This window comes from Polaribacter sp. 2405UD43-2 (genome assembly GCF_058147125.1).
In genome coordinates this window covers 1-115343 of sequence record NZ_JBYVJX010000007.1, presented here as the reverse complement: position 1 = coordinate 115343, position 115343 = coordinate 1, and the positions used below count along the sequence as shown (strand labels likewise).

Sequence of the window (115343 nt, the reverse complement as noted above, 5' to 3'; positions counted from 1 at the left end):
AACCATTTGGGCAATTGTTGCTGTTTTGGCAATATTCTCATTTATGCCTGTGTATAGCGCAAGTACAAACTTGGTATATGTTGTAGGTTCTGGTTCAACTTTTGGGCATTTAGTAAAACACATAGCTTTGTTAATTATGGGTTTTGCAATTATTTATGGAGTTCATAAAATTCCATACAGATATTTTTCTGGAGGATCAGTTTTAATGCTTCCAATAGTAATCGTTTTGTTGATTTTTACACTGTCTCAAGGAACCATAATTGGAGGCGCAAATGCAAGTAGATGGATAAGAATTGGCGGAATTGGCTTTCAAACATCAACCTTAGCAGGATTGGTTTTAATGGTGTATGTAGCAAGATATTTGGCTAAGAACAAAGAAAAGAAAATCAATTTTAAAGAAAGTTTATGGCAGCTTTGGGCGCCAGTTGCGGCTGTTTTACTATTAATTTTACCAGCAAATTTCTCAACAACCGCAATCATTTTTGTGATGATTTTAATGGTGACATTTATTGGAGGTTATCCTATAAAATATTTAGGATTTATTTTAGGCGCAGGAATTGTGGCGTTAGCTATTTTTATTTTGATTGCAAAAGCTTTTCCAGATGCAATGCCCAATAGAGTGCAAACTTGGCAAAGTAGAATAGAGAGTTTTTCTGATGCTGATGGTAAAGAAGCCTATCAAGTAGAAAAAGCAAAAACAGCCATTGCTACAGGAGGAACTTTAGGTGTTGGCCCAGGTAAAAGTGTACAAAAAAACTTTTTACCACAATCTACTTCCGATTTTATTTTTGCCATAATTGTAGAAGAATATGGTTTGGTAGGTGGCTTTTTAGTAGTGTCAATTTACTTTATTTTGTTATTCAGAATCTTTGTAGTTATTAGAAAAACAACTACCATTTTTGGCACTTTATTAGTGCTTGGAGTTGGTCTTCCTATTATTTTTCAGGCAACCATAAATATGGCTGTAGCAACAAATCTGTTTCCTGTTACAGGACAAACGTTACCATTAATAAGTAGTGGAGGTACTTCTATTTGGATGACGTGTTTTGCACTTGGAATGATTTTGAGTGTAAGCGCATCAAAAGAAGAAACAGAAGAAGACATTTTAGATGATAACCCTTTAGATATTTTGCATGAAACAATCGATTAATATATTAATTTCTGGAGGCGGAACAGGAGGTCACATCTATCCTGCAATTGCAATAGCAAACGAATTGAAATTGCGTTATCCAACTGCAAATTTTTTGTTTGTGGGCGCAAAAGATAAAATGGAAATGGAAAAAGTTCCGCAAGCGGGATATAAAATTAAAGGATTATGGATATCAGGGATTCAAAGAAAATTGACGGTAGATAATTTGTCTTTTCCATTTAAGTTGATGAGTAGTTTGTGGAATGCATCAAAAATAATTAGAAAATTTAAGCCAGATATTGCTATAGGTACAGGAGGTTTTGCAAGTGGACCAACATTAATTATGGCAACTAGAAAAGGAATTCCGACTTTAATACAAGAGCAGAATTCGTATCCAGGAATTACTAATAAATTATTAAGTAAAAAAGCAGAAAAGATTTGTGTTGCATATGACAATTTAGAGCGATTTTTTCCTGCGGATAAAATTGTAAAAACAGGAAATCCTGTGCGTCAAGATTTGTTGTCAATTCATTCTAAAACAGAAGAAAGTAAATTGTTTTTTAAATTAGATAAAACAAAGAAAACGATTTTAGTTTTAGGTGGAAGTTTGGGCGCCAGAAAAATAAATCAGCTGGTAGAAACGCATTTAGATTTTTTTAAAAATCAAAATGTACAAGTAATTTGGCAATGTGGTAAATTATATTATGAAGCGTATAAAAAATATGATGATTTAGAGGATATTCAAGTGCATCAATTTTTAAACAGAATGGATTTGGCATATGCAGCTTCCGATATTATTATTTCGAGAGCAGGCGCGAGTTGTGTTTCTGAATTGTGCATTGTAGGCAAGCCTGTCATTTTTATTCCATCGCCAAATGTGGCAGAAGATCATCAAACAAAAAACGCAAAATCTATTGCAGATAAACACGGAGCAATTTTATTAAAAGAAAGTGAATTAGAAACCTTTCCAATAGTTTTTGAAACCTTATTAAAAGACAAAGGGAAACAACAAAGTTTATCAGAAAGTATTCATGAATTGGCATTGCCAAGTGCAACAACAGATATTGTTAATGAAGTAGAAAAATTGTTAAATAAGTGAATTTAAAAAACATACATAACGTTTATTTTGTCGGAATTGGAGGCATTGGTATGAGTGCAATTGCACGTTATTTTGCTGCCAATAGAAAACAAGTGGCTGGTTATGACAAAACTCCTTCTCAAATCACTGCTACTTTAGAAGAATTAGGAGTAGCAATTCATTTTGAAGACGCTGTAAAAAATATTCCTATTTCTTTTTTGAATAAGGATAAAACCTTGGTGGTTTATACACCAGCAATTCCTAAAAAACATTCTGAATTAAATTACTTTTTAGAAAATGATTTTACTGTTTTAAAAAGGTCAGAAATTTTAGGGAAAATTACAGAAACTACTTTCTGTTTGGCGGTTGCTGGTACGCACGGAAAAACCACAACTTCATCAATTTTAGGTCATATAATGGCGCAAGAAAAAGCAACATCATTTTTAGGCGGAATTGCAGAAAATTATAACTCAAACCTTATTTTAGGTGAAGATAAAGTTTCTGTGGTAGAAGCTGATGAGTTTGATAGATCTTTCTTAAAATTGAGTCCAAATATTGCTTGTGTAACTTCTATGGATGCAGATCATTTAGATATTTATGGAGAGCCAGAAGCGTTAAAAGAATCGTTTGTAGAGTTTGCAAATAAAGTTTCAGACACTTTAATTGTGGCAAAAGGTTTACCTTTAAACGGTTTAACCTATGCAATAAATGAGGATGCAGATTATAAAGCACATAACTTAAAAATTGAAAACGGAAAATATATTTTTGATGTAAAAACACCATCATCAGAAATTCAGAATGTTGAATTCCATTTACCAGGAAAACATAATGTTATGAATGCTTTGGCGGCTTTGGCTATGGCAGATGTTTATGGCGTTTCGTTAGAAGATATTAAACAAAACTTGTCAACTTTTAAAGGAGTTAAAAGAAGATTTTCATATAAAATTAAAACTAATAATTTTGTTTTGATTGATGATTATGCACATCATCCTACAGAAATAAATGCGGTAGAAAATTCGGTGAGAGAAATGTATCCGAATCAAAAAGTTTTGGTGGTTTTTCAGCCACATCTATTTAGTAGAACTAGAGATTTTATGGATGATTTTGCTGCTGCACTTTCAAAGTTTGATGAAGTTTTATTGCTTGATATTTATCCTGCAAGAGAAGAACCAATTGCTGGAGTAAATTCTGAAGGGCTGTTGCGTAAAATTAATTGTAAGCATAAAAAATTGACACAAAAAAATAATATCATAAAAGATATTAAAAATTCATCAGCAAAAGTGGTTGCAATGTTGGGTGCAGGTGATATTGGTGTATTGATAAATAATGTAACTAAAGAACTTTTAAAAACCATTACAGATGAAGTTTAAAAAGTTTTTAAAATATATAGCATTCCTTTTATTAATAGGAGGTTTGGGGTTTTTGTTTAGTTTTTCATCAAAAAGAAATACTAACAAAAATGTCGAAAAAATTGTCATAGAATTTGAAGCTGGAGACAATAATTTTTTAACACATTCTATGGTTAATAAATTGTTAATACAAAATGATACCACAGTGAAAAACCAAGCAAAATCTATACTAGATTTATATGGTTTAGAAAATAAGGTTTTAAAAAACCCGTATGTAGAAAATGCTTCTGTGTTTTTAACCATTGCAGGTACATTAAAAACAACCGTAAAACAACGAACGCCAGTGGCAAGAATTATTAATAATTCTTCGTCATATTATATTGATAAACAGGGTGTAAAAGTGCCATTGTCTCATAATTATTCGGCAAGAGTTCTGTTGATTTCTGGTGTTAAAAATGATGATGATATTAAAGAAATATTGCCTTTAGTATCATTTATTTTAGAGGATAATTTTCTAAAAAAAGAAGTTGTTGGAATTCAGAAATTCGACGATGATGCGTATCAATTTTCCGTAAGAAGTGGAAATTACAAAATCAATTTCGGACAATTGTCAGAAATGGATACAAAATTTAAGAAGTTAAAAGCGTTTTATAACAAAACTTTTGAAGACAAAACAATTCAAAAATATAAAACGATTAATGTAAAATATCACAACCAAGTTGTGTGTACAAAATAAATCAAAATGGAAAACAATAAAATAGCAGTTGGTTTAGATATTGGTACAACCAAAATTGTTGCCATGATTGGTCGTAAAAATGAGTATGACAAAATTGAGGTTGTTGGTATTGGTAAAGCCAAAAGTTTAGGGGTTAAAAGAGGTGTAGTAAGTAATATTACACAAACAATTCAATCTATTCAGCAAGCTGTAGATGAGGCAGAAAGTGTTTCTGGTGTTAAGATAGAAGAAGTAGTTGTAGGTATTGCTGGTCAGCATATTCGTAGTTTACACCATTCAGATTATATTACAAGAAATAATGCAGATGAAGTAATTGAAGATGAAGATATAGATAATTTAGTAAACCAAGTTCATAAGTTGGTCATGTTGCCAGGAGAAGAAATTATTCATGTGTTACCACAAGAATTTAAAGTGGATTCTCAGGCAGATATTAAAGAACCAATAGGAATGTATGGTGGGCGTTTAGAAGCTAATTTTCATGTAGTTGTTGGGCAAGTTTCATCTATCAGAAATATTGGGCGTTGTGTAAAAAGTGCAGGTTTAGGTTTAAATGAGATTACGTTAGAGCCTTTAGCGTCGGCATCAGCAGTATTAAGTCAAGAAGAAAAAGAAGCAGGGGTTGCTTTAATTGATATTGGTGGAGGCACAACAGATTTGGCAATTTTTAAAGATGGCATAATTCGTCATACAGCAGTAATTCCTTTTGGAGGAAATGTGATTACAGATGATATTAAAGAAGGTTGTTCTATCATAGAAAAGCAAGCTGAGTTATTAAAAATTAAGTTTGGTTCTGCCTGGCCAGGAGAAAATAAAGAAACTGAAATCGTTTCAATACCTGGTTTAAGAGGTAGAGAACCTAAAGAAATTACGTTAAAGAATTTATCAAAAATTATACATGCAAGAGTGCAAGAAATTATAGAGCACGTGTATTTAGAAATAAAAAACTACGGACATGAAACTGCTAAAGGAAAATTAATTGCAGGTATTGTGTTAACTGGTGGAGGTTCTCAATTAAAACATTTACGTCAATTAGTTGAATACATTACAGGTATGGATGCTAGAATTGGGTTTCCAAACGAGCATTTAGCAGGAGATTCAGACGAATCTTTATCTAGCCCAGCTTACGCAACCGCAGTTGGTTTATTAATGGAAGGTTTAGAAAGAGATACAAAATATGAGGCTGAAAAAGAAATCGTAGAAGAATTGGCTGATGAAAATGTTGATGAAACTCAAAATGAAGAGGAAATAAAACCAATTATAGAAGAAAAACCAAAGCCAAAAAAGAAGTCGTTTTTCGAAAAGTTTACAGAAGGTTTAAAAGATTTTCTAGACAACGCAGAATAAACAAGAAAAAAATAATTAAAAACTTAAAATATATAAAAGTTATTATGAGCGCAGAATTCGATAACATTTTATTTGATATGCCAAAAACACAATCTAATACCATAAAAGTAATTGGTGTTGGAGGTGGTGGTAGTAATGCAGTAAACCATATGTACACTCAGCAAATTAGAGGTGTAGATTTTGTTATCTGTAATACAGATGCACAGGCATTAGAAAATAGTCCAGTTCCTAATAAAATTCAATTAGGAGCAAATCTAACATCAGGTTTAGGAGCAGGTGCAAACCCAGAAATAGGAGCACAAGCAGCAAAAGAAAGTATGCAAGAAATTCAGCAAATGTTAAATACCCAAACAAAAATGGTATTTGTAACTGCTGGTATGGGTGGTGGTACAGGTACAGGAGCAGCTCCAATAATTGCAAAAATTGCAAAAGATATGGACATTCTTACGGTAGGAATTGTAACAATGCCATTTGCTTTTGAAGGAAGAATGCGTTCTAAACAAGCACAATCAGGAATCGATCAACTGCGCCAAAATGTAGATTCTTTAATTGTAATTAACAATAATAAACTGCGTGAAGTTTACGGAAACCTTGGTTTTAAAGCTGGTTTTTCTAAAGCAGATGAGGTGTTGTCTACTGCTTCTCGCGGAATTGCAGAAGTAATTACACATCATTATAAGCAAAATATAGATTTACACGATGCTAAAACTGTACTTTCTAATAGCGGAACAGCAATTATGGGTTCTGCAAGGGAAGAAGGTACAAACAGAGCTAAAAATGCTATTGTAAAAGCTTTAGATTCTCCTTTGTTAAATGATAATAAAATTACAGGAGCTAAAAATGTATTGTTGTTAATTGTGTCTGGTACAAACGAAGTTACTTTAGATGAGATAGGCGAAATAAACGATTATATTCAAGATGAAGCTGGTTACGATGCCAACATAATTATGGGAATTGGTGAAGATGATGAGTTGGGAGATGCTATTTCTGTAACCATTGTTGCTACTGGTTTTGCAGCAGATCAACAAAGTACAATTACCAATACAGAGGTAAAGAAAATTGTACATACACTAGAAGATGAGCAAAAAGCAACGTATGATTTTAGTGAGAAAAAAATTACAAAATCACCAACTTTAGATGAGCCATTAACAAATAAAACTGAACAAAAAATTGTTCATACATTGGTTGATGATGTAGAAGATATAAAACCGAAAATGGATTTGGTAAAAACAACCAACCAAATTGCAAACATAGATGTTGTTTTTGAGGAATTGGTTATAGAAACTATTAAAGAAGATGATTTTGTAATTACTGATATGACTCCAGAAAAAGTTGAAGAAGTTATAGATGAACCACAACAATTACAAGCAGATTTGTTATTTGACTTACCTTTAAACTCCTATACAGAAGTAAAAGCTGATAAAGAAATTCGTCATAGTTTAGAAGAAAAAGTAGAAAGTGTAAATGAGATTGAAGTTTACGGAGCAGAAGAAGTTGTTTTTGAACGTAAAGAAGTAGAAACACGTTACGTTTTAGAAGAGTTTGATGCAAAGCCAACAATTGGTAAAAGTTCAAGTATTGTAGAAGAAGAAAAGATTGAAGAAGAAATTCAGTTTGAACTAAAAACAAAAGCACCACAAGCAGAAATTAATGAAATAGAAACCAAAAGCGAAGAAGTTTCTCCTTTAGATTTAACTATTAATGAGTTGCAAAAAAGAGCTGAAGAAAGACGTCAGAAGATGAAAGGTTTCAATTATAAGTTCAATGATCAAATGAATAAAAATATTGATGAAATTGAGCGTCAGCCTGCTTATAAAAGATTAGGAGTAGATTTAGATACAAACGCAGCAATTAGTAAAACAAAAACATCCATCCAAAAAGATACAGACGAAATTAATTTGAAGTCTAATAATTCTTTTTTGCATGAAAATGTAGATTAATTGTAAAAAAATGACCCCTAAAAAGGCACTATCCAAAAACTGTGTAAATAGAAAATCAGGAGGGTTTTAAAACCCTCCTGATTTTTTTATTAATTCTAAAAACACAGTTAATTATTAAACAAAAACTCTCCAGCCATAAGGGTCATCAGCTTTATTAGTTTGAATATCTGTAATTGCTTTCTTTAAAGTTGATGCAAAAGGAGTTTCTAATTCAGGTAAATCATAATCTGTTCCTTGATACCCAAAACCTGCAATTGGAGAAATTACAGCAGCAGTTCCTGCTCCAAACATTTCTTTTAAATTGCCACTTTGTGCCGCAACAATAACTTCAGCAACTGTAATTTTTCTTACTTCAACATTAATACCTTTATCTTTTGCAATTTGAATGATACTTTTACGTGTAATGCCGTCTAAAATTCTATCGTTAGTTGGGCTTGTAATTAATGTATCTCCAATTCTGATAAAAATATTCATTGCACCAGCTTCTTCAATATATTCGTGCGTGTTATCATCCGTCCAAATTACTTGATTATATCCTTTTTCTATGGCTAATTGCGTTGGATAAAATTGTGCAGCATAATTACCACCAGCTTTCGCAAAACCAACACCACCATTTGCAGCACGTGCATATTTTTCTTCAATTAAAACTTTTACTTTACCAGCAAAATAAGCACCAGAAGGCGCAGTACAAATAATAAATTTATAAGCATCTGCAGGAGAAGCGTGAAAACCTAATCCAGAAGCAAACATAAAAGGTCTTATGTATAGAGAACTTCCACCATTGGTAGGAATCCAAGCATTATCAACTTCTAATAATTTTTTCAATCCATCCATAAAAATAGCTTCAGGAATTGCAGGAATTACCAAACGTTCTGCAGATTTATTTAAACGTTTGCAATTGTCTAAAGGTCTAAATAACATCGTATTTCCTTCAGCATCTTTGTAAGCTTTCATACCTTCAAAAATGGATTGCCCATAATGGAAAATTTTTGCAGCAGGATCTAAAGAAATATTTGAATATGGTTTAATAACTGGTGTTTGCCATTTGCCATTAACAAAATCACATTCTAACATATGGTCAGAATATACGCTTCCAAAAGGTAAGTTGTTAAAATCTACAGAATCTATCTTCGATTTTTCTATACGTTGAATTTCTATTTTAGACATCACTCTTATTGATTGAATTAAAGCACAAATGTACATAAATTATTCATCTGTTAATGTAGATAACATTGCTTTAACACCATAAAATTTGTACTTTTGTTAGACACTCAAAAAAAATAGAAATTATGAAATATTTATTAAAAATAGCTTTGGTTTTTTTACTTGTTTTTACAGCTTGTAAAGAAAATAAAAAAGCTGATAAAGTAACAGACAAAGAAACAAAAGAAGTTGTTTATGATTCTTTTGGAGCAAAAATAACGTTAGATAAAGCAATAACATCAAAAGAGCTTTTATCTAAATTTAAGACGATGAAAGCAGGTGATACAATTAACGTTAAATTTACATCTAGCATTAAAGAAGTATGTTCTAAAAAAGGTTGTTGGATGAAATTACCTTTAGATAAAAATACAGAAACAATGGTGCGATTTAAAGATTATGGTTTTTTTATGCCTCTAGATTCTAAAGGAAGAGAAGTTGTTTTAAACGGTAAAGCTTTTATAAAAGAAACCTCTGTTAAAGAATTACAACATTATGCAGAAGATGCAGGAAAATCTAAAGAAGAAATTGCAAAAATTAACAAACCAAAAGTTGAGTATACTTTTGAAGCTGATGGTGTTTTAATGAAAAAGTAATGAAAAACACGTTATTTTTTTTCTTATTGATTGCATTTTTTTCTTGTAAAAAGAAAGAATCAAAAGAGATAATTATTATTGAAAATAAAGTAGTAAAGCAGTCAGAAATGGCTGCTTTAATGCTAAGAATGTATGATAAAAGTTTAGAAAACAAAAAGCTTGTTTTAAAAGGGGAAACACCAAAAAAATTTCCTAAAGAATTTTTAAATATTCATACAGCTCAATTAACAGATCCTTCAGATAGAACCAAAAATTTTAAAACCTTTTCAGATTTTTATTTAAAAAGCTTTAAAGAGATTTACAATGCACCTAAAGATTCACTTGTTTCAAATCATAATAATGCAATTAATAGTTGTATTGCTTGTCATGAAACTACTTGTGTTGGTCCAATACCCAGAATTAAAAAGTTATTAATTAATAAAATTTGAAAAGAGAAATACTAATTACTTCAGATGGTTCTTCTACCATACATTTGCCAGATTGGGACGAGCAATATCATTCTAAAAATGGATCAATAAATGAAACACTTCATGTGTTTATAAAAAATGGATTAAAAGAAGTTTTAGAAGATAAAGTTTCCATTTTAGAAATTGGTTTTGGTACAGGGTTAAACTGTTTTATAACATATTTAGAAAGTAAAAAAACAATTGATTATGTTGGCGTAGAAGCCTATCCTGTTACTGCAGATGAAGTTGATAAAATGAATTTTATCTCAATTTTAGATGCTAAAAAAGACAGTGCAATTTTTAAAAAAATGCACAATGTTTCTTGGGATGAAAAACATTTAATTACAAATACATTTTCTTTAGAAAAAAGAAAACAATTTTTTGAAGATATAAATGATGCTAATGCATTTGATTTAATTTATTTTGATGCTTTTGGAGCGCGTGTTCAACCTCAACTTTGGACGGCAGAAATCTTTAAAAAAATGTTTACAGCTTTAAAAGAAAACGGAATTTTAGTAACCTATTCTGCAAAAGGAAGCGTAAGAAGAGCAATGCAAGAAGTAGGGTTTTTAGTTGAACGTTTGCCTGGACCTCCAGGAAAAAGAGAAATGTTAAGAGCAAGAAAACTAATCACTAAAAATTAATCAGTCAAAACTTATTTTTATATGCAATTTAAAAGAAAATTTGGAAGAAGAAAACAAGCAAAACCAAAAAAAGGATTGTTATTCGTAATGCTTTTAGCCATAGTTTTAATTCTTTGGTTTAAAGCTGAAGACATTTTAAAAGCATTATTCTAAAAACGAATTGCTTATTTTTTTAGCAAACGCAAAACTTCTATATACAATCCTATAATAGTAATTAAAAATTCCCAAATTGGCAAGCATTATTTTCTTTATGTGTTTGTTTAACTTGTCTGTCTATACAATCTAAATCTAATAATAAACTTAAAGATGCAACAATTGTACATTTTGACACTCTATTTTTTAAAACGCCTTCCTTTCCAATGATACTTAAAAAATAAAGAATTAAAAATTACAACAATACTAAAAAAAGGATATACAATACTGCTTACTAGGTACCATTTTAAAAATACTTTTTCGTGCTTAAAAAATCGAATTGTAGGTACAAATAAAAATAAGTCTATTAGTAGTTTAAGCAAAAAAGAAAGTGTTTTTGTTAGTAAAGAATCTGCAAATAAAAGTGATAGAATTACACTTAAATTTACCAATAAAACTAATAAGCCAATCAACTTTACTTTTACAGATTTAAAATTACCCGTTTTTGCTGCCCATCTTGTTCTTTGGTTTAATAAATCTGACCAACTTTTAACAGGAAATGTAGTTACAATAACATCTTTAGATTTTAAAAACTGAACACTTTTTTTATCTTTCTCTAAGAATTTTTCAAACAAAAAAACATCATCTCCGCTTGCAATGGTATAGTTTCCTTTAAAACCATTTAGTTTTAAAAATTCTTCTTTTTTATACGCTAAATTTGCGCCATTACATAGAAAAGGAAAATGAATGCCAAAACCACCCATAGTAGTTCCTTGCATACTCATAAAATCGAGCAATTGAAATTGTTCTAGAAATGTGTTTTTTACTTTATAATTTACAGGAGCAACAATCATTTTAGGATTGTTTTTTTTAATAAAAGCATCAAAAGTTGTTAGCCAGTTTTTTGGTAAAACACAATCTGCATCTGTGGTTACAATCCAATTGTTTTTTGCTATAGAAATAGCGGTTGTAATTGCATCTTTTTTTGGTGATTTAGATGTTCTTACGTTTTTAATTATGTTGGTTGTCATTCTGACGTTAGAAAGAATCTCATTAGAGTTTTGTTTTTTATTTTCTGAGTTTTCCCCTTCTTTGTCGTTCGAAATAGAATTCAAAAAACTATTAATAACTTCAACAGAACTATCATCAGAATCATCATCAACAAAAATAAATTCTACGAGTTCTTTTGGGTAATTTATTTCTGCAACAGAATCTAATAAGTTAGATAGGTTTTTTTCTTCATTTCTAAAAGGAATAACAACAGTAAAAGTTGTTTTTGGATTGTAGTTTTCTGGTTTAAATTCATCAACTTTTGTAAAACCAATTGCTAAAGAAATAATCAGAATTGCATAAAAAGTAAATATAAAAACAAATGCCCAAATCATTTTGTAAAATTAGGTTTAAAAGTTAACACAAAATAGCTTCCAATAATTGCAGGAATTACAAAATTAAGAACCCACATAATAGTTGTGATAGACAAGATTTCTATAGGGTTAAAATTAAAATAAGAAAAAACCCAAATGGCAACAGAACTTTTTAAAACTACATCAAAAACAGACAACATTGGTATGATAGAAGCTATAAAATAGACAGATGTAATTGCAGAAATAGCGTCTAAATAACTAATTTCAAAATTAAAAAGATATAATAAAAAGTAAAATTGATGCGAAAAAATTACAAATCTTAAGAATGAAATAAAAGCAGTTTTAAGATTTGTTAAAAACGGAATTTTTTTAATATAATTTTTTGCTTTTTCAAAGGTGTATCCTCTATATTTAAAGTGTTTTGCACCAAAAAAGAAGGCAAAAACAACCAATAGAATTATTAATAGAAAACGAAAAATTCGATGAAAATCAATTTCTATATTGTGTTTTAAAACAAAATAACTGAAACCGATAATTCCAAAAAATAATGTCATTAACATTTGATAAAAATTGCCAACTAAGTTTAAACCTACAATTCGTTTTCTCAAAGACTTTTTAAAATACATTGCTTTTACTCCATATTCTCCAATTCTGTTGGGTGTAATTAATGAAGCAGTTAAAGATGATAAACTTTGTTTTGCTGCTTCTAAAAAAGAAATTTTGTTTGCATAATAAGCAAGAGTTTTCCATTTTAAAATTTCTAAAAGCCAATTAAAAAGAGTAAAAACGAGTAGAAAAAAGATGTTTTTAGCAGAAAAAATATTGTTTTTAATCAAATTTTCATAAAAAATAGAAAAACTGAGCAAATTGTTATCAAATAATTTTTGATAAATAAAATAAGCACACCCAATTACAATAGATAGTTTTATTATCAACCAAAAGAATTGTTTAGTTTTGTAAGAAAGCGAGTTGTACATTATTACAAAGAACGTTAAAATTGATGACAGAAAAAATCATTTTAGGAATTGACCCAGGAACTACAATTATGGGTTTTGGAATCATAAAAGTTGTAGGAAAAAAGATGGAGTTTATGCAAATGAATGAATTACAGCTTAAAAAATATGATGATCATTACCTAAAATTAAAATTAATTTTTGAACGTACCATTGAGTTAATAGATACTTTTAATCCTGATGAAATTGCTATTGAAGCTCCTTTTTTTGGTAAAAATGTACAGTCTATGTTAAAGTTGGGTAGAGCGCAAGGAGTTGCAATGGCAGCAGGTCTGTCTCGTCAAATTCCGATTACAGAATATTTGCCAAAGAAAATTAAAATGGCAATTACAGGAAACGGAAATGCAAGTAAAGACCAAGTAGCTTTAATGTTAAAATCGTTATTGAATTTAAAAACGCTACCCAAAAACCTAGATGCAACAGATGGTTTAGCAGCAGCCGTTTGTCATTTTTACAATTCTGGAAAAGTTGTTGGAGGTAAAAATTATACTGGTTGGGAAAGTTTTGTAAAACAGAATCCTTCTAAAATTAAATAATATAAAAATGAAGCAATGTAATAATTGATACATTTTATAATTTTTAAATTGATACATTAATTATGGCAGGAATTTACATTCACATCCCATTTTGCAAACAAGCCTGTTTTTATTGCGATTTTCATTTTTCTACTTCGTTAAAAAAGAAAGATGATTTAATTTCTTGTTTGATTAAAGAAATTGAAATCAGAAAAGATGAGTTGCAAAGTGCAACTATAGAAACCATTTATTTTGGAGGCGGAACTCCAAGTGTTTTGTCTGTTAAAGAAATTCAGGTTTTAATTGATGCCGTTTATCAAAACCATACTGTTGTAGAGAATCCAGAAATTACCTTAGAGGCAAATCCAGATGATTTATCCGAAGAAAAAATTATAGCGTTTTCTAAATCACCAATTAATAGGTTAAGTATTGGAGTTCAGTCTTTTTTTGAGAAAGATTTAAAGTTGATGAACAGAGCACACAACTCTGATGAAGCAAAAAAATGCTTATCACTTGCAAGTCAATATTTTAATAATATTTCTGTCGATTTAATTTACGGGATTCCCAATTGTACAAACCAAGAATGGAAAGAAAACATACAAACTGCACTAAGTTTTGGCGTGCCACATATTTCTAGTTATGCATTAACTGTAGAACCAAAAACTGCCTTGGATTCGCTCATAAAAAAAGGAAAAATTAAAAATGTTGATGATAAAAAAGCCCAAGAGCAATTTTATATTTTAATAGAAGAATTAGAAAAGTCTGGTTTTATTCATTACGAATTATCTAATTTTGGTAAAGAAGGTTTTTTTAGCAAAAACAATTCTTCTTATTGGTTAGGAAAACCGTATTTAGGTATTGGTCCTGCTGCGCATTCTTTTGATGGAAAACAACGAAGTTGGAATGTGAGAAATAATAGTAAATACATTAAATCAATTCAAGAAAATAAGCTGCCAATAGAAAGAGAAATCTTAACAAAAACGGATAGATATAATGAGTATATTATGACTGGTTTACGAACCATTTGGGGAGTTTCTTTTGCCAAAGTATCTTCATATTTTGGAGAAAAATATGTTGAGTATTTAGAAAATCAATCTAAAAAACATTTGAAAGAAGATTTGTTGTATCTTGAAAACGGAATTTTAAAAACAACAAAAAAAGGCAGATTTTTATCAGACGGAATTGCCTCAGATTTGTTTAAATTAAACTAATAGTTAAATAAAAAGTAGAGTTAATATTATGAAAGCAGTTATTGAATACAATTCAAGAAAAATAACGATAAATGTTTCAGAACCTATAGATATCTCAATTCCAATAGATATGAAAAAAGGTAAAATTAATGCTTGGGGAATAGAAGATCCAAAGATTGAAACTGTAAAATTTGATGGTTATGAAGTGAGTGTTGCAAATGGTGCTGTGGTTAACTTTAACAACATTCAATTCAATCCTCATTCACATATAACACATACAGAATGTGTTGGGCATATTACCAAAAAGGTACATTCTGTAAATAAGAATTTAAAACACTATTTTTTTGTTGCAGAGGTTGTAACTGTTGCACCAGAAAAAGCTGGCAATGATTTTGTAATTTCTAGAAAACAATTAAGAACTGCTTTAAGAAACAAAAAAAGAGATGCCATTGTTATAAGAACTTTGCCAAATTTATCTGATAAAAAATCGATGAAATACTTTAATACAAATCCTCCTTTTTTATCTGAAAATGCAGCTAATTATTTAGTAGAAAAAGGAATTAAACATTTGTTGGTAGATTTACCTTCTGTAGATAAAGAAAAAGACGGTGGTAAATTAGTAGTACATAATGCTTTTTGGAATACTGCTGGAAAATTAAGAATGGATGCTACCATTACCGAATTTATTTATGTGCCCAATAATGTTGAAGATGGAGAGTATTTACTAAACCTAATGATTGCTCCTTTTGAAAATGATGCAACACCAAGTAAACCTGTGTTGTATAAAATCATAAAATAAGTTGATAAAAAAAGAATCTAAAAGAAAGAACTTTAAATAATTTTATAAAATGGAATTACTTTTTTTAGGATTAATTACTGGTGCAATTGTATCGTTTTTTGCATTTAAACAGATTAATTCTACAGATAAAAAAAATACAGCAGAAAAGCAATCGGTTATATTGCTAGAAAAAATTAAGAGTGTTTGTAAATTAATAACTGTAGAAGGCGAATTTGCAGAAATTTATCATCATGAAAACACTAAAGAAAATTTTTTAGGTTTATTTTCTAGCAAGAAAAAAGCTCTTATTTTAATTAATGCAAAAACTCATATTGGTTTCGATTTTAGAAAAATAAAAATGAAATCAGACAAAGCAAAAAAGAAAGTTTTTCTAACATCTTTTCCTCAACCAGAAGTAATTTCTTTAGAAACTGATATGCAGTTTTACGATATCCAAAACGGATTGTTAAATAAATTTGATTCTTCAGATTTAACAGAACTAAACAAAGAAGCAAAAGAACATATTTTAGAAAAAATACCAGAAAGTAGTTTAATGAAAACGGCAAACAAAGAAGCTTTAGAAGCCATTCAGTTAATGCAAAGTTTAGCAGAAACAGTTGGTTGGAAAGTAGATGTTTCTGCTCTAGAAATTTCTGAAACCAACAAAAAGTTATTAAATTAGTTTTCTGAATTATCATATTTTAAAGCGTTAAAAAGAAGGTATGCACATAGAGCAATTAAGAGATTTTTGTATGGCAAAAAAAGGAGTAACAGAACATTTTCCTTTTGATAATGTTACGCTCGTTTTTAAAGTAATGCATAAAATGTTTGCACTTACAGGTTTAAATAATTGGGAAAAAGGCGAACAGAAAATCAACCTAAAATGCGATCCAGATTGGGCTCAAGAATTAAGAGGAGAATATGAAGGCATTAATCCTGGTTGGCATATGAACAAAAAACTTTGGAATACAGTTACTATTAATTCTAGCGATGTTTCAGACGATTTAGTTCGCCAACTTATAAATCATTCTTATGAGTTGGTTGTAAAAAGTTTAACCAAAAAAGCTCAAAAAGAATTAGAAGAATTGTTCCCGTGAAAACGGGAATCTAAATACAGAATTTTGTTTTGTACTCAAGCAAACAGTCGTTTTTAATTCTTATTTCAATTCAAAAATTTATAAAACAATTTGGGTGTTACTTTGTGCTAAAAGCATTTAGCACTAAAGTCGGGCTTTACACTATATCTTTTTTGCTTGTTACTTTTAGCGCAGTCCAAACGTTATTGAGTAGCAAAAAAGGATGCCGTTTCAATCCCTAACACAAACCAACGTAAGTAAATATAAAATAATAACAAGAAAAAATTACTTAGGCAATTAATTATCTGCCAACAAAAAAACGTACAAAAACATTTAATCCAAAATTAATACTATAAATCTTTATCTAAAACAGTTGTATTTGGCACAAATTTTGACTTAAAAACGCAGAGTATAATTTAATAAAAAATGAAAAAAATAATTGGAATTTTAGTAATAGCGTCATTAGTTTTAGGAGTATTATTTTTTAAAGATAAAATACAGCCGAAATTAAGCTTAAAAAATACTAATTTTGATAAAGAAATACACTATGTAAGTAAAGATGGGCAAGTTGTAAAAGTTACTTACAATGAAAATAATGCAAGATTGATGTATGATTTTAAAGAATATACATTACAAAGTATTCAATCTGCTTCAGGGTCTTTTTACCAAACAAAAAGTAAAGAATGGCTTTTAGCAAATAAAGGAAACGAAATATTTATAGAACATAAAGGAACTATTATTTTTAGAGGAAAAGAGAAAGCGAGAATAGGATCTCACTGGGTGTATTCAGGAAAAATGGTTAAAGGCAAGTTTATAAAACCCCTAAAAAATTCCTATTTAGACTTACATTTTAATAATGAAGGAGATTTTGGTGGTAATGGAGGTTGTAATTCATTTTCAGGAAAACTTACAGAGCATAAAGAATCATTAAAAATTACTGTTGGAGAAATTGGCACAACATTGGCAATGTGTTCAGAAGAAATAATGAAGCAAGAAGATACTTTTTTAATAGTATTAAAAAAAGTAAATAAGAAAAAGTATGTAAAAAACAAGTTGCATTTGTACTTTACAAAAACCGATTATTTAGTGTTTAGAGATATTTCCCATCAATTTAAACCAATGTAATTTTTTAACCCATCCTTTTCTTGTTAATTTTGCAAAAACATTTTTTAATGATTGTACAAGGTAACATCGTAGATATAAAAAACAAACAAATTTTTAAGGGTGAAGTTGAAGTTGATAATGGACAAATTATTGCAGTAAGAAAAGCAAATCATTCTGTAGAAAATTATATTCTTCCCAGTTTTGTAGATGCACACATTCATATAGAAAGTTCTATGTTGGTTCCTTCGGAATTTGCCAAAATTGCGGTTACTCACGGAACCGTTGCAACAGTTTCTGATCCTCACGAAATAGCCAATGTTCTTGGTGTAAAAGGTGTCGATTTTATGATTGAAAACGGAAAGAAAGTTCCGTTAAAATTCAATTTTGGAGCACCATCTTGTGTGCCAGCAACATCGTTTGAAAGTGCAGGAGCAATTATAAATGCTGATGATATTAAACTAATGATGGAAAACCCAGATATCAAATATCTCGCGGAAATGATGAATTATCCAGGAGTTTTGTTTGATGATGAAGATGTTTTGAAAAAGATTCAACACGCAAAAAACAATAACAAACCCATAGATGGTCACGCTCCAGGTTTAAGAGGTGATGATGTAACCAAATATATTTCCGCAGGAATTTCTACCGACCACGAGTGTTTTACCTATGAAGAAGCGTTAGAAAAATTGCAAAAAGGAATGAAAGTCATCATTAGAGAAGGTTCTGCTGCAAAAAACTTTGAAGCGTTGATTGATTTACTCCCAGAACATTTTGAAAATATGATGTTTTGTTCCGATGACAAACATCCAGACGATTTATTGTTAGGTCATATCAATCAATTATGTGAGCGAGCTGTGGCAAAAGGAATAGACGTATTTAAAGTTTTACAAGCAGCTTGTGTAAACCCTGTAAAACATTACAATTTAGATGTCGGCTTATTGCAAAAAGGAGATGATGCTGATTTTATTGTTGTTGAAGATTTAGAAAAATTCAACGTTTTACAAACATATATTAATGGTGAATTGGTTGCTGAAAATGGACAATCTTTTGTAAAATCTGTAGATTTTGAAGTATTGAATAACTTTAATACTGATAAAAAGAAAGTATCAGATTTTGAATTTCAATCTTCATCAGAAAAAATTAGAGTTATAGAAGCTTTAGATGGTGAATTGGTTACCAATCAAATTGAAGCAGATTCTTTAATTGTTGATGGTAATTTAGTTTCGAATACTGAAAATGATGTGTTAAAAATGACTGTTGTAAATCGTTATAAAAACGCAGAACCATCAATTGCTTTTATAAAAAACTTCGGATTAAAAGAAGGTGCTATTGCAAGTTCTGTTGGACACGATTCTCATAATATAATTGCGGTTGGCGTTTCTGACGAAGCCATATGTAGCGCCGTAAATTTATTGATAGAAAATAGGGGAGGAGTTTGTGCCGTTTCCAATTCCGAAGAAAAAGTAGTGTCACTTCCTGTTGCAGGAATTATGTCAGACAAATCTGCCATTGAAATTGGTAAAGCCTATGCAGAGTTAGATGTAATGGCAAAACAAATGGGAAGCAAATTACGCGCACCTTATATGAGTTTGTCGTTTATGGCGTTGTTAGTAATCCCTTCTTTAAAATTATCTGATAAAGGTTTGTTTGATGGAGATTCTTTCCAATTTACTTCTTTGGAAATTAAGTAAATTCCTTTGTCATTCCCGAGAAATCGGGAGGCTATAATTAGATAACAATAAAGAATAGAATTCTTAATTATAAAGCAAACTCAATAAGTAATAACTTCAGTAAGTTTTATAATATTTTTTTTGGATTCCCACTTTCGTGGGAATGACAGATGAAAATAAATAGCTTTAAATTTACTTTTTTTTCAGAAATATAGAAAATTTTTTGTCATTCCCAACTTGATTGGGAATCCATATTAAATAAATTAGTTATGAAAACCACTCATCAATATTATGTTTATATCTTGGCTAGCAAGATAAGAGGAACACTATATATTGGTATGACTAACGATTTACAAAGAAGAGTTTACGAACATAAAATGGGTATCAAAAAAGGATTTACGTTTAAATATGGTGTAAACAAATTGATGTATTTTGAAACTTTTCAAGATGTAAATGAAGCTATTGAAAGAGAAAAAAGGTTAAAAAAATGGAATAGAACTTGGAAAATTGAGTTGTTTGAAAAAGACAATCCGAGTTGGCAAGATTTAGCCAAAGATTGGTACGAAGATCTTCTATTAGATTAGTGTAAATCTATCTGTCATTACTGAAAACAAGCACTCAATTTGATAAGTGTCGAGAATCTATAATTAGATAATAAAAAGAAAACATTTCTTAATTATATAGCAAGTTCAATAAGTATTAACTTCTTTAATTTTAATAATCATTGTTTGGATTCCCACTTTCGTGGGAATGACACGTTAAAATAAATAAGTTTAAATTTATTTTTTTAGAAATACAGAAACCTCTTTGTCATTCCCAACTTGATTGGGAATCATACTTAATAAATTAGTCATTAAAATTTTGGCTTAATGGTAAAAAATGGTTGTTTGGATTCCCGACGCCCAATTTATTTGGGTGCAAGCTTCTCGGGAATGACAAAGCGGAAAAGCAACTAAAACACCAACTCAAAAACAGCATCCTTTTCATCACCAAAAATAGTTTGTAAACCAACATATTTAAAATCTAAATTCTTCAGTAGTTTTTGCGATTTCTCGTTTTCAGGAACGGTAAAAGCATACACTTTTTTCTGGTTAAATTTATCACGTACATATTTTATAATCAGCTTAGTAGCTTCTGTTGCGTAGCCTTTTCCTCTTCCTTTAGGTAAAAAACCATAACCAATATCTATAAATTTTAAATGGTCTCTTTGTAAAGCAGTTGAAGTTCCAATCGGTTCGCCAGTTTCCTTTAAAACTACAGTAAAGAAACCCAAACCACCTAACTGAAAATTCTTCAATAAAATATCTTCTAAACTTCTGTTTCTTCAATCGATTTTAGGTTTTTATCAGAAATAAATTTAATCCAATCTTTGTCGTTAAATAATTCAAAATAAAACGGAGCGTCACTAATTAAAGTGTCTCTAATAATAAGTCTATCACTTTCTAATTTCATACGCTAAAGATATAATTTAATTGTACTTTTACACATCATAAAAAATAAAAAATGAGTTTACAACAAGATTTAGAAAACAGAAGTAATAACCAATGTGAGTTATGTGCTGCTACCAATAATTTATCAATTTACGAGGTAAAGCCAACGTCAACTGGCGGTGTAGATGGTAGTTTATTGGCTTGCGAAACTTGTGTAACTCAAATAGATAATTTAGAAGAAATTGATGCAAATCATTGGCGTTGTTTAAACGACTCTATGTGGAGCGAATTTACACCTGTAAAAGTGGTGGCTTGGAGAATGCTACATCGTTTAAAGAGACACGGTTGGTCAAAAGATTTATTAGATATGATGTATTTGACAGATGAAGAAATTCGTTTTGCAGAAGCAACAGGAGACCATTTAGACGAGAGTGAAAAGATAATTCATAGAGACGCAAATGGCGCAATTTTACAGGCTGGAGATAGTGTTGTGCTAATTAAAGACCTTAAGGTTAAAGGCTCAAGTATGATTGCCAAACAAGGAACTGCTGTGCGTAGAATTTCTTTAGATCACGAAAATGCCAAATATATAGAAGGTAAAGTTGGCCCCACGCAAATTGTAATCATAACAGATTACGTTAAAAAAATGGCGGAAAAAGAGTAGGTTTTTTGTGCGTTACCTTTCAGGTCGCGCTTTACATTATATCTTTTTTTCGCTTCTCAAAAAAGGATGCCATTTCAATCGCTAACGCGGGCTTATTTGCTAAAAACAGTGTAAAACTAATGATGTTTAGTTTGTTTATATTTGGATTATGATTGAATACTTGTCTGGTATTTTTACCTTTTCTGTTCTTGGTTACCTTTTTATATAGAAAATACATTAAAGGTGATAATATTGACCTTGATGCCGGAAATGATGATACTTGATTTTCAACAGTTTTCTGTCATTCCCGAGAAATCGGGAATCCAAGCAAACTAAGTATAGATTCCCGATTTCTCGGGAATGACAAAAGACTTATTAATTTGTTGCTATTTACAGCATTTTCTGCTGTTTTTTGTAAAAAGAATCTGCTTGAATTTTTAGTAAATCGCGAGCTGTTTTTTGTTTATAAGCGTAAATTTCTTCTTCGCCAGAAATATCTTCGTATACTTTTTTATTAACTAAAATATCTGCTTGTAACATTTCTTCTCGCTGATTTACTTGTTGCTTAACCCAAGTTCTAATAGCGGTTTCTTCGTCTTCTAGTTTATAGTCATATTCGCCTTTTGGAGAAATTAATTTTGCAAAAATTGGCGATGTTTCTATAGCTAAAAACAATAAGAAAATAAAAAACGATGGTAGCCAAGGTAATTTACCTAAAGCATTTACACGTGCCATTAATCCGTCGAAATTTGCAATAATAGGTTGTGTTTTAGTTTCTACATTTTTCTGATTTTCAATTAGAGTAGCAATTGCGGCTTCCTTATCAGTAATTTTATTTGCGTTTTCTTTTTTCAACTGATTTAACTCCGCCAAAGCAGCATCGTGTTTTTCTCGCTTTTCTTTATAAACAGGACCTTTTCCTAATAATTTTGTTCCTTTTCTTCCTTCCGCTTCTGCGATATACGTTTCGTACAAAGCATTTGTTTCTGATTCTTTAGTAGCAATTTCTGATTTTAAACCTTCAATTTCTGAATTGATTTTTGCAATTTCAGGAGAAAACTGTTGTGCAATCTGCGTTTTATTATCTAAGGTCATTTGGTTCTTTTCCGTCAATAAAACCTGATTGATTTCTTTTTCAAACAACTTTAATTCTAAAGGTTTAGAAATAACAATGGCAATAATAACGGCTAATAAAATTCTTGGACTTGCTTGTAGCAGTTCTTTCCATTTGTTGTCCGATTTTTTTAGTGTAGAAACTATAAATCTATCTAAATTAAAAATTAATAATCCCCAAATCAATCCAAAGAAAATAGCAGTAAACATATTGTCGAAAACAGTATAAAGTGCATAATTGCCAGCAATTGTTGCCATAACTGCAGTAAAAAATACAGTGGCTCCAATACCAACATATTTGTTTTGTTCTCCGTTAGAACAGTTTTCTATTAAGTTTTTATCAGCACCAGAACAAGTTAGAAAGAAATTTTTTAGCATTTTAATAATTTTATGCCACTTTAAAAGATATAAATAGGAACAGAGATTTCGGGATACAATTTTTTTGTAAACTCAAAATCACTCTAAATGACAAGTTATGCTATTACAACGCTTTAAATTTGAAATTGTTACATCATAAAAAAAGCCTCAATTTTTGAGGCTCTATGATTTTAAAAGGATTGTTATTTTTTACTTGTAATATAAATGATACCTTTTTCTTTATCTTCTTTATTTTTTACAACTTTTATATTTTTTATGTTATAGGTTTTTAATTTACTCATTTCTTTTTTTGATATAATCTTTCCATCTAAATAATAGGTTATATCTGCATTGTTTTTTTTAATTGAATTTAGATTTTTTTCAATAGATAAATTTCCCTTTTTTTCAGTTGAAAGAGTCTTCTTAGTTATCCAAACCTTGTAATTACTGTTGTTTGTGCTTTCAGAATGGATATTCAGTTTCTTATTTTTTTTAAGCATATCAATTGCCTTGTCAGAACTTATTGGTTTTTTTTCAAAGTAGAATTTTGCTCCTTTTTTTGCTATTTTAATCACTTGGTCTAAATGATTTCTTGGAGGTGGAGGTGGAGGAATAATATCATTTCCCGTTCTTTTTTTCCAAGCTTTATAAGCTTTTTTTGCTTTCAATATTTCTGCTTCTGATGCATTAGGGTTTGGTGGCGGAGGTGGAATTAATAATTTATCTTTCTCAGTCAATTCATTTCTTAATTTGTAAAAAACTTTGTTGTTTTTTCTTAATCTTAAATACGGATTATGAGGATGAACAGGTCTTTTTACTTTTCTTTTATCAGCTTTAGAAAGCTTAAAATATAAAGTGCCTAATAATGAAAATCGTTCTTTTAATTCTTTCTGTCTTTTTTTAGAACTTTTTACAAAGTGTGGTTTTTGATTTCTTTTTGCTTCATAAAGTTTATTCAATTTTTGAAATTTTTTAATGTCATATTGAGTAGAAATATTAGAAATCATTTCTATATCTTCCTTAGAAAGATCAATAATCATTTTACCATTTATTTTTTTAGATTGAATATTAATTGGTCTATTATTTTTAATTAAATGAAGAGCTCTTTTGTAATTAATTTTTTTGCCATTATAGAAATATTCTGCATTTTTATTTTTCTGTTTTTTTACAAAATCTAAAGGAGAAATTGGTGGTGGTGGAGGAATGCTTTCAAAAATTTCTTTAAGATCGTATTCTGTATCATTAATATAATTACTTGGTTTATTATTTTTAAACTCACTAACTATTTTTCCACCATCATATACTTTAGTGATGTATTGCCCTTTTATAACATCACTTGCGTTTGTTTGTTTATTTGATAATATTTTTCCTTTAGAGTCTACTAATTTACCTTCTCTATTATAATATTTATAAGTATTATTTTTCTTAATATAAAAATGTTTTTTGCCTCTTATAATTTTAAACCCAGTAATATCAAAAACTATATCATTTTTATCTTGATAACTTATCTTTAACTCATCTACATCTTTAAGTTTTAATTGAGTGTTGTTACTTTGTTTAGAAGAATTGTTTTTAATAATTGGAGAATCTATATATTCTTTTTTACCTTCTTGAAAGATATAAGATTCACTTTTGTTTAATAGTATTTTACTTAAATATTGCTTAGTTAAATCTTTTTGAATATTTTTAATAAAAGACATACTAATTTTTCCTTTTGTATTAATTTCTAAGTCAGAAAGTTTGCCTTTTGTTTCTTTTAAAAACTCTATTTTTAAATTATTTATCTTAATTTCTCTATTGTTTAAATAATATTTGTTGTTTATAAAATCAATTTTTAAAATAGGATTTTTTTTATCTTCCCAGACTTCAATTACTTCTCCATTAGGTAATTCTGTTTTTAATATTTCTCTTTTTTTCTTACTATTTTCTGGTTGCTCATAGATAGTTTCTAGTTTTTCTGTTTTTTCTTGTGCTTCTACTCTTTCTGCAAAGAGGAAAACAAACCCTGCTAATAACGGAATTACCGCCAGTTTTTTTAACAAGATTTTAGTGTGTGAACTTTGTGTTGTCATCATTTCTAGTCTTTTTTTTGTTAATGAATAATTCAAATTACTGGCCAAGTAATATTCGTTGTTCCAAGCAGCTTTATTCAATAATAAATGCTGATATTGAAAAGTATTTTTATGTTGATTGATAACGGTTTCATCCGCTAAAAATTCGTGATTTAATTGTATCGCTTTTTTTATAAAAATAAATAGTGGGTTTATCCAAAAAGCAGTTTGTAACAACTCAATTAATAAAACATCTATAGTGTGTTTCTGTGTTACATGCGTTAATTCATGGGTAAATAATTCTTCTTCAATTTTGCCTTTTCTATAATCGCTTTTATTGATAAAAATGTAGTTCCAAAATGTATGCGGAAGTATTTCATCATCAACCAAAACTAAAGTTGCTTTTTTGAATTTTATTTTTTTATTGTCTCTTATTTTTTTGATTATTTTAAACAAATTCATTCCAAAACGAATCAAGAAAACAAAAGAAATTAGAATATATATAGCAATAAAAAGTTGTGTATAATCAAAACCTTCTTCAACTATAACTGATGAAAAATTATCTATCACCAAAGGTTCTTTATAAGTTTCATTTACAATTATAGGCTCCACTTTTTTAATGATAGTTATAGTTGCTAACGGAACTAAAAAAGAAAACAAAACACTGCCTAAAAGATAAAAGCGATTAAAATTGTGCATCTTTTCTTTTTCTAAAATAAAATGATAGAAAAAGAGTAGCAAAGACAAACAACCTATAGATTTTAATGCATAAATAATCATTTTTGTTGCTTTTTAATTTGATTGTCAATTACTTTTTTTAACGCTTCTAATTCTTCTGTAGTTAGGTTTGTTTCTTTTGTAAAGAATGATGCAAACTGGCTCGCAGAATTATTAAAGAAGTTTTTAATCAACCCATTTACGTGCTTAGAGAAATAATCTGTTTTTTTTATCAACGGAAAATATTCTCTAGATTTTCCAAATAATTTATAATCTATAAAACCTTTGTCAGAAATTCTTTTAAGCAGTGTTGCAACTGTTGTTGTTGCTGGTTTTGGTTCAGGAAAATCTTCTAATAAATCTTTTAAAAATGCTTTTTTACGTTTCCATAAATACTGCATTAATTGTTCTTCGGTTTTAGATAATTGCATAATTATTTTTATTTTACTCTACAAACATAGAATAAAAATTTTAATTCTACAAATGTAGAGGTTAAATTATTTTCGAAATTTTACTAGAGTTGGCAAAAATGCCCGCGTTAAGGATTGAAGTAATTGTTTGAGCTCTTTTCTGTTTTTACAGAAAAAGCGAGTACGAAAAGCCTGACCACGCTTTTCGCGTGGTAACGCCCAAAAAAGAAATCCGCTCAGTAATGAACGGATTTTGATTTTACTTAAATAATTCTGTAAAATATTGATAAAAATAAGGAATAGTTTCAATTCCTTTAAGGTAATTCCAAACTCCAAAATGTTCGTTTGGAGAGTGAATTGCATCAGAATCTAAACCAAACCCCATTAAAATAGTTTTGCTTTTTAATTCTTTTTCAAACAACGCTACAATAGGAATACTACCTCCACTTCTTTGCGGAATTGGCGTTTTTCCAAAGGTTTTACTATAAGCTTTACTTGCTGCTTGATATCCAATATTATCAATTGGAGTTACATAACCTTGTCCTCCATGATGCGGTTTTACAACTACTTTTACTCCAGCTGGAGCAATATTTTCGAAATGATTTTTAAACAAATCTGTAATTTCTTCCCAATCTTGATTTGGCACTAAACGCATCGAAATTTTTGCATAGGCTTTAGAAGCAATGACTGTTTTTGCACCTTCACCAATATAACCACCCCAAATTCCGTTAACATCTAAAGTGGGTCTAATAGAATTACGTTCGTTGGTAGAATATCCTTTTTCGCCATATACTTCATTAATTTTTAAAGCATCTTTATATTCTTCTAAAGAGAATGGTGCTTTTGCCATTTCTGCTCTTTCTTCTGTTGATAATTCTTCTACATTATCATAAAAACCAGGAATTGTTATATGATTATTTTCATCGTGTAAAGAAGCAATCATTTTTGTTAAAACATTAATAGGGTTTGCAACTGCGCCTCCATACAAACCAGAATGTAAATCTCTATTGGGACCAGTAACTTCTACTTCAACATAACTCAAACCACGTAAACCTGTGGTTATTGAAGGTATATTGTTTGCAATCATTCCTGTGTCAGAAATTAGAATAACATCGTTTGCTAATTTTTCTTTGTTTCTTGGTACAAACCAGGCTAAACTTTCAGAACCAACTTCTTCTTCACCTTCAATCATAAATTTTACATTACAAGGTAAATTTCCTGTTGATGTCATATATTCTAAGGCTTTCACATGCATATACATTTGCCCTTTGTCATCACAAGAACCGCGAGCAAAAATTGCTCCTTCAGGATGAATTTCGGTTTCTTTAATTACGGGTTCAAAAGGCGGTGAAGTCCATAATTCTATTGGGTCTGCTGGTTGAACATCATAATGACCGTACACCAAAACTGTGGGTAAATTTTTATCAATTATTTTTTCTCCATAAATAATAGGGTACCCAGGGGTTTCACAAATTTCAACTTTATCGCAGCCTGCTTTTTTAAGACTATTTAAAACAAAATCTGCTGTGTTTAAAACATCTTTTTTAAAGGCTGAATCTGCACTTACAGATGGAATTTTTAGTAAATCTATCAGTTCATTTAAAAATCGTTGTTTGTTGTCTTTTATGTAAGATTTTATAGTATTCATTTTAGGTGTTTTTTTCTTACTCAAAAATAAGAAAAATAATAATGAACTACTTTGAAGTTTGCAAGTATTGTTTATATTTGCATCCCAATTTAATTGGAAAGTTGCAGGCGTGGTGGAATTGGTAGACACGCTAGACTTAGGATCTAGTGCCGCAAGGTGTGAGAGTTCGAGTCTCTCCGCCTGTACAAAGTAAAAAGCTCATCAAATTTTTTGATGAGCTTTTTTGTTTTAATAATTACTGTATTTTTTTAAAAAGGAATAAAGATAGATGCTTTATAAAATTCATCTGAAAGATTAACATCTGTTTTAAGGTTTTTACCTGCAGAAAATCTAAAAGAAATTCCTTTGTCAAATTTTAGTTTAATAGATGGACCTAGCCATTGACGTATTAATTTACTTGATCCATTTTCTATTCTTGTGATTTTAAGATAATCATAATAAACACCTAATATTACTCGATTACCAATTTTAATACCAGGAGCCATCCAGTTTAATAAAAAGTCTCGGGTATTAATGTTTCCATCTTCCCTTAAAGATTTGTAATAAGATAAATATGCTTCAAAATGAAGATTTTTGTTTTGGTATACTGCAAATATTGTAGGAATAATCCCTTCTCCAACTTTTGTTCCTTTATTGTCTGATAAAAATTTTCCGCTAGAAAAACCTATCATAGGATTAAAAAAAAGTTTATTATTCAATAGTTTAAAGCCTAAACCAGCTCCAACTTCTACTCGAAAATCATTGCCTGTTTTTATATTTCCAAAAGTAGAATTTGTCCAAAATATACTATAAACGGTTATATCAAAATTCTTATTAGTTTCAAATTTTCCAAAGAGGATAGGATAAAACCCAGTAGCGCTATTATGCACTAAGTTTACTGCGAATGTTGCTTTGTTTTTTTTCTTTTTTGCGTTAACTTCTTGACCCAAAGTTAAATTTGCAACTAAAAAGAATGTTGCAAAAATAATTGCTGTTTTTTTCATATTTGTTTGTTGTTTTTTTCTTCTTCAAAAGTTCTTTAATTAATTACTCTATGTTTTAGAGGTAAAAGAAGTGGAGAAGGAAATGTATGTGATTGATTATTAGTGTTTAGATATTTTTAGTTAGTGGTGGTTTTAGGTGTAAACCATTTGTTTTGACATCTTAAAGTTTGCTCAATAACATCTCTTGCACAACCTTCTCCACCATTTTTGTCTGAAATGTAATCTGCAATTGTTAGAATTTCAACAGCAGAGTCTTTTGGACAAGTTTTTACTCCACATTTATTCATTACATAATAATCAGGAATATCATCACCCATATAAAGAACTTCGTTAAGATTTACATCATTTTTTTGAACATATTCTTTTAATGCAGCTGCCTTATCATTTATTTTTAAAAAGATATCTTTAACACCAAGCCAATGTAATCTGCTAATTACAGTTTCTGAAGTTCCGCGTGAAATAATTACAACATTATATCCTTTTTTTATAGCGAATTGAATGGCAAATCCATCTTTAATATTCATTGCTCTAATGTCTTCTCCTTTAGGAAAAAGAGTAACCATACCATCAGTTAAAACTCCATCTATATCAAAAATAAAAGTAGTAACGCTTTTTAGTTTATGTTTAAAGTTGTTTTCCATTTTAAAAATTAAACATTGTGTTATTATTTGCTAAGTCTTTTGTTGGAATTTTTTGATAAACACTCCAATGTTCTGCAATTTTTCTATTTTCTAATCGAAACAAATCATAGAGAGCCGTATTTTTTTTTGCGTAAATTCCTTCGCTAATTGATAAAACAAAGTTTCCTTCTCCAAAAACTTTATGTTGTTTTTTGTAACGGGGAAAACTTGAATTATCTTGAATTACTTGAGTTAGGTTTTCTATTCCGTCTGCAAGTGTTGTGCTGTGTTGATGAAAATCTGTCTGAAAAAATTGGCGAGTTAAACCTGCCATTTTTTCTGCATTTTTATTTGTAAGAATATTAAATAGGTTTACAATTAAGGTTTTATTGTTTTCGGTTTTTTCTAAATCTTTTATTTCTATTTCTCCATCAATTTGAGATCTATTAGAAACGTTTAATGAGCTTAATTTAGCCATAACATTCCAATGCTCTGCAATTAAATCATTGCCATCAAAACGAATGATATGAAATGCTACAGTTTCATTAAAACCAAATGGAGTGGCATTTATCCATTTATGGTGCATAATTATATGCTGCCCATCTTCTAGCATACGAATATTTTCAATTTTGCTACCAAAAGTTTTTAATTTTGGTAGCATAGAAAGAAAAGCAGCTCTGCCTGTTGGCACCTTTATATTGTGTTGTATATAGTTTTTATGAACCATTTTTTCAATAGTTTTTTCATCATATTCACTAACGGCATTATGATATGCTTTTGCCTTTTTTTTATAACTCATTTTGGTTAAAATATTAAAAATGTCTTTTTATTAAACAGGGTTTAATTTTTAGAAAAATTAGCAACAAAGTTTTTAATCAAAGATTTAACCTCATTTAAATTGCCTATGGATTCTATATAAGCATCTGGTCTTACTAAAATAGCTTGATTTTTATAGTGCTTAGTTTCTGAACTAAGTTTATTTAGCAAACTATTTTCACTAATTTGTATTAAGTTTATATAATTTGGTAATTCTACATCTAATTCACCGTCACCAAAATAGAGGAGTGTAAATTTTGAGTAATCTAAAAGCGAATAAAGTCTTGTGTTTTTATTGCCATTTTTCATTTCAAAATCGTAAACTCTTGTCCCTTTAATTCCTTCTTTTCCATAGCGTATTCCCATTCCTGTAATATTTCCAGCACGTTTTTCTACAACTTTAATATAATCTTTTGCATGTGTTCCTTTGCTTGAGTATTTTGTTGTACGAACCAATTCTCCAGAACTATCAATTACACTTAAAGCAATTGGCTTTCTTTCACTTTCATAAGTTTTAATTAAGTTTTTGTTTGCATTATGATTTTTTACCATACATAATTTCCAAATCAAATTAAAAGCATCTGCTACGCCTGTGTTTAAACCTTGACCTCCATTTACAGAGTGGATATGACATGCATCTCCAGCAAGAAAAACACGATTTTGAACTAAGTAGTTTTCTGCAACAGATTCTTTTACCGCAAATTTAGAAAACCAAACAAGCTTATCTATTTTAGCTGTATGTGGTGCCATTGCTATATTAACTTTTTCCATAGCTTCTTCCATAGTAAAATCTTCGCGATCCATTCTTACATAAAATCTATCTATAGTACCTTCTCTTGGAATCCAGGCTACATCTGATGTTTCTGACTGAAATACAATAATTTCTGGTGCTTTAGGGAAATCAGTTTTAAATTCAGCATCTATGACTGCCCAAATAATTTCTGGTTTAGTAATCTCAAAAGGAACATTAAACTTCTTTCTTACAAATGAACGACCGCCATCTGAACCAATAACATAATCAGACTTAATTATATCTCCGTTAGAAAGTGTACTAATACATCCATCTTCAGTAACTTTAATATCTTCTGCTGTTGTTTGTCTTAATACTGAAGCGTTGATAGAAGTAAGTTTTTTGTCTAAAACTTCTTCAACAAAAGATTGTCCTAACATTAAAAAATGTTTATGTTGGCAGCCTTCTAATTCATCCCACCATTTAGATTGACGAGACACAAATTTTCCTTTTTCAAAAATTGAACTTGTATTGCAAGGTAATCCTTGAGGATACAAATCATTGAATAAATTAGGAATTTCTAACAGTTGTAATGTTCTTGCATTAAGAGCATCTGCTCTTCCTACTTGTAAAGGACCTTCAGATTTGTCTATAATTACAGTTTTTAATCCTGAAAGTTGTGCTAAGTAGGCACTGGTTAATCCTACAGGTCCAGCTCCTACAATAAATATATCGGTTTCTATCGTTTTCATTTTGTATAAATTAAGTGTGGGTTATCCATTTGATTTTCTGCTAGCAAATGTACGCGCCTAATATGTCTAGGAGCTTTTTTTGCAAAAGCTTCACGACCGTGTAAAAGTGTATTGTTATCCGAAAAGACTACATCACCTGTTTTCCATTGATGGGTGTAGAGGTTTTCTTTTGAATAAAGAATTTTATTAAGGTCTTTAATAAAATCTTCTTTTTCTTCTTCTGCAATTCCTTCGATTTCAAATCCAGGATGATTCAAAAAAGAGTCATCTGTATTACTTGTTGGTTCGCAATAACGAATTACTGAATATTCTCTTTCTGGGTGTTTGCAAATAATAGGAGCTTTTGTTTTGCTATCGTAAAATTCCATTTTTCTAAAATATGTACAAGTTACTTTGCTTAATAATTTTTTAACACTTTCAGGAAGATTTTCTAAAATCATTTTTGTGTTTACAAAGGTTGTTCCGCCTTTATTATCTTCTCCTGGTGCGCTAGCACAATGAAAAACTTGAGTTGCAGGAACTTGTTTTCTATACATACCATCCCAATGCATTGGCATATAGCTATTATCAAAAACATGATCTTTTGGATTATCGTGTTGAATAAGCTCTAAAACTTTTCCGAAAGGCCACATACTAATTTCTCCTATTTTTTCGCAATAGTCAGGAAACTCATCTAGATTATCAAAAGTTTTAAAACCTCTAAAAGCAATTAAATGTTCGTTTGTCAATAAATCTTTTATATCATTTATGCTAACATTTTTGATGTTTGCTTCTTTATGAATCGGTTCAATTAACAGACCAAAGGGTTTTAGTTTTGTTGTTTTAAGTTTCATCTTTTTATCCTTTAAATATTAAGCAACAAGTTCGAAGTGACTTAATTGACCATTTTCGTCTTGTATTAATCTTGTATTTAACTTTTCAGCTTCCCAACGTTTCATTAATACAAATTCATTACCAGTATTAACTGCTACACCATGCCATGGCGTTAACCAAGTTTCTACACCAAGAAGTTGTATGCCAATTTTTTTTGAGCCACAAGCTTGTGGATGAATTGAGAAACGAATTGCTTCTGGAAATTTTTCTGCAATTAACTCTGTCCATGCATTACTTCTTATAATAGCGTGGTAAGCCTTTTCTTTGCATTCTTTTTGAATGGCAGTTTTAGATTTTGTTTGCTCAGGAAATGTTCTGTCTTCTACAAGAAAACGAGTTAGCCCACAATACATACGATTAGCCTCAATTTCTTCTTGGTTTGTAGAACCATTTCCACCTTTTTTTACTTTTTCTTTTAATATGTCTATATTTTGACCATATTGTTTTATGAGTTCTGCACGAGAATGGTCGAAATTGCTTCTGTGTGTTACATCATCATAATTTATATCGTCAAGATTAAAAGTAGAAATTGAAGTTAAATTTAATTCTTTAATAATACAATCAATTTCTATCTGATAAGCAGTTATGTTTTTTTCTGAAATTCCAACGATATCACTAAAAACTCTTCCGTCAGAGCAAATAATAACTTCTGCTCCTGGTTCGTAAATTTCTTGAATTTTTTTACATAAATCATTTAAAAATGTTAGTGCTTGTTTTTCCGCCATATCTGGCAGATGTCCTAATACTTTTTCTGGGTTTGGTGATTTTCCTGGAAAAGCAGGTAAAACAAACTTAATTTTTTCATTATTAGAAATTGCTGTTGTTACTTTTTCTAAATGTGGTTTATGACATTTTTGGCATTCATTAGTACAGTTGTTTTCACATTTTGCCATTCTACGAAACAACATAACTTTTGTTAAAATGTTTTTAGCTAGGTGTTTAGGTTTTGTTACTTTAATTGTTTTGGTTTTCATTTTTTGTTCTATTTTTTTAAAGTTATTATTAGAACAATTAAACTTTACAATACCCTATTTTTATTTATAAAAAAAGTAATTTTTGTGCAATTATTTTACAATATAAAGAGCATTACTTAATCTTTTTTAAGAGAAAAATAGCATACTTTTAATTCTATAAATCTTATCAAAAACCTTTATTTAGTAAGGTTTTTGAATTATTAAACAACTTAAAATGAAAAGAAATTGAAATGATAGCTTATGAAGATAATTTTTTTAAATAAAATTTTATACAGAGAACATTAAAGCATCAAATACTTTAAAAGAATTAATTGAAAAAAGGGGAAAGAATTTATTTATAACCTTTACTATTAATTATTTTTAAATGAAATAATTTGAAAATCATCACTTTTTTCAGCAATATCGAATAAATGCTGAGCTTTTGCAGGAGGAATAGTTAATTTTCTTTTTGTTAAGTCTATCCAAGCTCCATAAACTTTTATAATTGCAGAGAGTTTTCCGGATTCATTAAATACTTGGTGTGTAATTTTCCAGCGGTCATTTTTTTCTGACAATCCTGATAATTTAAAATCTACAGTAATTGTTTCACCCAAATGAATTTCTTTTCTAAACGATGTTTCTTCAGTAAATAAAATAGGACCAATGTTATGTTCAGTAAATTTTTCTATAGAAAAATTTTGCTCTCTAAAATAACGTACTCTTACTTCTGCTGCGTAATCATTATATGCTGTGTGACGCATATGTCTGTTGGGGTCAAAATCAGACCATTTGGTGTTGAATGATACTTTAAAACTCATTTTTGTTCGATTAAAAAAACCTGACAGTTTTCGGTTTGAAAAATATCAGGTTTTAAAATTATATTGTAATTCTTTAATTTTTTACAATTTCATTTTTTGTTCTAAGTTTTAGTTCACTTAAAACATTTAATGCCTCAGATACATACATATCTTTAGATAAATTTTTATGCCAAGCAATTCTTTTATCAGCTAAGACCGAATCTTTTTTTAATAATGAAAGCTCATATTTTGGTGATAAAAATTTTAGTTTAGAGTTGTATTTAAATACAGATTTAAACTTTTCTGCTTCTTTTTCTTGCGTTCTATTTTCCTTATCAAATAACTTATAATTTAAAGAATAAGAAGTGTCTTCTTGGTTTTCTTTTAACCATTTTGCATACTCATTTACTAATTTAAATTTAGGATCATTTGCAATTCTTTCTTTGCTATTGTAAATTACGTCAGCAAAATTAGCGTAAGAATTTGTTTGATTATACTTTGCATTTGGTACTTTGTCCCAAGCTAAAGCTCCGTCTAAATCTCTTTCGCCCAAGTTCATATAACTATATCTTGTTGGTATTGCAATATCTGAATATACACCTTCTACTTGTGTAGAACCTCCATTTACTCTGTAGAATTTTTGAATAGTCATTTTTAAGTATCCTAAATCTTTTTTATACTTTGGATAAAATTGATTGATAGGTAGTATATTTTGAACAGTGCCTTTACCATAGGTTTGTTTACCTCCAATTATAATTGCTCTTTTGTAATCTTGCATTGCTGCCGCAAATATTTCTGATGCAGAAGCTGAAAATTCGTTTACTAAAACAACCAAAGAACCATTCCATTGTATTTTTGGGTCTATATCTTTTTTAACAATAGGTTTTTCTCCTCTATATTTTACTTGCACAATAGGGCCTTTATCAATAAATAAACCAGAGATTTCAATAGCTGTTTTTAATGAGCCACCTCCATTATTTCTTAAATCTATAATGAGCCCAGAAACTCCTTCTTTTTTTAGCCTTTCAATTTCTAACTCCATATCTTTTGCAGAATCTCTGTAATTCTGATCATCAAAATTAATATAAAATTTAGGGAGATTTATAATGGCATATTTCTTTCCATCTTTTTCTACAATACTAGATTTTACAAAGGTTTCTTCTAATTCTACAACATCTCTTATAATTGAAATTACTTTTGTAGAACCGTCTAATTTTTTCTTTACAGTTAACCTAACTTCTGTTCCTTTTTTACCTTTAATAAATTTTATGGCATCATCTAAACGCATACCTACAATGTCTAGTGGTTTTTTATTTCCTTGGGCAACTTCTAAAATAATATCACCCGCTTCTAATTCTCCTTGTTTCCAAGCTGGTCCGCCAGAAACCAGTTCAAAAACGTGTGTGTAGATTCCTTTTTTTTGCAAACGAGCTCCAATTCCTTCTAACTTACCAGACATACTTTGGTCAAAACGTTCTTTAATTCTTGGTGCCATATAAGTTGTGTGAGGGTCAAAAGCACTCACAACACTATTTAAAAATGTAGAAAACCAATCATCGTGTTCTAATTCTTCTATTCTTAAATAAAGTTCATCCATATTTTTTAGAACTTCTTTTCTGGCTTCTTTTTCAAATTCTTTAAAAGATTTTTTCTTAAATTTTTTATCCTTTTTAGCTTTTTTATCTTGCTTTTCTATTTTGCTTTGAATTCTGCTTAATGTGTTTAATTTTAGTTGTTTACGCCAATAATCTATTAATTGATTTTCGTTTTTGGCAAACTTCATTTTTTCATAATCTATGTCAATATTTTCTTTCTTTTTAAAATTAAAAGGTTGTGCTAATAAATCTCCATAATAAGATTTTGCATTTTTAATTTTTTCTAAAAATCGGTTGTAAACCAAATTGTAAAAAGAAACATCATCATTTAACAATTGATTGTCAATTTGATATTTATACTCAGAAAATTGTTTAATGTCTTTTTGAGTAAAGTAACGTTTGCTAGGATCTAAGCCATTTATGAACCCATTAAAAACGTGTTCAGAAAAATCATCATTCATATCTTTTATAACAAAATGACCGCGCGTTAAAATGTTTTTTAGAACATATATTAAAACTTTATCTTTTTCGGGGTCAGAATTTTTGGTTTTTTCTGATGCATTTATTGTAAAACTATTTAATAGCAATACTGCTGCCATTAAAAAAGTTGTGAATTTAAATTTTGTTTTCATATATCTACTGTCGTGATTTTCTATCTGTAATTACTTTTACTCTTTGCTAAACTACTAAAATAATGCCAAATTTTTTGGTAAAAAAATTATCTAGTTTTCTTTTTATAAATACCTCTAAAAGCTTCCGATATAATTTTATCCTTTTCATCTAAATATTCCCAAACTTGTGTAACAGAATTATCTTTGTTTTTAGACCAAGTTACTTTATTGTAATAATTTCCTTTTTTGCTTTTAATTAAATCGCTTTTTAAAATCATTTTCCCATCAATTAATTTCCCTTTTAAAACTAAAGAAAAACCAGAATTATCAACCCAAACTTGATTCCAACTATCATCAACTTTGTTATAATAATTATAACTTGTTCCTTTATTTGGACTCGTTTTAGAAACCCAATTTTCTTGCATCACACAATTGTTTTGCATTTTAACAAGTGTATTTGTTCCTACTAGTTTTCCAGATGTATTATAGACATTCCAGTTTCCTTCCCAAAAATCAAACTGACTATATTTTTCTCCCGAACAAGGAGCTTTTTTAGAGGTTTGTGCATGAACTGAATTCTGGATGTTTATCATTAAAAAGAAAAATAAAAAAGTAATAATTCTAATCATAATACAAAAAATATACGTTTACAATGTTACATAAAAAACAGAAAGTTTATTCTTTACAAAATGTTAAAAAGAAAATCACTTACATTTGTATTTAAAATTTAGAATATGCAAGACAAACCATTAATTTTAGTTACAAATGATGATGGAATTACGGCTCCTGGTTTACGAGCTTTAATTAGAATTATGAACAAGATTGGAGAAGTTGTAGTGGTGGCTCCTGATAGTCCTCAAAGCGGAATGGGACATGCAATTACAGTTGATAATGTGTTAACATGCAATCCTATAACTATAGATGAAGGTCCGCAATTAGAATACACCTGTTCTGGAACACCCGCAGATTGTGTAAAAATGGCGGTAAATGAAATCTTAAATAGAAAACCAGATTTGTGTGTTGCTGGTATTAATCATGGCCCAAATTCATCTATAAGTGTTATTTATTCTGGTACAATGAGTGCTGCAATAGAAGCAGGTATTGAAGGGATTCCTGCCATTGGGTTTTCTTTGTTAGATTTTAAATGGCATGCAGATTTTAAACCTTCAGAAGAGTATGTAAAAAATATCACTTTAAATGCACTTTTAAATGGTATGCCAGAAGGCGTAGTTTTAAATGTAAATATTCCTATTTTAAAGAAAGAAGAAATTAAAGGTGTTAAGGTTTGCAGACAAGCAAATGGTTACTGGAAAGAAGATTTTGACAAGCGTAAAAGTCCTTTTGGAAAAGAATATTATTGGCTTTCTGGCGAGTTTGTTAACAAAGACAAAGGGCAAGATACAGATGTTTACGCGTTAGAAAACGGGTATATTTCTGTGGTTCCTGTTCAGTTTGATATGACTGCGCATCATTTTATTCAAAAATTAAACTCTTGGGAACTGTAAAAAAAGACATTTTAATAGGCATATTCGTTTCTTTATTTGCCACTTTTGCAGGCATTTTTTTGTATTTAGAATATTTTTCTAGGTTTGGTTTTTATGAAACTTTAGAAATGATAAAACAAGGAAAATTATATGGAAAAGTTTTGTCTTTAGCAGCCATTCCTAATTTATTTGTTTTCTTCATTTTTATGAAAAAGAAACAAGATTACAGAGCAAGAGGAGTTTTGTTAGCAACCATTTTAATAGCATTAACAACTTTAGTTTTAAAGTTTTTCTAATTTAGAATTATGAAATATTACATTATTGCTGGCGAAGCTTCTGGTGATTTACACGGTTCTAATTTAATGAAAGCCTTGTATAAAGAAGATGCAACTGCAACTATTAGATTTTGGGGAGGAGATTTAATGAAAAATGTTGGCGGTACTTTAGTAAGTCATTATAAAGAAAGAGCTTTTATGGGTTTTTTCGAGGTTTTAATGAATCTTTCTAAAGTGTTAGGTTTTATAAAATTTTGCAAAAAAGATATTGCTCAATTTCAGCCAGATGTTATTGTTTTTATAGACAATTCTGGTTTTAATTTACGAGTTGCAAAGTGGGCAAAAGAACAAGGTTTTAGAACCAATTATTATATTTCTCCACAAGTTTGGGCAAGTAGAGCAAGTAGAGTAAAAGACATTAAAAGAGATATAGATAAGCTATTTGTAATTCTACCTTTCGAAAAATATTTTTATAAAAAACACAATTATAATGTTGCTTTTGTGGGGCATCCTTTAATTGATGGAATTGCAGATAGAAAACAAGTTAAATTCTCTGAGTTTAAAAAAGAACATCATTTAAACGATAAACCAATTATTGCGTTATTGCCAGGAAGCAGAAAACAAGAAATAACAAAAATGCTTGCTGTAATGTTGTCTTTGGTTGATGATTTTTCTGAATATCAATTTGTAATTGCAGGCGCACCTAGTCAAGATTTTAGTTTTTATCAGAAAATTATTGGCAATAGAAAAGTGAGTTTTATCAACAATAAAACCTACGATTTATTAAGTGTTTCTTATGCGGCTTTAGTAGCTTCTGGCACAGCAACCTTAGAAGCAGCACTGTTTAAAGTGCCACAAGTTGTTTGTTATAAAGGTGGTAATATTTCGTATCAAATTGCAAAAAGAATCATTACTTTAAAATTTATTTCTTTGGTAAATTTAATTATGGACAAAGAAGTAGTAAAAGAGTTAATTCAGTACGATTTTAATAAAAGAAATCTTAAAAGAGAATTAACAAAGATTTTAGATAAAAACCATAGAGAAAAACTCTTTTTAGAATATTTTGAATTAGAAAAAAAATTAGGAGGCAAAGGCGCTTCAGAAAAAGTAGCAAAACAAATTGTTAAAGATTTAAAAGGAAACTAATTTGAAAAGAAACCTTCTTTTAATTATTATTTTTTCTGTTGTAATGAGCGCTTGCTCATCTTCTAAAAATGTTAATAAAAGCAATAAAAAAGCGATAAAAAAAGTTGATAAAATTGTTGCAAATGCGCTACAATATAAAGGTGTACGTTATAAGTTTGGCGGAACCACAAAACGCGGTATGGATTGCTCTGGAGTGGTTTATGTTGCGTACGGAAGTCAAAATGTTCTGTTGCCAAGAGTTTCTAGAAATATGGCAAAAAGAGGTAAAAAAATCTCTTTGAGCAAAGTAAAAAAAGGAGATTTACTCTTTTTTAGAACCCATAAAAGTAGAAGAAGAATAAATCATGTGGGTTTGGTAGTTTCTCATAGAAAAGGTCAAATTCGTTTTATACATTCAACTTCTTCAAGAGGAGTTATCGTTTCTAGTTTATCTGAAAAATACTGGAAAAAAGCTTTTGTAAAAGCTATAAAAATTTTGTAGTTGTAATAGTTAAAGTTTTTTATTAACTTTAACCTGCTATGAAAAGGTTATTAAATTATTTGCCCTTACATTTTGTTGTATTTCTAATGTTGGGAATTTGTTTCCAGTTTTTCTTTCAGTTTTACAAATTTGGTTTCCTAAAAATTTTTACAGTTTTAAGCTTTTTAAGCATTCTTATTTTGATCATAAATAGGCGCATAGTAACAACAATTGTCACTTTTGTATTATTCTTTTTTGTTGGAGTTTCTGCTGTATATATTAATAACGATGGCAATTATCATTCTTATTACCGTAATTTTTTGCACAATAAATCATCAGTAATTATACAAATTCATAAGGTTTTAAAACCGGGTTTTTATCATCAGAAATACGAAGCAAAAATTATAAAAGTTGATGATAATGTTGCCAAAGGAAAAATCCTTTTAAATATAAAAAAAGATAGTATGTCTGATTTTTTGTTAAAAGTTGATGATAAAATTCTAGCAAAACCTGTTTTTAAAGAAATGATTTCGCCATTAAATCCACATCAATTTAACTATAAATATTATTTAGAAAAAAGAGGGATTCATCAACAAATATTTCTAGAAAAAAATCATTTTTTAAAATTAAATTCTGATAAAAAATCTTTATTAGGATTCTCTGCAAAGTTTAGAAATTTTGTTAAAGAATCTTTAGTAAAATATGATTTTAAGGATAATGAGTTGGCGGTAATAAATGCCTTGTTACTTGGACAAAGGCAAAATATTTCTAGAGAATTAATTACAGATTATCAAAGAGCAGGAGCCATTCATATTTTGGCAGTTTCTGGCTTACACGTTGGAGTTTTTTTAATGATTTTATCTTTTCTATTTTCTCCTTTAGAAAGAATTAAATACGGAAAATTTTTAAAAACCGTAATCTTAATTTTATTATTATGGGTTTTTGCCTTTATTGCAGGTTTTTCAGCCTCTGTTGTAAGAGCAGTTACAATGTTTACTTTTGTTGCAATAGCAATGTCTTTTAGAGGTAAAAATGTAGTTGCATTTTCAATTATTTCCTCTCTTTTTGTATTGTTAATTATAAAGCCAATGTTTTTGTTTGATGTTGGTTTTCAACTAAGTTATTTAGCCGTTTTCGGTATTGTTTGGGTGCATCCAAAATTGAGTGCTGTTTGGAAACCAAAATACAAATTGGTTAATTTTTTCTGGAAATTATTTACAGTTTCTATGGCTGCACAAATAGGAATTTTACCTTTAAGTATTTTTTATTTTCAACAATTTCCTGGGTTGTTTTTAGCTTCGAACCTAATTATTGTTCCGCTTTTAGGAACTATTTTAATTGGCGGAATTGTAGTCATTATTTTATCATTTTTAAACTTTTTACCACAATTTTTTGCTGATTTTTATGGATTTGTAATTGCTAAAATGAACGCTTTTGTTAGCTGGATATCGCATCAAGAAGAATTTTTATTTAAAGAACTTTCTATTTCTTTTTGGATGCTGCTAAGTTGGTATTTTATGATGTTTTTAGGAGTTCAGTTTTTTATTGATCAATCATTAAAAAAACTCTTGTATTTTTTAGGGGCAATTGTTTTAATGCAATCTGTTTTTTTATTCGAAAACAAAGCTCAAGTTTCTAAAAAAGAATTCATCGTTTTTCATAAAAGTAGGTTTTCAGTTTTTGGAAAAAGAGTAGGCGATAAGCTGTTTTTACAACAAAATTTAGATTCTTTAAAAGCAAAAGATGATTATAGTTTTAGAGCATATAGAGTTGAAGAAGACATCAAAAAAATTTACAAAACGAATTTTAAGAATTATTTAGTATTTGCAGATAAACAGATTTTAATAGTTGACAGTTTAGGTGTTTATAAGTTAAAAGGGTTACAAAATCCTATTGTAGTTTTGCAGCATTCGCCTAAAATTAATGTAACAAGATTGATAAAAACAATAAAACCATCAACCATAATTGCAGACGGTTCTAATTATAAAAGTTATGTTTCTCGTTGGAAAAATAGTTGTTTAAAATATCATATTCCTTTTCATTATACAGCCGAAAAAGGAGCTTTTGTAATAAGAGAATAGCCTATAATTTGCTTTTAAACTCTTTGTTAAATTCTTCCCACTTTTTAGTGTTATACATTTTTTCAGAAAAATAAACGAGTATTTTTTCCATTACTGTTTTGTCTAAATACCCAGGAATTCTGTCTAAAACTTTTTCATCTTCAGATAAAAATAATGTAGTTGGATAAGACATTTTACCATTCATTAAAGTAGCTGGTAATTGATGATAACCACGTCTGCCTTCTTTTTGAAATTTAAAAGTATAGCCTCTAAAAATAATGTCTTTTTTTTCTTCGCCATTTAGTTTTACAGGATAAAATTTTTTGTTGATGTAGTTTGCAATTGTTTTATTTGCATACGTGTGTAAATCCATTTTTTTGCAATAGCCACACCAATCTGTATAAACATCAACTAAAATAGGTTTTTTGTTTTTTTTATTAAGCGCAATAGCATCTTCAAAAGATAACCATTTTACAGTTTCTTGAGCTTTTATACCCAATGAAACAAGTAGCATTGTGATTATTAAAAAATGTTTTTTCATATTTAAGTTGCCGCAAATCGTATGCCAAATTTACAAAAAAGAAAACCGCCAAAAAATTACTTTTTAGACGATTTTCTTTTTGTAATAAAAGGATATTTATTTTACTCCGTGCATTAATTTTTTAATAACAGGATATAATATTGCTGATAAAATTGCTAAACCAAAAGAAACAAAGGTTAGTAACCAGAAGAAACTACTTAATCCTTTTTCTTGCGCAATAGCTTCAGAAGATTCTGCAAATACACCTGCTAACTTCATACCAATGGCTACTGCTAAATACCAAATACCAAACATAAAGGCTATCATACGTCCGGGTACTAATTTAGATACATAAGAAAGTGCTACTGGAGATACACAAAGTTCTCCCATTGTATGGAAAAGATAAACAAGTATTAACCAAATAACACTTACAGAAGCTGTTTTTGCACCAGGCTCAATATCGCCAGCGCCAATTGCTATAACTGCCATTCCTAAACCTAATAAACCCATTCCAATTGCCCATTTCATATTTGCATTTGGGTTGTATTTGCTTTCCCACCATTTAGAAAATAAGGGCGCTAATGTAATAATGTACAATGAGTTTAAAACTGAAAACCAAGAAGCTGGTATTTCTGTTGTATCTTTTTGAAACTCTTCGTTAAGCATCCATAAAGCGATAAACCATATAATGGCAAAACTGGTAGCTAAAAAGATGTTAGACCAAGCATATTTTGCAAATGTCTTTTTAAAGAGTAGCCATAAAACCCAAGTAATAATACCTAAAGGAATGATAGTCATTAAAGAGTTTATTATTTTAAACATAAACCCTGCGCTACCTTCTAAAACTCTATCTGTATAATCTCTAGCGAAAACAGTTAAAGAACTAGGAGATTGCTCAAAAATTGCCCAAAAGAAAATAGTTACAAAAGCAAAAAACATTACTGCTAACATTCTGTCTCTTAAAACAGGTGTGTATTTTGGAATTCTAATTATTAATAATAAAATAAACAGAGCAAATGCTACTAAAATAGCAACAGTAGAACCAGAATAGCCAGCAAATTCAAAAGGGAAAACATTGTATTTTCCTTCGGATATTTTAGATATAGGATCATTAAAAATCCATAACAAACCTAAAAGAGATGCAATAGCTATTAATACTTTTTGAATTCCTGTAAAAGGATTTCTTCCTTCTTCAACTTCTTTTTCGTCTGCTGTAATGTCATCAATGATATCTACATTTTGGTTTTTTACTCCATTACCAATATTTCCAAAAATACCTTGAGCCAACCAAAATTGTAATAACCCAAATAGCATAAAGATTCCTGCAACACCAAAACCCCAAGACCAACCAATTTTTTCACCTAAATATCCACATAATAAGATTCCTAAAAAAGCTCCTGCATTAACACCCATATAGAAAATTGTGTAAGCTCCGTCTTTTTTATCTTCTTTTCCTTTGTACATTTCAGAAATTATAGAAGTCATATTTGGTTTAAAAAAACCACTACCAATAACTAATAACCCTAAACCAGAGTAGATAAAGAAGGATGTTTCTACTGCCATACAAGCGTGACCTAGAGTCATTAATAAAGCTCCAATAACTACAGCTTTTCTAATACCAATTACATTATCTGCAAAATAGCCACCAACCATTGTTGATAAATAAACTAAAGATGTATAGGTTCCAAAAATAGCAAAAGCCCATTCTCTTGGCCAACCCCAACCATCATCTAGTAAGGAGGCAGTAAAAAACAAAACTAAAAGAGCTCGCATTCCATAGTAAGAAAAACGTTCCCACATTTCTGTAAAGAATAATACAAACAATCCAGCAGGATGCCCTAAAACTTTGTCTTTAAATAAATTTTCAATATCTGTGTTCATAATAAATTAGTTAAATTATTTGTTTAAAAGAAAACCTCAAAGCATAAATGTGTGAGGTTTGTGTGTTTATTAATGTACGTTACCTAGTAATTTTTTCATTAATGGAGAAAACAATAAGACTACTGAACCTGCACCTAAAGAATATAATCCAATAAGATTAAATCCATCAGTATACAAGTTTAAGGTTTCTATGCCTCCAACGTTTGTGTCTGTGCTTTCAACGGATAATTGTTTTGATATAAAACCTACAATTTGAAATGCAAATGCTGATGATAAGAACCAAACTCCCATCATAAAAGAAACAATTCTTTTAGGCGATAAATCTGTAATTTTTGATAATCCTACTGGAGACATAAATAATTCTCCAACAGAAAGTATTAAATACATTACTATTAGATATGCCATTGGTACTAGTCCATTTTCATTGGCACTTGCTCCACTTAACCCCAAAACGTAAAAACTAGCTCCTGCTAAAACCAAACCTAAACCAAATTTATAAGGCGTTCTTGGGTTTAAATTTCTCTTAGATAGATATGCCCATAATAAGGATATTGGAATAGAAAGTAGAATAATGAATACCGGATTTAATGCATTAGTTTGACTTGCATTTAACCATGATAAATCTACATTTCTGTCTGCAAATAAAGTAATTATACTTCCTGATAATTCATGGAAACCCCAGAATAAAGTCATAAAGAAAGTTATTAAAACTGCCATTATTAACTTTTTTCTTTCATCAGGATTTGATTTGTAAATAATAATAGCCATATTAATTAACACTGCAATACCAATAAGAACAAATAAAATATTTACAATGTTTTTATCACCTAAAAAAGTTTCTCCACTTCCAACAGCTTTATATTGTGATAATAAATAAGCAATAATTGGAGCTATTAAAAATGCAACAATAGGTACAAATGTTTTTTGAGGTATACCTAAGATTTTTTTCTCATAGATTTCTTTGTTTGGTGGTAAACCTCTATCCCCAAAAACATTATTTTTTATTCCACTCCAAAAGAAAATAAGACCAGTTAACATTCCAAATCCTGCTAAACCAAAACCATAATGCCAACCATAAGTTTCTCCTAACCAACCACAAATTAACGGAGAAGCAAAAGCACCTATGTTAATACCCATATAAAAAATAGTAAAACCAGAGTCTTTTCTTCTATCTCCATCTTTATATAAAGATCCTACAAAAGTTGAAATGTTTGGTTTAAAGAAACCATTACCCACAACTATAAATGCTAAGGCTAAAAAGAATGCTATGTCATTTTCAATAGCTAATACAAAATGTCCAAGTGACATTAAAATACCTCCTAAAAAAATTGAAGAACGCATTCCTAAAATTTTATCAGAAATTCTTCCGCCAATCACTGTGGATGCATAAACTAAAGATCCATAAGAAGCATAAACAGCTGCAGAAGCTGCATCTTTTTCAGCTAAAGCTTTAAATATTTCATTTACCATATAAAGCATTAATAATGCTCTCATTCCATAGAAACTAAAACGTTCCCATAATTCAGCAAAGAATAAGTAAAATAAACCTTTAGGGTGACCAAACATTTGAGGTTCTTCTTTAGTAATAGTTGTTTCTGACATATTTTTATCCTTTTATTTCTATTGATTTAACTGATTATTTATGTAAGTTTTTTTCGATAAAATTTGTCATTTTAGTATACAAATTCAAACGCATATTTTTTCCTTTATAAATTCCGTGCGCTCTATCTGGCACCATAAACATATCAAATTGTTTGTTGGCTTCTATTAAAGAATTTATCATTCTATAAGAATTTTGTACGTGCACATTATCATCACCTGTACCATGTACTAATAAATAATTACCTTTTAGTTTATGAGCATAGTTTATGGGTGAGTTTTCGTCATAACCAGCAGGATTTTCTTGTGGAGTTTGCATATAGCGTTCTGTATAAACGGTGTCGTAAAAACGCCAAGAAGTAACTGGTGCAACTGCAATGGCTGAGGTAAAAATATCACTTCCTTTTAAAATACAATTTGTACTCATAAATCCGCCATAAGACCATCCCCAAATACCAATGTTTTTTTCATCTATATAAGTATGTTTTGCTAGTTTTTTAGCTGCTGCTATTTGATCTTCAACTTCGTATTTTCCTAATTCTTTCTGAGTTATTTTTTTAAAGTCAGCACCTTTAAACCCTGTTCCTCTTCCGTCTACACAAACTATGATTATTCCTTTTTGCGCTAACATATTGTGCCAGTAGTCATTAGCGCTATTCCATCTATTGGCAACTTGTTGCGAACCGGGTCCAGAATATTGATACATTAACATTGGGTATTTCTTGTTTTCGTCAAAATTGGCAGGTTTTATCATCCACATATTTAAATCATTTCCATTTATATTGATGGTAGAAAACTCTTTTGGAGATATTTTGTATTCAGACAGTTTTTCTTTTAATTCTGTATTGTCTTTTATCACTTTTAACATTTTTCCTTCACTATTATAAAGTGAATAAATAGGTGGAATTTCTGCTGAAGAATATGTATTGATAAAATAGTTTAAGTTTTTGCTAAAAGCTGCAGAATTTTGCCCGTCTTTATTGCTTAATAATTTTTTGTTTTTCCCTTCTAAATCAATAGAATACACACCTCTATTGATAGATCCGTTTTCTACAGATTGATAATAAATAGTTTTCTTTTTTTCATTAAAACCATAATATTTGGTTACTTCCCAATTTCCTTTTGTAATTTGATTGATGAGTTTTCCGTTAAAATTATAATGATAAATATGATTGTAGCCATCTTTTTCGCTAGTCCAAATAAAGCTATTATCGGTTAAAAAAGTAAGATTGTTTGTAATGTTTATATAAGCTTTGTCAGTTTCGTTTAATACTAAAGTAGCGCTACTTCTTAAAGCATTTACTTTAAATAATTTTAAATTATTTTGATGACGATTTAAAGTAGTAACAACTAAAACAGCATCACTGTTAGACCATTTAATTCTTGGTATGTATTCATAATCTCCTAAAGCAATTTTTTTATTATTTTTTGATGCCAAACTATATATATGTAAGGTAACATCAGCATTTTTTTCACCCGCTTTAGGATACTTAAAAATTTGTTGTTTAGGGTACAGTTCTTTGCCAACAATATCCATAGAAAAAGTAGGAACATTAGTTTCATTAAAACGTAAATATGCTAAATGAGTTCCTGTTTTGTTCCATTCAAAAGCTCTTACAAAAGCAAATTCTTCTTCGTAAACCCAGTCTGTAATTCCGTTAATAATTTTATTAATTTTTCCATCTTTTGTAACTTGTGTAATTCTATTAGAAGCTACATTTTTAATGAAAATATTATTGTTTTTTGCATACGCTACATTTTTATTATCAGGAGAAAAAATAGGTTCTTGAATTTTCTCTCCAATCAAAGTCAATTTTTTTGAAGCAATATCGTAAGCGTAATAAGTTCCTTTTTTAGAGTGTCTGTAAATTTTTTCTGAAGCTGTTCCTAAAATCAGTTTTGTTTCATCAGCATTAAAACTATAAGAAGAAAAACCATTTATATTTTTAAAATCTGCACTGCTAACAATGGTTGCAACTTTTTCTAAAGTTGCATAACTATATTTATCTACAGTTGTATTGCCAGCCTTAGAATTCAACAACGAATAAAAATCACCATTCATAGAATTTAGTGAGTTCATTCTTTTTGGAGAGAATGTTCCATTCCAAATTTCTTCTAAAGTAATTTCTTTGTTTCCAGTAGTAATGTTTGATGTTGTAGAGGTATTTTCTTTACAGCTTAAAAAAAGTAAAATTACTGTTAAAATAGAAATTTGTTTCATTCAGACTTTATATTTAATAAAACTTTGCCAAGTTTACGGAAAAATCAGCAAAAAACAGCTTAAAACATGAGAAATATTCAATATGTAATACTATTTTAACAGATTGACTTATCTTTGTTCTTCATAGTTTTATATACAAATAAATGAGCAAACTTATTTCTGGATTTTCCAAGTTAAGTAAAGAGGAGAAAATAAATTGGTTAACAGAAAATTATTTTCACAATCAATTAGAAACACTAAATATTATTAAACAGTATTGGAATCTTGATGCTAATTTACAGCAATTACATGACGATTTTATAGAGAATACAATTTCTAATTTTTATATGCCTTTTGGTGTGGCTCCTAACTTTGTGATAAATGATAGAACTTATGTAATACCAATGGTAGTAGAAGAAAGTTCTGTTGTTGCAGCGGCATCTTTAGTTGCAAAATTTTGGAGTACTAGAGGCGGTTTTAAAACCAAAGTTATTGCTACCAAAAAAATTGGTCAGGTGCATTTTATGTATGCAGGCAATAAAGCCGAATTAAAAAACTATTTTCATAAAAATAAAACCGAATTATTTGCAGCTACAGCCTCCATCACAAAAAATATGGAAAAACGTGGAGGTGGAATTTTAGATATCGAATTCATTGATAAAACGGATAAATTAGCAAACTACTATCAGTTGCATGTTACTTTCGAAACCAAAGATTCAATGGGGGCAAATTTTATCAATTCTTGTTTAGAAGCCATTGCAAAAAAGTTTGAAAAAGAAGATATAGAAATAGTAATGAGTATCTTATCTAACTACGTTCCAGAATGTTTGGTAAGAGCAGAGGTAAGTTGTAAGATTGATGAATTAGGAGTAGAAAATCCGCAGAAATTTGCAGAAAAATTTTATCAAGCAGTACATATTGCAGAGATAGAACCTTATAGAGCGGTTACGCATAATAAAGGAATTATGAACGGAATTGATGCTGTGGTTTTAGCAACAGGTAATGATTTTAGAGCTGTAGAAGCGGGGGCACATGCGTATGCTGCTAGAAATGGAGAATATGCTAGTTTATCTCATTGTTCTATTGATGATGGAATTTTTAAATTCTGGATAGAAATTCCACTAGCTTTAGGTACCGTTGGCGGATTAACAGCTTTGCATCCGATGGCAAAATTGTCTTTAGAAATGCTGCAAAAACCATCAGCAAAAACGTTAATGCAAATTATGGCAGCAGCAGGTTTGGCACAAAATTTTGCAGCTTTAAGAGCATTAACAACCAAAGGAATTCAACACGGGCATATGAAAATGCATTTGCAAAACATCTTAAATCAGTTAGGTGCAAATGAAGATGAAAAGAAAGCAATAACTCGTTACTTTGAAAATAGAACCGTTTCTCATTCTGCTGTAGTTACAAAGTTTAATGAACTTAGAAAACCAAAAATAGATTGGATCGATTTTTTAAATGAGAATATAGTTCGTCAAAAACTTTCTATACTAAATAAAGATGCTAAACCTGTTTTTGGCAAGATGAATGCACAACAAATGATTGAACATTTAAGTGCTGTAACTCAAATTGCAAACGGTAATTGGTATGTTGATGTTTTTGTTTCTGATGAAAAAACCGCTCGCAGAAAACCATTTTTAGACACAGAAAATGAATTGCAAGTGGGGTTTAAAGCGTCTTTTTTATCAAAAGAACCTAATGAATTAAAATTTGATTCTATAAATAATGCTATTCAAGATTTACTTTATCAAGTAAAAACTTTTAAAAAGGTTTTTACAGAAGATAATAATAAAACAGTTGTACATCCATTTTTTGGTGAACTAGATTTTGAATATTGGAAAAAGTTTCAAGTCAAACATTTTACACATCATTTTAAACAATTTAGATTGGTGTAATGAATTTCTATTCTAACGGAAAATTATTATTAACAGGTGAGTATCTTGTTTTAGAAGGAGCAAAATCTTTAGCGGTTCCTACAAAGTTTGGTCAAGATTTAATTGTAAAAAAAATAAATGAACCTCAATTAATTTGGGGAAGTTTTACACATACAGGAGAATGTTGGTTTGAAGCTGTTTTCAATTTACCAAAACTACGTTTAGTAAGTTGTACTTTTAATTCTAAAAAAGAAGGAAGCGCAGAATTTATAGCCGAAACTTTATTAGAAATATTAGAAGCTGCCAGAAATTTAAATCCAAATTTTTTAAAATCTGAAAACGGTTTTGCAGTAAAAACAGCGTTAACTTTTTCAAGAAATTGGGGTTTAGGAAGTTCATCAACTTTAATAAATTCGATTGCTTCTTGGGCAAAAGTAGATGCCTTTAAATTATTATGGAATTCGTTTAAAGGAAGTGGCTACGATATTGCTTGTGCACAAAATGATTCATCTATTTTTTATCAAATAGAAAATAAAAAACCAATTATTGAGCAAGTAAAATTCAAACCGAGTTTTAAAGAGAATTTGTTTTTTGTGTATTTAAATCAGAAACAAGATTCTAAAAAAGGAATTGCAAAGTTTAGAGAAAGTGATTATGATTATCAGAACAAAATAGAAAGGATTTCTGCAATTTCTGATGAATTTTTATTAGCAACATCTATAGTAGAATTTGCTCAATTAATTATTGAACACGAGCAAATTATCAGTTCAATTATCAAATTAAAACCTGTAAAAGAAAAATTGTTTTCAGATTATTTTGGTGAGATAAAAAGTTTAGGAGCTTGGGGTGGAGATTTTGTGTTAGCAACCGGAAATGTAAATACACCAAGCTATTTTAAAAACAAAGGATTTGAAACTGTTTTAAAATATAAAGAAATGGTTTTGTAGCCTAAAAAGACCTCAAAGGTTTTTAAAACCTTTGAGGTCTCAAACTAAAAAAATGAGCAAAATAATAATTATTGGAGCAGGAGCAGCAGGCTATTTTACAGCAATAAATGCGAAAGAAAACAATCCAGATTTAGAGATAACAATTCTAGAAAAAGGGAAAAATGTTTTACAAAAAGTAAAAATTTCAGGCGGAGGAAGATGCAATGTAACGCACGCGTGTTTTATACCCAAAGAACTTTGTGAATTTTATCCTAGAGGAAAAAAAGAATTATTAGGACCTTTTCATCAGTTTATGACTGGAGATACTTTTGAGTGGTTTGAAAACAGAGGAGTTCCTCTAAAAATTGAAGATGATAATCGTGTTTTTCCTGAGGCAAATACGAGCCAAGCAATTATAGATTGCTTTCAAAATGCTGTTGATAAATTAGGAATAAAAGTGTTAACAAATCACGGAGTAAATTCGATTTATCAACAAGAAAATGAATGGGTTATTAACACAAAACAAAAAGATTTTAAAGCAGATAAAATTGTAATTGCTACTGGTAGTTCTAAAAAAGTTTGGGAGTTGTGTAAAACCTTAAATCACTCAATAATTGAACCTGTACCTTCATTATTTACATTTAATATAAATGATAAACGTTTGGTAAATTTGTTAGGTACCTCTGTTGCGAATGCAACTGTAAAAATTGTAAATACAAAATTAGAAGCTTCTGGACCTTTGCTAATTACACATTGGGGAATGAGTGGGCCTGCAGTTTTAAAATTATCGGCTTTTGGAGCAAGGATTTTAGCGGATAAAAACTATCAATATAATGTTGTGGTAAATTGGCTTTCTAGACCCACTGATAAAATTTTAAATGTACTCTTAAATTTAAAAAAGAAAGAACCTAGAAAAACGGTGATTTTAAAATCGCCTTTTACAGAAATTTCGAAAAGATTATGGGAACGTTTCGTATTGTTTTCTGATATTTCTAAAACTCAAAATTGGGCAGATTTAAAAAATACGCAGTTAGAAAAATTAGCAAATCAGCTTACAAAAGGAGTTTATAATGCAAATGGTAGCACTACTTTTAAAGATGAATTTGTAACTGCTGGCGGAATCAATTTAAAAGAAATTAACTTTAAACGTTTTGAAAGTAAACTGCATAAAAACCTCTTTTTTGTGGGCGAAGTTTTAAATATTGATGCTGTTACTGGCGGATTTAATTTCCAGAATGCGTGGACAGGTGGCTATATTTGTGCAAAAGCGTTGGCAGAAAACTTCTAATCTTTTTGGGTAGCTTTTAAAAATTTCGTTATAAATAATATTGATTTTTTCTGTTTTCAAATAAAAAAATTAAACATTAAAAACTTTTCCTGGAACTGCTAATTCTGTGTTCTTAAAAATTTCTTGAGCTTCTTCTTTAAACAAATTAATGTCTTTATATCTGCTAGAATAATGACCTAAAACTAACTGATTTACATTGGCATCCTTTGCAATTTTTGCTGCTTGTTTGCTAGTAGAGTGTTTTGTTTTTTTTGCTAAATCTTGTTTATCATCTAAAAAAGTAGCTTCATGATACAGTAAATCTACATCATTAATTATCGGAATAATATCTGGTTTATAACAAGTGTCACTGCAAAAAGCAAAACTTAGAGGTTTTACAGGAGGTAATGTTAATTCTGAGTTGGGTACAATTTCTCCAGTAGATAAAACAAAATCTCTCCCTGCTTTAATATTTAGATAATCTGCGCTATCAATTTCATCATAATTGTTGATGTTGCCTATATGCAGTTTTTTTGGTTTTTCTTTTTCTGTAAACAAAAAACCATTAGAGTAAACTCTGTGGTTTAAAGGAATTGTTCTTACTTCAACTTTATCATCTTCAAAAATTAGTTCACTTTCTTTTGATGATAATTCGTGAAAAATTATTTTATATTTTGCATAAGATTGCGATATTTTTAACTGTAATAAAGTAACTTCTTTAATGCCTTTTGGACCATAAATATGCAAGTCTTTTTCTCTGTTTAAAATACCAAAAGTAGATAATAAACCCACTAAACCATAAAAATGATCTCCATGTAAATGAGAAATAAATATATGATTTATTTTAGAAAAACCAACTTTATATTTTCGCATTTGGCGCTGTGTACCTTCACCACAATCTATTAAAAAATGACGATTGTTAATTTCTAAATATTGAGAAGTAGGAAATGCATTTATTCTAGGAGTTGCAGAATGACAACCTAAAATAGTTAGGTTTATACTCATTTAATAACAAAGCGTTTAGAAATGACTTTCTTTTTGTTTTGTATACTGTAAATATACATTCCCGTGGGTAAATTGTTTTTATAAAACGGAATAGTGTTTTTACCCGACTTTATTTGAATATTTTTTCTGAAAACAGTTTTTCCTAAAACATTTTTAACCGTAAAAAATATGGTAGAATTTATTGTTGATGTAAATTTTATTTTTGTAGAATTTGTAAACGGATTTGGTGCAGCAGATAAACCATCTATAGATTTTTCTTGCGAAAAGCCAAAAGAAGCAATACTTAAAAATAAAATAAAAAGTATTTTTTTTATCATTGGTTGGTTGTTTAAAATCCTAGTTCTCTTTCTATAGCTTCCATTTCTAAAACATCTTCTGCTTCTTGCAAAGTAGGTACAATGTTTAAATCTTCAGGAAAATTATCTATATCAACATCATTATTAACTATAACAAATGATGTGCCATTTTCCTTGTTTTTTTGAGCTTTATCCAAAAATAGTAAAAAATCTTCACTATTGATGTTAATATTGTTCAAAAGTTGAATAATAATATGTTGGTTTTTAAGTTTTACTTCTTCCTTTAAGAGTAAATTGTAGAACTCTAAAAAGGTTTTTTCATCCGAAGAAATAAGAGTATATTTTTCTTTTTTTTCTATTTGCATAAGCTATCTTTTAACTTGTTGAGCCAACAAATAAATTACTGCCATTCTAACTGCCACACCATTTTCTACTTGATTTAAAATGATAGATTCATTAGAATCTGCAACATCACTTGTAATCTCTACACCTCTATTTATTGGTCCTGGATGCATTATTACAATTTTCTTGCCAAGGTTGTTTAAGATTTCTTTATTGATGCCAAAAAGCTGAGTATACTCTCTAGTTGACGGAAAATATTTGATATCCATTCTTTCATGTTGAACACGTAAAACATTGGCAACATCACACCATTCTAAAGCTTTTTTTAGGTTGGTTTCAACTTCTACTCCTAAACTAGAAATGTATTTAGGAATTAAGGTTGTTGGGCCGCAAACTTTAACTTTTGCTCCTTGTAATTGCAAAGCAAAAATATTTGATAAGGCAACTCTAGAGTGTAAAATGTCTCCAACAATCACAATTTTTTTACCCTTAACATTCCCTAGTTTTTCTCTAATAGAATAAGAGTCTAACAAGGCTTGAGTTGGGTGTTCATGTGTGCCATCACCAGCATTTATAATTTTAGCATCTACGTGTCTAGATAAGAAAACGCCTGCACCAACATTAGCATGGCGCATAACAACAATGTCTACTTTCATAGCCAAAATGTTGTTTACGGTATCTATTAAAGTTTCTCCTTTTTTTACTGAAGATTGGCTTGCAGAAAAGTTAATTACGTCTGCAGAAAGTCTTTTTTCTGCCAACTCAAAACTCAATTTTGTTCTTGTAGAATTTTCAAAAAATAGATTGGCAATAGTAATATCTCTAAGAGAAGGAACTTTTTTAATAGGTCTGTTAATTACTTCTTTAAAATGATCTGCAGTTTTAAAAATTAAATCAATATCAGCAGATTTTAGATATTTTATTCCCAATAAATGTTCTACACTTAATTCTGACATGTTATTTATATTCTATATAGACTGCGTCTTTTTTATGTGTTTCTTTCCAAGAGACCAAAACTTTTTCTTCATTAATAGCATCAACCTGTCTGCCTCTATAATCTGGCTGAATGGGCAAATGCCTGCTAAAACGTCTGTCAATTAAAACTAATAATTCAATATTATCTGGCCTGCCATAAGCTTGCATTGCAGTTAATGCAGCTCTAACACTTCTTCCAGAGTATAAAACATCATCAATAATAACCACATTTTTGCCTTCAATTAAAAAGTCCATTTTTGTAGCAGTTGCAGTTAAAGGTGCCTCTCTTCTTCTAAAATCATCTCTATAAAAAGTGATGTCTAAAAGCCCTATTTGTAAATCTTTAACCTTATAGTTATTTTTTAATAAATCTGCTAATCTATTGGCTAAAAAACTGCCTCTTGGTTGTAAGCCAATTAAAACTGTATTAGAAAAATCGTTATGATTTTCGATTAACTGACACGCCAATCGATGTAAAATTATTTCAATATCTTTTGAGTTAAGTAAGGTTTTTTTGCTCATAAGAAAGCTATCTAAATTAGCTTGTTAGTTATTGAAAACCAAAATTACTGCAAATAAATGTATATGCAAAATTTATAAGTACTAAATAAGTTGTTGGGTTTTGTTAATTAAATTGTTGAAAACAAATTAATCAAAATTAAAAGCGGTATAAGAGTTGTAGTACTTTTAATCTAATAATTCAAATCTCATAGTTATGTCTCTATTAAAATTTGAATCCATGCTCAAAACCAATTCAGTTTACTTTTTCGATTTGGTTGAGTTTGAAGAAATTATCATTCACTATTTAGATGTTGGCAAACATACTTTGGCTAAAAAAGCTGTAAAATTAGGCTTGCAACAACATCCTGCTTCTGTAGATTTAAAATTATTGCGAGTAGAGCTTTATATTTTTGAAGATGAGTTAGATAAAGCGTCTATTTTATTAAAAAGGATTGAGCGTTTAGAACCTAATAATGATGAGGTTTTTATTCAGAAATCAACCATTAGTTCAAAAAAAGGAAATCATAAAAAAGCCATCGAGTTTTTAAAACAAGCATTGGCATTTACAAACGATAAAGTTGATGTTTGGTCTTTATTAGGGATGGAATATTTGTATTTAGACGATTTTGAAAATGCGCGTTTAAATTTTGCAAAATGTATAGATGTAGATTATGAAGATTATTCTGCCTTGTACAATGTGGTGTACTGTTTTGATATGCAAAAAGAACATAAAGCAGCCATAAAATATTTAAATTCTTACATAGATATTAATCCTTATTGCGAGGTTGCTTGGCATCAATTAGGAAGACAGTATTTTATTTTAGATATGTATAAAGAGGCTTTAACTGCCTTTGATTATGCTGTTATTATTGATGAATCTTTTATTGGTGGATATTTAGAAAAAGCCAAAACTTTAGAACAATTAGCACAATATAAAGAAGCCATAGATAATTACTTAATTACTTTAGAATTAGATGATGCCACTGCTTTTGCTTACGTTAGAATAGGAGAGTGTTATGAAAAATTAGGTAATTTTGATAAAGCAATTTCTTTTTATAAAAAGGCGGTACATGAAGATCCTTTGCTAGATAAAGGTTGGATTTTACTAACAAACCTCTATTACCAGCAAAAAAACTATCAAAAAGCATCTTACTATATTTCTAAAGCGTTAAAAATTGAAGAAGATAATGCTTTGTATTGGAAGCGTTATTCAGAAATTAATTTAAAATTAAATTTTTATGAAGAAGCTTTAACTGGTTTTCAAAAATGTTTAAATTTAAATGATGAATCTTTAGAAATTTACATTAGTCTAACAGATGTTTTGTGTTTTATAGGCGAGTTTAATGACGCAATAAATACCTTATACAAAGCACAAAAAATTTATAAAAATTTTGCAGAAATAGAATACAGATTAGCAGGTTTGTTTTTTCTTTTGAATAAAGAAAAGTATGGTTTTAACCATTTAATTGCTGCTTTAAAAATTGATTACGATTATCATACAATCTTAAATGAATTATTTCCTATTGTGTTTGATACTAAAGAAGTACAAAAGCTTTTAAAAGATTTTAAAAAAGCGATGGAGCAATAAATTTTACCTACTAAAATCAATTTTTTTACTTCCAAAATGTTTTGCTCTAAATAGTTAGAATAATCTACGCTATAAAACCTCTTTAGAGATGAAAAGCATTTTTTTTAATCAATAAAATACTAAGTTATTTTTTAAATTTTTAAAGCAAACAAGATTATTTCTTAGAGATGTAAAATATCAACTTAAAAATATATAATTTTACGCACAAATTAAAAAAGAAATGCAACAAACTACCAATACTATTTTAATGGTTCGTCCAATTAATTTTAGGATGAATGAACAAACTGCTGTAAATAATTATTATCAAAAAGTAATTGAGGGTATTTTGCCATCAACAGTAAATACAAAAGCCCAAAACGAATTTGATGCTTATGTAGAAAAGTTAGAAAGCTTTGGAATAAATGTAGTGGTAGTTTCTGATACTGATGAGTTTGATACTCCAGACTCAATTTTTCCTAATAATTGGATTTCTTTTCACGCAGATGGTACAGTTGCATTATACCCAATGTTTGCAAAAAATAGACGTTTAGAAAGGCGTGAAGATGTTTTAGAGCAATTAGAAAACGAAGGTTTTTTAATAGAAAATATTGTTGATTATACTTCAGCAGAAGATGATAATATCTTTTTAGAAGGTACAGGAAGTATGATTTTAGATCGTGAAAATAAAAAAGCATATTGCGCTTTATCTCCAAGAGCAGATGAAGATTTGTTTATAGAATTTTGCGAAGATTTTGAATATACACCCGTAATTTTTACAGCCAATCAAACTGTAAATGGTAATAGAGAAGCCATTTATCATACTAATGTTATGATGTGTGTTGCAGAAACTTTTGCAATAGTTTGTTTATCTTCTATAGATGATAAAAAAGAACGTAAAAACTTGTTAAAACATCTAAAAGAAGATGGCAAAAAAGTAATTGATATTTCTGAAGAACAGGTCAATAATTTTGCAGGAAATATGTTACAAGTTCGTGGTAAAAATGAAGAACGTTTTTTAATAATGAGTCAAGCTGCTTTTAAAAGTTTAACGCAGTCTCAAAAAGCACAAATAAACAATCATTGTAAAATAATAGCTAGTTCTTTAAATACTATAGAGGCTTGTGGTGGTGGTAGCGCACGTTGTATGATGGCAGAAGTTTTTTTGCCTAGAAGAAGTTAATCTTTTACTTTATGAATCTACTGCTTTTAGCTATTGCACCTGTAACCATTGTTATTTTATATATTTATTTTAAAGATAAGTTTGAAAAAGAACCCGTAAAATTTTTATTTAAAAACTTTTTGTTAGGCGCAACTGCTAGTATTTTAGTAACTGCAATTTTAGGGATTTTAGCTAGTAAAATAATTCCTTTAACAGATAAAACCAGTATTTTTCAACAGTTTTTACAAGCGTTTTTTGTGGTTGCTTTGGTAGAAGAGTTTTCTAAATACATCATTGTTAAATATTATGCACAAAGAAACAAAGAGTTTAACGAACCTTTTGATGGTATTGTTTACGCAGTTATGGTTTCTATGGGATTTGCAGCTTTAGAAAATGTTTTATATGTTTTTCAATATGGAGTAGCAACAGGAGTTACAAGAGCTTTTACAGCAGTGCCAGCACATGCAACATTTGCTATTTTGATGGGGTATTTTATGGGCAAAGCAAAGTTTTCTAAAAATAGAATAAAACTAAATTTAGTAGGTCTTTTATTGGCAACACTTTTCCATGGAGCGTATGATTTTTTCTTATTTATTGATTTTATTCCAGGTATTTCTACAGGAGCATTTGTTTCTCTAATTATAGGAATAATTTTATCTAAAAAAGCGATAAAAAAACATCAAACAAATTCTCATTTTAAAGCGTAATTATTTCTTTAAAACTTCATCAATTACAACACCATTTGTACCATTTGGAGCTTCAATTTTAAGTAGATTTGCTATTGTTGGAGCAATATCTGTAATATTATATTTTTTTGCAGATGCTCCTTTTTTAATTCCATTTCCGTAGAAAATAATTGGCACATGCGTATCATATGAATAACCAGAACCATGGCTTGTGCCTGTTCTTCCTCTTATTAAAGTTGCAGGATTAGGAATCATTAAAACATCACCAGATAATTTTTGATTGTATCCATTTTGAAGCGAATTTAAAATGCCAGTAGTAAAGTTTGTAGTTTGTAAAGTTCTAGCGGTAACAGCTTTGTAAATTCCATCAAAATTAACAACTTCATCTGCTAGTTTTTGAGCAACCGTATTTATATCTAATTTTAAGGCTTCAATTTTTTCTTTGTTTAAAAATATTTGATAATTAGAAACATTTTCTATCAATTCAGTAGAGTTAAAATATTTTTTTGTCACAGCCAAAACAAACTCTCTAAACTTTTGAATGTTTAAATAATGAGCAGGAATTTTTAAAGATTGTAAATAAGCAGGAACGTGCACAGCAGCATGATCTGCAGTTAAAAATAAAGTATAATTTTCTTTACCTACTTGTTGGTCTAAAAACTGAAATAAATCTGCCAAATCTTTGTCTAAACGTAAGTAGGTGTCTTCGGTTTCTATAGCAGAAACGCCATATTTATGACCAATATAATCTGTAGATGAAAAGCTTAATGCTAAGAAATCTGTGTGTTTATTTTTACCAAGATTCTCGCCAATTATGGCGGCTTTTGCAAAATCAGCAGTAAAAGTATTTCCTGCAGGAATTGATTTTAACAAATCAAAATTCCCATTTTTTACTCGTAAAGATTTTAAATCTTTCGGAAAAGTTGGTGATTTTTGTCCTGTAAATTTGCCTTCAAAAATATTATCATCATTTCTGCTATTAGTGTAACTTTTTATATCGTATAAAGTTTCCCAATTTTTATTTAGATACTCATCAGCTTTATTATTCTCATTAAATTCTTTTACCCATTTTGGTAATTCATTCATATAAAAAGTACTGGTAATCCACGTATTAAAATTACCACCATCATACCAAAAAGCAGCATTTGCAGAATGACCAGCAGGTAAAATTGCAGATCTATCTTTTATAGAAATACCAATTGTTTTTCCTTGCATATTTTGTGCTAAATGCAGTTGATCTGTAATTGTTGATGTAAATAATCTTTTAGGTGATTTATTACCAGTTTCACCATTATTTCCAATGGTTTTATAGTTGGCATCATCTACGCAATAAATAGATTTTTTTAAAAATTTATCATACCAATTGTTAGAAATAATTCCGTGTTCACTGGGTGTTGTTCCTGTATAAATTGATGTATGTCCAACAGCAGTATAAGTTGGTATATAGTTATAATGAGCGTTTTCTAATGAAAATCCGTTTTTTAAAATTCTGTTAAAACCGTCTTTTCCATATCTATCTGCAAATTTTGTTAAATAGTCATATCTCATTTGATCTATAACAATTCCTACAACTAATTTTGGTTTCTTTGGTTGTTCTTGTTTAGAACAAGCTAGCATCAAAAAAGAACTTAAAAATAATAAAAGTAATTTGAATTTCATAATATGATAATTGAATATAATATCAAAAGTAATTATTTTTTACTTTGATGCGCCTAATTTAACATCCTATTAATGATAATTTAATACTTTAGCATAAAATTTAATTCTATGAATTATTTAGAACATATAGGTAAATATTTTCTGATGCTGGGCAGAGTTTTTAGAAGACCTCAGCGCGGAAAAATGTTCTATGAAGCTTTTTTTAAAGAAATTGAAGATTTAGGTTTAAAATCTTTAGGTATAATAATGTTTATTTCTTTTTTTATAGGAGGAGTTATTGCGCTACAAACAGCTTTAAATTTAGACAATCCATTTATACCAAAATCATTAATTGGTTTTGCGGCTAAAAGATCTATTATTCTTGAGTTTGCTCCAACTTTTTGTTCTATTATTTTAGCAGGTAAAGTAGGTTCTTATATTACATCAAGTATAGGTACAATGCGCGTTACAGAGCAAATAGATGCTCTAGAAGTTATGGGCATTAATTCTTTAAATCATTTAGTTTTACCTAAAATTTTAGCAGCAATTCTTTTTTATCCTTTTTTAATTGCTATTGGTATGTTTTTAGGAATTTTAGGGGGATGGATTGCTGGAGTGCTTTCTGGTTTGTTTTCAGGAGCAGATTATATAGAAGGTATACAAACAGATTTTAAACCATTCTTACTTTTTTATGCAATTATTAAAACATTAGTTTTTGCATTTTTAATAACAACTGTACCTTCTTATCATGGATATTATGTTAAAGGAGGATCAATAGCTGTAGGTAGAGCAAGTACGCAATCTGTGGTTTGGACTACCATTTTAATTGTAATTGCAAATTATTTTTTAACTCAAATGCTGTTAACATAAAAAATGATAGAAGTTAAAAATTTACACAAAGGTTTTGGTGATGTTAAAGTGTTAAAAGGAATTTCTGCAACGTTTCATCCAGGAAAAACAAGTTTAATAATTGGGCAAAGTGGTTCTGGTAAAACAGTATTTTTAAAATCTTTAATTGGTTTACATACTCCAGAAGAAGGTACAATTTCTTTTGATGGTAGAATAAACACACAATTTACAGCAGACCAAAAGCAACAATGGAGGCAAGAAATTGGAATGGTTTTTCAAGGTAGTGCTTTGTTTGATTCTCAAACTGTACAAGAAAACGTCATGTTTCCTCTAAAAATGTTTACAAGCAAATCTGAAGAAGAAATGTTAGAGCGAGTTAATTTTGTTTTAAAACGAGTTAACCTAGCTAATTCTAATAAAAAATTACCCGCAGAATTATCTGGAGGAATGCAAAAAAGAGTTGCCATTGCTAGAGCTATTGTAATGAATCCTAAATATTTATTTTGTGATGAACCCAATTCTGGATTAGATCCAAAAACTGCCATTGTTATTGATAATTTAATACAAGAAATTACAGACGAATATAATATTACAACTGTAATTAATACCCATGATATGAATTCTGTTATGGAAATTGGAGAAAAAATAATTTTTTTAAAAGACGGAAGAAAAGCTTGGGAAGGTAGTAGCAAAGATATATTTAAAACTGATAATGAGGCAGTTGTTAACTTTGTGTATTCTTCTAATTTATTTAAAAAAGTAAGAGAAGCATATTTAAATGAAACAAAATAAAAAATTGATTTGTTTTTTATAAAATAAGATATATATTTGCAGCCGCTAAAACGAAAAAGAATGACCTGGTAGCTCAGTTGGTAGAGCATCTCCCTTTTAAGGAGAGGGTCCTGGGTTCGAGCCCCAGCCCGGTCACATTAAAAGCTTCACAATTTTGTGAAGCTTTTTTTATGTCAAATTTTTTTAATCCTCTTTATTGCCATTTTTAATTTTTTGTATCTTTCCAACAATTATAATAATTTAAAAATTTGATGGAAGAAAATAACTCCAATAAAGAAGGTGTTGAGAATTCTAAACAAGAAATTAAAAAAGATGCTAGAGGTTTGTTTTCTAGTGTAAAAAAATACCTAAAAGAACTTTTAGATTTTAGAGAAGATACAGATTATGATACTACAATAGATGCCATAAAATCTGATATCCCTTTAAAAGGTGCCACAGCATGGATTTTAATCTGTTCAATTTTTGTTGCTTCTGTAGGTTTAAATGCAAATTCTACAGCTGTGGTAATTGGAGCAATGTTAATTTCACCATTAATGGGACCAATTTTAGGAATTGGTTTATCCATAGGAATTAACGATATAGATACGCTTAAAAAATCGTTAATTAACCTTATTACAATGATCGTTTTAAGTTTGTTAACGGCGTATTTATTTTTTAAGTTTTTTCCTTTAGGAAACCAAGAAACATCTGAATTATTAGGTAGAACATCACCCGACATTAGAGATGTATTAATTGCATTTTTTGGAGGATTGGCCTTAATTATTGCAAGAACAAAAAAAGGAACCATTGCTTCTGTAATTTTTGGTGTGGCAATTGCTACAGCTTTAATGCCTCCTTTGTGTACGGCTGGTTATGGCTTAGCAAATGGCAATTTTACCTACTTTTTAGGAGCAATGAATTTATTTACTATAAATACAATTTTTATAGCTCTAGCAACTTTTTTAGTTTTAAAATTGTTGCGTTTCCCAATGTTAAGATATGCAAATTCGCAAAAGAGAAAACGTATTGCGCAAATTGCATCTTTAGTGGCTATCATAGTTATGATATATCCAACAATTACTTTTTTAAGAGTTCTTAAAAAAAGTGGTTTTGAGAATGATTATAATAGTTATTTAATGAATGAAGTAAAATCGAATAGAGAACTTTGGTTTCAGAACGGCACTTTAAATACAAGTGAAAAAAAGATTACACTTTATTTTAATGGCGAAATTAACGAAGCTACTGAAGCTGATTTAAGAAATGAATTAAAAAACTATGCTAAAATTATCGATTTTGATTTAGAAATTAATGGAAATAAAAACAGAAGTTTTGATAAAATTTCAGAAGCTTATGATAGGGCAATCTATCAAAATGATAAAAAAGACAACATTATTGCTGGTTTGCAAAAACAAATTGAAGATTTACAAAATACCATTACCACTCTTAATCAAAGAATAGAAGAAGATGCTTTAAATAAAAATCAAAAAGTAATTGCTTTTAGTAGAATATCTAAAGATGCAAAAATTAGGTATAATGAAATAGAAGAAATTGGTTTTGCAAATGTATTGTCTTCTAAAGATTTTATTAATATTGATACAATTCCTATTATTAATATTAAATGGAATAGCAAACTTTCTGATAGTTTTATATCTCCAAAAGAACGAGAATTAAGAAGCTGGCTTCAAAAAGAAATGGAATTAGATACTTTATTTATAAAAAGAGAATAATTAAAAAGGCTTCCAATTTGGAAGCCTTTTTAATTTTAAGCAAATTCATCGCCAAAAGTGTTTTTTACTTCTGTAACAATTTGTTTTATATCTTGTTCATCTTTTTTAGGACAAATTAAAAGCACATCTTCTTTTTCTACAACAATAAAGTCTTGTAAACCTTGTATCACTACTTTTTTGCCAGATTGAGTTCTTATCATATTTCCATTGGCATCTCTAAAAATTGTTTGAGAACCTACAGATGCATTTTTTGCATCATCTTTTTCTAATTTATTGTACAAAGAACCCCAAGTTCCTAAGTCATTCCAGCCAAAATCTACTGGTAAAACGTGTACATTTTTTGCTTGTTCCATAATCCCAAAATCAATAGAAATATTCTGACATTTACTATAGTTGCTTTTGATAAAATCATCCTCAAAATCAGAATTATAAACATTGTTACCATCATCTAAAATAGCAACCATTTCTGGTAAATATTCTTTAAAAGCATTTAAAATACTTTTTGCAGACCAAACAAAAATACCTGCGTTCCAAAGATAATCTCCGCTTGCTAAAAACTCTTTGGCAGTTTCTAAATTAGGTTTTTCTCTAAAGCTTTTTACTTTTTTTATTGCTGATTTTTCTTTGTTAAATTGTATGTATCCATAACCAGTATTAGGTGAGTCTGGCTGAATTCCAAGAGTCATTAAAATATCATCTTTAGCACAAGCATCAAACGAAGTTTGTATGTTGTTTATGAATTCTGTTTCATTATCAATCCAATGATCAGAAGGAGCAACCAATATTACTGCATCAGGATTTTCTTGATATATTTTTAAAGCAGCATATAAAATACAAGGAGCAGTATTTCTCATAGATGGCTCTAATAATAATTGTTTTTTAGTGGTTTTTGGCAGTTGTTTTAACACTAAATTTTCATAACGCTCATTAGTGGCAATTAAAATATTTTTTGATGGAACAAGCTCATTAATTCTCTCAAAAGTACGTTGAATTAAACTTTGTCCAACTCCAAGCATATCATGAAATTGTTTTGGGTTTTCTTGAGTACTCATTGGCCAAAATCGAGAGCCAACACCACCTGCCATTATAACTGCGTAATAATTTTTATTTGTTTTCATATAGTTTTACTTCTACATTTTTATTAAAGAGATACACTTTTTTATTGCTCATATTCAAACATTCAACTCGTGTTCTACGTTTATTTCCTTTTTTATAGATTGTATTTTTAAATTCAAAATAACTATCAATAGGAATTTCAAAGATAAAACTCTTTCCTGTATCAGCAACATTTCCTTTTAATGCTAACGATAAATTAACGTCTGTATCTGTACTTGCTTTTGGGTTTTTTAAATATTTTGCCAAGAAAGGTAATATTTCTTTCGGATAAATTTCAGGATGTAAAAAAGGCAACATTAAGTGCTGAAAAATAGCTTTCCATTCTTTACCATGAGGTTGCACGCGTCCAAATTTTTGATGTGTGACGTGGTGTGCAATTTCGTGTATTAAAGTTAGTAAAAACTGATGTTTATTTAAGTTATTATTAACCGTAATTTGAAATTTTCCATTAGCAAGTTTTCTAAAATCGCCATGTTTGGTTTGCCTTTGATTTACAATTTTTAAGATAAAATGATGCTCATCAACTAAAAATTGAACAAACGGAATTGCTTTTTCTGGGATGTATTTTTGATATTTTGTATTCAAAAAAAACTATGGAGTTGTAGATGAAACTTGCAATACTTTACCATTATAAAATTTATTTCCTGTTAAAGAGAAATCATAAATATAATTTGCCATTTCTTTGGCAGAAGTAGGAGCTTTATATCCAGGAAATGCTTCTTCTAACATTTCTGTTTGTACAGCGCCAAGAGCCAAAACATTAAACGAAATTTGTTGTTCTTTGTATTCTTCTGCTAATAATTCTGATAAAGTAATTACTGCGCCTTTGGCGGATGAATAAGCTGCTAATCCAGGGAATTTCATACTTCCTTGAATGCCTCCCATAGAACTAATAGTAACCACATGAGCACCTTTTTGCATAGTTGTAATTATGAGTTTGGTTAATTCTGCAACCGCAAAAACATTTACTTTATAAACTTCTAAAAAATCATTAGAAGTTAATTTTGTAAAAGGTTTGTTTATTAATTTTCCTGCATTGTTTATTAAAATATCGACTTGTTTCCAATTCTTTTTTATAAAATTTGAAACTTTTAATAAATCAGAATTATTAGAAATATCAACAGAAAGAGCCGTTATATTTTTATGATTGATCTTAGAAATAGGTTTAGAATTTCTTGATAAAGCCAAAACTTGATAACCATTTTCAGCAAATTGTTGTGCTAATTCAAAACCAATTCCTCTGCTGGTTCCTGTAATAACAACGTTTTTCATTTTATTATTTTTAAAGAAGCAATCTAATCATTTTTTCATACATTTAAAGACAAAACGTATTCAAATGAAAAAAATAATAACTCTTCTTTTTACAATATTCATTTTCCAAAATTCGATTGCGCAAACAACTTATATTTTATGCGGAAAATTAATTGATACAAAATCGGGTAAAATTGAATCAAAAAAAACCATCATTGTTAAAAGAAATAAAATAATTGGTGTTTTAGATGGTTATGCAATGACAAAGAGTAAAACTGCAAAAACTATCAATTTAAAAGATAAAGTTGTAATGCCAGGTTTAATTGATATGCATGTGCATATAGAACACGAATATGATAAAAAATCGCGTATAAAAAAGTATATATTAAATGAAGCTGATGTTGCCTATAATTCTGTGAACTTTGCAAAACTAACTTTACTAAGTGGATTTACAACAGTTAGAGATTTAGGTGGTTCTGGAGTTAATATCTCTTTAGCCAAAGCAATAAAAGCAGGTAAAATTCCAGGATCAAGAGTTTTTACGGCAGGTAAATCTTTGGCAACTACAGGCGGTCATGCAGATCCTACAAACGGAAGTAGTAGAAAACTAATTGGTAATCCTGGACCAAAAGAAGGTGTTGTAAATTCTGTTGAAGATGCAAAAAAAGCGGTAAGACAACGTTATAAAAATGGCGCAGATTGTATAAAAATTACGGCTACAGGCGGAGTTTTAAGTGTGGCAAAATCTGGTGATAATCCTCAGTTTACGATTGAAGAAGTAAAAGCTATTTGCGATACTGCAAAAGATTATGGAATGCACGTAGCTGCCCATGCACATGGAGATGAAGGTATGCAACGTGCCATTATTGGTGGCGTAAAAACTATTGAACACGGTACTTATATGAGTGATAAAACGATGGAGTTAATGAAAAAGCACAATGCTTATTTAGTGCCAACAATTACTGCTGGAAAAGAAGTTGCAGAAAAGGCAAAGGTTAAAGGTTTTTACCCTGATATTGTTGTGCCAAAAGCTTTAGCTGTTGGTCCTCAAATACAAGGAACTTTTGCAAGAGCGTATAAAAAAGGAGTAGGAATTGCATTCGGAACAGATGCAGGTGTTTTTAAACACGGTAATAATGCAAAAGAATTTGGTTATATGGTAGCAGCAGGAATGCCAGCAATAGAAACGATACAATCTGCAACCATTACAAATGCAAAAATTTTAAAAATGTCAACTAAAATAGGACAAATTAAAAAAGGCTTTTTTGCCGATATTATTGCTGTTGATGATGATCCTACAAAAAATATTACTACAATGGAAAATGTAGTTTTTGTGATGAAAAATGGCGTGGTTTATAAAAAATAAGATACTTTATAGTTTGTATTGAATTCCTAGATAAGAAACAATTGTTTTGGCATTATTATCTTTTTTAATAAAACCAATAAAATTTCTAAAAGAGATATCTATTTTACTGTTTAACTGATAGCTTAATCCTAAAATACTACCAATATCAAAATTACCATTTTCAATATTAGAATTTGGACTTGGGTTTCCTGTAAAAGTTAAAAGAGGATCTTCTTTAATAATAGATTTTGATTTCAAAATATATTCAAATTGAAACCCTGCTTCTAAAAAAAGTTTCTGAAAAGCTTTGTACTTGAAGTTTAATGGTAGTGCTATAGTGTAATCTATAAAATGAACTCTATAATTACCCTTACCAAGTAAAGCTCCATTTTTATCTGTTACACTAATGTTTTCAATTAATATTTCAGTTCCTTGTTCTGAAAATAAAATTTCTGGCTGAAAGCTAAATTTATCACCAACATTTAAACAAAGAAAAAACCCTCCATAATAACTTAATTTTCTGTTGTAATCAGAAATCTCTTGTCCGTTTAAAGTATTATTTGGAAAATATTTTGAATAATTTATTCCGGTTTTAACACCAAAATCAATTTTTTTATTTTGTCCAATTACTTGGAAAGTAATCAATGTAAAACAGAACAATAGTAGTTTTCTTTTCATAGTAAAATTTGTGTATCTACTTAAAGGTAATATGTTGATACGCTCCAATATCAGGAGCAGCACTTCTATTAACGCCTAAAATATCTAAAGTAAATAGGGTTGATTTTGCTTTGTTAATAGCATCAGATTTTTCACCTATAATAAAATCATTTTTTTGAGTATCTCTAAAATGTGGATTTTTATTTAAGATGATATTTTGATAAAATGAACTCGTAAAATCGAGTTCTTTATTATCTTTAAAAGAACCATTAGTGTCGTTAAATTTAAGCATAGAATTACTAATGTTGTAATTAAACAAACCTCCACCATCTACTTTATCTAAAACAAATTCTACATTGTTGTTTCCATCAAAAATACAATTGGTAAAATTAGCCGCTTTTAAATCTCTAGTTTTTGTAATTTCTTTACCTGCATTATCTTTATAAGTAAAAAAATTATTTACTAAAACCGTTGGTAATTGACGTAAACCATTGTTCCAATAGTTAGCAAAAGTACAGTGCGTAAAATTGTAAGTGCCGCCAATTGTTGCAGCCAAAGAAGTTTGCCCTGCGTTACCAATAACTAAGTTATGAGCTTCTATATTGGTTTCTCTACCCAAAATTCCGTAATTGGAGTGGTTGTAAATTTCTGAATTCTGTAATTTTAAAGTAGGATTTGTTGTAGAACCAATGCTATCTACAATAATTCCTATAATTGCATTTTTTATAATTGCGTGTTTAATTTCGTTGTTTTTACTTCCTGCACGCATCCAAATGGCACCCCATTGTCCTGGCACATTATTAAAACGATGCTCTAATCTATCGCCTTCAAAAGTTACTTTGTCAGATAAAGTTCCATTAACTTTTAAGGTGGCTTTTTTATCAATGATTAAACCAGAATTATTATGAAAATGAATTTTTGCACCAGCATCTATTGTTAATGTCTTATTAGCAGAAACCGCAGCAAAACCATAAATAACTGTGGGTTTTGTGTTTGTAAAAGAGAGTTCTTTATCTTTTAAAAATCTACCTTTTATAGAGGTCTGTTTTCCGTCTAAAGTTAAATTCTCTATTTTCATAGTAATGGCATCTTTGCCAGGATAAATAAAATTAGCATCTTGTACAAGTGTAACTAAATCTACATCTTGTTGATTGTTTCCGTTGTCAAATAAAATTCTATCAGTATAAAGCGGATTTGGAACATTATTAACATCAATAGTTGTTTCTACAAAAACAAAAATACTATCGTTGGCAAGTATGTCTATATTGTTAAAATCTTTGCCAGGAATACCATCTACATTTAATCTGTAGTTAGAATTAGTGCCGTTTTCTAATTTTATTTGAGGTATAGTAATGGCTTTGTTTTCTCTGTTATATACTTTTAAATTATAAGTTGATGAACCAATATTTGTGAAAACAGTATCTAAAAAAACGGTGTCTTTAGAGAATTGTAATTTGCCAAAACTAGGTATTGTTTCAAAATCTTTTCTACATGAACTTACAGAAATAAGAACTATACAAACCAAAAAAGTCAATAAATATCTCATAAAATCAATTTTGTATAAAAATAGAACTTTTTATTAAGTTGATTATTGTTTTTTTACCAATTCAATTTCAAATAATTTTTCCCAATTTTTTCCTGTAACAAATAATCTATTGTTTTCTGCATCAAAAGCAATGCCATTTAAAACTTCATCTTGTGGAACTAGCTTTTGAGTTTTTTCCATTTCTTTTACCAATCCAGATAAATTTACTATTCCTTCTACCACACCATTTTTAGGATTAATTATAGATATTAACGGTTTTTGCCAATAATTTGCATAGATCTTGCCCTTAACAAACTCTAGTTCATTGAGTTGAGGTATTTTCTGTTTATGGTTGTATGCTTGAATAAATCGAATTTCTTTTTGAGTGGTTTTGTCTAAAAACCAAATTTTATGGGTTCCATCCGATTTTATTAATTGGCTCTCATTATGAGTTAAACCCCAACCTTTTTTGCTATTGTTGTAGGTAAACTCGCCTTCTTGTTTAAAAGTTTCTAGGTTGTAGATAAAACCTTTTTTTGCTTCCCAAGTTAACCAGTAAATTTTATTGTTAAAAATGGTCATTCCTTCACCAAAATATTTTTTATCTAAATCTATTTTCTGTAAAACTTTACCCGTTTTAATGTCAACTTTTCTTAGCGTAGATTTGCCTCTTTTTCCTGTAGTTTCGTATAAAAAACCATTGTAATATTCTAAACCTTGTGTAAATGCTTTAGAGTCATGAGGATAAGAGTTAATAATCTTGTAGGTGTAAGCTTGGTAAGGAACATCAGCTAAAACTTCAAAAAAGTTATTTACTTTTTTAGATTTTTTTTTGTAAAAAACTAAGGCAGATATTTGATGTTTACCAACCCCTAAACCAGTTGTGTTTACAGATGCAGAATTTCCTTCAGAAGAAATTTCTTTGCCATTTACAAAAAACTGAACTTTGTTAACAGGCTTGTCTTCTTTTTCTTTTAAAGTAACTGTTAAAGTTTGGTTTAAAGTAACTTGCTTTTTGTGTTGCAAGCTAAATTTATAAACATCAGAACAAGAAGTTATCAAAAACAAAACACTAACAAAGCAAATTAATTTAGATGCATTTTTCATCATAAAAATATTTCAAGATATTAAAACGTAAATATTCAAAAAAAGCCTTTAATAAAGCAAGTTTTAGGTATTAAAAGAAACATAATTTTACAGAATATTTCTTTAAGACTAAATAAAAACAAATTATTTATTTGTAAATTAAAAAATATCCTTAAATTTGCATCCTCAAAATAGTAAAAAACAACTATTTAGAGAAAAGTAAAGCCTTACCAACTTTACTGATGCAAACATAACATTAAAATATTATAAAATGAAAAAAGGAATTCATCCAGAAAATTATAGAATGGTAGCTTTTAAAGATATGTCTAACGAAGATGTATTTTTAACACGTTCTACCGTAGACACAAAAGAAACTTTAGAAGTTGATGGTGTTGAGTATCCTTTAGTAAAATTAGAGATTTCTAGAACTTCTCACCCATTTTACACTGGTAAATCTAAACTTATTGATGCAGCAGGACGTATTGACAAGTTTAAAAGTAAATACGCAAAATTCAAAAAGTAATCTTTTTAGAATTTTTAACATAATAAAAAACTCCAACATTCATTTGTTGGAGTTTTTTCTTGCCCTTATTTTGTTTGTGTTGATCCCTTCTTTCAGTATAGTATCTAACAATCTTATTTAGTATTTCTATAAAATTTTGGGCGTTCCCATACGGTCAGGCTTTCCGTTACAATTTTCAATGCAATCCTTAACGCAACTAATTTGCCATCAATTTTTATGATCTCAAACTAAAAGCTTATTTTTAAACCTCTCAAAAATAACTTTGTAGAAAATGAGAAATACAATTCTTTCAGTTCTAATTATTACTACTATTTTATGTGGAGTTTTAGTGTATTTTATACCACAAATAGGAACCATAATTTTATTATCAATATCAGCAATACTAACACTAACAATAAAACTATAAGCACAGCAAAAGAAATGACTGCTGCAATTGGGTTTAGTTCAATTTCAGATATAAAATCCAATCAAGTTTTTAGGCGACAAAAAGATGAAAAAATTGTAAGTTTGGCTGAGGTTTATTATTAAGTTTTGCCAAGGTTAAGTGTAATTTTACTTACACACTTTTTAGGATCGTGTCAATTGTTTTTTAACATTTTACCTACTTTTAATAATATTTCTTTAGATTTATAAGGTATACTGCCATTACCATTTGGACCTACATTTAACAGAAAATTACCTCCATTACTATTTATTTCTTTAAGCTTATTATAAACTGTTTGTGGTGATTTCCAATTATTGTCATCAATTTTAAAACCCCAAGAATCATTAATGGTATAGCAAGCTTCCCATTCATAAACAACATTATTAGACAGATGCTCTTGCTCTGGTGTGCCAAAATCTTTTTTAAAGGAATTTCGTTTTGCTACTCTGTTATTAATAATAATACTAGGTTTTAATCCTCTAATGTAATTGTAAAGGTCCATACCTGTGTCGTTGTTCCACCATTCAACCCAATCTCCATCAAACCACAATATATCTGTGTCATAATTATCTATAAGTTCTTTAATTTGATTTTTCATATACTTAATATATACTGTTCTTTGACCAGATTTCATTTGAATATTTGCCCAACGCCCCCAATAATCATTTCCTGAAGCATTTCGTTGTTGGCTGCTATGATTCCAGTCAATAATGCTGTAATAAGTACCAAACTTAATTCCATTTTTTCGGCAGGCTTTACTAAGTTCTGCAAGTATGTCTCTTTTAAACGGTGTATTAGCAACATCAAAATTAGTGTATTTACTATCCCATAAACAAAAACCTTCATGATGTTTTGTGGTAATTACTATGTATTTCATTCCAGCTTTTTTGGCTATAGAAACAATCTTATCAGCATTAAATTTTTTTGGATTAAAAGAATGCATAAACATAGCATAATCTTGTGGAGCAATATCGGATTTAGCCTGTATCCACTCAGCATAACCTTTTATGGTGTCATTTTTATAAATACCTCCTAATTGGCTATAAAGACCGAAATGTATAAACATCCCGTATTTGGCATCTTTAAACCATTGCATTCGTTTATTAAATGCTTCTATTGATTCTTTACTAAAATCTTTTTTCTCTTGTGCATTAACAAAGCTGCTAAGTATTAAAGATAAAATTAATATAGAAACTGTTTTTTTCATATTTTTTATGTTCTGTTTATAAATAACGTTAATACGAATGTAACGCTTAAAAGCTTTATATTTGTTATAAGCAAAGTTAGTTTTTTAGGTAGAAAAAAATTGTTTTGATACAAAAAAACGCTTCAAACTAATGAAAGGGTTTTACAATCCTTAAAAACGTTGCGCGTTTACATATAATCTTCTAAAGGGTTACAAGAACAAATTAAATTTCTGTCGCCAAAAGCATCATCAACTCTTCTAACAGAAGGCCAGAATTTGTTGTCTGCAATATATTCTAAAGGAAAAGCAGCTTGTTTTCTTGTGTAGGGCAATGTCCATTCATCCGCAGTTAACATAGCTTGGGTATGTGGTGCATTTTTTAAAGGGTTGTTGTCATCTTCTTTAGTGGCTTCAGAAATTTCTTTTCTGATAGAAATCATAGCATCGCAAAAACGATCTAACTCTGTTAAACTTTCAGATTCAGTAGGTTCAATCATCATTGTTCCTCCCACAGGGAAAGAAACTGTAGGCGCGTGAAAACCATAATCCATTAAACGTTTTGCAATATCAACCACTTCAATACCATTTTGTTTAAAATCGCGACAGTCAATAATCATTTCATGCGCTGCACGCCCCACTTCGCCTGTATATAATGTTTCAAAATGTCCGTGCAAACGTTCTTTCATATAATTGGCATTCAATATGGCATTTTTAGTAGCATCTGTTAAACCTTTTGCACCCAGCATTGTAATGTATCCATAAGAAATTAAACATACTAAAGCAGAGCCCCAAGGTGTTGCAGATATTGCTGTTATGGCATTTTCTCCACCAGTTGCAATAACAGGATTTGTAGGTAAAAACGGAACCAATTGCGGCGCAACACAAATTGGACCAACTCCTGGGCCACCACCTCCATGAGGAATGGCAAAAGTTTTGTGTAAGTTTAAGTGACAAACATCTGCGCCAATAGTTGCAGGATTTGTTAACCCAACTTGAGCATTCATATTGGCGCCATCCATATAAACTTGCCCACCATTATTGTGAATAATCTGTGTGATTTCTCTAATTTCTTTTTCGTAAACACCATGTGTAGATGGATAAGTTACCATTAAAGCAGCTAAATTATCTTTATGTAATTCTGCTTTTTCGCGTAAATCATTTACATCAATATTACCATTTTCTGCAGTTTTGGTTACAATAACTTTCATACCCGCCATAACTGCTGACGCAGGATTTGTTCCGTGCGCAGAAGCAGGAATCAAGCAAATATTTCTGTGTGTATCTCCATTTGATTGATGATAGGCTCTAATGGTCATTAAACCAGCAAACTCACCTTGCGCACCAGAATTTGGTTGTAAAGAAGTACCTGCAAAACCAGTAATTACATTTAATTGATTTTCAAGATTTTTTAAAACTTCTTGATATCCTTCCGCTTGATTTAAGGGCGCAAAAGGATGAATATTGCCCCATTGAGGATTGCTTAAAGGCAGCATTTCTGATGCTGCATTTAACTTCATTGTACAAGAACCCAAAGAAATCATTGAGTGATTTAATGCTAAATCTTTGCGTTCAAGTTTTTTAATATAACGCATCATTTCGGTTTCTGATTGATACGTGTTAAAAACATCGTTCTCTAAAAAAGAAGTGTTTCTTTTTATGTTGTTAGGAATTACGTCTAAAGTTGTAAATTCTGAAACAGTAACATCTTTTATGTTAAAAGCTTGCTCAAAACAATCTACAATTGCATTAATTTCTTTTAAACCTACAGTTTCATTTAAAGAAATAGCAACAGTATTAGCATCTATATAGTTAAAATTGATTTTGTTAGATTCTGTAACAGAGCGTAATTTATGAGCTTCTACTTTTAATATAATTGTATCAAAATAAGATGTGTTGATTTGCTCAAAACCTAAGCTAGTTAAAGCTTTTGCTAATGTAGTTGTTGCAGTATGAACTTTATCGGCAATAAATTGGATTCCATCTTTTCCGTGATAAACAGCGTACATACCTGCCATAACTGCTAGTAAAACTTGTGCAGTACAAATATTAGAAGTTGCTTTTTCGCGCTTAATGTGTTGCTCACGAGTTTGGAGCGCCATTCTTAAAGCACGTTTTCCATTTTTATCTTTGGTAACGCCAATAATTCTACCAGGAATACTTCTTTTGTATTTTTCTTTAGTAGCAAAATAACCTGCATGAGGTCCTCCATAACCTAAAGGAATTCCAAAACGTTGGGTTGTGCCTACAACAACATCAACACCAAATTCACTTGGCGCTTTTAATTTTACCAGCGATAAAATATCGGCAGCAACTGCTACTTTTATATTGTTTTCATTGGCTTTGTTTACAAAATCTGTATAATCATAAACTTGTCCGTGTTTACCAGGATATTGTAAAATGGCACCAAAAAAATCATCAGAAAAATTAAATTCTTGATGATTTCCTATAACCAATTCAATTCCGATAGGAACAGCGCGTGTTTGTAAAATTGATAAGGTTTGAGGCAAAATTTCTTCAGAAACAAAAAACTTATTAACACCTGCTTTTTTTTGTGCTCTTTCTCTAACATCAAACAATAAAGCCATTGCTTCTGCAGCAGCTGTGCCTTCATCTAAAAGAGAAGCATTTGCAATTTCCATTCCTGTTAAATCGCAAACCATAGTTTGATAGTTTAATAAGGCTTCTAAACGACCTTGGGCAATTTCTGCTTGGTAAGGTGTGTATGCTGTGTACCAACCAGGATTTTCTAAAATATTACGCTGAATTACACTTGGTACAATAGCTTCATGATATCCTAAACCTATGTAACTTTTAAAAACTTTATTTTTTGTACCTAACTTGTTAATGTGATTTAAGTATTCATATTCGTTCATTGCTGGAGCTAAATCCAATTCGTTTTTTAGGCGAATATCATCAGGAACAGTTTGGTAGATTAGCTGTTCTAAATTATCAACTTTAAGGGTTGATAACATTTTTTCTTGATCTTTTTTGTTTGGACCAATATGTCTGTTTTGAAACAAATTTGTATTCATTAACTCAAGTTTTGTTTAGGCTTATTTCAATCGATTTAGCTAGTTGTTCTTTATCTTCAAAATTTATAGAAATTTTGAGCATCAAAAGTAAGAATTTTATAAGTTTCTTTTTTAGAGATATTTAAGAAAAAGCAGATAATTATTAACCTTTTTTATAGGTTATGAACAGAAAACCTATTTTTGTGAAATGAGATTCTTTAAATTAGTATTCGATTTTTATTTAAATGCAAGCATTCACGTAGCTTTTTCTGTATATGCTTTTTTAAGAATTACCGAGTTTTATTTTAATCTTCCTTATAACGAAAATGTAAATTATTTTATTTTTTTTGCTACTATAACTGGTTACAATTTTGTTAAATATGCAGGTGTTGCAAAATTGCATCATAGAAGTTTAACAAAGGGCTTAAAAATTATTCAAGTTTTTTCGTTTTTTTGCTTTTTGCTTTTGTGTTATTATGCCTATCAAGTTTCAATTAGAACATTATTGTATATGGTTCCTTTTACGTTGTTAACGGTTTTATATGCAGTTCCTTTTTTAAGTGGATTTGAAAAAAACCTTAGGCAAATAAGTTATTTAAAAATAGTTGTGGTAGCCTTAGTTTGGGCTGTTTTTACAGTTTTAATTCCTGTAATTGATGTACAAAAACAAGTTACTTTAGAGGTTGTTTTTTTAATGTTACAACGTTTTTTAATTGTGGTAGTTTTAATACTTCCTTTCGATATTAGAGATGTAAAATACGATGCAATTTCTTTGCAAACAATTCCGAAGAAAATTGGTATAGAGAAAACCAAAAAGTTAGGTTTAATGTTGCTCATTTTTGCCTTGGTTTTAGAGTACCTAATCTCATCATCAAATATGGTAAAAACCTCTTTTATGATTTTCTTTTTTGTAACCATTATTTTATTAATGAGAGCAAAAACCAATCAAACTAAATACTATAGTTCTTTTTGGGTAGAGTCTTTACCAGTTTTATGGTGGTTCATTCTTTTAGGATATCATAATTTTTAGTGATTAAAAACGTGTTTTTTATCAAGTTAACGAATATCTATTGTAAATAAAATAGATATCATAAAACTTAAAGAAGGCTTTATAAATCTCTACTATATTTGTAGATTTACACACTTAAATTCATTAAAGATTCTTAAGTAATGATTACCACAAAAAGAAATTATATTTTCGATTTCGATAGCACTTTAACACGTGTAGAAGCATTAGATGTTTTGGCCGAAATAACGCTAAAAAATAATCCTAGAAAAGCAGAAATTATTCAAGAAATAATTGACATTACCAATTTAGGAATCGATGGCGAAATATCTTTTACAGAATCCTTAGAAAGAAGAATAAAGTTATTAGAAGCAAATAAATCTGATTTAGATGATTTAGTGGCGGCCTTAAAAAAGCAGGTTTCAAAATCTATTGAAAGTAACAGAGAATTTTTCGAAGAATTTGCAGATGAGATTTATGTAATTTCTTGTGGATTTAAAGAGTTTATAGATCCTATTGTACAAGCGTACAATATACCTTCAGAAAGAGTTTTTGCAAACACTTTTGAGTTTGATAAAGATGGAAAAATTGTTAGTTTTGATGCTAAGAATCCGCTTTCTCAACACAATGGAAAAATTCAATGTTTAAAAGAAATGAATCTTGAAGGAGAAATACAAGTTATTGGCGATGGTTATAGCGATTATGTAACTCGTGAAGCAGGTGTAGCAGATAAATTTTTTGCTTATACAGAAAATGTTTCTAGAGAAAAAACCACTGAAAACGCAGACCATATTGCCCCAAATTTAGATGAATTTTTATACGTGAACAAGTTGCCTAGAAATATAAGTTATCCAAAGAATAGAATTAAAATTTTATTATTAGAAAATGTACATCCAGATGCATTTACTAAATTATCTACAGATGGATTTTCAGTAGAAACAGTTTCTAAAAGTTTGTCTGAAGATGAACTGATAGAAAAAATAAAAGACGTACACGTTTTAGGAATTCGTTCTAAAACAAACGTAACAAAAAGAGTAGTAGCAGCTGCAGAAAAATTAATGGTAGTTAGTGCTTTTTGTATTGGCACCAAACAAATTGATTTAGAAGCGTGTAAAGAAAAAGGAATTGCAGTTTTTAACGCACCTTACAGCAATACACGTTCTGTAGTTGAGTTGGCAATTGGAGAAATTATTATGCTTATGCGTTCTGTTTTTCAAAGAAGTACAGAAATTCATAATGGAGAATGGAATAAAACAGCAGAAGGCTCTAGAGAAGTTCGTGGTAAAAAATTAGGAATTATTGGTTATGGTAATATTGGTAAGCAATTATCAGTTTTAGCAGAAGCTTTAGGAATGGATGTTTATTATTACGATGTTGAAGATAAATTAGCCTTGGGTAATGCAACTAAAATAAATACGCTAAAAGAATTATTATCAATTTCTGATGCCGTTAGTTTACATATTGACGATAATCCTGCAAATAAAAATTTCTTCGGTAAAGAAGAAATCTCTCAAATGAAAGACGGAGCCGTGTTCATTAATTTATCACGTGGTTTTGTTGTTGATATTCCTGAGTTGGTTGCAGCTTTAAAAAGCGGTAAAATAGCAGGAGCAGCAATAGATGTATATCCATCAGAACCAAGAAAAAACGGTGAGTTTTATACCGAATTAAAAGGTTTGCCAAATGTAATATTAACACCTCACGTGGGTGGTAGCACAGAAGAAGCACAAAGAGATATTGCAGATTTTGTACCGAGTAAAATTATGGCATATATTAATTCTGGTAACACAGTAGATGCTGTTAATTTTCCAAATATTCGTTTACCAAGACAGGTAAATGCACACCGTTTTTTACATATTCATAAAAATGTACCTGGTGTTATGGCTAAGATAAATAAGGTGTTGGCAAAATATGATATGAATATTACAGGTCAGTATTTATCTACAGATGAAAAAGTTGGGTATGTAATTACAGATTTAGACAAAGAATATAATAAAGAAGTGATTGAAAAATTAAGAGATGTAAACGGAACAATTAAGTTTAGGGTATTGTATTAAACCTATATAAATAAGACGTTATTTCTTTTTTTATAAGCACATTTTTCAAAAAAAAGTAAAGATATGTTCTTCTCTAAAGTTAGTAATGTTGAATTAGAGTTACCTAGTTCTAAAATTATTTTAGAACTAGTAAAACAAAAAAAATCCATCTTTCTTAGATGGATTTATAGTTTATAAATGTTTTTATTTTAATTTAAAACTTTTTTAATTCTTTTAATGGCTTCTCTAATTTGTAGTTCAGAAGCGGCATAAGATAATCTTATACAATTTGGGGCCCCAAAAGCATCTCCTGTAACTGTTGCAACATTTGCTTTTTCTAAGATGAATAAAGAAAAGTCGCTTGCGTTTTTAATGGTAACTCCATCTATAGTTTTGCCAAAAAAGGTAGAAATATCTGGAAAAACATAAAATGCGCCTTCTGGAACGTTTACATTAAATCCGTCAATTTCTCTTAACAAATCGATTACAATATCTCTACGAGTTTTAAACTCATCTACCATATATTGTATTTTAGATACGGGCGCTAAAACTGCTGTAATTGCAGCTCTTTGTGCAATACAATTTGTGCCAGAAGTAATTTGTCCTTGCATTTTTGTACATGCTTTTGCAATCCATTCTGGGCCGCCAATATAACCAATTCTCCAACCTGTCATTGCAAAAGCTTTTGCTAATCCGTTTACAGTTATGGTTCTATTGTACATACTTTTTATAGCTGCAAAACTAAATGGTTTAGCATTGTAATTTATATGTTCGTAGATTTCATCAGATAAAATAAATATCTGCGGATGTTTTTCTAAAACTGCTGCCAACGCTCTGTATTCTGCTTCACTATAAATAGTTCCACTTGGGTTGTTTGGCGAGTTAAAGAAAATCATTTTTGTTTTAGGTGTAATTGCTGCTTCTAATTGTGCGGGAGTGATTTTAAAATCGGTATCAATAGAAGAAGGAATTTCTACAAAAGTTGCTTCGCATAAAATTGCAATTGCAGAATAACTAACCCAGTAAGGAGCTGGCAGCAAAACTTCATCGCCTGGATTTAACAATACTTGCGCAACATTTGCAATAGATTGTTTTGCTCCTGTAGAAACCACTATTTGGTTTGGTTTGTATTCTAAATTATTATCGCGTTTAAATTTAGTACAAATAGCTTCTTTTAACTCTAAATAACCATCTACTGGTGTGTAAGAATTATAATCTTGATTGATAGCTTCTATAGCAGCATCTTTAATAAAATCTGGCGTATTAAAGTCTGGCTCACCTAAACTTAAACCAATAATATCTTTTCCTTCTGCTCTTAATTCTCTTGCTTTGGCAGCCATTGCTAAAGTTTGAGACACAGGTAAACTGTTAATTCTGTCCGATAATGGATGTGTCATTTTTATTGTTAGTTGTTGTGTTTTACTTATGCTAATTCAGGGTTTTTTCCTAAAACTCCTAAATGTCTAAAATGTTCAATAATGGCTCTACGTGTAGTTTGATACTCATTATAAGGTAAATTAAACTCTTTAGCAGTTTCTTTTACAATTTTAGCTAATTTGTTGTAATGCACATGAGAAATGTGAGGAAAAATATGATGTTCAACCTGATGATTTAAACCTCCTGTATAGAAGTTTACTAACCAATTGCTAGGCGCAAAGTTAGATGTTGTATATAATTGATGGATTGCCCAAGTGTGTTCTAAATTTCCGTTTTTATCCGGAACAGGCATTTCTGTTTTTGGTACAATGTGCGCCAATTGAAAAACCAAACTTAAAATCATACCTGCTGTATAATGCATCACAAAAAATCCTATTAAAACTTTCCACCAAGCAACGTCTAAAACTAATATTGGTAAAACTATCCAAAGAGAATAATAAGCTAATTTAGAGATGACTAACTTAGTCCATTCTGTAGCAGGATTAGGAAACTTACCATAAGAAAGTTTTCTTTTTAAATACCTACGCATTTGCTTAATATCTGTAGTAATTGCCCAGTTAATAGTTAACAATCCATACAAAAAAATAGAATAATACTTTTGAAATTTATGAAAGTTAAACCACTTAGAATGTTGCGAAAAACGAATTACTCTACCTGCGTCAATATCTTCATCATGATCTTTAACATTTGTAAATGTGTGATGTAAAACATTGTGTTGTACTTTCCAGTTATAAACATTTCCTGCTAAAATGTAAATACTACTTCCCATTAATTTATTTACCCACTTTTTACTTGAAAAAGAATCGTGGTTACTATCGTGCATAACATTCATTCCAACACCAGCCATACCAATACCTGTAACAATCATTAACAAAATCATAGCCCATTGTGGCATAGAAACTGTGAGGACTAATACAAATGGAACTAAAAACAACGAAAACATTAAAATTGCTTTAGAATATAGTTTCCAATTTCCAGTTCTTTTAATGTTATTTTCTTTAAAATATGTATTCACTCTTTTGTTAAGAGTTCTAAAAAATTTTGCTTTGTCTACTCTAGAAAAATTAATTGTTTTCATTGAATGTTTTAAAAATAAGTTACAAAAATATACTTTTTAATACGGCTTTCTATGATAAACGTCAGTTTTTGTTGCTAATTGTTTGTTAACAATAACTATTTTTGCGGTTTAAATATGATTATTGATGGAAATTATACACAAATATTTTAAAAATTTATCTGAAGAACAAATAGAACAGTTTTCTAAGTTACAAGATTTGTATGAAGATTGGAATTTAAAGATTAATGTAGTTTCTAGAAAAGATATAGATGAGTTGTATTTACGCCATATTTTACACTCTTTAGGAATTGCAAAAGTGATACAGTTTAAACCAGAAGCAAAAGTAATGGATGTTGGTACTGGTGGAGGTTTTCCTGGAATTCCGTTGGCAATTTTGTTTCCTGAAGCACAATTTCATTTGGTAGATTCTATTGGTAAGAAGATAAAAGTAGTAAATGAAGTAGTAGAAGGCTTAGGTTTAAAAAATGTAAAAACTACTCACGGTAGAGTAGAAGAAATTAAAGATACTTACGATTTTATCGTGAGTAGAGCAGTAGCACAAATGGAAACTTTTGTACGTTGGAATAAAGGGAAAATAGCCAAAAAACAAAACCACGATTTAAAAAACGGAATTCTATATTTAAAAGGAGGTGATTTAACAGAAGAACTCAAAAAATATACTGCAGCATCAATTTATGATTTATCTAATTATTTTGATGAGCCTTTTTTTGAAACAAAAAAAGTGGTGCATTTAGGGATGAAATTTAAAGGTTAACTCATAAATTATTACTATCTAAGTCTAGAGATGTATTTTTTCTTAATGACTTATAAAAGATTGCTAAAATTAAATATTGAAACAAACTAAATTATTCCTTTATTAGAAACAAGCCCACAAAAGTTATTAGACCATTTAAAGGTAAAATTTCCCAATGAAATTGGTATGCGCCCACAATACTTTCTGGTAAAGAAGTAATCGCAAAACTAAAAGTGATGGAAAGTAAGGCAACTATCCAAGCATATTTATCTTTAATTTTATGTTTGGTAAAAATGCCAAAAGCAAATAAACCTAAAAGAGGGCCATAAGTAAAAGTGGCAAATTTAAACAGGTTGCTAACTACATTGCCTTCTAGATTATTAAATAGAATTACTACTAAAATTAGTAAAATTGAAACGCCAATGTGTACTTTTTTACGCAAAGGTTTTTGTTGTTCTTTTGGCTTTTTTTCAATATTTAAAAAATCGACCGAAAATGATGTAGTTAAAGAAGTTAATGCAGAATCTGCACTAGAATACGCTGCCGCAATTAAACCAATAATAAAAGTGATAGCAACACCTGTTCCTAAATTTTGATTCATTGCTATTTCTGGAAATAACAAATCTGTTCTAACCTTGCCATCTACAATTGGTATAGAAACGCCAATTTTTTCTGAATAGATAAATAATAATGCTCCTAATGATAAAAAGAAAAAATTTACAATAACAACTAAAACAGCCATTGTTATCATATTTTTTTGAGCTTCTTTATTGTTTTTACAGGTTAAGTTTTTTTGCATCATATCTTGGTCTAAGCCAGTCATAGCTACTGCAATAAAAATTCCACCAATAAAATATTTCCAGAAATACGTTTTAGAATTAATATCATCAAAAAAGAAAATTTGACCTTTGGTTTTAAAATCATCAGAATTTAAAAACTCAATAAAACTCCAATCCAATTTTTGATTGATTAAATAGATAGACAACCCAACAGCTACTAGCATTGCTAAAGTTTGCAGTGTGTCTGTCCAAACAATGGTTTTTATGCCTCCTCTAAAAGTGTAAATCCAAATTAATAAAATTGATATAATTACTGTAATTTCAAACGGTATTCCTATTTCTTCAAAAACAATGTATTGCATTGCTAAAGCCACTAAAAAGAGTCTAAACGAAGCGCCTGTAACTCTAGATAATAAAAAGAAAAATGCACCTGTTTTGTAACTTATTTTTCCAAAACGTTGTTCTAAATATTGATAAATGGAGGTAATATTTAACTTATAATAGAGCGGAAGTAGTATAAAAACGATTAATAAATAACCTACAAAAAATCCAAAAACACCTTGCATATATGCAAATTGCTGCCCATTTACCATACCTGGAACAGAAATAAAAGTAACTCCAGAAAGTGAGGCTCCAATCATACCAAAAGCCACTAAATACCAAGGAGAACTTCTTTTTGCTTTAAAAAAAACTTCGTTAGAATCGTCTTTACCAGTAAAATAAGATATTGAAATTAAGACTAAAAAGTAGGCTACAATCAATAAAAAAATATGAAGTGGTTGCATAGTTAATTGCTAATGTTCAATTATGAATTACGAAGATATGTTTTTCTATCTTCTTTTTTAGTAATTCATAATTCATAATTCGTAATTTTGCAAGCTATGGATTTTTCATCAAAATTATTAGAAAATGCAGTAAACGAAGTGTCGCGTTTGCCAGGAATTGGTAAAAGAACTGCTTTGCGTTTGGTGTTACATTTATTAAAGCAACCATCAGAAAATACTAAATATTTATCTGAAGCTTTGTTGCATTTACGAAACGATGTAAAAGCTTGTAGAAAGTGCCACAATATTTCTGATACAATGTTGTGTGATATTTGTAATAATCCAAAAAGAAACGCAGAAATTGTTTGTGTTGTTGAAGATATTAGAGATGTAATGGCAATAGAAAGTACTTCACAATTTAATGGTTTGTACCACGTTTTAGGCGGAAAAATTTCTCCAATAGAAGGAGTTGGTCCTCAAAACCTACAAATAGAATCGTTAGTAAATAAAGTAAAAAACAGAGAAATAAAAGAATTGATTTTTGCACTAAGTTCTACAATGGAAGGAGATACCACCAACTTTTACATTTTTAAACAAATAGAAAAATACGATATTACAACTTCTACAATTGCACGCGGAATTTCTGTGGGTGATGAATTAGAATATGCAGACGAAATTACTTTAGGACGCTCTATTGTGAATAGAATTCCTTTTGTTCAAAGTATAAAATCTTAAAACACTTATGCAGAAAAACATTAGTTTTTCATAATGGTATATTTTTATAATGGTTTAAGGCTAGAACAAATTTATTAACTTATTCTAGTCTTAAGCATTATTTAATTATTGGTTTTCTGAAGATGATTTATCTGTGCCTTCTAAAACTTCTTTTTCTGCTTTATCCCAAGATTTTTTTGCTCTAATTTTTTTGTAGAGCCTAATTCCCAACATTAAAATAACACTTACTAAAACAATTCCTACAACTCCCCAAATCCAGTTTATGGCACTTTGTAGTGTTACTAAAAAAATGACCGCAAAGAGAATAATTGTGGCAACTTCGTTCCAAATTCTAAGTTGAAATGCAGAGTATTTTATGATATCATTTTGTAATTGTTTGTATATTTTCTGACAAGAATAATGATAAAGATACAATGCTAAAACAAAAGCTAGTTTAACCTGCATCCAAGGCATTTCTAAAAAATATGGGTTTTTAACTAACATCCAAATTGCAAAAAAAGTTGTTAAAATTGCAGATGGCCAAGTAATAATGTACCATAAGCGTTTGCTCATTAATTTAAATTGAGTTTGTAATATTTTTTTGTCTGGTTGTGGTTTTTTTTCTGCTTCTATGTGATAAATAAATAGGCGAATAATATAAAATAAACCTGCAAACCAAGTGATTACAAAAATAACGTGTAATGCTTTTACATATAAAAAATCCATAGTTTTGTTTTAAGTTTTCTAAGTTAAAAAAGTTTTAAAGTTTCAAAGTCGCAAAGTTGTAGAGTGATAAAGTTTTCATTTTTGCTAACAGCTAACAGCTAACAGCTAACAGTATTATTCTTCCAATTATCAATCCAAGAAACCATTACATCTACCCAATCATCATTTTCATTTAAACAAGGAATGTGTTTGTATTCTGTTCCTCCAGATTTTAAGAATTCCTCTTTACCTTCCATAGCAATTTCTTCTAAAGTTTCTAAACAATCTGCAACAAATGCAGGTGTAATAACTGCCAGTTTTTTCTTGCCTTCTGCTGGAAATTTTTCAATTTCAAAATCTGTATACGGCTTTAACCAAGGGTCTTTTAATAAACGAGATTGAAAAGAATTACTGTAAGTTCCTTCTTTTAAATCGAGTTTTTTTACAATTGCTTTTGTGGTTTCAAAACATTGATGCCTGTAACAAGTATGATGTGCTACAGAATTTCTATCGCAACAAGAAGCATCTATTTTACAATGACTTTTTGTTGGGTCAGATTTTTTAATATGACGTTCAGGAATTCCGTGATAAGAAAACAAAATATGATCGTAATCAAAATCTTTTAAATGATTAGAAATGTTGTTGCTCATCACTTTTATATAACTGGGTTCTTTGTAAAAAGGAGGTAAAACATCTAGCTTAATGTTTGTGTGTTTTTCAGTCAAAATTTCTTCTGCTTTTACTACAACAGTTTCGTAAGAAGACATTGCATAATGTGGATACAAAGGCGCTAAAAAGATTTTTGTAACACCTTTATCTACTAATTCTTTAATGCCTTTTTCTATAGACATAGAACCATAACGCATTGCCAACGCAACAGGAGTTGCTGTTTTTTTTATGACTTTTTTTGTAAATCTTTCAGAAATTACCACTAAAGGTGAGCCTTCCTTCCACCATATTTTTTTATAAGCTGCTGCTGATTTTTTAGGACGAAAATTTAATATGATTCCTTTAATTAATAAATAACGTTTCCAATATGGGATATCTATAACGCGCTCATCCATTAAAAATTCATTTAAATATTTTTTAACGTCTTTAATTTCTGTTGAATCTGGCGATCCTAAATTTATAAGTAAAACTCCTTTCATTATTTAAGTTTCAAAGTTTCAAAGTTTCAAAGTTTCAAAGTTGTAAAGTTTTAAAATGAAACTTTAATATCTGTTTGTTTTTTGTCATTCTGAATTTGTTTCAGAATCTTATTTTTTATTTTTGCTAACCGCTAACCGCTAACTGACTTGTAACTTCATACAAAGTAATCGCTAAACTATGTATAACATTCATAGAAGAATTTCTACCATACATAGGTATTGCAATGGTTTCATCAACCAAATTAATATTTTTAATTCCGTTTCTTTCACTTCCTAAAAGTAAAACAATTTTTTTATGATTTTTAAAATTAAAATTCTGAAGGTTGATGCTTTTATCTGTTATTTCTATACCAATAATAGTATTTCCTTCATTTTTTAATTGATAAATAGTTTGATTAAAATCGCTGTAAAATTCATAATCAATTTGATTGATTGTGTTTCTTGCCGTGTTTATTACTTTTCTATTTTCAATAGAAGGAGAACTTTTGTGAAAATAGATTTTTTCAACACCAAAACATTCAGAAATTCGAAAGCACATTCCTATGTTTTCTGGAGTTCTAATAGCGTCACAAACAATAGTAATTGAGAATTTTTGTTGCTTGTTTTTAATCTCATAATGAGTTAATTGTTTCATAAGCCCATCTTAACCTTCCCAAAGAGAAGAAATACAATACGTTTATTTATATTTAAATTTTTTCATAATCTTGCTCAGTCCCTCTCTTTTGAAGAGGTTAGGAGAGGCTTTTAGTGTATTTCTTTGGTGTTGTGCCAAACTTCTTTTTAAAGGCAGCAATAAAATGACTAGAAGTACTGTAGCCAACCTTTAAACCTACTTCGTTAACATTATATTGGTTACTTTCTAATAATTTTCTTGCGTGTTCCATTTTATAATCAAACAAAAAACTAAAGACGGTATCTCCATAAATTTGCTTAAAACCTTCTTTTAATTTTTTAATGTTCAACCCAATTTCATTGGCTAATTCTTGTAAACTTGGTGGTTCTGCCATTTTATCAATAATAATTTCTTTTGCCTTTCTAATCTTTAACACATTTTGTTCATCAACTAAAAAAGGACAATATTCTCCTTCTACATTTTCATCGTTTTGAAAGTGTAAACTCAATAACTCATAAACTTTTCCTTTAACATATAACGCTCTAATAGAACTGTTAATGTTAGAGTTGATGATTTGTTGTAAAACTATAGAAACAGTGGGTTTTATTTCTACATCATCATAGTATTTTCTATTGCTATTTTCATCACTTAAAAACGGAATATAACCAGATTCTTTAGAAAATAATGAGTGAAATTTTTCAATAGAAATCAACAAAGAAACCAAAGTTGTTTTTGGCTGATTTTCTAAATGGATAGGTAATTTTCTCTGAGGATTATATAAAAGAATAGATCTATTGTCTAACACATCAAAAGAATAAGAACCGTTGTTAAATAAGAATTTAGAATTACCTCTTAAACAAAAATGAATTTGAATAAAAGTACTATCTATTTTTCTTTCAAAAACTTGCACTTCTTTGCTTTCGTTCTGAAAATGAAGTACATAAAAACCTTTTCCAAGATTGATTTCCTCTAAAGTACTTTCTCCGACATTTTTAAACATCCTTTTTATCTTTATTTAGGTGCTGTTTATTTAGAATGATTCTATATAGTTATATTGAAAAACCTTTATAGTACTGCAAAAATAACCCTTTTTAGAGTTTTTTATACAAAAAAGTTTATAAAAAACATATAACGTTATAAAAAGTACTTTTAGCGATGTTTTTTTTTAAATGAAGTTTTTACTTTTGAGCAACTTTTACAATACGATGCAAAAGAACAGGCAAGAGCACTTTTACAATATTGGTGTTAGTTATAAAAAAGCAGATGCTAATACTCGCGGAAAATTTTCTTTAACAAAAGAAAAACAAGTTGCATTGTTGCAACGCGCAAAAGAAAAAAAAATTCAGGGAGTTTTTATTTTATCTACTTGTAACAGAACAGAAATTTCAGGTTTTGCAGAAAGACCTTGTCAATTAATAGAATTGTTGTGCGAATTCTCTGAAGGTACAATTCAAGAGTTTGCAAAGATTTCTTTTGTTTTTAAAAGTCAAGAAGCTGTAAATCATTTATTTAGAATAGGTACAGGTTTAGAAAGTCAAATTTTAGGAGATTACGAAATTGTGGGTCAATTAAAGCAGTCTTTTAAAATGGCAAAATCTCTAAATACAACCAATGCTTACTCAGAAAGGTTGGTAAATAGTGTTTTACAGGCTAGCAAACGAGTAAAGAATGAAACAAAATTAAGCTCGGGTACAACTTCTGTTTCTTACGCAGCAGTACAATACATTATTAAAAATTTGCCAGATTACAACTCTAAAAATATCTTAGTTTTTGGATTAGGTAAAATGGGAAAACATACTTGTAAGAATTTAGCTGAATACACTCAGAATAAATCAGTTTGTTTAATTAATAGAACAGAAGAAAAAACTACTGATTTCGTAAAGGATCATCCATCAATTAGAAAAGCTGTCATCGAAAATTTAACAGAAGAAATATTAACGGCAGATATTTTAATAGTTTCTACAGGTGCAGATAAACCTACAGTAACAAAAGAGCTTGTTGCAAATAATCAAGAATTATTAATTCTAGATTTATCAATGCCAGAAAATGTAGCCAAAGATGTTACCGATTTTAAAAATATTTCTTTAGTAAATGTAGATGAACTTTCTAAAGTTACTGACGAAACTTTAGCAATTAGACAACAAGAAGTTCCGTTTGCAGAAGCAATTATAGAAACCCATAAAAAAGAATTTAACGATTGGTTAAATCACAGAAGATTTACCCCAGCAATTGCTGCTTTAAAACAATCGTTAGAAAATATTAAAAACGACGAAATTAATTTTCAGAAGAAAAAAATTGCTGATTTTGATGAAAGTCAAGCAGAAATCTTAACTTCACGTTTTATTCAAAAGATAACCACACAATTTGTGAAACATTTAAAAGATGAAGAAACATCTGTATCACAAAGTCTTCAAGTAATAAATAAGGTTTTTCAATCTTAAACAAAATTTAATGCAAAAAATAATAAGAATAGGTACTCGCGATAGCCAATTAGCGCTTTGGCAAGCAAATAAAGTGCGTAAAGAATTAGAACAATTAGGTTATAATTGCGAGTTGGTTCCTATAAAATCTTTAGGAGATATTGTTTTAGATAAACCTTTGTATGAGTTAGGTGTAACAGGTGTTTTTACAAAAAGTTTAGATGTTGCTATGTTAAATGGCGATATAGATATTGCTGTTCATTCTTTAAAAGATGTACCCACTGTTTTACCAGAAGGAATTGTACAAGCAGCCGTTTTAAAACGCGCAAATTATACAGATTTGTTAGTTTTAAAAGATACAGAAGAGTTTTTTGGTCAACCAAATGGTATAATTGCCACAGGGAGTTTGCGTAGAAAAGCAATGTGGTTAAATCGTTATCCAACCCATAAAGTAGAAGATTTACGCGGTAATGTAAACACACGTTTAGAAAAATTAGAAAATAGCGAAACTTGGAACGGAGCCATTTTTGCAGCAGCAGGATTAGAAAGGTTAGGAGTTAGATCTAAAGGTGCAATTCCTTTAACTTGGATGATTCCTGCGCCAGCACAAGGCGCAATTATGATTACTGCTTTAGATAAAGATGATTATGTAAAAGATGCTTGCGAGCAATTAAATCATTATGAAACTAAAGTTTGTGTAGGTATAGAAAGAGAGTTTTTAAACCTTTTAGAAGGTGGTTGTACAGCGCCAATAGGAGCTTTAGCATATGTAGATGATAAAACGGAAGAAATTAACTTTAAAGGGGTTTTATTAAAAAAAGACGGTTCTAAAAAAATTACAGTTTCTAAAACTGCAAAAATGGGACGTCATCGTTTTTTAGCAAAAGATTGTGCAGATTATATCATTAACAGAGGAGGAAAAGAATTGATGTTAGCAGATATAGAAGGTGAAACTTTGATAAACTATAAAGTCTATTCTACAAAAAAATTATCTGAAGTACAAAAGAAAGTGTTGCCTAATTCAATAGGAATTGAAGATAGCGATTTTATCAAAATTCGTTTTAATAGAATTCCACCAAAGGTGATGAAAATTGAGCGTGAAAACGTTATTATTACCAGTCAGAATGCAGTAGAAGCACTTTTAAATTCATTCACTAAAGATGAAATGAATTTTAAAAATATTTATTGTGTAGGTAGAAGAACTAAAAAGCTGATTGAAAACAGAATTGGAAAAGTTGCTCACGTTGCAAAAAACGCGAAGAAATTAGCGGAATATCTATCAAAAGAACTTGAAAATAAAGAGGTTACCTATTTTTGTAGTAATTTGCGTCTAGATATTTTACCTGCATATTTACAAACGCACAATATTGTTGTGAATGAAGTTGAAGTATATAAAACAATGTTAAGTCCGATAAAAATTACTGATGAATTTTCTGGAATTTTGTTTTATAGTCCATCAGGAATAGAAAGTTATTTAAAAGAAAATAACACAGATAAAATTGCTTTTTGTATTGGAGAAACCACAGCAAAAGAAGCAAGAAAGCATTTTGAAAATGTTCAGGTAGCCAATATGCCAAATGTGGATTCACTTTTAGAGCTAGTAAAGAAGAATTTTTAACATAGACCTTTCAGGTTTTCAAAACCTAAAAGGTCTTTACAAAATTAGAGTATGTTTCGTGGACGTAGATTAAGAAAACAAGAAGGAGTCAGAAGATTAGTAAGAGAAACTAAACTTTCTGTAGACGATTTTATTTATCCTCTTTTTATTGAAGAAGGAGAAAATATCAAAACAGAAATTGTTTCTATGCCAGGGATTCATCGTTTTTCTTTGGATCAAATTTCAGAAGAATTAGATGAAGTTGTTGAATTAAATATTCCTGCAGTTTTGCTATTTGGTATTCCATCTAAAAAAGATGAGGAAGGAACAGAAACGTGGAATGATAACGGAATTATGCAGCAAGCTATTCGTTTTATCAAAAAGAATTACCCAAGTTTATATGTAATTACTGATGTATGTTTTTGCGAATATACTTCGCACGGTCATTGTGGAATTATTCACGATAATGATGTAGATAATGACGCTACTTTAATCAATATTGCAAAGCAAGTAATTTCGCACGCTAAAGCAGGTGTAGATATGGTGGCACCCTCAGGAATGATGGATGGAACGATTAATATGATTCGTCAATCTTTAGATAATACAGGTTTTGTAAATTTACCAATTATGGGATATTCTGTAAAATATGCATCCGCATTTTACGGTCCGTTTAGAGACGCAGCAGACTCTGCGCCAACTTTTGGAGATCGTAGAACCTATCAAATGGATCCAGCAAATAGGGATGAAGGAATGCGTGAAGCCACTTTTGATGATCAAGAAGGTGCTGATATATTAATGGTAAAACCAGCTTTATCATATTTAGATATTATAAGAGATTTAAAAAATAATTTCGACAGACCAATTGCCTGCTATAATGTAAGTGGTGAGTATGCGATGGTGAAAGCTGCTGCAGAAAAAGGTTGGATTGATGGCGAAAAAGTGATGATGGAAAGCTTACTTTCTATGAAAAGAGCAGGAGCAGATATTATTATTACCTATTTTGCCAAGGAAGCAGCGAAAGTTTTATTGAAATAAAATTGTAATGTCACCTCGAGCGCAGTCGAGAGGTCTTAATGAGGTCTCGACTGCGCTCGACCAGACAAAAAAATAACATAATGAAATTTAAAAAATCACAGAAATTATATAATAAAGGCTTAAAAAATCTTGTAGGAGCAGTAAACTCACCAGTAAGAGCATTTGCTTCTGTGGGAGGAAATCCGTTGTTTATTAAAAAAGCAAAAGGAAGTAAAATTACTGATGTTGATGGTAATAAATATGTAGATTTGGTATTGTCTTACGGCCCAATGATTTTAGGTCACCGTCATAAAAAAGTACAAAAAGCAATTACCAAAGCTTTAAAAAATGGCTATTCTTTTGGTGCATCAACAGAAAATGAAATAAAATTAGCAAAAATTGTTTGCGATGCTTTTCCTGATATGGATAAAGTCCGTTTTGTAAACTCTGGTACAGAAGCGGTTTTAAGCGGAATTCGTTTGGCAAGAGCGTTTACTGGAAAAGATAAAATCATTAAATTTTCTGGTTGTTATCACGGGCATCAAGATGCGTTGTTGGTAGCAGCAGGTTCTGGTTTGGCAACTTTAAGTTTACCTGGTTCTAAAGGGGTTCCTGAAGGCGCAGTAAAAAACACGTTAATTGCAGAATACAACAATTTAGAAAGTGTAAAAAAACACTTTGAAGAACATAACGATATTGCTGCAGTAATTATTGAGCCTGTTGGTGGAAATATGGGTGTGGTAATTCCGCAAAATAATTTCTTGGCAGAATTAAAAACTTATTTAGAAACAAAAGGAGCTTTGTTAATTGCTGATGAAGTAATGACAGGTTTCCGTTCTAAGTTTGGTGGTGCACAAGAATTATTAGGAGTAACAGCAGATATTACTTGTCTTGGAAAGGTAATTGGAGGAGGTTTTCCTGTTGGGGCTTACGGAGCGCGTAACGAAATTATGGAACAAGTTGCACCTTTGGGCGGAATGTATCAAGCAGGAACATTAAGTGGAAATCCAATTGCAATGGCAGGAGGAATATCAACTTTAACAGAATTGAAAAAACAAAATCCATATCAAAAATTTGAAGAAACAGGTAAAATCATTGAAGTAATTTTATTAGAAACTGCCAAAAAATACAATGTAGATTTAGTAGTAAATAGATTTGGTTCTATGTTAAATCCATTTTTCACAAAAACTAAAGTCACAAATTTTGAAGAAGTTCAAACTTCAGACACAGAAAAATTTGCGGTATTCTTTTGGGAAATGATTAAAAACGGCGTGTTTTTGCCTCCAAGTCAGTTTGAAGCTTGGTTTTTATCATCGGCATTAAGTGATAAGGATATTAAGAAAATAGCAAATGCTGTTGATAAAGCGATGTTGGCTGTTTCTAAAATGTAAATAAAGAACCGCAAAGAAGCAAAGATAGCTAAGAAGCAAAAATGGAATATGTAAGTTCACTTTCTGAAAATGAAATTTCTAAGATAATTGTTGATTGTGCTTATAGAGTTCATAAAACCCTTGGTCCTGGTTTATTGGAAAGCACCTATGAGACTTGTTTATTTTACGAGTTGGATGAAAGAAATTTAGTGGTTGAAAGACAAAAAGTACTACCTGTAGTATATAACAATCTAAAATTAGAAGCTGGTTATAGGATAGATTTATTGGTTGAAAACAAAGTTATAATAGAACTAAAATCAGTTAAAAAATTAGATGATGTTCATACAGCACAAATGATTACCTATTTAAGATTATCAGATTGTAAACTTGGGTTATTAATAAATTTTAATGTGAGTCTAATCAAATACGGTATTAAAAGAATAGTAAATAACTTGTAAAAACTTTGCGAACTTTTGTGTCTTCGCGGTTAATAAAATATTATGATAAAAAACGATTTATTTTTAAGAGCCTTAAAAGGAGAAACAGTGGATAGACCTCCAGTTTGGATGATGCGTCAAGCAGGGCGTTATTTGCCAGAGTTTATGGAAATCAAACATAAATACGATTTCTTTACACGTTGTCAAACTCCAGAATTAGCTTCAGAAATTACAGTACAACCTATCAGAAGATATGGTATGGATGCAGCCATTTTGTTTTCAGATATTTTAGTAATTCCACAGGCAATGAATATTGAAGTAGAAATGAAACCAAATTTTGGTCCTTACTTACCAAATCCTATTCGTACTCAAAAAGATTTAGATCGTGTAGTTGTTCCTGATGTTAATGAATCTTTAGGTTATGTAATGGAAGCCATTAAAGCAACCAAAGAGAAATTAAATGATGAGATTCCGTTAATTGGTTTTGCAGGTTCACCATGGACAATTTTATGTTATTGTGTACAAGGGCAAGGATCTAAAAATTTCGACAAAGCAAAAGAATTGTGTTTTACAAATCCTGTGGTTGCACATTCATTATTACAAAAAATTACAGATACAACCATTGCCTATTTAAAAGCAAAAGTAGCTGCTGGTGTAAATGCTGTTCAGGTTTTCGATTCTTGGGGTGGTATGTTATCTCCTGTAGATTATCAAGAATTTTCATGGCAGTATATTCAGCAAATTATAGATGCTTTAAAAGACGAATCACCTGTAATTACATTCGGTAAAGGATGTTGGTTTGCTCTAGGGGATATGGCTAAATCTGGAGCATCTGCTTTGGGTGTAGATTGGACGTGTTCTGCAAGAAATGCTCGTTATTTATCTGGAGGAAATATTACTTTACAAGGTAATTTCGATCCATCAAGACTATTGTCGCCGCCAGCAGAAATTAAGAAAATGGTACATCAAATGATTAACGAATTTGGTAAAGACAAGTACGTTGTAAACTTGGGTCACGGTATTTTACCAAACATACCGTTAGAAAATGCTAAAGCATTTGTAGATGCAGTTAAAGAGTATAAAAGCCCATCTTAATCTTCCCAAAGGGAAGAAAAGTGAGTGCAGATAAACATTTGAGTTTCCTTTCCTTTGGAAAGGAGTAAGGATAGTCCAATGATTAAAAACATACTTTCAGGAATAAATTCATACGCTGGTGCTTTTGGTTTAATATCTAAGCTAAAACTCTGGAGATACTTTGCAATTCCTATAATAATTAGTGTGTTAACGGCAACAATTATAGGTTTTACAGCTTATGGTTTGTCCGACAATATTGGCATTTTTTTAGCTAAAATCTGGATATGGGATTGGGGAAAAGAAACCGTAACTACAATTACCTCTGTTATAGGTGCAATTTTCGTCTTGGTTATTGGTTTAATTTTGTACAAACATATTATTCTGGCATTGTCTGCACCATTTATGAGTCCTGTTTCAGAAAAAATAGAGAAGCATATTAACGGAAATTTAAAACATCAACATAGAAAAACCACTTTTCAAGAACAATTAATAAGAGGAATTCGAATTAATATTAGAAATTTAGCAAAAGAATTATTGATAACGATTCCTATTTTGTTATTAAAGTTTATTCCGCTAGTAAATATATTTTCTACACTTTTATTATTTCTAGTACAATCTTATTATGCAGGTTTTGGTAATATGGATTATACTTTAGAAAGACATTTAAATTATAAGCAAAGCATTAATTTTGTTGGTAAAAACAAAGGTTTTTCTATTGGTAATGGAGTCGTTTTTATGCTGTGTTTGTTAATTCCAGTAATAGGAATTATCATTGTTTTGCCTTTATCAGTAACTGCAGCTTCTGTAAAAACAGTTGAATTGTTAAATAAAGAAAATGAAAGATCAATTTTATAATTACATTGAGAACTTACAAAATACCATTACGTCTAAATTAGAAGAAGTAGATGGGAAAGCAAAATTTCAAGAAGATAACTGGAAACGTAAAGAAGGAGGTGGTGGAAGAACTCGTGTTATAGAAAACGGGAGTATTTTTGAAAAAGGTGGTGTAAATATTTCTAAAGTTTTTGGAGAATTACCAGAAGCATTAAGAAAACAATTTGGAGTAAAAGAAGGCAACTTTTTTGCTTGTGGATTAAGTTTAGTTTTGCATCCTGTAAATCCGTTTGTGCCAACTGTGCATGCAAATTGGCGTTATTTTGAAATGTATGATGATGTAGGAAACATTGTTACGAAATGGTTTGGTGGTGGACAAGATTTAACACCTTATTATTTATTTGAAGAAGATGTGGTTCATTTTCATTCTGTTTGTAAAGAAGCCTGTGATACACATCATTTAGAATTTTACCCTAAATTTAAGGAAACCTGTGATACCTATTTTTGGAATTCACACAGAAATGAAGCTCGAGGAATTGGTGGACTTTTTTTTGATTATTTGAAGAAAACAGATACGTTTTCGATGCAAGATCGTTATAACTTTGTAACAGAAATTGGGAATAGCTTTTTAGAATCTTATGTGCCAATTGTAGAGCGTAGAAAAAATATTAAATACAAGTCAGCCCACAAAGATTGGCAAGAAGTAAGACGTGGAAGATATGTAGAGTTTAATTTAGTACACGATAGAGGAACTTTATTTGGGCTTAAAACCAATGGGAGAATAGAAAGTATTTTAATGAGTTTACCACCAACTGTTCAATGGAAATACAATCATCATCCTAAAGAAAATTCTGAAGAAAACAAACTACTTAAAGTTTTAGCAAAACCTAAAGATTGGGTTTAGAAAATTTCGAAATCAATAAAAAAAGCAGGAACAATGTTCCTGCTTTTTAATAAATTTTAATAAAATTATTAGAAAGAGATTACAGCTTCAAGTACAACACCATTCATTTTTGCACCAGATAATGTTGGAGTTGTCCACGCATTAGGTGTCCAAGCTTTAGCATCAGAATTGTAAGATTGTTTAACATATTCTGCTTTCATTAAAATATTTTTGGTCATAAACCAACCACCACCAATATTGGTTCTAGTAATTTTTTGTTTGTTTGGTTTGGTTTTTCCAGAAGCATAGTCTGCATTACCATCTACAGAGTTGTATCTACCTCCAATATAGAATTGACCTTTTTCTCCGAATCTATATAATAATTCAGTTCCTAATTGTGTAAAAGACCCTTCTACATTTCCTTCTGCTTTGCTTCCTTTACTAGTTTCGTAAATTCCAAAGAACTCTAAACCTTTGTATTGTATAAATGGGTTGATTTGGTATGAAGTATTTCTTTTAAAACCAGGATTAAATCTTCCTGAAAAGTCTCCTCCAGAAGTAAAATCTCCTTTTTTATTATAATTGAATAAGTTATAATATCTAGATCCAGCACGATCTCCATTATATAAATGGTCTCCGTTATTATAACCACTTTCGCTAATAAAAGAACCTGTTAAACGTACTCTTAAATCTTCATTTACTTGACGGTCAATTCCTAATTTACCATAGAAAGTAATTTTAAGATCTTTTTCGCCAGTAATTTTTTTAGAACCCCAAGGAGTAATAGTTTTATTTACTGATGGGTTTAATAAACCATTAGAAATACCGGCAACAAAAACGTAATTTTTAGGTTGTATCGTAATTTCAACAAATGGTTCTACTGTGTAAGCATCCATAATGTAATTACCAACAAAAGGGTTATAAATAGCCATTGCATTATCAGTTCTTCTAAAATGAGCATCACCGTAGTTTAATTGGTCTACACCAATTCTTAAGGTTGTTACATCCATAATGTTTTTTAAGAAGTCTTTTTTTATGAAATCTAGTTTATCCATTTGAATATATCCGCCTTTTACCCAAGTTTCATTATGATGTCTAGAAGAAAGAAAAGTTCTTAAATGCATTCTTATTCCGTCTGCTAATTGTACATCAAAATTTAAATTGGCAGTTGGTAAGTTTACGTTACCGCCAATAGGAGTTAAATTATTTAAATCATTTGAGTGGTCTAAAGCTTGGAATTGAATAGCGAAATCACCACCTACTTTAATTGATAGTTTTTCAAATTCTATATCATTTGTTTTTTTTGTTTCAAAAACATTTAACCCATCATATCCTGCTTGTCGTAGATATTGAGTTTTCTGTGCGTTGGCAGTTACTCCAAAAAGAGTTACCAATACAATTAATACTATGTTTTTTATTGTTTTCATAATTGTTTGTATTTATAAGTTATTATTCAAAAGTTAATTTAAATTCTATGGTTATTTCATCGCCTGTTTTTATAGTTCCAAGTAAAGCTCTTGGTGGTTTTATGCCAAAATCAGTCATTTTTAATTTGTGCTCTCCTTTTAAAACTATAGATTTTCCTTCTTTGTTTATTTTTGTAAGTACTGAAACATTTTTTGTAACACCAGCAATAGATAAATCTCCTATTAATTTTATATTAATAAAGTTAGCGTCTTCTGTTATAATTTCTCCTTTTATGAATACAAATGTTATTATTGGATATTCTTTAGCTTTTAGAGCTTTATAAGTAAGTTTATCCATTATTCTTTTACCACTTTTAATGCTTAATACTTGCACTTTTACATTTAAAGTTTCAATATTTACATCTTTTAAATTATTTACTGTTAATTCGGCATCTGTTTTTTCAACAGTGCTTTTCCAATCGTGAAGTGTGGAGGTGCCTTTTATTAAAACACTACTAGGTAATTTTATATTTAATGATACACTTTTAGCGGTTTCTTGAGCCTTTGAAATACTATTAAAACCTAATAAAATAGTTAATATAAAAAATATATTTCTCATAATAATCAGAATTTCTAGTACAAATTTAACTTTTAATTGATAGTAAATTGATGATAAAAATCATAGTCTATAAACTAATAAATTTTAATTTTTTTGTAAAAATCATAAATTCAATATTAGGAATAATTGAATAAATTGAGTAAAAACCTATTTTTAATTTAAATAAAATAAGTTAAAGCAGTATTATTTTAAAGAATGTGTAATTTGTAAAGACGTTTCTTTAAGTGTTTTTTTTTGATTTTTTTAAGCTAAGAACTAGTTTTTTAGTACTTTTACAATCTGTAAAATCAGATAGAAATGGCAAGATTTGAATTAAAGTTACCAAAAATGGGAGAAAGTGTTGCAGAAGCAACAATCACTTCTTGGTTAAAAGAAGTTGGAGACACTATTGAATTAGATGAAGCTGTGGTAGAAATAGCTACAGATAAAGTAGATTCTGAAGTGCCATCTGAAGTAGAAGGTACTCTAGTTGAGGTTTTATTTCAAAAAGATGATGTTGTTGCTGTTGGAGAAACAATTGCAGTTATAGAAACAGAAGGAGAAGACGAAAGTCATAAAGAAGTTTTCATTTCTAATGAAAACGAAAAAACTCAGGTAGAAGAAGTAGAAAAAACAATTGAAAAAGCTGTAGAAGTTACTGCAATACCAATTGCTAAAACTTCTGATTCTGGTAAATTTTATTCGCCTTTGGTAAGAAATATTGCTCAAACAGAAGGCGTTTCTATGCGTGAGTTAGAAACTATTGTTGGTTCTGGTAAAGATGGTAGAGTTACCAAAGATGATATTTTATCTTACATAAATAATAGAGGTAATGCTACACCAAAAGTTGTGACGCCTGTTAAAGTTGAAGTGTCAAAAGAAATTGAAAAACCCGTTGCTAAAACCACTCCTATTTCTGTTAATGGTGGAGATGAAATTATTGAAATGAGCAGAATGGGCAAACTGATTGCCAAACATATGGTAGATTCTGTGCAGACTTCTGCCCATGTGCAATCATTTATAGAAATCGATGTTACCAATATTGTAAAATGGCGTAATAAAGTAAAAGATGCATTCTTTAAAAGAGAAGGAGAGAAACTGACATTTACTCCAATATTAATGCAGGCAATTGCTACAACAATTAAAAAATATCCTTTAATTAATATTGCTGTTGATGGAGATTCTATCATCAAAAAGAAAAATATTAATTTAGGAATGGCAGCTGCACTTCCCGATGGAAATTTAATTGTTCCAGTAATAAAAAATGCAGATCAGTTGAATTTAGTAGGTATGACAAAATCTGTAAATGATTTGGCAAATAGAGCAAGAAATAACGCTTTAAAACCAGATGAAATTCAAGACGGAACATACACTGTTACAAACGTAGGTAGTTTTGGTTCTGTTATGGGAACACCAATTATCAATCAACCACAAGTAGCAATTTTAGCTTTAGGAGCCATTAGAAAAGTTCCTGCAGTTATAGAAACCCCAGAAGGAGATTTTATAGGAATCAGACAAAAAATGTTTGTATCGCATTCTTATGATCATAGAGTTGTTAATGGAGCTTTAGGTGGTATGTTTATTAAAACGTTAAAAGAAACTTTAGAAGCTTGGGATGTAAATCAAGAGTTTTAAAATTATAATAATTTAAAAAAAACACTCTTCGCAAAAACAAAATATTAATAAATAAAACAAAAAGAATGAAAAAATTGTTAATCTTATTTTTAGTTATTTCTTCAAATATTACTTCAGCACAAAAATCGGTATTATTAAGATTAAATTATGAAAAAGGAGCAACTTACAATGTTTCTATGAAAATGTCTCAAGAAATGGGAACAATAATGTCTATGGGGATGACTCTTAATATGGATATTAAAGTTTTAGATGTAAATGGAGATACTTACAATAGCGAAATGAAATTCACCAAAATTACTATGGATATGTTACAAGGTGGTAATATTGTAAGTTTCGATTCTTCTAAAAGTGATGATGAGTTAGATGATGCAGGAAAAATGATAAAATCTCAAATGGGACCAATGTTAGAAGCTCTAATAACAGCCAAAGGAAATAATTTAGGACAGATTTTAGAAGCTAAAGTAGAACCTAATGTCCCTGGTATGGAAGATATTGCAAATCAATCTAGTAACGTAGTTTATCCGAAAGAAAAAGTAAAGGTTGGTAGTACTTGGACAATGTCTAAAAATGAAAAAGGAATGAAAATGGATTTTGTTTATAAGGTAAAATCGGTTTTAAAAGATAAAGTTGTATTAGATCTTTCTGGTGAAGTTTCTGGAATGGCAACTGGACAAATATCGGGTAATATGGATATTGATATTAAATCTGGAATTCCTGAAAACTCTCTAATAGATATGAATTTGTCTGTGAGTGGTCAAGAATTAATATCAAAAGTAACGATGACAATGAGTAAAAAATAAACGTACTCTATTTATAAAACACAAAAAATGCCTTGAGAATTTCTCAAGGCATTTTTTAGTATATATTTTATCAGAAACGAACTATGCTAACATAGTAACAGGATTTTCGATAAACGTTTTTAAAGTTTGTAAAAACTGCGCTCCAACAGCACCATCTACAGTTCTGTGGTCGCACGTTAAAGTCAATTTCATAGTGTTACCCACAACTATTTGCCCGTTTTTAACAACAGGTTTTTCAACAATGGCACCAACAGATAAAATTGCAGAATTTGGTTGATTAATAATAGATGTAAAATTATCGATACCAAACATTCCTAAGTTAGAAACTGTAAATGTACTTCCTTGCATTTCTGCAGGGGTAATTTTTTTGTTTCTTGCTTTTCCTGCCAAATCTTTAACAGATGCTCCAATTTGAGTTAAACTCAATTGGTTTGTATGTTTTACAACAGGCACTAATAACCCATCATCTACAGCAACAGCAACACCTACGTGAATATGACTATGAAAAACGGTGCTGTTATCTGTCCAAGATGTATTTACTTGCGGATGTTTTTGTAAAGCCATAGCACAAGCTTTTACAACCATATCATTAAAAGATACTTTTGTATCTGGTATTGCATTAATTGTTTTTCTTGAAGCCATTGCATTGTCCATATCAACTTCAATATTTAAACTGAAATCAGGAGCAGAAAACTTAGAGTTTCCTAAAGATTTTGCAATTGCTTTACGCATTTGAGAGTTCTTAACTTCTTCCGATTTTTCTTCGCCAGCAGCAACAAAACTTGTAACAGGTGCAGAACTTGATTCAGTTTTAACTGATTCTACTTGTTTAGCAACAGGAGTATAATTTTCTACATCTTTTTTGATGATTCTACCATTTTCTCCAGAACCATTAACATTAGCTAAATTAATTCCTTTATCAGAAGCAATTTTCTTAGCTAAAGGAGATGCAAAAATACGTCCGCCAGAATTGTTTGTAGAAGCAACTGTTTTTGTTTCTTCTTTCTTAGCAATAGGTTTTTCTACTGTTTTTTCAGAAGATTTTGCAGCAGGTTTTTCGTTATTAGAATTGCTGATTCCACCATTGGCAACAATTGCAGAAACATCTGTGCCAGCAGGGCCAATAATGGCTAATAAACTATCTACAGGAGCTGTTTCTCCTTCTTGTACGCCCACATATAAAAGTGTTCCTTCATAAAAAGATTCAAACTCCATTGTGGCTTTATCGGTTTCAATTTCAGCAAGTATATCACCTTCTTCTACAGATTCTCCAACTTTCTTTAACCAAGTAGCAACTGTACCATCTGTCATAGTATCACTTAAACGAGGCATAGAAATTACTTGTACTCCATCAGGAATGGCAACCGTATCTGAAGAACTATTCTCAGAAGAAGTTTCCTCTTTTTTGTCTTCCTTAGTTTCTTCTTTAGTTGGTTTGGCATTATTGTTTAACAAGGCAGAAATGTCTTCTCCTTCTTCGCCGATAATAGCTAATAAAACATCTACAGGAGATGTTTCTCCTTCTTGAATACCAATGTGTAAAAGAGTTCCTTCGTAAAAAGACTCAAATTCCATAGTGGCTTTATCGGTTTCAATTTCAGCTAAAATATCGCCTTCTTCAACTTTATCACCAACATTCTTTAACCATTTTGCCACAACACCTTCTTCCATAGTGTCGCTTAATCTAGGCATATTTATAATTGTAGCCATATTTTAACTTATAAAAGGATAATCTTCTTGTTCATAAACAACATCATATAATTGATTTACTGGTGGATATGGAGATTCTTCTGCGAATTGTTCACATTCTTTTACCATAGTTTTTACCTCTTTATCTATTGCAGCAATTTCGTCTGAAGTTGCATAGTTTTTATCTTTAATTACCTCTAAAACTTGTGTAATTGGATCTATTTTTTTGTATTCTTCTACTTCTTTTTTAGTTCTGTAATGTTGAGCATCAGACATTGAGTGACCTCTATATCTGTAGGTTTTCATTTCTAAGAAAGTGGGGCCATCTCCACGTCTTGCTCTTTGTATAGCTTCATCTACAGCTTCTGCAACTTTAATAGGATTCATAGCGTCTACTGGTCCACAAGGCATTTTATATCCTAACCCAAGTTTCCAAATATCTGGATGATTTGCGGTTCTATCTACAGAAGTTCCCATAGCATAACCATTATTTTCACAAATAAAAATTACAGGCAGTTTCCAAAGCATTGCCATATTAAATGCTTCATGTAAAGACCCTTGTCTAGAAGCACCATCACCAAAACAACATAAAGTAACGGCATCACTACCTTTGTACTTATCACCAAAAGCGATACCAGCACCTAAAGGAATTTGCCCACCAACAATACCATGACCTCCGTAAAAACCGTGTTCTTTAGAAAAAATATGCATAGAACCGCCCATTCCTTTAGAAGTTCCTGTTACTTTTCCATACAATTCGGCCATCACACGTTTAGGATCTTCTCCCATACCAATTGGTTGCACGTGGTTTCTGTAAGCAGTAATCATTTTGTCTTTAGATAAATCCATTGCGTGCAATGCACCTGCTAAAATTGCTTCTTGACCATTGTATAAGTGTAAGAAACCTCTAACTTTTTGTTGAATGTAAACAGAAGCCAATTTGTCTTCGAACTTACGCCAGAAAAGCATGTCTTTGTACCAATCTAAATAAGTTTGTTTGGTGATTTTTTTCATTCCAGTTATTATTGTTTGTTTTATAGACTATTTTAATATAATCGAAATACAAAAATAACTGTTTTGTATAGAATAAAAAAACACGATTTTAGGAATTTAACTCTAACGTTTTCGTAAAGGTATTATTTACTCTTTGCTATGATTAACGTAGCTTTAGCACCAGTAGCTAAATTCCATTCGTTAGAAGAAATTAACATACCTGCATCATTGTATACTTTAAATGCTGCTGTATTAGGGCCAGAAGTTCCTTGATTTAGTGCTTTAAAAGCAATTTTATTTAAGCCAACTTGTAAAGGAATATTAAATTTCTGATAACTTTGTCTTAAAACAATATTTAATACAACAGGTATATCATTTACAAGTATTGTAACTCTATCTCCATCAGGATATTGGAAATCTCTACAAATAATATTTACACTTTTAGAATCTGTTCTAAAACTTCCTAAATCTTGGTCTATTTTTGGATAAATATATTGCCCATTTATTTTCTTAAAAGCTTTTAAAAAACGCTCTTCGCTTAATTTAGCTTGGGTAATAATGCCTTTGTTTTTGTAAGCATTTTTTGCTTGCTGCTTTTTTAATTTGTCTTTTTCTTTATCGTAAGCACTCTTAAAACCATTGTTATTATTAAGTTCTATCGTTTTTGGATTTTTAACAGCTTTAGAGCTCTTTAAAAAAATGGCTTTGCTTTTTCCTTTTTCTTTGTTGCCAGAATTATTGTCTAACTGAGCAAATGCTTGATTTGCAGTCAGAAGACTTATCAATAAAAAAAGAAATTTAAAATTTAATTTCATTAGGTATGGCTTTCTAGCCAATTTTCTACAAATATAATGCCGATTTTTATTGAAGTCGTTTAGAAATTGTTAAAACTTACTATTCTACTGTAAAATTAAAGTAAGTTTTAGGATAAGGTTCGTTTCTTAAAGTAAAATGCCACCATTCGTTTTCATAAGGTTTAAAATTATTTGCTAACATAATTTTACGAAGTAATATTCTGTTTTCTGCTTGTTTTTTTGTGATGTTTTTATAAAAAGGATGTGATTGAATTCCGAAAAAATCATAAGGACTTCCCATATCTAATTCTTTTCCTGTTTTAATATTGATGATGGTTAAATCTACAGTACTACCTCTAGAATGACCAGATTTAGAGGCAATATAACCTCGTTTAAAAAGCGCTGATTTTGGTACATTTGGGTAAAATTCTTTTTTCATTAAAGTGTCGTTTAAAACCTTTGCCCATCTTACAAAATGATTTACGGCTTGTTGCGGTCTGTAAGCGTCAAAAATTTTTAAACTCAAGCCTTTTTTTAACAATTCTTGTTGCACTTTTTGTAAAGCCTTTGCAGTTTCTTTTGTGGTGATTACACAATTATTATGGTAACCATCAATTGGTTTTCCAATAAAATTATTGTTACTCAAATACCTTAATTCAGACTGAATTGTATGATCAATATCTGATAAATAAACAAAACCTTCAGCCAATTTTTGAGCCTTAGAAAAAGTAAAATTAAATAGGAAAAAAAGGAATAGAACTCTTTTCATACATCAAAAGTAACAAAAAGTATTTTAAGAATTAATTAGGAAAACTTCATCAATAAAATCAAATAGAATTATCTATTTTTTCTATCTTTAAAAAATATTTTATGAATAAATGAATAGAGAGAATTACAAAGTTAAAAGCAATATTCTGCTTGCAAATTTTAAAACAAAAAAGGTAATTGTTGATGCAGAGAAAAAGCTGAAAAAAATCAGAAAAAAGCTCAGTAAAATTCAAGATACGATGTATGCAGAAGGCAAATATAGTATGTTAATTTGCTTGCAAGGTATGGATACTTCTGGTAAAGATAGCTTAATTAGAGAGGTTTTTAAAGATGTAAATGCGCGTGGAGTAGAAGTGCATAGTTTTAAAGTGCCAACAGCATTAGAGCTAAAACACGATTTTTTATGGAGGCACTATATAGCTTTGCCTGCCAAAGGTAAAATAGGTGTTTTTAACAGAACACATTACGAAAATGTGTTGGTAACAAGAGTGCATCCTAATTATATTTTTGGTGAAAATATTCCGGATGTAAAAACTTTAGAGGATTTAAATGATGAATTTTATCATCATAGAATGGATAGAATTAACAATTTTGAAAAACATATTTCAGATAGTGGCACCATTGTGTTAAAGTTCTTTTTAAATTTATCTAAAGAAGAACAAAAAAACAGGTTGTTACGCAGATTAAACATTCCAGAAAAGAACTGGAAATTTTCTGCAGGCGATTTAAAAGAACGCAAATTATGGGATAAATATCAATTTTGTTACGAAGATTTATTAAACAGAACATCTAAAGAAAATGCACCTTGGTTTGTAATTCCTGCGGATGATAAACCTACAGCAAGATTACTTTTGGCAGACATTGTGCTAGAAGAATTAAAAAAATATAATTTTAAAGAGCCTACTTTATCAAAAAAAGATTTAGATAAAATAGACGAATTTAAAGCACAATTAAATAACGAATAAAAACTAAGTTTTAAAGTTGAAAAATAAAAAGTTGAAAAGTTTTGTAACAAATTTTCAACTTTCTAAACTTTCAACTTTCTAAACTTTAAGAACTATAATTAATGAATTTAAAACTAGAAAAACCCATCGTATTTTTCGATTTAGAAACCACAGGAGTTAATATTGCAACAGATAAAATTGTAGAAATTTCTATACTAAAAGTGTTTCCTAACGGTAACAAAGAAAGCAAAACGTGGTTGGTAAATCCAGAAATTGAAATACCAAAAGAAGCCACAGATGTTCACGGAATTACCAACGAAAAAGTAGTTACAGAACCTACATTTAAAGAACTGGCACCAAAGGTTAATGAAATAATTGCAGATTCAGATTTAGCTGGTTTTAATTCCAATCGTTTTGATATCCCGCTTTTAGCGGAAGAATTAATGCGTGCAGGAATCGATTTTGATATGAAAAATAGAAAAGCCATTGATGTGCAAGTAATTTTTCATAAAAAAGAGCAAAGAACTTTAAGTGCTGGTTATCAATTTTACTGCGGAAAAGAATTAGAAGGAGCACATGGTGCAGAAGCAGATACGAATGCAACTTTCGAAATTTTGCTGGCGCAACTAGATAAATATGATGATATCGAAAATACGGTTGATGCATTAAGCGAATATTCTACACACGGAAAAAGAGCCGATTTTGCTGGTTTTATTTTGATGAATGATGAAGATCAAGAAATTTTTTCTTTTGGTAAATACAAAGGAAGAACTGTAGAAGAAGTGTTAAAAGAAAATCCTGGGTACAACAATTGGATTCAGAATGCAGACTTTCCACTTTATACAAAAAAGGTTTTAAGAGAAATTAAAGAAAGAATGTCTGCGCCAAAAAATACAATGACGGATGCAGAAAAATTACAAGCTTTACAACAGAAGTTTAATTTGCGTTAGATTTTTTTTACAGACCTTTGAGGTTTTTAAAACCTCAAAGGTCTTTCTTAGAAAAGAATAATTATATGAAAAAACTGATCTTCTTTTTACTAATTTCAACATCAGTATTTTCTCAAAGAGTAAATTTTAAAGGAAAATTAGTGGATAAAGAAACAAATGAACCAATTATATATGCTAATATTAGCTTTTTAAAAACTAACACAGGAACTTCTTCTTTAGAAAACGGTACTTTTAATTTAGAAATTGATAAAAAACTTCTAAAAGAAAAAATACACATTTCTTGCTTAAATTATAAAGACACAATTATTTTAGCGTCTAATTTATATAATAAAACACTGCTTTTAAAACCAAAAACTTTTGAATTAGATGAAATTGTTATTTCTAAAAAAAGAAGCAAAAAAATTATTTTAGACAAAGTTAAAAGACGAGTTACACCATTTCATTCTAATATTATTAGAATGATTGCTAAATATTTTCCTAATAATTTAGATGGTAATTTTTATATTGATAATATAAAAATCTATTTTTCAAAAAGAAATTCACATAAAGCAAAATTTAGAATTAGAATTTTTTCAGTTGATGAAAAAACAGGAAATCCAAGAGAAGATATATTAAATGAAAATATCCCAATTTCTATTGAAAAAGGACAAAAAATAGTTAAATTAAATTTAGAAGATTATTATATTAAATTACCTAAAAATGGGTTATTTGTTGTTTTTGAAAAACTTTTGATTCCTTATAATCTATATGAATGGAGTATTAAAAAAAATAAAAAATTAAATTACTATGCACCAGTTATTGGTTTAACCAAATCTAAAGAATATAAAAAAATAAATAGATTATACTATTTCATTAGAGGTAATTGGCATAAAATATCAATGCCAAACAATAACTTTTCATTTGTTCCAGCAATTTCCTTAGCTTTATCCAATTAAATAAATACACAATTAAACGATTAAACATCACAAAATATGTTTACACAATATAAAAATTTACCTAACAATTCTCGCGTTTGGATTTATCAATCAGACAGAGAGTTTAATGAAAAAGAAATAGAATTAATTACTGTTAAAGCAGAAGAGTTTATCAATTCTTGGACACGTCATGGAGATGATTTAAAAGGCTCATTTACCATTAAATACAATCAGTTTTTAGTATTGGCTGTAGACGAGAGTTTTAACGATGTTTCTGGTTGTTCTATAGATAGTTCTGTCCATTTTATTCAACAACTAGAAAAAGAATTGCAACTGGATTTAATGAATAAAATGAACATTTCTTTTAAAGATAATGACAATATTAATTTGGTAAAATTATCAGATTTTCAGCAGTTTGTAAAAGAAAAAAGAATAACTCCAGAAACTATTGTGTTTAATAATATGGTAGCTACAAAAGAAGATTTTGAAACCAAATGGGAAGTACCCGCAAAAGAAAGTTGGCACAAACGCTTTTTGGTATAAAAATTGGTTTATATTTAAGAACTCCCTAAAATAAATATGTTGCGTTAAGGATTGAAATGGCATCCTTTTTTGAGGTACGAAAAAAAGATATAATGAAAAGCCTGTTAAAACGCCCAAAAAAATGTTTTAGATAAATATGAAGAAAGAATTACTTGTTTTCCTTTTTATAGGTTTTGTGTTTCATTTGTCTGCACAAAGACTAGATCCTTTAGTAACCAAAGATTTTGAAGCTCAACAAATTTGGGTAGATAGTATTTTAAATACAATGACTGTTGATGAAAAAATTGGTCAGTTATTTATGGTGCAAGCCTATTCTAATCTCGACAAAAAACACGAAGATTTTATTACTGAAATGATTACCAAATATCACGTTGGTAATTTAATTTTTATGCAAGGAACTCCAGAAAAACAAGCAATTTTAAACAATAAATATCAAGATACTGCAAAAGTACCATTATTGATTGGTTTTGATGGTGAATGGGGTTTAGATATGCGTTTAAAAAATACCTACAGATTTCCTTGGAATATGACTTTAGGTGCTATTAAAAACGATTCTTTAGTCAAACAATTTGGAGCGCATTTAGGAAAACATTGCAAACGATTAGGAATTCATATAAACTTTGCGCCTGTTGTAGATATTAATGTAAATCCAGAAAATCCGATTATTGGAAATCGTTCTTTTGGCGAAAGCAAAGAAAACGTAACTCAAAAAGCAATTGCATTTACGCAAGGAATGCAAAGTCAAGGGGTTTTAGCCAACGCAAAACACTTTCCAGGTCATGGAGATACAGCAGCAGATTCTCATTACACATTACCTGTCTTAAATTTTAATATGGCTCGTTTAGATTCCATAGAATTATATCCGTATAAAAAATTATTTGATGCTAGTGTAGCAAGTGTTATGACAGCACATTTAAGCATTCCAAGTTTAGAACCTGAGAGTAAATTACCCACTTCATTGTCTAAAAATGTGGTCACTAATTTATTGCAACAAAAATTGGGCTTTAACGGTTTAATTATTACAGATGGATTAAATATGAAAGGCGCCACAAATTATGCAACTTCTGCAGAAATAGATTTGGCAGCCATACAAGCAGGTAATGATTTGTTGTTAATTCCGCAAGATGTACCAGCTACAGTTTCTTTAATTAAAAAAGCGCTTGAATTAAAAACGTTAACAGAAGAACGAATCAATTTTTCTGTTCGTAAAATTTTAAAAGCGAAATATTGGGCAGGTTTGCATAAGTATCAACCTATTAAAATTGAAAATATTCAACAAGATTTAAATACGGTTCAAGATGATTTATTACATAGAGAATTGATAAAAAATTCATTAACGGTTCTTAAAGATGTAAAAGGTGATGTTCCTATCAGAAATTTAGAAAAAAGAAAAATAGCTTATGTAAAATTGGGTGATGATACTGGAACCCATTTTGTAAAAATGATGAAAAATTATACAAAAGTTGATATTATTTCTGATAAGAATTTAGATGGTTTAATTAAAAAATTAAAGTCTTATAATTTAGTAATTGTAGGTTTTCATAAATCGAGTTTGCATCCTTGGAAAAGTTATAGATTTAAAGATAAAGACTTGGTTTGGTTGCAAGAAATTGCAAGAGAAAATAAAGTGATTTTAGATGTTTTTACAAGTCCTTATAGTTTGTTGCAGGTTAAAACTTTCGAAAACATAGAAAGCGTAATAGTATCTTATCAAAACAGTAAATTGTCGCAAGAACTCTCTGCACAATTACTTTTTGGAGCTTTTGCTGCCAAAGGAAAATTACCAGTTTCTATTAAAAATAGTTTTTTAGAAGGCGATGGCTTAATGACTTCTAATTTAAGCAGATTTGAATACACCATACCAGAAGCTGCCAACTTATCATCAGAAAAACTAAAAAAAATAGACTCTTTAGCAAGTGTTATTTTAGATAAAAAAATGGCACCAGGTTTTCAAGTTTTAGTAGCTAGAAATGGTAAAATAGTTTTTAATAAAAGTTACGGTTATCATACAAATTTTAAAAAACTAAAAGTTAAAAATTCTGATGTGTACGATTTGGCTTCGCTCACAAAAATATTGGCTTCTTTACCTTTAATTATGAAAGCAGAAGAAGAACATAAAATATCTTTAAATGCAAGTTTAAAGGATATTTTACCAAGTTTTGAAGGTACAAATAAAGCAGCAGTTTCTGTAAAAGAAATACTATCTCATTACGGAAAATTAAAAGCTTGGATTCCTTTTTATAAAGAAACACAAGATAGTATTACAGGTAAAAACTTGTCTGCTTTTTATCGAACAAAAAAGTCGAGAAGATACAATATTAAAGTTGCCAAAAACTTATATCTAAACAGACATTATAAAGACAGTATTTATAAGTACATTAAAGAAGTAGATCAGAGAGAAAACGAAGGTTATAAATATAGCGATTTAGGATATTATATTTTTAAAAAAGCCATAGAAGATGAATATAAAAAACCCATAAATACATTGGTAGATGAAGAATTTTATCAATCTTTAGGCGCTAACAGAACCAGTTATTTACCGCTTCAAAAGTTTTCTAAAAAAGAGATTGTACCTACAGAAAAAGACGATTATTTTCGTAACCAATTAGTACATGGTTATGTGCATGATATGGGGGCAGCAATGTTGGGTGGTGTAGGTGGTCATGCAGGTTTATTCGCCAATGCAAACGATGTTGCAAAAATTATGCAAATGTACTTACAAAAAGGGTTTTATGGCGGCAAACGTTATATAAAAACAACTACTGTAGAGAAATTTAATAAGCGATATTTTTCCGACAAAAAAGTGCGTAGAGGTTTAGGATTTGATAAACCACAATTAAACGAAAATGTAAAAGCAACTTGTGGTTGTGTTTCCGATAAGAGTTTTGGGCATTCTGGTTTTACAGGTACCTACACTTGGGCAGACCCAAAAAGCGGAATTGTCTATGTCTTTTTATCAAATAGAGTGTACCCAAATATGCAAAACCGTGGTTTGATAAAAAGCAATATGCGTACAGAAATTCAGCAAGTTATACAAGATGCTATTTTAGATTAGAAGCTTTTCCAGCTTTTCACTATATCTTTTTTCTTTCTGTCATCCTATGTTTGTTTTTACAAACTGTGGCAATCTCATAATCCAGAAGAGATTGCTTCGTTCCTCGCAATGATGCTTATTAAAAAGCACAGAAAAAAGGATGCCGTTTCAATCTGGGCTAAACTTGTTTGCTAACTTTTTTGCAGCTACAATTTTTCAGTATTTGTAATAGAAAATTTCGAATATATTAAAATCATTATTACAGAAATTAGTAAGTAAATACTGGCAATATTCCAATCAAAAAATAAACTGACAATCCAAGTTTGAATTGCGTAAAATATTGGAAAAGTAAGGGTGTTAATTCCGAATCTAAATGTGTCTACAAATTCAATTTCATCTACTTTTTTAGAAATCATTTTCCAAACCATAAAAGAAAAAAAACTGTTTAAAACTATAAGATAGAAAAGAGGTTTTAACAAATTTGTCTTTCTACTTTTTTTATCAGGAATTTTATTTGATAAAATCAGTTTATTTATTGTTTCAACATCAGTAAAATCAACTTGAGCATTATTTAATTTATGCAAAGTATTTTCATAATTTTCATCATCAGAAATATGAACACTTAGTTTTTTTAATTGAGAACTCACTTCATTTTTAAGTTTTACAATAGAAATGTTTTGCTCTTTAGGGTTGTAAAAATTATTTGCAGAAATTGGTTTTCCAAAATTTAGAGCAACTTTTGTTGGATAAAAAGAAGCATTTTGGTAGGTTAAACCTACAGGAATAACGTCAATTTTTACATCAGGATATTTTTCTAAAGCACCAAAAACAATTCTTGTAAATCCTTTACTTAAAGGTCTTATGGTTCTTTTTCTGTTGTGGCTTCCTTCTGGGAAAATCATTAAAGTTTCTCCTTTTTTAAAAATATCAAAGCAATGATTAAAAATCTCGTGGTTTTTTCCTAACAGACTGGCTCCATCTCTAATTCTATAAATAGGCATTAAATTTAAAGTAGCCAAAAATTTCTTGACCAAAGGTTTTTTAAAAACAGCTGCTCTCACCAAAAAATGATTAATTCTAGGAATATTTGTAGCAACAATTAGCGGATCTATCAATCCGTTTGGATGGTTTACAGCAAATAAAATGGCACCTTTTTTAGGAATATTTTCTTTGCCAGAAACAGTAATTCTTTTAGCGTAAAAGAAAAGGCTAGATTTAATTATGAGTTTAAAAAAGTTGTACCAAAGTGTTTTCAAATTACTCTAATTAATTTGTTGCTTGTTTTATGTTTGTAACTGTTTCTTTTTTTGTTTTATTGCCCCAGAAAGTGGCTAAAGCCATTCCAGAAAAAACATCCCAAATTCCCCAGAAAGCTGCTAATAAAGCCATTCCGCCTAAACCTTCAAAGAAACCAAAAATTAGTAATAAACCTAAACCACCATTCTGAATTCCGGTTTCCATAGCAATGGTTTTGCAATCTTTTTTATCTAATTTAAACGTTTTGGCGGTGTAAAAACCTAAGATAAAAGCAAAGATATTATGGGAAATGACCAAGAATAAAACGTGATGAATATGATTGATAAAAATATCTAAATTTTGAGAAAATGCGATAAAAATCAATGCAATAAAAACGAGCATTGAGAGTGGTTTTAAAACTTTTTCTATTTTGTTTGCCATTTCAGAATAATAGTGCTTTATAATCATTCCACAAATTAATGGGATTCCTAAAATTAAAGAAACGAGTTTAAATAAGTCATAAGGGTTTAAAGAAACTGTTTGTAGAATTTTGTTTGTAGGTTCATATAAACTTCCCCAAAATTGTAAATTAAAAGGAGTCATAAAAATACAAATTAGCGTAGCAAAAGCTGTTAAACTTACAGATAATGCAGCGTTTCCACCCGCCATTTTGCTAAAAAAGTTAGAGACATTTCCACCAGGGCAAGCAGCAATCATCATCATTCCCAAGGCAAAACTGGGGTGAGGTTTTATAATTAATATTGCTAAAAAGGTTACTGCTGGCAATAAGAAAAATTGCGATAAAACCCCTACAAAAACAATTTTTGGGTTTTTAAACAATCGTTTAAAATCATTAACAGAAATACCTAAAGCTACGCCAAACATAATAATAGCAATGGCAATATTTAAAACCCATAAACCTTCTGTGTCAAAGTTTATTTTTATGGCATCTATGTCGATTTTTGGGTTAGTTTTTAAAAGCATACTCAATAATATTAGCGCCCATTTTTAATGCTTTTTCTCTAACACTTTTTGGGTTGTTATGTATAATTTCATCTTCCCAGCCATCACTTAAATCAGTTTCGTAATCATAAAAAACTACCAATCTTCCTTGGTAAAACAAACCAAAACCTTGTGCAGGTTTTTTGTTATGTTCGTGTATTTTAGGCATCCCATTAGGGAATTTAAAAGTCTGATTATAAATAGGATGATTTGTAGGAATTTCTTTAAATTCTAATTTTGGAAATACTTTCTTTAATTCTCTTCTAATAAATTTATCCAATCCATAATTGTCTGAGATATGCAAAAATCCACCAGAAATTAAATAATTTTTTAGGTTATTGGCATCATCATCAGAAAAAAAGACATTTCCATGACCCGTCATAAATAATAATGGAAAGTTAAAAATATCTTCACTATCAATAGCAACTACCTGCGGATTTTTAGAAATATTGGTTTTAATGTTTTGGTTTGCAAACGCTACTAAATTTGGAATCGCAGTTGGGTTTGCATACCAATCTCCACCACCATTATATTTTAAAATGGCAACTTCTTGACTATTTATTTGTATAAAAAGGAAAGTAAAAAAAAGAGATAAAGTTTGCTTCATTAATTTTTTTGATAGGAATTGAAAGCAAGATAGTAATTTCAATTTTGAGAGTAAAAAAACGCCATTAAAATTTTAATAGTATTACACTTTTCTTTTTTAGTTTTAAAACTTGACTTGCAACAAAAAAGTGGGCAATTAGTTAAGAATACGAATTTAAAAACTATTGATTGATAAAAGAAACCGTATTTACAGCCACTAAACCAGCAGTTTCTGTACGCAATCTACTTTCGCCAAGAGAAATAGGAATGAAGTTTTTTTCTAAACATTTTTTAATTTCTTCGGATGAAAAATCGCCTTCAGGACCAATTAAAATAGTGGCTTTTTCTGATGGATTTACTACAGATTTTAATACGTTTTTGTCATCATCTTCACAATGTGCAATACAAATTTTACCATCAAAATTTTGGTTAATAAACTTAGTAAATTTTATAGGTTCATTCAGTTTTGGTAAGGTAAATTTTAAAGATTGTTTCATTGCAGATTGTATGATTTTTTCAAATCGTTCTAATTTTACAACTCTACGTTCTGAATTTTGGCAGATGATTGGTGTAATTTCATCAATGCCAATCTCTGTAGCTTTTTCTAAAAACCATTCAATTCTATCATTATTTTTTGTTGGGGCAATTGCAATGTGTAAATAATATTTCCAAGGTTTTGGTTTTTCTGTAGAATTAATGATTTCTGCTATGCATTTTTTATCACTAGCAAAACTAATTTTAGCATCAAATAAAAAGCCTTTTCCGTTGGTAATTTTTAGAATGTCATTTTCCTTTTTACGCAAAACACGAACTATATGCCTACTCTCAATTTTATCAAAAGTAATTTGAGAAGTTTTAGTTGTTATATCAGAATTATAGAATAGTTGCATTTTTTAAGGTTCAAAGGTTCAAAGGTTCAAAGGTTCAAAGGTTCAAAGTTTTAAAGTTTCAAAGTCGCAAAGTTGTAGAGTGATAAAATTTTCATTTTTGCTAACTGCTAACTGCTAACTGCTAACTGCTAACTGCTAACTGCTAACTGCTAACTGCTAACTGCTAACTGCTAACTGCTAAC

108 protein-coding genes and 2 tRNA genes (1 of these 110 running past the window's edge) are annotated in these 115343 nt (G+C 29.7%); 57 read left to right on the top strand and 53 right to left on the bottom strand.

The genetic code is table 11. The features are described 5' to 3' along the window. The 6 genes in view from ACY2RX_RS10825 to ftsZ are tightly spaced (at most 44 nt apart) and all read left to right on the top strand, a layout consistent with a single transcriptional unit that may run on beyond the window. A protein-coding gene (locus tag ACY2RX_RS10825; RefSeq protein ID WP_490103997.1) for an FtsW/RodA/SpoVE family cell cycle protein crosses the window boundary here: on the top strand, positions 1 to 1150 show its 3' portion. Its footprint begins 35 nt before the window's first position; the window shows 1150 of its 1185 coding nt (coding positions 36-1185); its start codon lies beyond the left edge, outside the window; it ends in the stop codon at positions 1148 to 1150. Beyond that, positions 1134 to 2228, top strand: coding sequence for an undecaprenyldiphospho-muramoylpentapeptide beta-N-acetylglucosaminyltransferase (gene murG, locus ACY2RX_RS10820; RefSeq protein ID WP_490103996.1), 1095 nt, complete (start codon positions 1134 to 1136; stop codon positions 2226 to 2228). The genes ACY2RX_RS10825 and murG overlap by 17 nt, the downstream gene beginning before the upstream one ends. Further along, positions 2225 to 3577, top strand: a complete 1353-nt coding sequence (gene murC / locus ACY2RX_RS10815; RefSeq protein ID WP_490103995.1) for a UDP-N-acetylmuramate--L-alanine ligase — start codon at positions 2225 to 2227, stop codon at positions 3575 to 3577. The genes murG and murC overlap by 4 nt, the downstream gene beginning before the upstream one ends. Continuing rightward, entirely contained in the window at positions 3567 to 4292 is a 726-nt protein-coding gene (locus ACY2RX_RS10810) for a cell division protein FtsQ/DivIB (protein WP_490103994.1), read from the top strand. The genes murC and ACY2RX_RS10810 overlap by 11 nt, the downstream gene beginning before the upstream one ends. A gap of 6 nt (positions 4293 to 4298) precedes the next feature. Further along, positions 4299 to 5636: a cell division protein FtsA gene (gene ftsA / locus ACY2RX_RS10805; protein ID WP_490103993.1), complete on the top strand. Its 1338-nt coding sequence runs from the start codon at positions 4299 to 4301 to the stop codon at positions 5634 to 5636. 44 nt (positions 5637 to 5680) lie between these two features. Beyond that, on the top strand, positions 5681 to 7576 hold the full coding sequence (gene ftsZ, locus ACY2RX_RS10800; RefSeq protein WP_490103992.1) for a cell division protein FtsZ: 1896 nt from the start codon (positions 5681 to 5683) through the stop codon (positions 7574 to 7576). 114 nt (positions 7577 to 7690) lie between these two features. On the opposite strand, the gene ACY2RX_RS10795 is transcribed toward ftsZ, so the two are convergent. Next, on the bottom strand, positions 7691 to 8746 hold the full coding sequence (locus ACY2RX_RS10795; protein ID WP_490104069.1) for a branched-chain amino acid aminotransferase: 1056 nt from the start codon (positions 8744 to 8746) through the stop codon (positions 7691 to 7693). Positions 8747 to 8865: 119 nt separating this feature from the next. Here ACY2RX_RS10795 and ACY2RX_RS10790 point away from each other — a divergent pair, with 119 nt between their 5' ends. Genes ACY2RX_RS10790 through ACY2RX_RS10775 form a run of 4 tightly spaced genes read left to right on the top strand, consistent with a single transcriptional unit; the run spans position 8866 to position 10615 of the window. After that, positions 8866 to 9372 carry a DUF4920 domain-containing protein gene (locus ACY2RX_RS10790; protein ID WP_490103991.1) on the top strand — a complete coding sequence of 169 codons (507 nt, stop codon included), beginning with the start codon at positions 8866 to 8868 and terminating at the stop codon, positions 9370 to 9372. Continuing rightward, positions 9372 to 9800, top strand: a complete 429-nt coding sequence (locus ACY2RX_RS10785; protein ID WP_490103990.1) for a hypothetical protein — start codon at positions 9372 to 9374, stop codon at positions 9798 to 9800. The genes ACY2RX_RS10790 and ACY2RX_RS10785 overlap by 1 nt, the downstream gene beginning before the upstream one ends. After that, the gene (gene mnmC2, locus ACY2RX_RS10780; protein ID WP_490103989.1) at positions 9797 to 10462 is read left to right on the top strand and encodes a tRNA (5-methylaminomethyl-2-thiouridine)(34)-methyltransferase MnmC2; all 666 of its coding nucleotides are present in this window, start codon (positions 9797 to 9799) and stop codon (positions 10460 to 10462) included. Before ACY2RX_RS10785 ends, mnmC2 begins: the two co-directional genes overlap by 4 nt. Positions 10463 to 10483: 21 nt before the next feature. Continuing rightward, positions 10484 to 10615 carry a hypothetical protein gene (locus ACY2RX_RS10775; protein ID WP_490103988.1) on the top strand — a complete coding sequence of 44 codons (132 nt, stop codon included), beginning with the start codon at positions 10484 to 10486 and terminating at the stop codon, positions 10613 to 10615. Positions 10616 to 10794: 179 nt separating this feature from the next. Here ACY2RX_RS10775 and ACY2RX_RS10770 read toward each other — a convergent pair whose 3' ends face one another. Together ACY2RX_RS10770 and ACY2RX_RS10765 are read right to left on the bottom strand one after the other, a co-directional pair. After that, positions 10795 to 11979 (bottom strand): glycosyltransferase, encoded by a 1185-nt coding sequence (locus ACY2RX_RS10770; RefSeq protein ID WP_490103987.1) that lies wholly within the window; start codon positions 11977 to 11979, stop codon positions 10795 to 10797. Beyond that, on the bottom strand, positions 11976 to 12794 hold the full coding sequence (locus tag ACY2RX_RS10765; protein ID WP_490103986.1) for a hypothetical protein: 819 nt from the start codon (positions 12792 to 12794) through the stop codon (positions 11976 to 11978). The genes ACY2RX_RS10770 and ACY2RX_RS10765 overlap by 4 nt, the downstream gene beginning before the upstream one ends. Positions 12795 to 12958: 164 nt before the next feature. Between ACY2RX_RS10765 and ruvC the strand changes: the two genes are divergently transcribed. From ruvC to ACY2RX_RS10725, 8 genes are all read left to right on the top strand, one after another. Then, entirely contained in the window at positions 12959 to 13507 is a 549-nt protein-coding gene (ruvC, locus tag ACY2RX_RS10760) for a crossover junction endodeoxyribonuclease RuvC (protein ID WP_490103985.1), read from the top strand. Between the two features lie 62 nt (positions 13508 to 13569). After that, a complete protein-coding gene (gene hemW / locus ACY2RX_RS10755) occupies positions 13570 to 14697 on the top strand; it encodes a radical SAM family heme chaperone HemW (RefSeq protein WP_490103984.1) in 1128 nt (375 codons plus the stop codon). Positions 14698 to 14725: 28 nt separating this feature from the next. Then, the gene (locus ACY2RX_RS10750; protein ID WP_490103983.1) at positions 14726 to 15475 is read left to right on the top strand and encodes a cyclase family protein; all 750 of its coding nucleotides are present in this window, start codon (positions 14726 to 14728) and stop codon (positions 15473 to 15475) included. Between the two features lie 49 nt (positions 15476 to 15524). After that, positions 15525 to 16136: a DUF4230 domain-containing protein gene (locus tag ACY2RX_RS10745; protein WP_490103982.1), complete on the top strand. Its 612-nt coding sequence runs from the start codon at positions 15525 to 15527 to the stop codon at positions 16134 to 16136. Between the two features lie 40 nt (positions 16137 to 16176). Further along, positions 16177 to 16551, top strand: coding sequence for an MmcQ/YjbR family DNA-binding protein (locus tag ACY2RX_RS10740; protein WP_490103981.1), 375 nt, complete (start codon positions 16177 to 16179; stop codon positions 16549 to 16551). Positions 16552 to 16956: 405 nt separating this feature from the next. Beyond that, positions 16957 to 17655, top strand: coding sequence for an META domain-containing protein (locus ACY2RX_RS10735; RefSeq protein ID WP_490103980.1), 699 nt, complete (start codon positions 16957 to 16959; stop codon positions 17653 to 17655). A 47-nt stretch (positions 17656 to 17702) separates the two neighbouring features. Further along, positions 17703 to 19325, top strand: coding sequence for an adenine deaminase (ade, locus tag ACY2RX_RS10730; RefSeq protein WP_490103979.1), 1623 nt, complete (start codon positions 17703 to 17705; stop codon positions 19323 to 19325). A 248-nt stretch (positions 19326 to 19573) separates the two neighbouring features. After that, positions 19574 to 19888 carry a GIY-YIG nuclease family protein gene (locus tag ACY2RX_RS10725; RefSeq protein ID WP_490103978.1) on the top strand — a complete coding sequence of 105 codons (315 nt, stop codon included), beginning with the start codon at positions 19574 to 19576 and terminating at the stop codon, positions 19886 to 19888. Between the two features lie 368 nt (positions 19889 to 20256). Here ACY2RX_RS10725 and ACY2RX_RS10720 read toward each other — a convergent pair whose 3' ends face one another. Both ACY2RX_RS10720 and ACY2RX_RS10715 read right to left on the bottom strand, forming a co-directional pair. After that, positions 20257 to 20601, bottom strand: a complete 345-nt coding sequence (locus ACY2RX_RS10720; protein WP_490103977.1) for a GNAT family N-acetyltransferase — start codon at positions 20599 to 20601, stop codon at positions 20257 to 20259. An 11-nt stretch (positions 20602 to 20612) separates the two neighbouring features. Beyond that, a complete protein-coding gene (locus ACY2RX_RS10715) occupies positions 20613 to 20756 on the bottom strand; it encodes a hypothetical protein (RefSeq protein ID WP_490103976.1) in 144 nt (47 codons plus the stop codon). A gap of 51 nt (positions 20757 to 20807) precedes the next feature. Between ACY2RX_RS10715 and ACY2RX_RS10710 the strand changes: the two genes are divergently transcribed. Further along, positions 20808 to 21398: a PhnA domain-containing protein gene (locus tag ACY2RX_RS10710; RefSeq protein WP_490103975.1), complete on the top strand. Its 591-nt coding sequence runs from the start codon at positions 20808 to 20810 to the stop codon at positions 21396 to 21398. Positions 21399 to 21767: 369 nt separating this feature from the next. On the opposite strand, the gene ACY2RX_RS10705 is transcribed toward ACY2RX_RS10710, so the two are convergent. From ACY2RX_RS10705 to ACY2RX_RS10690, 4 genes are all read right to left on the bottom strand, one after another. Continuing rightward, positions 21768 to 22868, bottom strand: coding sequence for a DUF4407 domain-containing protein (locus tag ACY2RX_RS10705; protein ID WP_490103974.1), 1101 nt, complete (start codon positions 22866 to 22868; stop codon positions 21768 to 21770). A 182-nt stretch (positions 22869 to 23050) separates the two neighbouring features. After that, entirely contained in the window at positions 23051 to 25678 is a 2628-nt protein-coding gene (locus ACY2RX_RS10700; RefSeq protein WP_490103973.1) for a M56 family metallopeptidase, read from the bottom strand. Beyond that, the gene (locus ACY2RX_RS10695) at positions 25675 to 26046 is read right to left on the bottom strand and encodes a BlaI/MecI/CopY family transcriptional regulator (protein ID WP_490103972.1); all 372 of its coding nucleotides are present in this window, start codon (positions 26044 to 26046) and stop codon (positions 25675 to 25677) included. Before ACY2RX_RS10695 ends, ACY2RX_RS10700 begins: the two co-directional genes overlap by 4 nt. 238 nt (positions 26047 to 26284) lie before the next feature. Beyond that, positions 26285 to 27673: a dipeptidase gene (locus tag ACY2RX_RS10690; protein ID WP_490103971.1), complete on the bottom strand. Its 1389-nt coding sequence runs from the start codon at positions 27671 to 27673 to the stop codon at positions 26285 to 26287. 103 nt (positions 27674 to 27776) lie between these two features. Here ACY2RX_RS10690 and ACY2RX_RS10685 point away from each other — a divergent pair. Further along, positions 27777 to 27858, top strand: a tRNA-Leu gene (locus ACY2RX_RS10685). 63 nt (positions 27859 to 27921) lie between these two features. Here the strand turns inward: ACY2RX_RS10685 and ACY2RX_RS10680 are convergent. From ACY2RX_RS10680 to ACY2RX_RS10640, 9 genes are all read right to left on the bottom strand, one after another. Next, the gene (locus tag ACY2RX_RS10680) at positions 27922 to 28656 is read right to left on the bottom strand and encodes a DUF6733 family protein (protein WP_490103970.1); all 735 of its coding nucleotides are present in this window, start codon (positions 28654 to 28656) and stop codon (positions 27922 to 27924) included. A 116-nt stretch (positions 28657 to 28772) separates the two neighbouring features. Then, the gene (locus ACY2RX_RS10675; RefSeq protein WP_490103969.1) at positions 28773 to 29297 is read right to left on the bottom strand and encodes a KdsC family phosphatase; all 525 of its coding nucleotides are present in this window, start codon (positions 29295 to 29297) and stop codon (positions 28773 to 28775) included. 1 nt (position 29298) lies between these two features. Then, complete coding sequence (locus ACY2RX_RS10670; protein ID WP_490103968.1) at positions 29299 to 30075, bottom strand: nuclear transport factor 2 family protein; 777 nt, start codon at positions 30073 to 30075, stop codon at positions 29299 to 29301. A 41-nt stretch (positions 30076 to 30116) separates the two neighbouring features. After that, positions 30117 to 31574 carry an FAD-binding protein gene (locus ACY2RX_RS10665; protein WP_490103967.1) on the bottom strand — a complete coding sequence of 486 codons (1458 nt, stop codon included), beginning with the start codon at positions 31572 to 31574 and terminating at the stop codon, positions 30117 to 30119. Beyond that, a complete protein-coding gene (locus tag ACY2RX_RS10660; protein ID WP_490103966.1) occupies positions 31571 to 32407 on the bottom strand; it encodes a TauD/TfdA dioxygenase family protein in 837 nt (278 codons plus the stop codon). The genes ACY2RX_RS10665 and ACY2RX_RS10660 overlap by 4 nt, the downstream gene beginning before the upstream one ends. An 18-nt stretch (positions 32408 to 32425) precedes the next feature. Further along, positions 32426 to 33421 carry an L-tyrosine/L-tryptophan isonitrile synthase family protein gene (locus ACY2RX_RS10655; RefSeq protein WP_490103965.1) on the bottom strand — a complete coding sequence of 332 codons (996 nt, stop codon included), beginning with the start codon at positions 33419 to 33421 and terminating at the stop codon, positions 32426 to 32428. A 350-nt stretch (positions 33422 to 33771) separates the two neighbouring features. Continuing rightward, positions 33772 to 34218 (bottom strand): acyl-CoA thioesterase, encoded by a 447-nt coding sequence (locus tag ACY2RX_RS10650; RefSeq protein ID WP_490103964.1) that lies wholly within the window; start codon positions 34216 to 34218, stop codon positions 33772 to 33774. A 73-nt stretch (positions 34219 to 34291) separates the two neighbouring features. Next, positions 34292 to 36424 (bottom strand): carboxy terminal-processing peptidase, encoded by a 2133-nt coding sequence (locus ACY2RX_RS10645; protein WP_490103963.1) that lies wholly within the window; start codon positions 36422 to 36424, stop codon positions 34292 to 34294. A gap of 86 nt (positions 36425 to 36510) precedes the next feature. Further along, positions 36511 to 37032, bottom strand: a complete 522-nt coding sequence (locus ACY2RX_RS10640; RefSeq protein WP_490103962.1) for a hypothetical protein — start codon at positions 37030 to 37032, stop codon at positions 36511 to 36513. Between the two features lie 105 nt (positions 37033 to 37137). Here ACY2RX_RS10640 and surE point away from each other — a divergent pair, with 105 nt between their 5' ends. From surE to ACY2RX_RS10615, 5 genes are read left to right on the top strand one after another with little or no spacing between them, the layout of a single operon-like run. Then, entirely contained in the window at positions 37138 to 37908 is a 771-nt protein-coding gene (surE, locus tag ACY2RX_RS10635; RefSeq protein WP_490103961.1) for a 5'/3'-nucleotidase SurE, read from the top strand. Beyond that, positions 37896 to 38183 (top strand): hypothetical protein, encoded by a 288-nt coding sequence (locus ACY2RX_RS10630; protein WP_490103960.1) that lies wholly within the window; start codon positions 37896 to 37898, stop codon positions 38181 to 38183. The genes surE and ACY2RX_RS10630 overlap by 13 nt, the downstream gene beginning before the upstream one ends. Before the next feature lie 9 nt (positions 38184 to 38192). Further along, on the top strand, positions 38193 to 39308 hold the full coding sequence (lpxB, locus tag ACY2RX_RS10625; RefSeq protein ID WP_490103959.1) for a lipid-A-disaccharide synthase: 1116 nt from the start codon (positions 38193 to 38195) through the stop codon (positions 39306 to 39308). Between the two features lies 1 nt (position 39309). Beyond that, a complete protein-coding gene (locus ACY2RX_RS10620; protein WP_490103958.1) occupies positions 39310 to 39789 on the top strand; it encodes a C40 family peptidase in 480 nt (159 codons plus the stop codon). Between the two features lie 38 nt (positions 39790 to 39827). Continuing rightward, entirely contained in the window at positions 39828 to 41849 is a 2022-nt protein-coding gene (locus ACY2RX_RS10615) for a ComEC/Rec2 family competence protein (protein WP_490103957.1), read from the top strand. A 1-nt stretch (position 41850) separates the two neighbouring features. Here ACY2RX_RS10615 and ACY2RX_RS10610 read toward each other — a convergent pair whose 3' ends face one another. The 4 genes from ACY2RX_RS10610 to ACY2RX_RS10595 form a co-directional block, all read right to left on the bottom strand. Beyond that, entirely contained in the window at positions 41851 to 42369 is a 519-nt protein-coding gene (locus ACY2RX_RS10610; protein ID WP_490103956.1) for a thioredoxin family protein, read from the bottom strand. 96 nt (positions 42370 to 42465) lie between these two features. Continuing rightward, a complete protein-coding gene (locus tag ACY2RX_RS10605; protein ID WP_490103955.1) occupies positions 42466 to 44229 on the bottom strand; it encodes a peptide MFS transporter in 1764 nt (587 codons plus the stop codon). Between the two features lie 69 nt (positions 44230 to 44298). Then, positions 44299 to 45831 (bottom strand): peptide MFS transporter, encoded by a 1533-nt coding sequence (locus ACY2RX_RS10600; protein ID WP_490103954.1) that lies wholly within the window; start codon positions 45829 to 45831, stop codon positions 44299 to 44301. Between the two features lie 34 nt (positions 45832 to 45865). After that, positions 45866 to 48049 carry a S9 family peptidase gene (locus ACY2RX_RS10595; RefSeq protein ID WP_490103953.1) on the bottom strand — a complete coding sequence of 728 codons (2184 nt, stop codon included), beginning with the start codon at positions 48047 to 48049 and terminating at the stop codon, positions 45866 to 45868. Between the two features lie 143 nt (positions 48050 to 48192). Between ACY2RX_RS10595 and ACY2RX_RS10590 the strand changes: the two genes are divergently transcribed. The 3 genes from ACY2RX_RS10590 to ACY2RX_RS10580 are packed head-to-tail and all read left to right on the top strand — an operon-like array spanning position 48193 to position 52119. Beyond that, complete coding sequence (locus ACY2RX_RS10590; protein ID WP_490103952.1) at positions 48193 to 49926, top strand: hydroxymethylglutaryl-CoA reductase, degradative; 1734 nt, start codon at positions 48193 to 48195, stop codon at positions 49924 to 49926. Beyond that, positions 49926 to 50852, top strand: a complete 927-nt coding sequence (locus tag ACY2RX_RS10585) for a GYDIA family GHMP kinase (protein ID WP_490103951.1) — start codon at positions 49926 to 49928, stop codon at positions 50850 to 50852. Before ACY2RX_RS10590 ends, ACY2RX_RS10585 begins: the two co-directional genes overlap by 1 nt. Before the next feature lie 52 nt (positions 50853 to 50904). Further along, on the top strand, positions 50905 to 52119 hold the full coding sequence (locus ACY2RX_RS10580; protein ID WP_490103950.1) for a BaiN/RdsA family NAD(P)/FAD-dependent oxidoreductase: 1215 nt from the start codon (positions 50905 to 50907) through the stop codon (positions 52117 to 52119). A gap of 69 nt (positions 52120 to 52188) precedes the next feature. Here the strand turns inward: ACY2RX_RS10580 and ACY2RX_RS10575 are convergent, their stop codons facing one another. The 5 genes from ACY2RX_RS10575 to pyrR are packed head-to-tail and all read right to left on the bottom strand — an operon-like array spanning position 52189 to position 55238. Then, complete coding sequence (locus ACY2RX_RS10575) at positions 52189 to 53103, bottom strand: ribonuclease Z (protein ID WP_490103949.1); 915 nt, start codon at positions 53101 to 53103, stop codon at positions 52189 to 52191. Further along, entirely contained in the window at positions 53100 to 53420 is a 321-nt protein-coding gene (locus ACY2RX_RS10570) for a T9SS type A sorting domain-containing protein (RefSeq protein ID WP_490103948.1), read from the bottom strand. The genes ACY2RX_RS10575 and ACY2RX_RS10570 overlap by 4 nt, the downstream gene beginning before the upstream one ends. A gap of 11 nt (positions 53421 to 53431) precedes the next feature. Next, positions 53432 to 53764, bottom strand: a complete 333-nt coding sequence (locus ACY2RX_RS10565) for a hypothetical protein (protein WP_490103947.1) — start codon at positions 53762 to 53764, stop codon at positions 53432 to 53434. Between the two features lie 3 nt (positions 53765 to 53767). Continuing rightward, complete coding sequence (locus ACY2RX_RS10560) at positions 53768 to 54697, bottom strand: aspartate carbamoyltransferase catalytic subunit (RefSeq protein ID WP_490103946.1); 930 nt, start codon at positions 54695 to 54697, stop codon at positions 53768 to 53770. Position 54698: 1 nt separating this feature from the next. Continuing rightward, positions 54699 to 55238 (bottom strand): bifunctional pyr operon transcriptional regulator/uracil phosphoribosyltransferase PyrR, encoded by a 540-nt coding sequence (gene pyrR / locus ACY2RX_RS10555; RefSeq protein ID WP_490103945.1) that lies wholly within the window; start codon positions 55236 to 55238, stop codon positions 54699 to 54701. A gap of 193 nt (positions 55239 to 55431) precedes the next feature. On the opposite strand from pyrR, the gene ACY2RX_RS10550 reads away from it, so the two are divergent. The 3 genes from ACY2RX_RS10550 to ACY2RX_RS10540 all read left to right on the top strand — a co-directional run bounded on the left by ACY2RX_RS10550 (position 55432) and on the right by ACY2RX_RS10540 (position 58650). Next, complete coding sequence (locus tag ACY2RX_RS10550; protein ID WP_490103944.1) at positions 55432 to 56805, top strand: tetratricopeptide repeat protein; 1374 nt, start codon at positions 55432 to 55434, stop codon at positions 56803 to 56805. Positions 56806 to 57025: 220 nt separating this feature from the next. Further along, complete coding sequence (ctlX, locus tag ACY2RX_RS10545; protein ID WP_490103943.1) at positions 57026 to 57964, top strand: citrulline utilization hydrolase CtlX; 939 nt, start codon at positions 57026 to 57028, stop codon at positions 57962 to 57964. Positions 57965 to 57975: 11 nt separating this feature from the next. Further along, positions 57976 to 58650, top strand: coding sequence for a PrsW family intramembrane metalloprotease (locus ACY2RX_RS10540; protein ID WP_490103942.1), 675 nt, complete (start codon positions 57976 to 57978; stop codon positions 58648 to 58650). Here ACY2RX_RS10540 and pafA read toward each other — a convergent pair whose 3' ends face one another. Further along, on the bottom strand, positions 58651 to 60288 hold the full coding sequence (gene pafA / locus ACY2RX_RS10535; protein ID WP_490103941.1) for an alkaline phosphatase PafA: 1638 nt from the start codon (positions 60286 to 60288) through the stop codon (positions 58651 to 58653). A 108-nt stretch (positions 60289 to 60396) separates the two neighbouring features. Between pafA and ACY2RX_RS10530 the strand changes: the two genes are divergently transcribed. The 4 genes from ACY2RX_RS10530 to ACY2RX_RS10515 all read left to right on the top strand — a co-directional run bounded on the left by ACY2RX_RS10530 (position 60397) and on the right by ACY2RX_RS10515 (position 63614). After that, positions 60397 to 61137, top strand: coding sequence for an MlaE family ABC transporter permease (locus ACY2RX_RS10530; RefSeq protein WP_490103940.1), 741 nt, complete (start codon positions 60397 to 60399; stop codon positions 61135 to 61137). Positions 61138 to 61140: 3 nt separating this feature from the next. Continuing rightward, entirely contained in the window at positions 61141 to 61908 is a 768-nt protein-coding gene (locus ACY2RX_RS10525; protein WP_490103939.1) for an ABC transporter ATP-binding protein, read from the top strand. A 62-nt stretch (positions 61909 to 61970) separates the two neighbouring features. Beyond that, positions 61971 to 62043: transfer RNA gene (locus tag ACY2RX_RS10520), tRNA-Lys, on the top strand. A 116-nt stretch (positions 62044 to 62159) separates the two neighbouring features. Further along, positions 62160 to 63614: a DUF389 domain-containing protein gene (locus tag ACY2RX_RS10515; protein ID WP_490103938.1), complete on the top strand. Its 1455-nt coding sequence runs from the start codon at positions 62160 to 62162 to the stop codon at positions 63612 to 63614. Positions 63615 to 63649: 35 nt separating this feature from the next. Here ACY2RX_RS10515 and ACY2RX_RS10510 read toward each other — a convergent pair whose 3' ends face one another. From ACY2RX_RS10510 to ACY2RX_RS10500, 3 genes are read right to left on the bottom strand one after another with little or no spacing between them, the layout of a single operon-like run. Then, positions 63650 to 64732 (bottom strand): mannose-1-phosphate guanylyltransferase, encoded by a 1083-nt coding sequence (locus ACY2RX_RS10510; protein ID WP_490103937.1) that lies wholly within the window; start codon positions 64730 to 64732, stop codon positions 63650 to 63652. Then, positions 64719 to 65315 carry a SprT-like domain-containing protein gene (locus ACY2RX_RS10505; RefSeq protein ID WP_490103936.1) on the bottom strand — a complete coding sequence of 199 codons (597 nt, stop codon included), beginning with the start codon at positions 65313 to 65315 and terminating at the stop codon, positions 64719 to 64721. The genes ACY2RX_RS10510 and ACY2RX_RS10505 overlap by 14 nt, the downstream gene beginning before the upstream one ends. A gap of 6 nt (positions 65316 to 65321) precedes the next feature. Next, the gene (locus ACY2RX_RS10500) at positions 65322 to 66002 is read right to left on the bottom strand and encodes an SDR family NAD(P)-dependent oxidoreductase (protein ID WP_490103935.1); all 681 of its coding nucleotides are present in this window, start codon (positions 66000 to 66002) and stop codon (positions 65322 to 65324) included. Positions 66003 to 66066: 64 nt separating this feature from the next. On the opposite strand from ACY2RX_RS10500, the gene ACY2RX_RS10495 reads away from it, so the two are divergent. Continuing rightward, a complete protein-coding gene (locus ACY2RX_RS10495; protein WP_490103934.1) occupies positions 66067 to 67347 on the top strand; it encodes a metal-dependent hydrolase family protein in 1281 nt (426 codons plus the stop codon). 6 nt (positions 67348 to 67353) lie between these two features. On the opposite strand, the gene ACY2RX_RS10490 is transcribed toward ACY2RX_RS10495, so the two are convergent. From ACY2RX_RS10490 to ACY2RX_RS10480, 3 genes are read right to left on the bottom strand one after another with little or no spacing between them, the layout of a single operon-like run. After that, entirely contained in the window at positions 67354 to 67971 is a 618-nt protein-coding gene (locus ACY2RX_RS10490; RefSeq protein ID WP_490103933.1) for a porin family protein, read from the bottom strand. A 49-nt stretch (positions 67972 to 68020) separates the two neighbouring features. Next, positions 68021 to 69529 carry a hypothetical protein gene (locus tag ACY2RX_RS10485; protein WP_490103932.1) on the bottom strand — a complete coding sequence of 503 codons (1509 nt, stop codon included), beginning with the start codon at positions 69527 to 69529 and terminating at the stop codon, positions 68021 to 68023. Positions 69530 to 69571: 42 nt separating this feature from the next. After that, positions 69572 to 70615 (bottom strand): glutaminyl-peptide cyclotransferase, encoded by a 1044-nt coding sequence (locus ACY2RX_RS10480; protein WP_490103931.1) that lies wholly within the window; start codon positions 70613 to 70615, stop codon positions 69572 to 69574. A gap of 250 nt (positions 70616 to 70865) precedes the next feature. Between ACY2RX_RS10480 and ACY2RX_RS10475 the strand changes: the two genes are divergently transcribed. Together ACY2RX_RS10475 and ACY2RX_RS10470 are read left to right on the top strand one after the other, a co-directional pair. Beyond that, positions 70866 to 71117: a type B 50S ribosomal protein L31 gene (locus ACY2RX_RS10475; RefSeq protein WP_490103930.1), complete on the top strand. Its 252-nt coding sequence runs from the start codon at positions 70866 to 70868 to the stop codon at positions 71115 to 71117. 271 nt (positions 71118 to 71388) lie between these two features. Then, positions 71389 to 71523 carry a hypothetical protein gene (locus ACY2RX_RS10470; protein WP_490103929.1) on the top strand — a complete coding sequence of 45 codons (135 nt, stop codon included), beginning with the start codon at positions 71389 to 71391 and terminating at the stop codon, positions 71521 to 71523. 172 nt (positions 71524 to 71695) lie between these two features. Here the strand turns inward: ACY2RX_RS10470 and ACY2RX_RS10465 are convergent, their stop codons facing one another. Continuing rightward, positions 71696 to 72748 (bottom strand): alpha-L-fucosidase, encoded by a 1053-nt coding sequence (locus ACY2RX_RS10465; protein WP_490103928.1) that lies wholly within the window; start codon positions 72746 to 72748, stop codon positions 71696 to 71698. A 167-nt stretch (positions 72749 to 72915) separates the two neighbouring features. Continuing rightward, on the bottom strand, positions 72916 to 75759 hold the full coding sequence (gene gcvP, locus ACY2RX_RS10460) for an aminomethyl-transferring glycine dehydrogenase (RefSeq protein WP_490103927.1): 2844 nt from the start codon (positions 75757 to 75759) through the stop codon (positions 72916 to 72918). 187 nt (positions 75760 to 75946) lie between these two features. Between gcvP and ACY2RX_RS10455 the strand changes: the two genes are divergently transcribed. Both ACY2RX_RS10455 and serA read left to right on the top strand, forming a co-directional pair. Further along, positions 75947 to 76768, top strand: coding sequence for a UbiA prenyltransferase family protein (locus ACY2RX_RS10455; protein WP_490103926.1), 822 nt, complete (start codon positions 75947 to 75949; stop codon positions 76766 to 76768). Between the two features lie 140 nt (positions 76769 to 76908). After that, positions 76909 to 78801: a phosphoglycerate dehydrogenase gene (gene serA / locus ACY2RX_RS10450; RefSeq protein WP_490103925.1), complete on the top strand. Its 1893-nt coding sequence runs from the start codon at positions 76909 to 76911 to the stop codon at positions 78799 to 78801. Between the two features lie 188 nt (positions 78802 to 78989). Here the strand turns inward: serA and ACY2RX_RS10445 are convergent, their stop codons facing one another. Both ACY2RX_RS10445 and ACY2RX_RS10440 read right to left on the bottom strand, forming a co-directional pair. Then, entirely contained in the window at positions 78990 to 80177 is a 1188-nt protein-coding gene (locus tag ACY2RX_RS10445; protein WP_490103924.1) for a pyridoxal phosphate-dependent aminotransferase, read from the bottom strand. 26 nt (positions 80178 to 80203) lie between these two features. Continuing rightward, positions 80204 to 81295: a fatty acid desaturase family protein gene (locus tag ACY2RX_RS10440; protein WP_490103923.1), complete on the bottom strand. Its 1092-nt coding sequence runs from the start codon at positions 81293 to 81295 to the stop codon at positions 80204 to 80206. 124 nt (positions 81296 to 81419) lie between these two features. On the opposite strand from ACY2RX_RS10440, the gene rsmG reads away from it, so the two are divergent. After that, positions 81420 to 82049 carry a 16S rRNA (guanine(527)-N(7))-methyltransferase RsmG gene (gene rsmG / locus ACY2RX_RS10435; RefSeq protein ID WP_490103922.1) on the top strand — a complete coding sequence of 210 codons (630 nt, stop codon included), beginning with the start codon at positions 81420 to 81422 and terminating at the stop codon, positions 82047 to 82049. A 91-nt stretch (positions 82050 to 82140) separates the two neighbouring features. Here rsmG and ACY2RX_RS10430 read toward each other — a convergent pair whose 3' ends face one another. Beyond that, positions 82141 to 83592, bottom strand: coding sequence for a sodium:solute symporter (locus tag ACY2RX_RS10430; protein WP_490103921.1), 1452 nt, complete (start codon positions 83590 to 83592; stop codon positions 82141 to 82143). Positions 83593 to 83688: 96 nt separating this feature from the next. On the opposite strand from ACY2RX_RS10430, the gene recR reads away from it, so the two are divergent. Continuing rightward, a complete protein-coding gene (gene recR / locus ACY2RX_RS10425) occupies positions 83689 to 84306 on the top strand; it encodes a recombination mediator RecR (protein ID WP_490103920.1) in 618 nt (205 codons plus the stop codon). Positions 84307 to 84411: 105 nt separating this feature from the next. Here the strand turns inward: recR and ACY2RX_RS10420 are convergent, their stop codons facing one another. The 4 genes from ACY2RX_RS10420 to ACY2RX_RS10405 all read right to left on the bottom strand — a co-directional run bounded on the left by ACY2RX_RS10420 (position 84412) and on the right by ACY2RX_RS10405 (position 87751). Further along, positions 84412 to 85011, bottom strand: a complete 600-nt coding sequence (locus tag ACY2RX_RS10420; RefSeq protein WP_490103919.1) for a CopD family protein — start codon at positions 85009 to 85011, stop codon at positions 84412 to 84414. A 98-nt stretch (positions 85012 to 85109) separates the two neighbouring features. Beyond that, positions 85110 to 86138, bottom strand: a complete 1029-nt coding sequence (hemH, locus tag ACY2RX_RS10415; RefSeq protein ID WP_490103918.1) for a ferrochelatase — start codon at positions 86136 to 86138, stop codon at positions 85110 to 85112. A gap of 124 nt (positions 86139 to 86262) precedes the next feature. Beyond that, positions 86263 to 86772 (bottom strand): TrmH family RNA methyltransferase, encoded by a 510-nt coding sequence (locus tag ACY2RX_RS10410; protein WP_490103917.1) that lies wholly within the window; start codon positions 86770 to 86772, stop codon positions 86263 to 86265. 97 nt (positions 86773 to 86869) lie between these two features. Beyond that, entirely contained in the window at positions 86870 to 87751 is an 882-nt protein-coding gene (locus tag ACY2RX_RS10405; protein WP_490103916.1) for a helix-turn-helix transcriptional regulator, read from the bottom strand. Positions 87752 to 87956: 205 nt separating this feature from the next. Here ACY2RX_RS10405 and hemA point away from each other — a divergent pair, with 205 nt between their 5' ends. The 8 genes from hemA to hemF all read left to right on the top strand — a co-directional run bounded on the left by hemA (position 87957) and on the right by hemF (position 96401). Next, the gene (gene hemA, locus ACY2RX_RS10400; RefSeq protein ID WP_490104068.1) at positions 87957 to 89192 is read left to right on the top strand and encodes a glutamyl-tRNA reductase; all 1236 of its coding nucleotides are present in this window, start codon (positions 87957 to 87959) and stop codon (positions 89190 to 89192) included. A gap of 10 nt (positions 89193 to 89202) precedes the next feature. Then, complete coding sequence (gene hemC / locus ACY2RX_RS10395) at positions 89203 to 90789, top strand: hydroxymethylbilane synthase (RefSeq protein WP_490103915.1); 1587 nt, start codon at positions 89203 to 89205, stop codon at positions 90787 to 90789. 51 nt (positions 90790 to 90840) lie between these two features. Next, positions 90841 to 91803 carry a porphobilinogen synthase gene (gene hemB, locus ACY2RX_RS10390; protein ID WP_490103914.1) on the top strand — a complete coding sequence of 321 codons (963 nt, stop codon included), beginning with the start codon at positions 90841 to 90843 and terminating at the stop codon, positions 91801 to 91803. 80 nt (positions 91804 to 91883) lie between these two features. Then, positions 91884 to 93173 (top strand): glutamate-1-semialdehyde 2,1-aminomutase, encoded by a 1290-nt coding sequence (gene hemL, locus ACY2RX_RS10385; protein ID WP_490103913.1) that lies wholly within the window; start codon positions 91884 to 91886, stop codon positions 93171 to 93173. 41 nt (positions 93174 to 93214) lie between these two features. Continuing rightward, positions 93215 to 93610 carry a GxxExxY protein gene (locus ACY2RX_RS10380; RefSeq protein WP_208078714.1) on the top strand — a complete coding sequence of 132 codons (396 nt, stop codon included), beginning with the start codon at positions 93215 to 93217 and terminating at the stop codon, positions 93608 to 93610. Between the two features lie 42 nt (positions 93611 to 93652). Further along, on the top strand, positions 93653 to 94684 hold the full coding sequence (gene hemE, locus ACY2RX_RS10375) for a uroporphyrinogen decarboxylase (protein ID WP_490103912.1): 1032 nt from the start codon (positions 93653 to 93655) through the stop codon (positions 94682 to 94684). Between the two features lie 78 nt (positions 94685 to 94762). Beyond that, positions 94763 to 95518 carry an EI24 domain-containing protein gene (locus ACY2RX_RS10370; protein WP_490103911.1) on the top strand — a complete coding sequence of 252 codons (756 nt, stop codon included), beginning with the start codon at positions 94763 to 94765 and terminating at the stop codon, positions 95516 to 95518. After that, positions 95499 to 96401, top strand: coding sequence for an oxygen-dependent coproporphyrinogen oxidase (hemF, locus tag ACY2RX_RS10365; protein WP_490103910.1), 903 nt, complete (start codon positions 95499 to 95501; stop codon positions 96399 to 96401). Before ACY2RX_RS10370 ends, hemF begins: the two co-directional genes overlap by 20 nt. A gap of 68 nt (positions 96402 to 96469) precedes the next feature. Here the strand turns inward: hemF and ACY2RX_RS10360 are convergent, their stop codons facing one another. Next, the gene (locus ACY2RX_RS10360; RefSeq protein ID WP_490103909.1) at positions 96470 to 97807 is read right to left on the bottom strand and encodes a hypothetical protein; all 1338 of its coding nucleotides are present in this window, start codon (positions 97805 to 97807) and stop codon (positions 96470 to 96472) included. Between the two features lie 22 nt (positions 97808 to 97829). After that, positions 97830 to 98405, bottom strand: a complete 576-nt coding sequence (locus ACY2RX_RS10355) for a YceI family protein (RefSeq protein WP_490103908.1) — start codon at positions 98403 to 98405, stop codon at positions 97830 to 97832. A 297-nt stretch (positions 98406 to 98702) separates the two neighbouring features. On the opposite strand from ACY2RX_RS10355, the gene ACY2RX_RS10350 reads away from it, so the two are divergent. Both ACY2RX_RS10350 and ACY2RX_RS10345 read left to right on the top strand, forming a co-directional pair. Next, positions 98703 to 100019, top strand: coding sequence for a dihydrolipoamide acetyltransferase family protein (locus ACY2RX_RS10350; RefSeq protein ID WP_490103907.1), 1317 nt, complete (start codon positions 98703 to 98705; stop codon positions 100017 to 100019). A gap of 65 nt (positions 100020 to 100084) precedes the next feature. Further along, complete coding sequence (locus ACY2RX_RS10345; protein WP_490103906.1) at positions 100085 to 100819, top strand: DUF6263 family protein; 735 nt, start codon at positions 100085 to 100087, stop codon at positions 100817 to 100819. An 81-nt stretch (positions 100820 to 100900) separates the two neighbouring features. Here ACY2RX_RS10345 and ACY2RX_RS10340 read toward each other — a convergent pair whose 3' ends face one another. The 4 genes from ACY2RX_RS10340 to ACY2RX_RS10325 form a co-directional block, all read right to left on the bottom strand. Then, on the bottom strand, positions 100901 to 102529 hold the full coding sequence (locus tag ACY2RX_RS10340; RefSeq protein WP_490103905.1) for a dihydrolipoyl dehydrogenase family protein: 1629 nt from the start codon (positions 102527 to 102529) through the stop codon (positions 100901 to 100903). Between the two features lie 3 nt (positions 102530 to 102532). After that, entirely contained in the window at positions 102533 to 103522 is a 990-nt protein-coding gene (gene pdhA, locus ACY2RX_RS10335) for a pyruvate dehydrogenase (acetyl-transferring) E1 component subunit alpha (protein ID WP_490103904.1), read from the bottom strand. A 122-nt stretch (positions 103523 to 103644) separates the two neighbouring features. Next, positions 103645 to 104316, bottom strand: a complete 672-nt coding sequence (locus ACY2RX_RS10330; protein WP_490103903.1) for a hypothetical protein — start codon at positions 104314 to 104316, stop codon at positions 103645 to 103647. A 79-nt stretch (positions 104317 to 104395) separates the two neighbouring features. Beyond that, positions 104396 to 105064, bottom strand: coding sequence for a M15 family metallopeptidase (locus ACY2RX_RS10325; protein WP_490103902.1), 669 nt, complete (start codon positions 105062 to 105064; stop codon positions 104396 to 104398). Between the two features lie 109 nt (positions 105065 to 105173). Between ACY2RX_RS10325 and ACY2RX_RS10320 the strand changes: the two genes are divergently transcribed. The 5 genes from ACY2RX_RS10320 (at position 105174) to ACY2RX_RS10300 (ending at position 111469) form a co-directional block, all read left to right on the top strand. Continuing rightward, a complete protein-coding gene (locus tag ACY2RX_RS10320) occupies positions 105174 to 106028 on the top strand; it encodes a PPK2 family polyphosphate kinase (protein ID WP_490103901.1) in 855 nt (284 codons plus the stop codon). A 101-nt stretch (positions 106029 to 106129) separates the two neighbouring features. Next, a complete protein-coding gene (locus ACY2RX_RS10315; RefSeq protein WP_490103900.1) occupies positions 106130 to 106957 on the top strand; it encodes an exonuclease domain-containing protein in 828 nt (275 codons plus the stop codon). A 65-nt stretch (positions 106958 to 107022) separates the two neighbouring features. Beyond that, the gene (locus ACY2RX_RS10310; protein ID WP_490103899.1) at positions 107023 to 107892 is read left to right on the top strand and encodes a carboxypeptidase-like regulatory domain-containing protein; all 870 of its coding nucleotides are present in this window, start codon (positions 107023 to 107025) and stop codon (positions 107890 to 107892) included. 36 nt (positions 107893 to 107928) lie between these two features. Further along, positions 107929 to 108414 carry an ABC transporter ATPase gene (locus ACY2RX_RS10305; protein WP_490103898.1) on the top strand — a complete coding sequence of 162 codons (486 nt, stop codon included), beginning with the start codon at positions 107929 to 107931 and terminating at the stop codon, positions 108412 to 108414. A gap of 136 nt (positions 108415 to 108550) precedes the next feature. Next, on the top strand, positions 108551 to 111469 hold the full coding sequence (locus ACY2RX_RS10300; protein ID WP_490103897.1) for a serine hydrolase domain-containing protein: 2919 nt from the start codon (positions 108551 to 108553) through the stop codon (positions 111467 to 111469). Between the two features lie 185 nt (positions 111470 to 111654). On the opposite strand, the gene ACY2RX_RS10295 is transcribed toward ACY2RX_RS10300, so the two are convergent. The 4 genes from ACY2RX_RS10295 to ACY2RX_RS10280 all read right to left on the bottom strand — a co-directional run bounded on the left by ACY2RX_RS10295 (position 111655) and on the right by ACY2RX_RS10280 (position 115161). Beyond that, on the bottom strand, positions 111655 to 112704 hold the full coding sequence (locus ACY2RX_RS10295) for a lysophospholipid acyltransferase family protein (protein WP_490103896.1): 1050 nt from the start codon (positions 112702 to 112704) through the stop codon (positions 111655 to 111657). Positions 112705 to 112714: 10 nt separating this feature from the next. Then, positions 112715 to 113668: a bile acid:sodium symporter family protein gene (locus ACY2RX_RS10290; protein WP_490103895.1), complete on the bottom strand. Its 954-nt coding sequence runs from the start codon at positions 113666 to 113668 to the stop codon at positions 112715 to 112717. Further along, positions 113652 to 114293 carry a DUF4159 domain-containing protein gene (locus tag ACY2RX_RS10285; RefSeq protein WP_490103894.1) on the bottom strand — a complete coding sequence of 214 codons (642 nt, stop codon included), beginning with the start codon at positions 114291 to 114293 and terminating at the stop codon, positions 113652 to 113654. Before ACY2RX_RS10285 ends, ACY2RX_RS10290 begins: the two co-directional genes overlap by 17 nt. A 160-nt stretch (positions 114294 to 114453) precedes the next feature. After that, the gene (locus tag ACY2RX_RS10280) at positions 114454 to 115161 is read right to left on the bottom strand and encodes a 16S rRNA (uracil(1498)-N(3))-methyltransferase (RefSeq protein WP_490103893.1); all 708 of its coding nucleotides are present in this window, start codon (positions 115159 to 115161) and stop codon (positions 114454 to 114456) included. Between the last annotated feature and the right edge of the window lie 182 nt (positions 115162 to 115343).

What these genes read in the sequence shown, in the direction of transcription:
- murG (WP_490103996.1), top strand. Translation starts at nt 1,134, where the DNA reads ATGAAACAATCGATTAATATATTAATTTCTGGAGGCGGAACAGGAGGT.
- ACY2RX_RS10810 (WP_490103994.1), top strand. Translation starts at nt 3,567, where the DNA reads ATGAAGTTTAAAAAGTTTTTAAAATATATAGCATTCCTTTTATTAATA.
- ftsA (WP_490103993.1), top strand. Translation starts at nt 4,299, where the DNA reads ATGGAAAACAATAAAATAGCAGTTGGTTTAGATATTGGTACAACCAAA.
- ftsZ (WP_490103992.1), top strand. Translation starts at nt 5,681, where the DNA reads ATGAGCGCAGAATTCGATAACATTTTATTTGATATGCCAAAAACACAA.
- ACY2RX_RS10790 (WP_490103991.1), top strand. Translation starts at nt 8,866, where the DNA reads ATGAAATATTTATTAAAAATAGCTTTGGTTTTTTTACTTGTTTTTACA.
- ACY2RX_RS10785 (WP_490103990.1), top strand. Translation starts at nt 9,372, where the DNA reads ATGAAAAACACGTTATTTTTTTTCTTATTGATTGCATTTTTTTCTTGT.
- ACY2RX_RS10775 (WP_490103988.1), top strand. Translation starts at nt 10,484, where the DNA reads ATGCAATTTAAAAGAAAATTTGGAAGAAGAAAACAAGCAAAACCAAAA.
- ACY2RX_RS10770 (WP_490103987.1), bottom strand. Translation starts at nt 11,979, where the DNA reads ATGATTTGGGCATTTGTTTTTATATTTACTTTTTATGCAATTCTGATT.
- ruvC (WP_490103985.1), top strand. Translation starts at nt 12,959, where the DNA reads ATGACAGAAAAAATCATTTTAGGAATTGACCCAGGAACTACAATTATG.
- hemW (WP_490103984.1), top strand. Translation starts at nt 13,570, where the DNA reads ATGGCAGGAATTTACATTCACATCCCATTTTGCAAACAAGCCTGTTTT.
- ACY2RX_RS10750 (WP_490103983.1), top strand. Translation starts at nt 14,726, where the DNA reads ATGAAAGCAGTTATTGAATACAATTCAAGAAAAATAACGATAAATGTT.
- ACY2RX_RS10745 (WP_490103982.1), top strand. Translation starts at nt 15,525, where the DNA reads ATGGAATTACTTTTTTTAGGATTAATTACTGGTGCAATTGTATCGTTT.
- ACY2RX_RS10740 (WP_490103981.1), top strand. Translation starts at nt 16,177, where the DNA reads ATGCACATAGAGCAATTAAGAGATTTTTGTATGGCAAAAAAAGGAGTA.
- ACY2RX_RS10735 (WP_490103980.1), top strand. Translation starts at nt 16,957, where the DNA reads ATGAAAAAAATAATTGGAATTTTAGTAATAGCGTCATTAGTTTTAGGA.
- ade (WP_490103979.1), top strand. Translation starts at nt 17,703, where the DNA reads ATGATTGTACAAGGTAACATCGTAGATATAAAAAACAAACAAATTTTT.
- ACY2RX_RS10725 (WP_490103978.1), top strand. Translation starts at nt 19,574, where the DNA reads ATGAAAACCACTCATCAATATTATGTTTATATCTTGGCTAGCAAGATA.
- ACY2RX_RS10715 (WP_490103976.1), bottom strand. Translation starts at nt 20,756, where the DNA reads ATGAAATTAGAAAGTGATAGACTTATTATTAGAGACACTTTAATTAGT.
- ACY2RX_RS10710 (WP_490103975.1), top strand. Translation starts at nt 20,808, where the DNA reads ATGAGTTTACAACAAGATTTAGAAAACAGAAGTAATAACCAATGTGAG.
- ACY2RX_RS10705 (WP_490103974.1), bottom strand. Translation starts at nt 22,868, where the DNA reads ATGCTAAAAAATTTCTTTCTAACTTGTTCTGGTGCTGATAAAAACTTA.
- ACY2RX_RS10700 (WP_490103973.1), bottom strand. Translation starts at nt 25,678, where the DNA reads ATGATTATTTATGCATTAAAATCTATAGGTTGTTTGTCTTTGCTACTC.
- ACY2RX_RS10695 (WP_490103972.1), bottom strand. Translation starts at nt 26,046, where the DNA reads ATGCAATTATCTAAAACCGAAGAACAATTAATGCAGTATTTATGGAAA.
- ACY2RX_RS10690 (WP_490103971.1), bottom strand. Translation starts at nt 27,673, where the DNA reads ATGAATACTATAAAATCTTACATAAAAGACAACAAACAACGATTTTTA.
- ACY2RX_RS10680 (WP_490103970.1), bottom strand. Translation starts at nt 28,656, where the DNA reads ATGAAAAAAACAGCAATTATTTTTGCAACATTCTTTTTAGTTGCAAAT.
- ACY2RX_RS10675 (WP_490103969.1), bottom strand. Translation starts at nt 29,297, where the DNA reads ATGGAAAACAACTTTAAACATAAACTAAAAAGCGTTACTACTTTTATT.
- ACY2RX_RS10670 (WP_490103968.1), bottom strand. Translation starts at nt 30,075, where the DNA reads ATGAGTTATAAAAAAAAGGCAAAAGCATATCATAATGCCGTTAGTGAA.
- ACY2RX_RS10665 (WP_490103967.1), bottom strand. Translation starts at nt 31,574, where the DNA reads ATGAAAACGATAGAAACCGATATATTTATTGTAGGAGCTGGACCTGTA.
- ACY2RX_RS10660 (WP_490103966.1), bottom strand. Translation starts at nt 32,407, where the DNA reads ATGAAACTTAAAACAACAAAACTAAAACCCTTTGGTCTGTTAATTGAA.
- ACY2RX_RS10655 (WP_490103965.1), bottom strand. Translation starts at nt 33,421, where the DNA reads ATGAAAACCAAAACAATTAAAGTAACAAAACCTAAACACCTAGCTAAA.
- ACY2RX_RS10650 (WP_490103964.1), bottom strand. Translation starts at nt 34,218, where the DNA reads ATGAGTTTTAAAGTATCATTCAACACCAAATGGTCTGATTTTGACCCC.
- ACY2RX_RS10645 (WP_490103963.1), bottom strand. Translation starts at nt 36,424, where the DNA reads ATGAAAACAAAATTTAAATTCACAACTTTTTTAATGGCAGCAGTATTG.
- ACY2RX_RS10640 (WP_490103962.1), bottom strand. Translation starts at nt 37,032, where the DNA reads ATGATTAGAATTATTACTTTTTTATTTTTCTTTTTAATGATAAACATC.
- surE (WP_490103961.1), top strand. Translation starts at nt 37,138, where the DNA reads ATGCAAGACAAACCATTAATTTTAGTTACAAATGATGATGGAATTACG.
- lpxB (WP_490103959.1), top strand. Translation starts at nt 38,193, where the DNA reads ATGAAATATTACATTATTGCTGGCGAAGCTTCTGGTGATTTACACGGT.
- ACY2RX_RS10615 (WP_490103957.1), top strand. Translation starts at nt 39,828, where the DNA reads ATGAAAAGGTTATTAAATTATTTGCCCTTACATTTTGTTGTATTTCTA.
- ACY2RX_RS10610 (WP_490103956.1), bottom strand. Translation starts at nt 42,369, where the DNA reads ATGAAAAAACATTTTTTAATAATCACAATGCTACTTGTTTCATTGGGT.
- ACY2RX_RS10605 (WP_490103955.1), bottom strand. Translation starts at nt 44,229, where the DNA reads ATGAACACAGATATTGAAAATTTATTTAAAGACAAAGTTTTAGGGCAT.
- ACY2RX_RS10600 (WP_490103954.1), bottom strand. Translation starts at nt 45,831, where the DNA reads ATGTCAGAAACAACTATTACTAAAGAAGAACCTCAAATGTTTGGTCAC.
- ACY2RX_RS10595 (WP_490103953.1), bottom strand. Translation starts at nt 48,049, where the DNA reads ATGAAACAAATTTCTATTTTAACAGTAATTTTACTTTTTTTAAGCTGT.
- ACY2RX_RS10590 (WP_490103952.1), top strand. Translation starts at nt 48,193, where the DNA reads ATGAGCAAACTTATTTCTGGATTTTCCAAGTTAAGTAAAGAGGAGAAA.
- ACY2RX_RS10585 (WP_490103951.1), top strand. Translation starts at nt 49,926, where the DNA reads ATGAATTTCTATTCTAACGGAAAATTATTATTAACAGGTGAGTATCTT.
- ACY2RX_RS10580 (WP_490103950.1), top strand. Translation starts at nt 50,905, where the DNA reads ATGAGCAAAATAATAATTATTGGAGCAGGAGCAGCAGGCTATTTTACA.
- ACY2RX_RS10575 (WP_490103949.1), bottom strand. Translation starts at nt 53,103, where the DNA reads ATGAGTATAAACCTAACTATTTTAGGTTGTCATTCTGCAACTCCTAGA.
- ACY2RX_RS10570 (WP_490103948.1), bottom strand. Translation starts at nt 53,420, where the DNA reads ATGATAAAAAAAATACTTTTTATTTTATTTTTAAGTATTGCTTCTTTT.
- ACY2RX_RS10565 (WP_490103947.1), bottom strand. Translation starts at nt 53,764, where the DNA reads ATGCAAATAGAAAAAAAAGAAAAATATACTCTTATTTCTTCGGATGAA.
- ACY2RX_RS10560 (WP_490103946.1), bottom strand. Translation starts at nt 54,697, where the DNA reads ATGTCAGAATTAAGTGTAGAACATTTATTGGGAATAAAATATCTAAAA.
- pyrR (WP_490103945.1), bottom strand. Translation starts at nt 55,238, where the DNA reads ATGAGCAAAAAAACCTTACTTAACTCAAAAGATATTGAAATAATTTTA.
- ACY2RX_RS10550 (WP_490103944.1), top strand. Translation starts at nt 55,432, where the DNA reads ATGTCTCTATTAAAATTTGAATCCATGCTCAAAACCAATTCAGTTTAC.
- ctlX (WP_490103943.1), top strand. Translation starts at nt 57,026, where the DNA reads ATGCAACAAACTACCAATACTATTTTAATGGTTCGTCCAATTAATTTT.
- ACY2RX_RS10540 (WP_490103942.1), top strand. Translation starts at nt 57,976, where the DNA reads ATGAATCTACTGCTTTTAGCTATTGCACCTGTAACCATTGTTATTTTA.
- pafA (WP_490103941.1), bottom strand. Translation starts at nt 60,288, where the DNA reads ATGAAATTCAAATTACTTTTATTATTTTTAAGTTCTTTTTTGATGCTA.
- ACY2RX_RS10530 (WP_490103940.1), top strand. Translation starts at nt 60,397, where the DNA reads ATGAATTATTTAGAACATATAGGTAAATATTTTCTGATGCTGGGCAGA.
- ACY2RX_RS10525 (WP_490103939.1), top strand. Translation starts at nt 61,141, where the DNA reads ATGATAGAAGTTAAAAATTTACACAAAGGTTTTGGTGATGTTAAAGTG.
- ACY2RX_RS10515 (WP_490103938.1), top strand. Translation starts at nt 62,160, where the DNA reads ATGGAAGAAAATAACTCCAATAAAGAAGGTGTTGAGAATTCTAAACAA.
- ACY2RX_RS10510 (WP_490103937.1), bottom strand. Translation starts at nt 64,732, where the DNA reads ATGAAAACAAATAAAAATTATTACGCAGTTATAATGGCAGGTGGTGTT.
- ACY2RX_RS10500 (WP_490103935.1), bottom strand. Translation starts at nt 66,002, where the DNA reads ATGAAAAACGTTGTTATTACAGGAACCAGCAGAGGAATTGGTTTTGAA.
- ACY2RX_RS10495 (WP_490103934.1), top strand. Translation starts at nt 66,067, where the DNA reads ATGAAAAAAATAATAACTCTTCTTTTTACAATATTCATTTTCCAAAAT.
- ACY2RX_RS10485 (WP_490103932.1), bottom strand. Translation starts at nt 69,529, where the DNA reads ATGAGATATTTATTGACTTTTTTGGTTTGTATAGTTCTTATTTCTGTA.
- ACY2RX_RS10480 (WP_490103931.1), bottom strand. Translation starts at nt 70,615, where the DNA reads ATGAAAAATGCATCTAAATTAATTTGCTTTGTTAGTGTTTTGTTTTTG.
- ACY2RX_RS10475 (WP_490103930.1), top strand. Translation starts at nt 70,866, where the DNA reads ATGAAAAAAGGAATTCATCCAGAAAATTATAGAATGGTAGCTTTTAAA.
- ACY2RX_RS10470 (WP_490103929.1), top strand. Translation starts at nt 71,389, where the DNA reads ATGAGAAATACAATTCTTTCAGTTCTAATTATTACTACTATTTTATGT.
- ACY2RX_RS10465 (WP_490103928.1), bottom strand. Translation starts at nt 72,748, where the DNA reads ATGAAAAAAACAGTTTCTATATTAATTTTATCTTTAATACTTAGCAGC.
- gcvP (WP_490103927.1), bottom strand. Translation starts at nt 75,759, where the DNA reads ATGAATACAAATTTGTTTCAAAACAGACATATTGGTCCAAACAAAAAA.
- ACY2RX_RS10455 (WP_490103926.1), top strand. Translation starts at nt 75,947, where the DNA reads ATGAGATTCTTTAAATTAGTATTCGATTTTTATTTAAATGCAAGCATT.
- serA (WP_490103925.1), top strand. Translation starts at nt 76,909, where the DNA reads ATGATTACCACAAAAAGAAATTATATTTTCGATTTCGATAGCACTTTA.
- ACY2RX_RS10445 (WP_490103924.1), bottom strand. Translation starts at nt 80,177, where the DNA reads ATGACACATCCATTATCGGACAGAATTAACAGTTTACCTGTGTCTCAA.
- ACY2RX_RS10440 (WP_490103923.1), bottom strand. Translation starts at nt 81,295, where the DNA reads ATGAAAACAATTAATTTTTCTAGAGTAGACAAAGCAAAATTTTTTAGA.
- rsmG (WP_490103922.1), top strand. Translation starts at nt 81,420, where the DNA reads ATGGAAATTATACACAAATATTTTAAAAATTTATCTGAAGAACAAATA.
- ACY2RX_RS10430 (WP_490103921.1), bottom strand. Translation starts at nt 83,592, where the DNA reads ATGCAACCACTTCATATTTTTTTATTGATTGTAGCCTACTTTTTAGTC.
- recR (WP_490103920.1), top strand. Translation starts at nt 83,689, where the DNA reads ATGGATTTTTCATCAAAATTATTAGAAAATGCAGTAAACGAAGTGTCG.
- ACY2RX_RS10420 (WP_490103919.1), bottom strand. Translation starts at nt 85,011, where the DNA reads ATGGATTTTTTATATGTAAAAGCATTACACGTTATTTTTGTAATCACT.
- hemH (WP_490103918.1), bottom strand. Translation starts at nt 86,138, where the DNA reads ATGAAAGGAGTTTTACTTATAAATTTAGGATCGCCAGATTCAACAGAA.
- ACY2RX_RS10410 (WP_490103917.1), bottom strand. Translation starts at nt 86,772, where the DNA reads ATGAAACAATTAACTCATTATGAGATTAAAAACAAGCAACAAAAATTC.
- ACY2RX_RS10405 (WP_490103916.1), bottom strand. Translation starts at nt 87,751, where the DNA reads ATGTTTAAAAATGTCGGAGAAAGTACTTTAGAGGAAATCAATCTTGGA.
- hemA (WP_490104068.1), top strand. Translation starts at nt 87,957, where the DNA reads ATGCAAAAGAACAGGCAAGAGCACTTTTACAATATTGGTGTTAGTTAT.
- hemC (WP_490103915.1), top strand. Translation starts at nt 89,203, where the DNA reads ATGCAAAAAATAATAAGAATAGGTACTCGCGATAGCCAATTAGCGCTT.
- hemB (WP_490103914.1), top strand. Translation starts at nt 90,841, where the DNA reads ATGTTTCGTGGACGTAGATTAAGAAAACAAGAAGGAGTCAGAAGATTA.
- hemL (WP_490103913.1), top strand. Translation starts at nt 91,884, where the DNA reads ATGAAATTTAAAAAATCACAGAAATTATATAATAAAGGCTTAAAAAAT.
- ACY2RX_RS10380 (WP_208078714.1), top strand. Translation starts at nt 93,215, where the DNA reads ATGGAATATGTAAGTTCACTTTCTGAAAATGAAATTTCTAAGATAATT.
- hemE (WP_490103912.1), top strand. Translation starts at nt 93,653, where the DNA reads ATGATAAAAAACGATTTATTTTTAAGAGCCTTAAAAGGAGAAACAGTG.
- ACY2RX_RS10370 (WP_490103911.1), top strand. Translation starts at nt 94,763, where the DNA reads ATGATTAAAAACATACTTTCAGGAATAAATTCATACGCTGGTGCTTTT.
- hemF (WP_490103910.1), top strand. Translation starts at nt 95,499, where the DNA reads ATGAAAGATCAATTTTATAATTACATTGAGAACTTACAAAATACCATT.
- ACY2RX_RS10360 (WP_490103909.1), bottom strand. Translation starts at nt 97,807, where the DNA reads ATGAAAACAATAAAAAACATAGTATTAATTGTATTGGTAACTCTTTTT.
- ACY2RX_RS10355 (WP_490103908.1), bottom strand. Translation starts at nt 98,405, where the DNA reads ATGAGAAATATATTTTTTATATTAACTATTTTATTAGGTTTTAATAGT.
- ACY2RX_RS10350 (WP_490103907.1), top strand. Translation starts at nt 98,703, where the DNA reads ATGGCAAGATTTGAATTAAAGTTACCAAAAATGGGAGAAAGTGTTGCA.
- ACY2RX_RS10345 (WP_490103906.1), top strand. Translation starts at nt 100,085, where the DNA reads ATGAAAAAATTGTTAATCTTATTTTTAGTTATTTCTTCAAATATTACT.
- ACY2RX_RS10340 (WP_490103905.1), bottom strand. Translation starts at nt 102,529, where the DNA reads ATGGCTACAATTATAAATATGCCTAGATTAAGCGACACTATGGAAGAA.
- pdhA (WP_490103904.1), bottom strand. Translation starts at nt 103,522, where the DNA reads ATGAAAAAAATCACCAAACAAACTTATTTAGATTGGTACAAAGACATG.
- ACY2RX_RS10330 (WP_490103903.1), bottom strand. Translation starts at nt 104,316, where the DNA reads ATGAAATTAAATTTTAAATTTCTTTTTTTATTGATAAGTCTTCTGACT.
- ACY2RX_RS10325 (WP_490103902.1), bottom strand. Translation starts at nt 105,064, where the DNA reads ATGAAAAGAGTTCTATTCCTTTTTTTCCTATTTAATTTTACTTTTTCT.
- ACY2RX_RS10320 (WP_490103901.1), top strand. Translation starts at nt 105,174, where the DNA reads ATGAATAGAGAGAATTACAAAGTTAAAAGCAATATTCTGCTTGCAAAT.
- ACY2RX_RS10315 (WP_490103900.1), top strand. Translation starts at nt 106,130, where the DNA reads ATGAATTTAAAACTAGAAAAACCCATCGTATTTTTCGATTTAGAAACC.
- ACY2RX_RS10310 (WP_490103899.1), top strand. Translation starts at nt 107,023, where the DNA reads ATGAAAAAACTGATCTTCTTTTTACTAATTTCAACATCAGTATTTTCT.
- ACY2RX_RS10305 (WP_490103898.1), top strand. Translation starts at nt 107,929, where the DNA reads ATGTTTACACAATATAAAAATTTACCTAACAATTCTCGCGTTTGGATT.
- ACY2RX_RS10300 (WP_490103897.1), top strand. Translation starts at nt 108,551, where the DNA reads ATGAAGAAAGAATTACTTGTTTTCCTTTTTATAGGTTTTGTGTTTCAT.
- ACY2RX_RS10290 (WP_490103895.1), bottom strand. Translation starts at nt 113,668, where the DNA reads ATGCTTTTAAAAACTAACCCAAAAATCGACATAGATGCCATAAAAATA.
- ACY2RX_RS10285 (WP_490103894.1), bottom strand. Translation starts at nt 114,293, where the DNA reads ATGAAGCAAACTTTATCTCTTTTTTTTACTTTCCTTTTTATACAAATA.
- ACY2RX_RS10280 (WP_490103893.1), bottom strand. Translation starts at nt 115,161, where the DNA reads ATGCAACTATTCTATAATTCTGATATAACAACTAAAACTTCTCAAATT.